Below are 112,171 nucleotides of genomic sequence, written 5' to 3' on the forward strand. Positions count from 1 at the left end.
GCGTGCGCTGGCCGGCAGGACCGGGCTGCGGGGACGACGCCGCGGCAGCTGAACGAGTCCAACGATTCGCAGCGTGGCCATTGGTATCGGGTGCTCTCGGTTGCGCAGCGTGATAGTGGTGCCCGAGTGAGTGGTCAAGCCTCGCCGGGATGCATTACCTCAGCAGGGCGTACTTCGCCACCGTCCCTGCAGATCGCGCGGATCGCCTCGCAATTTCGCTCAATGACCGGAATTCGCGATCGGGCCAGGGTTCTGCTGACGTTGGTCGCCGCGACGAGCTCGGCCATGGTCTGCTCGTACCCCTCGGCTACCCAATTGTGCAGCAGGCCCAGCGTGGCGGCCGGTCGACCGGATCTCCGTCGGCCGTCGCACTTCTCCAGTTCCGCGCCATGCTCGTCGCGGGCACCGTGCGCCCCAGCAACAACTCCTCGGCTCGGGCGTCCTTCGTCGAGCCCACGTCCGGTGGCGCGATCGACCTTGTCCATGCGCTGTGTCAGTGCACGCGCTCGAGCGCGGCGGTGAAGCTGTCGTTCCACCGGCTCAGGTGCGGCCACCTGCCTGCGACCGTGTCCGTTGCCTGCTGCGCGGTCAAGCCCTGGCTGCGTCGCAGCCACGCCCGCAGCACGAGTCCGGTCCGCGACTGGCCGGCGTGGCAGTGCACCAGCACCGGTCGGCCCTCGGCCCGCAGCGCCTCTATGTCGTCGAGGACATCGGCCAGGACGGCGTCCAGCTCGCTGTTGGCGTCGTCGTCGGTCAGGTAGGCGAACCGCTGCACCGGGTGGCCGAACGGCTCGCCGACGCGGCACAGCGAGATGACGGCGAAGTCGCGCGAGCTGTGCCGGGCGCCGTCCAGGTCGCTGGCCCACACCCCGTCGGCGACCTCCCGCGGCTCGAGCCCCGGGGTGGACGGAGGGCGGTGCCGGGCGAACCGTGACCCGGTCAGCGCCGCCGCGAGCGCGTGCAGGTCGGCCAGGTCCCAGCGCCGGTCGCCGTCCCCGGGCACGCGGCCGTGCACGACCGACGTCCACCGCATCGGGATGCCCGCGATGCCGAACACGGCGCCGGCCAGCCCGCCGGCGACGGCGGCCACCGTGTCGGTGTCCCCGCCCAGGTCGATGACCCGCCGCATGACCTCGGCGAACGAGGTCGCCCCGCGCAGCGCCCAGACCGCCTGGCCCAGCGTCGGCCACACGGCGCCGTTGGACTCGGTCGCGTCGGCCGGCGTCCATTCCGGTGCGAGCACCGTCGCCCAGCGCCCGCGGTGCTCGGTCGGGACGGCGGCGAGCGCGTCGTCGACCGCGGCGAGGGGGTCGCCGCCGTCCAGGGCGACGCGGACGAGCTCGTGGAAGACCGCGCAGCCCTCACCGGCGGACGGGTCGCCGTGGGTCAGTGCCGAGATGCGGCGCGCGGCGTCCATCGTCCCCTCCCGGCCCTGAGGGGCGAAGAAGACGGCGGCGGGTGTCGTCCGCATCAGCGAGCCGTTGCCGGCTGCGTGCCCGGAGCGGGCGAAGTGCTCGGCCGCGGCGCGGTCCCACGGCAGGCCGGAGCCGAGGACGGCGCGGGTCTGGTTGCCGATGTCCGGCGGGTTCGCGTCGGCCCAGCGGCGGAACCGGTCGAACACGTCGGCCTCGTCCAGCCCGCCGCGCTCGACGAGCGACTGTGCCAGCAGCAGCGCCATCTGGGTGTCGTCGGTGAACTCACCGGGCGCCCACCGCAGCGCGCCGCCGCCGCACATCTCGGTGGCGGCGCCGCGGGCGTCGGTCGGGAACCGGGCGCTGAACTGCCCGGCGGGGCCGAACTCGAAGGGTGCGCCGAGGGCGTCGCCGACGGCGGAGCCGATGACCGCGCCGGCGACACGGTGGGAGCGGGGCATGGTCATGACGCCTCCAGGACGGGGTGGGTGAGGTCGATGGCGGTCAGGTGGGCGGTGCGGTCGCGCCAGCGGACGTCGTCCACCCGGATGCGTCCGCCACCGCTGAGGCGTCGTCCCGCCCCGGCTGCGCGGATCGGCACCAGGTCGGTGGACTGCACGCGCTCGGCGAAGCCGCGGGCAAGTGCTGCCGAGGTGCGGATCGACGGCCGGCCCAGCGCGTCGAGGACGGCGGCCTCGAGCAGCGCCGTCCAGTGCGCCGCGAGCGCACGGCGGGAGCCGAACAGCTCGAGCGCCATCGGGCGTCCGGCGATGCCGATCAGCACGCCGCTCTGCCCGGCCAGGGGAGCGAGACCGTCGACGAGGCCGTGCCGGCGGGACCGGTCGAGCCGGTCGACCAGGGAGTCGGTGGGGGAGGGGCCGGCGACCGCTCCGTACCCGGACACCCGCCGCCACACCTCGTGCTGCGCGTCGGCCCGCTCGAGGTGCGGGCGCAGGGCGACGGGCGCGCGCCGGGCCCGCCGGCGGTGCTGCTGGTCGCCGCCCCAGCGGCCCTGCTCGACGCAGAGCACGGGCAGCACCGTGGGGACGGCGGGTTCCAGGACGGTGGTGGCGGTCAGCGTGCGGTTCTGCCAGCCGCCCTCGAGCAGTTCGCCGGCCAGCAGGAGCGCCGGACGGTCGGCCCGGTTGGTGACGACGAGCTGGTCGACGGCGGGGGACCCGGCCCGCTCGGCGACGTCGACCGCGGCCGAGGCGCCGGTGAGCAACCCGGAGAGGGTGGGGGCGTCGGTCCACACGGGGAAGACCGTGAGCGGGCCGCGGTGCGTGCCCTGCCCGACGTGGATGCGGAGACGAACCATGACGACCACCCCGTTCGGATTAGCGCACATCTGCGCTGATCAAAACATAGACGGGTTCTGCGTTAATGTCAAGGGCGTGTACCGGGACTCGTCGGGCAAGGCCCTCAGCGACTACGAGCAGCCGTCGGTCGCGGTGGACACCGCCGTCCTCACCGTCGGGCCGACGTCCGGGGCGCTCGAGGTGGTGCTGGTCCGCGGGGAGGGGGCGTGGGCGCTGCCCGGCACGTTCGTTCATGCCCGCGAGCGGTTGGCCGAGGCGGTGCAGCGCAGCCTGGTCGACAAGGTCGGGCTGCGCGGGCGGTCGCCGGCTCAGCTGCAGGTGCTCGACGCGCCGGAGCGCGACGACCGCGGGTGGGTGCTCAGCGTCGCGCACGTCGACGTCGTGCCGTGGGCCGAGCTGGCGCCGGTGCTGGAGCGCCGTCCGGACGACGTCGCGGTGCGGCCGTGCGCCGAGGCACGGGGTCTGGCGTTCGACCACGACGCGATCGTCGAGCTTGCCGCCGAGCACGTCCGGGCCGGCTACCGGGATCGGCCCGACCCGGCCGGGCTCGTGGCCGAGCCGTTCACCCTGCGCGAGCTGCGCGTGGTGCACGCGGCCGTGCTGGGCGGGTTGCCGCACTCGGCGGACACGTTCCGGCGCTCGGTGCTGCCGTTCCTGGTCGAGGTGCCCGGGGTGCGGGAAGGCACGGTCGGGAAGCCGGCCCAGCTGTACCGACGCAGCTGACCCGGGTGGTGGGCGGTGCGCTCGCCCACCACCCGGACGCGCTCAGTCGCGCTCGTCCCGGTCGCCGAGGTCGCCGCGCCGGACGCGACGGACCTTGCCGATCGTGCGCAGGTCGCGGAACGGCTCGCGACGGGCGCGGCCGAGACGACGGTCCTTCCAGGGCCGACAGACGCGGCAGCCCTTCCACTGGCGGTGCGGGGAGTGAGCCATGACAGCTCCTGTCCGTGACTACACCCGCCACGGAGGGCGGGGTAGCCGTCGCCTCTCCATCGCCGCACCGTAGCCGCCCACCAGCGTTCCGAGGATTGTCGGACCCCCGTGCGACGGTGCCCCTCCGGCCATCGCGGGGTGGCCACAGCGGGGGTGTGCGTGGACGAGGTCGGGGTGGTGCGCGGGCAGGTCTGCCCGCAGTGCGGGGTGGAGGACGCCGTCCCCGTCGTGCTGGGGATGCCGGACGCCGCCCTCGCCGCGGCCGCGGAACGCGGGCTCGTCGTGCTCGCCGGGTGCGTGGTGCTCGACGAGCGCGGCGCCTTCCACTGCCGCGGGTGTTCCCACGAGTGGGGCGCCGCCGGCGACCCCACCACCGACGAGCAGCAGCTCGCCGACCTGCTCGGGGTGCGCCACCGCGAGCTCGCCCACGCCGTCGGCACGGGCTGGCGTCGGCTCGGGTCCGACCTGGCCGACGTCGTCTGGTTCGCCAGTGGCGAGCCGCCCCAGGTGGCCGTCGGCGTCGTGCCGGGCATGCTGACGCTGGCTCCGGTCGGGGCGGTCGACGACCCCTTCGCGGCCTGGGAGACCGGGCGGTCGTTCACGCGTGACGACGTCCTCTGCTCGCCCGCTCTGCTGGCCCGGACCGCCGACGACATCGCCCGGGCGCGACGGCGGAGCTTCCGGTGGTGCGGGCGGTGTCGTCGACCGTTCGCGCCCGAGGACTTCGCCGGGTACCGCGGTACATGTGCGTCGTGCGCCGAGACCGACCGGCGCGAGTAGTGACCGCCGCCGTCGTGGTCGTGGGTGCGACTGCGATGCTGTCCGGAACAGTTCCGATGGTGGCGGGGGAGCGGGCATGACGGCGCGGATGGTCCCTGCGGACCCGGGCTTCGAGTCGAGTGCCGAGGCGCTGTTCGCCACGGCGCTGCGCGAGCAGCTGCCCGACGACGCCGTGATGATCTGCAACCAGCGGTTCACCGACCGGACCGCCGACCGGGAGGCCGACGTCATCGTGGCCTGGCCCGGGCGCGGTGTCGCCGTCCTCGAGGTCAAGGGCGGCAGCGTCTCGCTGCGCGACGGCCAGTGGTGGCAGACCGGTGGCGCCAGCAAGCCAATCCACCCGGTCGAGCAGGCGCTGAAGTGCAAGTACGCCCTGCGCGACTACCTGTACCGCGCGCCGCGCTGGTCGCGGGGCAACCCGCGGCTGGTGCACATGGTGGCGCTGCCGACCACCACGCTGCCCAGCGACTTCACCGCCCCGGACGCACCGCGGTGGGCGGTGATCGACAAGACCGAGATCCCGGAGGCCGCCGCCCGCATCGCGTCGGCGCTGCGGCAGGCCGAGCGCCAACCGGAGGCACCCACCGCCGACGAGGTCGAGCTGCTGGTCGACTGCCTGGTGGGCACGCTCATCCCGCAGGCCGACCTCGTCGCGCAGCTGGGCGAGCGGGAGGCCGCCGTCGAGCTGCTCACCCGCGAGCAAGCTCGGCTGCTGGACTTCCTCGAGTCCCACGACCGGGTCGAGATCCGCGGGGGTGCCGGGTCCGGCAAGACCTGGCTCGCCGTCGAGAAGGCTCGTCGACTGACCGCGGCCGGCTACCGGGTCGCCCTGCTCTGCTACTCGCGCGGGCTCGCCGAGTTCCTCCGCCGGCGCGTCGCGTCGCTGAAGGACCGCCACCGCCCCGCGTACGTGGGGGAGTTCCACGAGCTCGGCATCGCCTGGGGCGTCGAACGCGGGGCGGACGACGACAGCTCGTACTGGGAACGCGAGCTCCCCCAGCAGATGGTCGCCCGCGCCTCGCAGCTCCCGCCCGCCGAGCTGTTCGACGCCGTGGTCATCGACGAGGCGCAGGACTTCGACCAGTCGTGGTGGCCGGCCGTGCTCGCCGCGCTGCGCGACCCGGAGAAGGGCTGCCTCTACGTCTTCTCCGACGAGGGGCAACGGGTGTTCACGCGCCAGGGGCGGTCGCCCGTGCCGTTGGAGAGCTACGACCTGAAGCAGAACCTGCGCAACACCAAGCAGATCGGCGGCACGTTCTCCAGCCTGACCACCGCGCAGATGCAGCTCCTCGGTGGCGAGGGCGTGCCCGTGCGGTTCGTGCCCTGCGCGACGGACGACGCGCTCGACGCCGCGGATGACGTCGCCGACGGTCTGCTCGACGCCGGCTGGCCCACCCAGTCGGTCGCGCTGCTCACCACCTACCGCAGACACCCGGTGCAGATCGAGCGGCAGGCCGAGGGGCAGGACGCCTACTGGTCCTCCTACTGGGACGACGAGGACCTCTTCTACGGGCACGTCCTCGGGTTCAAGGGCCTGGAGCGGCCGGCCGTGGTTCTCGCGATCAACGGGTTCCGCGACGAAGCGCGAGCGCGGGAGATGCTCTACGTCGGGCTGTCCCGGGCGCGGGACCTACTGGTCGTCTGCGGCGACCTCGACCTCATCCAGCGGGTCGGTGGCGATGCCGTTGCCTGTCGCCTGCAACGAGGGTGACCGGACCAACCCGTCTGCTGACCTGCCGCCAACTCGCCAGGCAATGATGTCGATTAGGCGCACTCGACTAATCGGTCCTTCCTCGCCGACTGCCAGCTCCAGACGGTCCCATGCACTGCTCTGGTCGCGCAGGTCTCGGGCTACGGCCGACGACAGCTCGATCATGTAGTCCGCCGAAGATCGGCCCTTGGTCGGAATGTGGAGCATCCCGCGGTAGCAGTTCTGCACCTGCTTGTCGTGCAGTACGAGGAAGTGCGGCCGTTTTCGGTGAAGCACCTTCGACAGCGTCGTTTCCCGCACGCCCCAGGGACGGTCACGCGGAGAGTCCAGCAGTACGTACAGCGGGCCGACGAGCTCGCGAATGGTGTCGGGGCCAGCATTCTGCAGGCATAGGTCGACAGGGATGGCCCGGAGGTGTTCCTCGAGTTGGTCAGTTATGTTCTGAAGGCCGTAGAAGGAGCGGATCGACAGACCGACGTTCAGCAGCGCCGGTGCGAGTAGATCTGCATCCACGAGATGGTCGGGGTCGGCATCGGCCATGTACTTGTCGTAAGCCGGGAATGCGTACGCCGCTTTGGCCCGACGGTTGGCCTCAGCGTCTGTGTACTTGCTGACCCAAACCTCGGCCTTCGCGAGATCAACAGTCTTGTCGCCGACCCGCAATTCAGTCGCTGTCCGGGCTGTCATGGCCGGACCCTACTGTCGACCGGTCTCCGTGGGCCGCCGGTCGGACATGCGCCGGACCAGCTTGGTCAGACCAATGGCCCTCACGGATGGCATCGGCCCACCGGCGGGTAACCACCAACCACGTGAGCATGTCGTGCAGCCGTAGGCGCGTCATCGACTGGCCGGTCGCCGCAACGGCAGCGGTTTCCAGCAGTTCGAATGCGGTCGCATTACGCGCGAGGTCCTCGTGGATCAACGCCCAGACCGTCGCTTCATGAGCGGACGCCAGCGTGCCGATGAGGCGTGCGGTGGTCCTAGAAAGCAACGGGAACAATCTCGGACGGCGGTGGTGCAGGACAGCACTGCCGTGATCCGGTTGCGACAGCGCGCGGGCCGCCTCGAGCGCCGCCACCACGGACCCTTCGGTCGCACGGCGGGGCGGCAGCTCCCAGAACGGGCGACCAGCGGCATCCGTCTCGGCACGCGCAATCAGCGGTCTCAGGTTGTCGGCCTCCCTGAAGAACCCAAACCGCACATCGGGGTCCCGGGCAACTCCGTGCAGCCCCTCGGCGGCGCCGACGCTCAGCGCCAACGACTCATCGTCGTCGTCAGCCGGTTGGGCATCGAACACTCTGAATCGGTAGGCCGGTACCCGCACCCAGTGGCCCGCTGGGCGGCTCGGCGTCCGCGCGAAAAGCCAACGCTGGGCCACGGCATATCCCCGCACGGCAGCGACGGCATCGGCGAACGGAACCGGGTCGGGGCCGCACGTCGCGAGCAGTAGGTCGTCCACGAGCCCTGTCATACCGGGCCCCTCCGACAGTGCATTCGCTCGACGGCATCGGCGATCGCGGCAACGACGGCGTTCGGATCCTCGTGCTCCCAGAAGCGGAGCACGGTCCAGCCCAGGCCCTTCAGCTGCGCGGTCACCGACAGGTCGCGCAGTTGGTTGGTCTCCAGCTTCGTCACCCACCACGCCGCGTTGGCCCGCGGGAAGTGGAGGTGCTCGGGACAGGCGTGCCAGAAGCAGCCATCGATGAACACCGCCAGCCGCACCCGGGTGAAGGCAATGTCGATCGACCGCCGCCGCTGCCCCGGCACCCGATAGGCCACCCGGTAGCGCAGCCCCTCCGCGTGCAACCGCTGGCGCACCGCCATCTCCGGCCCGTTGTCCCGCTTGCGGGTCCGCTGCATCCGGGCTGACACGACGGCCGACGACGACCCGGGGTGCGGTGGCGGCGTCGGCATGGGCGCACCGTGGCAGCCATCTGTGACAGTCCTGACCGCACGTGTGGACAACCCGCAGAACGGTCACAGCGCTGGAGGATCCGCAGACCAGAGGAGAAGACAGTGGCAGTGCAGTCGGTGGCGGTGCTCGGGCTCGGCACGATGGGTGCCGCGATGGCCCAGCGGTTGGTGGACGCCGGGCTCGACGTCCGGGTGTGGAACCGCAGCCCCGAGAAGGCGGAGAAGTTCGGGGACCGGGCAGCAGGCAGCGCGGCCGAGGCGGTCGAGGGCGCGGACGCCGTCCTCACCATGCTCTTCGACGCCGACTCGGTGCGGGCCGTGGCCGACGACGTCCTGCCGGCCATGCGTCCCGGCGCGATCTGGCTGCAGAGCTCCACCACCGGACCGGGTGCCGCCGAGGAGTTCGCCGCCCGGGCCCGAGAGGCCGGCGTCCGGTTCCTCGACGCCCCCGTGCTCGGCACCAAGGCCCCCGCCGAGCAGGGCAAGCTCACCGCGCTGCTCGCCGGTGACGACGCCGACGTCGACGAGGTGCAGCCCATCCTGGACGCGATCAGCGTCAAGCAGGTCCGGGTCGGTGCACCCCCGCAGGCCTCCGCGCTGAAGATCGCCGCCAACGCGTGGATCGCCACCGTCACCGCCGGCATCGGGCAGTCGCTGACCATCGCCGAACGGCTCGGTGTCGACCCCGCGCAGCTGCTCACCGCGATCGAGGGCAGCGCGGTCGACACGCCCTACCTCCAGATGAAGGGCAAGGCCGTGCTCGCCCGCGACTTCACGCCGTCCTTCGAGGTCACCGGCCTGCTGAAGGACGTCCGGCTCGCCGCGCAGACCCCCGGCGTCGACACCGCCCTGCTCGATGCCCTGGCCGGGCTCTACGCCGCCGCGGCCGACGGTGGCCACGGCGACGAGGACGTCGCCGCTGTCTGGCACGCCTTCCAGCGCTGAGCGCGTCGTCCCCGGCGGGGGCCGCGGGCAACACCCCGTGACGGAACCGGACGCAGATCACCCACCCGCACGGCACGGTTCACGTAGCGGAACGGCAGTTGCCACTAATACTGGACGAGTGGACAGACGACGAGCCCCCGAGGTGGCGACCCCGCGCGCCGTCGCGGCGACGATGTCGACGTCCTACCTCGTCGGTGGGCTGGCCGGCCTCTGCGTCGTCGCCGGCAGCAGGCTGGAGAACCCCCGCACGCAGGCGCTGCTCGTCCTGTCGCTCACCGCGCTGGTCGGCGCGGGCATCATCCGCCGGTGGGGCAACCACTGGCGCCGCGAGGCGGTCCACGCACCCCTGATCGCCGCGACCTGCCTGATCAGCTGCGCCGTGCTGATCGCCCCCGACCCGGTGAGCGCCATGGTCGCCGCCTCGCTGATGTCCTTCCTCGTCCTGGACGCCTTCCTCTTCGTCGACCGGCTGCAGGCCACCGGGCACGCCCTGCTCGCCCTGTCCGGGATCACCGCCGTCCTGGTCGCCCGGGACGGCGTCCCGCTGGCCACCGTGCTCGGGCTCGACGCCATCCTCATCGCCCTCGGCGTGGTCACCAGCACGCTCGTCGCCCGGGCCTCGGCCGCCGAGCGCGACCCCCTCACCGACCTGCTCAACCGGCGCGGGTTCGACCGCGTCCTGCACGAGGAGGTCGCCTGCCTGCCCGCTACGGGCGGACGGCTCTCGGTGGCCCTGCTCGACCTCGACCACTTCGACCAGCTGAACGAGACGCTGGGCGCCGAGGCAGGTGACCGGGTGCTGCGCCAGGTCGCCGACACCTGGCGGCGCGGCCTGCCGCCGCGCGCGGTGCTCGCCCGGTACGGCGGGGACGAGTTCGCCGTCCTGCTGCCCGGGGCCACCGGCCAGCAGGCGTGGGCGCTGGTCGAGTCCGTGCGCACCGGCCGCGCCGGGCCACCGCTGTCCGGCGGCGTGGCCGAGTACGTCCTCGGCGACAGCGTCGCGCAGGTGGTCCGGCGGGCCGAGCAGGCCCTGTTCGCCGCGAAGAGCGCCGGCCGCGACCGCTGCACCCTGGACGGCGACGAGACCCCCGACCTGGTGCGCGACCTGGCCGCCGCCCTGGACGCCGGCGACCTGCGCACCCACTTCCAGCCCATCCTGCAGCTCTCCGACGACGGCGACACCGTGGTCGGCGCCGAGGTGCTCGTGCGCTGGGACCGCCCCGGCCACGGTCCGGTGCCCGCCCAGGACCTCGTCGCCGTCGCCGAGGAGCACGGGCTGGTCGGCCGGCTGGGGGAGACGGTGCTCCGGTCGGCCTGCAGCCAGCTCGCCGAGCTGCACGCCACGACCGGACGGCGACTGCGCCTGGGCATCAACGTCTCCGGCCTCGAGCTCGCCGACCCCGGCTACCCCGAGCGGGTCTGCGCGGTGCTCACCGAGACCGGGTGGCCGGCCTCCGAGACCGTCATCGAGGTCACCGAGACGGTGCTGGACGCCGACTCGTTCACCTCCGTCGCGTCGCTGCACGCCCTCCGCGCGATGGGCGTGCTGGTCTCCATCGACGACTTCGGCACCGGCTACTCGTCGCTGGCACGGCTGGACACCCTGCCCGCCGACATCCTCAAGGTCGACGCCGCGTTCACCGCCAGCATCACCACCTCACCGCGCCGGGCGCAGATGCTGCGCAGCGTCGCGGGCCTGGCCGCGGCCCTCGGGCTGGACGTCGTCGCCGAGGGCGTGGAGACCGAGGAGCAGCTCGAGCTGGTGCGCCGGGTCGGGTGCACCTACGCCCAGGGCTGGCTGCCCGGGCGCCCCTCGACCCTGCCCGACCTCGTCGCCGCCCTCGACCGCCCCGGCGTCGCCCGGCCCATCTGACCCGACCGGCTCACGGGTGGGCCGGCCACGACGACCTCGGCAGCAGCGGGACGGCGGTGCGCCCGTCGCCCACGTGCAGGCTGCAGTCGACCCGCTCGCGCACGCGCAGCACGGCACCGGCCGCCGCGGCCCAGGCGTGGTCCTCCGGCAGCGGGCCCGCGGCTCCCGGCCGCTGCAGGTAGAGCGCGAGGTGCAGGTCGGTGCGGGGCACGTGCTCCTCGTCGGCCACGGTGGCGTGCAGGTCGACCAGGTGCCCCAGCAGTGCCCGGTCGGGCTCCGACGGCACGCCGTCGACCGGCACGAGCACCGGCGCCGAGCTGCCGTCGGGGCGCAGCCACCGCACGACCAGGCTGCGCTGCGCGGGAGGGGCCTCGTCGGCGAGCAGTCCGACCCACTGCTCGGCGAGTGCGGCGTCGTCGGCGACGGGGACGGTGGGGTGCGGGATCGCGGTCATGGCGGGCAGGGTGCCGCAGATCCGCTGACCGCGATGATCTTGTCCACAGGCTCTGCGGATGTCGTACCCCGCGGGTTGACTGGCCCGCATGCAGACCTTCACCGCCCACGGCGGGCTCACCCTGCCCGCGCTCGGCTTCGGCACCTACCGGCTCAACGGCAACCCCGGGGTCGAGGCGATCCGCACGGCCATCGACGGCGGCTGGACCCTGCTGGACTCCGCGTTCAACTACGAGAACGAGGGCGCGGTGGGCAAGGCCGTGCGCGACTCGGGCCGCCGCGACGAGCTGATCATCACCTCGAAGCTGCCCGGCCGGCACCACGCCCACGACGAGGCGATCGCCACGATCGAGGAGAGCCTGCTGCGCACCGGCCTCGACGTCCTCGACCTGTACCTCATCCACTGGCCCAACCCCGGCGTCGACAAGTACGTCGAGGCGTGGGGCGCGCTCATCGAGGCCCGCGACCGCGGCCTGGTCAAGGCCATCGGCGTCTGCAACTTCGAGCCCGAGCACCTCGACCGGTTGAGGGCCGAGACCGGCGAGCTGCCGCAGGTCAACCAGATCGAGCTGCACCCCTACTTCCCGCAGGCCGAGTTGCTGGCCTACGGCGCCGAGCACGGCATCATCACCGAGGCCTGGACGCCGCTGGGCCGGGGCAACGACCTGCTCGAGCACCCCGTGCTCACCGAGGTCGCGGCCGCCCACGACGCCACCACCGCGCAGGTGGTACTGGCCTGGTCGATCGCCCTCGGCGCACTGCCGCTGCCCAAGGCGGCGTCCCCGCAGCGCCAGGCCGAGAACCTCGCCGCGGCCGAGCTGGTGCTCACCGACGACGAGGTCGCCCGCATCACCGCGCTGGGCCGCCCCGACGGCCGCACCTACGACCAGGACCCCACCCGCTACGAGGAGTTCTGACCCAGGTCCTCGACGACCCGGTCGAGCTGGCGCACGACCGGGGCGCCCGGCATGCGGGCGGCGATCGCGTCGCGGCAGGCTGCGTAGTACCAGCGCAGCCCGTCGCGGCCCCCGGCGAACCGGGTGAAGAACTCGGGCCCGTAGGTCGCCGCGTCGGCGGCGATGCGCGAGCCGTTGTGCACCTTGTCGCAGGCGGTGACCAGCAGGGCGTCCTCGCGCTTGGTGGCCAGCGTCGCGACGTAGGCCTCCTTGCGCTGCCGCCACGGCAGCTCCCCGGAACCGTCGTTCGGGTTGTCGCTGCACGCGGCGACCATCGCGACCACCGCCGGCCCGAACTGCGCCTCGATGTCGGCCAGGACGGCGGGGCCCCGCCCCTCGGGGGCGTCCTCGACGGCGTCGTGCAGCAGGCCGGCGATCGCCTGGTCCTCGCTGCCGCCCTGCTCGAGCACCAGCGCGCTGACCGACAGCAGGTGCGACAGGTAGGGCACCCGCGAGCCCTTGCGCAGCTGGGCGCGGTGGTGCTCGGCGGCCATCGCCAGAGCGCGGTCGTAGCGGGGGCCCAGCGGCCCGGAGCCCAGGCGCTGCCAGTCGTCGAGGGTGCTCACCGCCCCGACGCTAGTGGGGCTCCCCCCATCGAGGGGGAGCTGCTCAACCGCAGGTGACGCCACCCCGATGCCGTGGGGACCCGCCCGCCTCACCTGGAGCACCCCGTGGACCGAACCGCCGCCCCCGTCTCGACGCGCACCCTGCTGTGGGGCGTCGTGGCACCCCTGCTGGTCGGCTCGTTCGTGCCCGCGCTGTCCGGGCCGGCGCTGGTCTGGCTGCTGGCCGGCCTGGCCACCCTGTTTGTGCAGGCCGCGTCCGGCGCCGTCCGGCGCGCCGACCCCGGTGAGGACGACGGCGAGGACGACGCCTGGGATGCGTGGGAGGCCCGCGAGGCCGCCGCCCAGGACGACCCCGACGGCGACCGCGCCGCCCCGGTGCGCGTCCCCGCCGTCCCGGGCCGGTGGTGGAACCGCCCGCTCGAGAACCCGAACACCGCAGCGGCCCGCGCCGGCAGCTGGGGCTGACCCGCTAGCCTCGCTGGACGGCGCGGGGGCGCAGGTCGGCGAGGGAGGTCCGGTGCGGCAGCACGGCCTGGCGCGCTGGGTGCTCGCCTTGACCGTCGTCCTCGTCGGTCTCGCGGTGGCCGCCGGGGCCGCCCTGTGGTCCACCGAGACCCAGGTGCAGCGCACCCAGCAGCACCGCGACGACCTCGCCCAGGTCGCCCGCATCGAGGCGCAGCTGCTCACCGGCTACGTCGACGAGGAGACCGGCCTGCGCGGCTACCTGCTCACCGCCGACCCCGACTTCCTCGCCCCCTACGAGCGCGCCGCCGAGATCACGCCGCTGCTCACCACCGACCTCCGTTCGGCGTGGGAGCAGGCCGGGGGGCCGGTCGACCTGGTCGAGGAGCTGGAGGCCGCGCACGACACCTGGGTCGACCACGCCCGGGCCCAGATCGCCCTGGTCGGGCAGGCCGGCACCGAGGCGGCCAGCACGGTCGAGCAGACCCAGCAGGGCAAGGTCTACTTCGACGCGATCCGCGATGCCGAACGCACCGCCGCCGACTGGGTCACCGCCGCCGGGGACCGCGCCGCCGACCGATTGGCCACGCTCCAGGGGCGCATGACGTGGCTGCTGGGCGGCACCCTCTCCACGCTGCTCGTCGTCCTCGTCGCCGGGTCGCTCGTGCTGTGGCGGGCCGTCGTCCGGCCGCTGGGTCGGCTGGCCGCCGCCACCCGCGCCGTCGCCGCGGGGGACCTGGCTGCCGTCCTGCCGGTCACCGGTGCCCCCGAGATGCGCAGCCTGGCCGGCGACGTCACCGCCATGCGCGACCGGCTGGCCGCCGACCTGCACGGCACCCAGCGGGCCCTGGACGCCCTCGCCCAGACCGGGCCCGCCGTCTCCGCCCTGCGCGCAGCCCTCGAACCCGTGGGCGGTCAGGTCGTGGGGACGACGGTGGCCGGGCGGTTGGACCCGGCCGAGGGCGTGCTGGCCGGGGACTGGTTCGACACCGTCGCGCTCACGCCGAACCGGCTGGGCGTCGTCGTCGGCGACGTCGCGGGCCACGGTCCGGCCAGCGCGGTGTTCGCCCTGCGCCTCAAGCACAGCCTGCTCACCGCGCTGCGCGCCGGCCTGGACCCGGGGGAGGCGTTGGGCGCGGTGTGCAGCGACCTCGCCGACGCCCCCGCCGGGCAGTTCGCCACCGCGTTCGTGGCCGTCCTCGACGTCGCCGACGGCGTCGTGCGCCACGCCAACGCCGGGCACCCGGCGGGTCAGCTCGTGGACGCCGGTGGCGGGTGGACCGAGCTGGCGCCCACCGGCCCGCTGCTGTCCTCGGTGTTCACCGGACGGCGTTGGCGCACCACGACCACCGGCCTCGACGCCGGCGACGTCCTGCTCGTGCACACCGACGGCGTCACCGAGGCGCGGGACCCCGCCGGTGTCGAGTTCGGCACCGAGGGCATCCGCCGGGCGGTGCAGGAGATCGGTACGGACGACCCGCAGCGGGTGGTCGACGCCGTGGCCGCCACCAGCATGCGGTTCGGCGGCAACCGCTCGCGCCGCGACGACCACACCGTGGTGTGCGTGCTGCGGTCGGGCGTCGTCCCCGAGGCGCGGGCGGCCGTCGAGGACCTGCCCGGCAGCCTGGCCCGCTAGTCGAGCCAGTGCTCGATCTCGTCCAGGTGCTCGTGGGTGAGACCCGTGGCCAGGTCGGGGGCCACGGGCAGCACGTGCGGGTGCGCGGCCAGCCACTCCTGGACGTCGTCGGCGCGCAGGGCGAGGTCGTCGTCGATCCAGACGGTGCGGCGGCCCGGGTCCTCGTCGACGACCGCGCGGGCGGCGTCGAGCTTCCACCAGCGGCTGGCCCCGGCCAGCGAGCCGGTGAACCCCGAGGGTCCGGTGCCGTCGGAGCGCTCGTGCACCCGCAGCCCGCGGGGGAGACCCATCGGTTCGGCGAGCAGTGCGTCGGCGTTGCCGGCCCACGTGGTCAGCCACTGCACCTCGACACGGCCCTGCTCGTGCCACCCGGCCAGCCGGCGCGTGACCGTGGGGTCCCAGGACAGGGTGTACCCGGCGAAGACGGCGGTCTCGCGGTCGGTGGCGGTGCTGCCGACGGCGTTGAGCACGCCGTCGACGTCCAGGAGCAGCAGCGGGGTGCGCACGGTCAGTCCAGCGGGAGGCCCTGGGCGGCCCGGATGCGGGCGCGGGCGCGCAGCAGGTACTCGGCCTCCCAGTTGTCGAGCTCGTCGTCGACGGTGAGCTCGAGGCGGGTGAGGCCGATCGCCGTCCAGCGGGCGGCCTGGTCGAGGTCGCCGGCGGTCTCGAAGACCTCGGCCATCGCCGCGCACTCCGCCGGGGCCGGCCGGGAGCGGCGGAACTTCTCGGCCACGGCCCGGGCCTCCTCGGTGCGGCCGGAGGCCAGCAGCACGGCGGCCATCGAGCAGCGGACGTCGGGCTCGACGGTGCCCCGGGCGCCCTGCGAGCGGCGGAAGACGTCGAGCGCGCCGTCGGTGTCCCCGGCGAGGTCGAGCTGCCAGCCGGCCTGGGCCAGCAGCGCGGCGGTCGAGACCTCGTCGTCGGGGTGCACCTCCTCGGCCCAGCCCAGCAGCGTCTGCGCCAGCTCGCGGTGGGCCGCGGGTGTGCGGTGGCCCTCGGTGGCGTCGAGGTCGTCCTCGGTCAGGGGCGGGCGCACACCGACGACCCTAGCCGCGCTCTGGCGCACCCGGCTCGCGCCCGCCAAGGTGTGCGGCATGGGCAAGCTCATCGCAGTCGCCGTCGTCGTGGTGGTGCTGGTGGTCGTGGTCCGGGCGTACCAGCGCAGCCGGTCCGCACCCGGGGTGCGAGGCCCCGCCGGTCGGCGGTCGTCCTCCGACGGCGGGACCTACGTCGCCGGCGACGCCGGCTGGTCCGGGGGCGGCGGCCACCGCGGTCACCACGACCACGGCAGTTCGGACGGCGGGCACTCCCACGGCGGGCACGCGCACGACGGGGGCGCCTCCGACAGCGGGTCCTCGGGCGGTTCGGACGGCGGCGGAGGCGGGGGAGACGGCGGCGGTGGTGGTGGTGGCGGGGGCGACTGACCCCGGCTGGGCCCGCCAGGGCCGGTCGTCGGCCCGGGTGCCCTGGGTCAGGTCCGCGCCACCCGCATGCCGAACCAGCCGATGCCCACGATGACCGCCAGGTCCAGCACGTAGCCGACGGCCACGAGGCCGACCTGGGGCAACAGCTGCGCCACCACGACCCCGGCCAGCGCGGCCGGGGCGAACCAGCGCGGCGCGGTGCGGGCGAGCGCGGTCGCCACCAGGCCGAGCACGGCGCCGAGGGCGATGACCGCCGACGACCCGAGGATCGTGGGCAGCAGCAGATCGAGTCGGTCGTCGAGCGCCGCGACGAGCTCGGCGCCGTCGGCGGCCGGCAGCACGGCGGGGTCGACCGCGTAAACGAACGGCAGCACCTCGGCGTTGATGACCAGGCCGAAGACGATGCCGCCCAGGCCGACCAGCGCCCCGGCGACGACGGAGAGCACCGACGCCCGGCCGAGGACGACGAGGAACACGGCCACCGCCACGAACGACACGATGTAGCTCGGGGCGCCGAGGTAGAGGTTCATCGGCCACAGCCCGGGGCGTGCGGCGTCGGCGACGCTGATCGACCCGTCGAACGGGCCTTCCCAGATCGTGAACGCCAGGCGCCCGAGGCAGGCGAGGACGAGCAGGGCGAACAGGACGACGGGGCCGCGTCCGGTGGTGGGACGGACGGCGGGCTCGGACAGCAGCACGGTGACCTCCAGGTCGGTGGGAGGAGGTCACCGTGGCGCGCAGAGTCCCCTCGGCGCATCGGCCTCACCACCTAATTGCTGGTCAGGGGCTGTGCTGCAACCAGATGCGGGCCGCCTGCACCCGGCGGTTCGTGCCGCCGTCGGCCCGCAGGTCGAGCTTGGTGAACACCGACCGCAGGTGGGCATCGACGGTCCGTTCGGAGATCACGAGCCGGGCCGCGATCCCCGCGTTGCTCGCCCCGGTGGCGAGCAGACCGAGCACCTCGTTCTCCCGCGGCGTCAGCCCGGGCACCCGGCCGGTCGGCTCCGGTGGCGTCGCCGGTGCGAGGGCATCGGCCAGCCGGCTCCCGCCCACCCAGGCGGCGCCGAGACCGGCCACCGCGAGCCCGGCGACCACCAGGACCGTCGACACCGGTCCGAGCCGCGCCGCCAGGACGGTGCCGACGCCGAGGACGACGAGGACGGCGGCCGTGGTCGTGGTGGCCCGGACGACGCCTGCCAGCGACCCGCCCGGGTCACGCGTCGCGAGCGCTGCGCAGCCCGCCGCGCACGCCGAGCCGCCGGCCAGTGCGACGAGGAAGGCCACGGACCCGAGCTCGGGCGCCACCGCGCCCGGATCGCGGGCGACGGCGAGCAGCAGGCAGAACACGACCACCAGCGGTGCGGTGAGGGTGCCGGCTGCGGCGACCGCGAGCCCGGCGCGCGCCGGCCCCTCGGAGGTGAGCGCCGCCCGGGTCAGGCGCACGGGGAGCAGCAGGAGGGCAGCGGCGGCGGCGAGCGTCAGCACCGCGCCGACCGGGGCCAGCGCGGTGCGCCAGGCCTCGGGGGCGATGGTCGGCACGCCGGCGAAGGGGTCGGTGGCGGTGGTCAGCACCAGGCTGCCGACGGTGGCAGCGGTGAGGACGGCGGCGACGAGCCGGGCATCCCATGCACGGGACCCGGTGTGCCGGACGGCGGCCGCTGCGGTGAGCTGGGCCAGCGCCAGCGGTGGGATCCACGCCGAGTTCCAGACCGCCACGGCGACGGGGTCCCCGGTGCTCACCGCCCAGGCCGCGGCGAGGAGGTAGGCCAGCAACGAGGCGGCCAGCCAGCGGGCGGTGGCGCGGGCACGCGGTTCGAGACGGGTGGCTGCGAAGGCGGTGGCCAGTGCCCCGGCGGTCAGCGCGAGAGCCCCGACGGGGTCGGTGGCGAAGCTCCGGTCGCCGGTTCCGCGGAGCACCAGGAGGGCGAGCGCCGGGACGACGCCGGCGGCCAGCAGCGCGGGACGCACCATGCCGGACCGGACCTCGGACACGTGAGCAGCCTGCTCCGACGGGTGTTGCGCTGTCCACACCCGAGTTCCGGACCTGGCCTGACCTGCATAGACTCCCGCGAACCGGTCGGTTGATCACGGGAGTGTGCGGTGCGTCGGAGCGGGTGGGTGGCGGTCGTCGCGGCTGTCGGGCTGGGGCTGACCGGCTGCTCGGACCCCGGGACGCCGAGCGACACGCTGCCTACCGCGGCCAGCACCTCCGCCGAGCCGACCCTGGAGCCGCTGGGCCCGGCTGACTTCCCGGTCCCCGCCGAGGCCCGCGAACAGACCGAAGCCGGCGCCGTGGCCATGGCCTCGTACTACATGAATCTCACCGCGTGGGCATTCGACACACTCGATACGACCTGGCTGAGGGCCCTCAGCGTCGAGTGCCAGCAGTGCACCTCGACAGCCGAGGGGATCGACATCAATCGCGAGGCCGGCAACAGGTACAGCGGTGGTGAAGTCGCCGTCACCACCCTGCCGCCCGAGCTGGATTCGCTGGGTCGAACCGGTGTCGGCCTGCTACTCGAGCAGAAGGCCTTGACCCTGACTGGAGCTGACGGGCAGGTGATCGCCGACCGCAGCACGCTCGATCGACGTTTGTCCGGCGGCGCCGTGCTGAGTTGGGATCGTGACCGGTCCGTGTGGGTGATGAACCAGCTCGATCTGGACGCGGCGTGAGAGTCCGCACTGTGCCCCTTGTCGTATTGGTGGCAATAGCTGTTTGCTTCCTCATGCCGTTCGGCGCTGCCAGTGCCTGCGGAGGCCTGGACGCAGAATGCCCCTCGGAGCCCGGTGTTGCTGCAGGGTCGGGCACATTCGATGTGGCTTCTGTAATCGATGGGCCCGGTGGTGTCGCGGTCGCCTCTCGTATTGCAATCGATCCGTACCCGTCGTACCGATACAGGCTGCTCCCGCCCTGCGTGGTCGCAGATGAAACCATCGGTGGATGCGAGCAAGGCCTGTTCTGTGCGCCGGTAGAGGGTCGCGTCGTCCAGTACTACGTGATGCAGCGCCAGGCCCTCGTCGTTCCGCCAGAACTGGCACCGGGTGACCCCGCCAACGACGCAAGCCTGGCTGCCGGCTTCGCCGTAGGGGCCGCCCGCGGGGGCTACCTGACCTACCGACAGGGTTGTGTCGACGTCACTGAACTGAATCCGGCACCGTCGCCGGCGGAGGTGTTCGCGTACTTCCAGGCGTTGCCGTTGCCGCAGTTGGCGACGTCGGTGCAGCCGCCGGGCGGAACCGTGCTGGTGGGCCTGCCCACGATCTTCTTCACCGACGCCCCGACCGAGCAGGTGTTCACCGTGGACATCCGTGGGTTCGCGGTGGTGATCACCGCCGAGGCGCGGGAGTTCACCTGGCACACCGGTGACGGGGGAGCGGTGGTGACGTCCGACGGCCCCGGTGCGCCGTACCCGAACCAGACGGTCACCTACGACTACACCTCGGGCAGCTACACGACCTTCGTGACGGTGACCTGGGGTGGGACCTTCACGGTCAACGGCAGCGCTGCGGTGGAGGTCGCCGGCACCACGACCACCGACGGCCCCGCGGTGCAGCTGACCGCGGTGGAGGCCCGCGCCGTCCTGACGAACCCGTACGACTGAGCCCGGGGCGAGGGGCGGCGCGGAGGTCCCTCAGCTGCGGAGCTTCTCCCAGCGGGCGGCCAGGGCGTCGCGGCGGTCGGCGTTGCCGTGCAGGTCGACGTAGCGGCGGCCGAAGCCGGCCAGCAGGGCGTCGTCCAGGCGGCGCACCGCACCGGGCGGGTAGCGGTAGCCCATGCGCTCGGCGATCGCGGCGTCGTCGGCCGAGCGCAGCACCTCGCCCAGCTCCACCAGCGACGTCACGCCCAGCTCGAGCAGCAGCCCGGAGATCCAGTCGTAGTGGTCCGGGCGCGACCAGCCGGCGTCGGCGTACTGCCCGGCCAGGAACGCGGCCAGCTCGCGGGGGGCGATGCGCGGGTCGTCGGGGTCCTCGTCCGCCGAGTCGGCCGGCTCGGGTGAGCGCAGCCGTTCGCGGATCGCGGTGAACTCCTGGTCGGCCAGCTCCAGCAGCCCGGCGGCGAGGGTGAAGCGGCGGTCGAACTCCGAGGCGTGCTCGGCGGGCACCGTGCCCTTGTAGCGGATGTCGTGCTCGAACTCGGCCCACGCGTGCTGCAGCACGGTGCGCACCTGCACCTGCACCCGCCGGTCGACCAGCGCCGGCCACTCGCCCGCGCGGGCGGCGTCCAGCCCGATCTGCAGGTGCCGGCTGGAGTAGCCGAAGCGCCCCTCGCGGGCGGTCTGCGAGCCCAGGTCACGGTCGTCGTGCACGACCACCTGGTCGCCCAGCAGCTCGGCGACGGCCACGACGTCGCTCTGCACGTAGAGGATCACCCGCACGCCCACGGTGTCGCCGATGTCGCGCGCCGGGTCGGCGTACAGCCGCACGCCGTCGACCTCGCGCATCGCCTTCTCGGCGTAGGAGGCCACCGTCTTGGCCCGCCCGGCGATCGACAGGTAGTTGATGCCGGCCTCGTCGAGCAGGCCGGTGACCAGCGCCAGTGCCTGCTCGGCCGCCTCCGCGGTCGCGGCGAACCCGTCGGCGTACTCCTGGATCGCCCGCAGGGCCGGGTCGACGGCGACCGGCGCCGGCCCGGGCACGAGGTCCGGCGGCAGCGTCGGCGTCACGATCGCGCCCTCGGTCGCCGAGCCGTAGGTGGTCACGTCGTCGGGACGCCGGACGGCGACCCACCCCACGTAGGCGCACACCACCGCGTCGACCTGGTCCTCGACCACGCGCAGCGCGCTCTTGCGCCGGGCGGTCTCCACCGCCGTGCGCAGCACCACCCACTCGGCGCCCAGGTGCAGCTCGGGCACGGCCTCGAGGTGGCCCATCAGCACCAGCAGCTCGGCGCGCAGGCCGTCGACGGTGCGCCCGGGCTTGTTCTTGTACTTCAGCGTCCGGCCCAGCCGGAACAGCGCGACGGTCGCCGCGTGCGGGTACACCTCGATTGCCCGGCGCGCGCGGCCCGACCGCGGATCGGGGTCCAGACCCAGCCGGCGCACCAGCCGCCCGCCGCGGGTGTCGCCGTCGCTGAACTCGGGCTTGCCCTGGTTCGTGGGGTGCGCTCCGGCCTGGAACTTCGCGAAGTCGGCGTTCAGCTCGCGCTCGGCCCGCCGGTTGCCGGTCTCGTTGGTCACCAGCAGCGGGGCGTCGATCGCCACGATGCACGGCCCCGACGTCCACGGCTCGAGCGCTGCCGCGATCTCGTCGTCCGTGCGCACCGCGCTGACGTGCACCAGCCGGCCGCCGTCGTCGAGCACCGCGAGCCCCGTCGGGTTCTTGAGTCCCCAGGCCAGGTCGATCCCGATGTGGTGCACGCGCCCACCCTGCCGCATGACCCACCCGAGGGGATGACCCGCCGGTCAAGGCGTCGGCCCTCCGTGTCGATGGGCCCGCGTGAGGACGGCGACGGCGCGGCGCAGCTCGGCGGTCATGGCGGAGACCATGGCCGTGCTCTGCGCTGCCGTGACGCTCGCCGGTGGCCTCGTCGCGCTGGGCCAGGACCTGTACGGGCCGCGGGCGGTCGCCGTCGTCGTCCTGCTGGTCGTCGCCGGGGCCAGCGCGGTGCTGCTCGTCGTCCGCGGGGCCTCGTTGCCGCGCCGCGTGCTCGGCGGGCTCGTGCACACCGGCGGGGTCGGCATCGGGCTGGCCCAGCTCGTGCCGCAGGAACCGCAGGCGGCGCTGGCCATCACGGCGCTGCTCAGCCTGGTCGTCGTCGAGGTCAGCTACTTCTTCCCCGCGGCCTGGGTGCGCCGGCACATGCCCGCGCTCGTGCTGCTGTCCAACGGCACCCTGCTGCTGCGCGGCGACGTCCACGTCGGCTACGTGCTGGCGATCGACGCCGTCCTGCTGGCGCTGGGGCTGGTGACCTCGCAGCTGGCCGAGCGCGCCCTCGGCGCGCACCGCGACCCGCTCACCGGGTTGCCCAACCGGCGCAGCTCCGACGACCGCTTGCAGGCGCTGGTCGCCGCCGGCGGCACGTTCTCGGTCGCGCTGCTGGACCTGGACCACTTCAAGGAGGTCAACGACACCGCCGGCCACGAGGCCGGTGACCGGGTGCTGCTGCGGGTCGCCCGGCTGCCTGCCCGCGTGCTGCCACCGGGAGCCGTGCTGGCCCGGCAGGGCGGCGACGAGTTCGTGCTCCTGCTGCCCGGACGCGACGGCGACCAGGCCGTCGTCGACGTCTGGCGGGTCTGCGACGCCCTGGCCGGCATCGGCCTCTCGTGCGGCGTGGCCCAGCACCAGCCCGGCGACACCGTCGCCCAGCTCATGCGCCGGGCCGACGGCGCGCTGTACGCCGCCAAGTCCGCCGGCCGCGGCCGGGTCGAGCTGGCCGCGGCCACCGGGACCCCCGCGTGAGGCGCCGCGCCCCGGAGGTCGCCACCCCGGAGGTGATGGCCCGCACTCTCGGCGTCTTCTACACGCTGGGCGGCACCTGCGGGCTCGTCGCGCTCCTGGGCAGCGCCCCGGACTGGCCCCGTCGCTGGGCCGTGGTGGCCGTGGGCGTGACCGCGATCGTCTGCGGGCTGGGCCTCGCCCGGTGGGGCGCCCGGTGCCCGCGCCGGTTCTTCCACGCCCCGGTCGCCGCCGCCACCGGGTGCATCGCGCTGGCCGCCGCCCTGGCGCCCGACGACGTCACCGCCGTCGTCATCGGCGCCCTGGTGACGTTCGTCGGCGTCGACGCGTTCTTCTTCTTCGCCTGGCCGCCGGCCGTGCTGCACCTGGTGACCGCCGAGGTGCTCGTGCTGGCGGCGCTGCTGGCCCGCGGCGACGTCCAGCTCACCACCGCCCTGGCGCTGCTGGTGGCCGTCACCGCCATCGCGCTCGTCACGCGCCGGCTGGTGCACGAGGCCTCCCGCGCCAGCCTCGACCCGCTCACCGGGCTGGCCAACCGCCGGGGCTTCGACGACGCCCTGCGCGAGCTCGTGCGCCCGGGCACGGTGCTGTCGGCCGCGCTGCTCGACCTCGACGACTTCAAGCAGGTCAACGACACCGGCGGGCACGCCGCCGGCGACGCCGTCCTGCGCCGCGTGGCGACGCTGTGGGGGCGGGCGCTCCCGGCCGGCGCGGTGCTGGCCCGGCACGGCGGCGACGAGTTCGCGCTGCTGCTCCCCGGGTTCGACGGCGCGCGGGCGCTGGCGCTGGTCGACCGGCTGCGCGTCGGGCACCCCGACATCGGCATGTCGTGCGGGGTCGCCGAGCGCGGGCCGCGCGAGACCGGCGCCCAGCTCATGCGCCGGGCCGACCGGGCGCTGTACGCGGCCAAGGAGGCCGGCCGGGACCGAGCCGAGCTCGCCGTCCCGCTGGTCCACCGGGACGGCGGGGGTGCACGGGTCGCCTGAGGCCCAGCTCACCCGGTCGTCATGACGTCCGGTGGCGTCGGTGGGCCTCCGGGTGGCTCGGGCATGGCACCGTGTCCCGGTGCCTCCCAGCCGCCCACGTGTCCCCAGCGTCAAGGACATCCCCGTCGCCCCGCCGCCCGGGCCCCAGGACGCCGTCGACCCGCGCAGCGCCGAGCACGCCCGGCTGGCCGAGTCCGGCGACCAGAACTCGCCCTGGCGCATGTGGGGGCCCTACCTCGCCGGCCGGCAGTGGGGCACCGTCCGCGAGGACTACTCCGCCGACGGCGACGCCTGGGCCGGGTTCCCGTTCGACCACGCGGTGGCCCGCGCCTACCGGTGGGGCGAGGACGGCCTCGGCGGGTTCTGCGACCGCTACGGCTTCCTCAACTTCTCGGTGGCGCTCTGGAACGGCAAGGACCCGATCCTCAAGGAGCGGCTGTTCGGCCTGACCAACGACGAGGGCAACCACGGCGAGGACGCCAAGGAGCACTGGTGGGCCGTCGACGGCACGCCCACCCACTCGTGGGTGCAATGGCTCTACCGCTACCCGCAGGCCGAGTACCCCTACGCCAAGCTGCGCGAGGAGAACAAGAAGCGCTCGCGCATGGAGCGCGAGTACGAGCTCGCCGACACCGGCGTGCTCGACGAGGACCGCTTCTTCGACGTCCAGGTGACCTACGCCAAGGCCGACCACGACGACATCTGCATCACCGTCACCGCCACCAACCACGGGCCCGACCCGGCACCGCTGCACCTGCTGCCGCAGGTCTGGTTCCGCAACACGTGGTCGTGGGGCGGGGACAAGCGCCAGGGCCACCTCACCCAGCTGCTGGCGCCCACGCTGACGGCGTCGGGCCTGGAGGCCGTCGAGGCCGACCACGGCTTCCTCGGCCGGTACGTGCTGGCCGCCGAGGGCGCGCCCAAGGTGCTGTGCTGCGACAACGAGACCGACAAGGTCACCCTCTTCGGCGCCTCGCGCAACGACACCAAGTACCCCAAGGACGGCGTCAACCGCCGGGTCGTGCACGGGGACAAGAGCCGGCTCAACCCCAGCCACACCGGCACGAAGGCCGCGTTCTGGTACCAGTGGGAGTCCGTCGCGCCGGGCGAGACCGTGTCGGTCAAGCTGCGGCTGACCACCGACGAGCCGGTCGACGGCATGTTCGGCGAGTCCTTCGACGCAGTCCTCGCCGCCCGCCGCGAGGAGGCCGACGCCTTCTACTCCACCGTCATCCACCCCGGGCTGTCCGACGACGACCGGCACGTGGCCCGCCGCGCCTACGCCGGCCTGCTGTGGACCAAGCAGCTGTACCGCTTCGACGTCGCGCAGTGGCTCGACGGCGACCCTGACGTCCCCGCGCCCGCCGACCGCGCGAAGAAGGGACGGCGCAACACAACCTGGCGGCACGTCGCGCTGGCCGACGTCATCTCGATGCCCGACGAGTGGGAGTACCCCTGGTTCGCCGCCTGGGACACCGCCTTCCACACCATCCCCCTGGCGCACGTCGACCCCGACTTCGCCAAGGAGCAGCTCGTGCTCATGTGCCGCGAGTGGGCGATGCACCCCAACGGCCAGCTGCCCGCCTACGAGTGGGCCTTCGGCGACGTCAACCCGCCGGTGCACGCCTGGGCCGCCTGGCACGTCTACCGCATCGACGGCTACCGCGACCGCGAGTTCCTCGTGCGGGTGTTCACCAAGCTGCTGCTGAACTTCTCGTGGTGGGTCAACCGCAAGGACGCCGACGGCTCCAACGTCTTCGAGGGCGGCTTCCTCGGGATGGACAACATCGCGCTGTTCGACCGCTCGGCGCCGCTGCCCCCGGGCTTCCGGCTGGAGCAGAGCGACGCGACCAGCTGGATGGCGTTCTACTGCCAGCAGATGTTCAAGATCGCCCTGGAGCTCTCGCGCTACGACAAGGCGTGGGACGGCACCGCCACCAAGTTCCTCGAGCACTTCCTGTCGATCGCCGAGGCGATGAACGCCTTCGGCTCGAACGAGGTGTCGCTGTGGGACGAGGAGGACGGCTTCTTCTACGACGTCCTGGTCGCCCCCGACGGCGAGGGCCAGCCGCTGCGCGTGCGCTCGATGGTGGGCCTGCTGCCGATCCTGGGCGTCACCGAGGTGCCGCACTGGATCACCCAGGAGGTCCCCGACGTCACCGAGCGGCTGCGCTGGCTGCAGCGGCGGCGTCCCGAGCTGGTCGCGCCGCTGCGCAGCCGCTCGGCGCCCGAGGGCCGCAAGATGCTGCTGTCGCTGGTGGACAAGGACCGGCTGCGCCGCATCCTCACCCGCATGTTCGACACCGAGGAGTTCCTCTCCCCGTTCGGCATCCGGTCGCTGTCGAAGTCCACCGGTGAGGTCATCGCCAAGGTCGGCGGCCGCGACGCCCGCATCGAGTACGAGCCGGGGGAGTCGCGCACCGCGCTGTTCGGCGGCAACTCCAACTGGCGCGGGCCCGTCTGGTTCCCGGTCAACGTGCTGCTGGCCGACAAGCTGCGCACCCTGGGCCGGTTCTACGGCGACTCGTTCACCATCGAGCTGCCCACCGGGTCGGGCAACCACTGCACCCTCGTCGACGCCGCCGACCTCATCGACAACGGGCTGACCGCGTTGTTCCGGCCGGTCGAGGGCAAGCGGCCGGCCGACGGCGAGCGCATCGAGTCCAGCGACTCCCCGCTGTGGCGCGAGCACCCGACGTTCAGCGAGTTCTTCGACGGCGACACCGGCGAGGGGCTGGGCGCCACCCACCAGACCGGCTGGACGGCGTTGGTCGCCCACCTGCTCAACCCTCGGCTGCCCCCCGACCCCCGCTGGAGCTGATGCCCGCCGGCGTCTCCGCCGAGGCGAGGGAGCCCCTCCACCACGGATGACACCCATGCGTGGTGGAGGGGCTCCCTTGCCCGGGCCCCGGGACGGGAGGACGCGCCCCGGGGCCCGGGTGGGTCAGCGGTGCGGGTCGGTGATGCCGTTCGTGCAGGCGAGCCCGGCGACGTCCCAGCCGGCCCGGGTCGCGCCGGCGGTGTAGGCCGCCTCGAAGAACTCGAGCACCGCGGCGCGCGGGTCGGCCGCGGCCCGGGCCACGTCGTAGGGCAGCACGGCCAGGTGGCTGCCGCCGCGCGCCAGCCACGAGGCGCCCTCGGGCAGCGGCTCGGTCTCCAGGCCCGCGGGCTCGGGCGCGGTGTAGGAGTAGAACGCCGGGTCGGGGTAGGTCGGGTCGCCGAACCAGAACCCGGAGCTGACCACCTCCCGCGAGTAGGCCTCCCGGGTGACCGGGTCGGCGCCGGCGGGCTGGTCGACCACCCGGTCGGAGAACCGGGTGACTGCGATGTCGAAGGTGTGCCAGAAGTGGTGCACCGGGCTGGTCTTGCCGGAGAACCCGCCGGCGAACTCCTCCAGCACCAGGTTGACCTGGCTGAGCACCTGCCAGTAGCGGGTCACCGCGGCGGCGTCCCAGCTGGCGTGCTCGGTGTCGGCGGCGAAGGGCCGGTCGGCGTCGGGCAGGTCGAAGGGCTTCGCCCCGGTGATGTCGACGTCGATGCCCAGGTGGGTCAGGCCGGCGACGACATCGGCGTGCACCTGGGCCACCGAGCGGCCCAGCAGCCCGGTCGACACCCGGCGTCCCTCGACCGTGGTGATGTCCAGGCGGTGGTCGAGCAGGTCGAGGTCGACGGTGAACGTCGGGTCCAACCCCATCGGCCGGGTCGTGATGCCGCGGCCGGTCAGGTGGAAGGGGACGTTCCACCAGTGGTTGCGCCGCGGGCTGGCCAACAGGCGCACCCGGCCGACCACCTGGGCGACGCGGTGCACGGTGGCCAGGGTGTCGGACCAGCCGGCGTAGGGGATCGGGGGGAACAGCTCCACGGGTACCTCCGTCGTGTCGGGACCGCGAGCCTGCCACGGGCCGGGACCGGGCTCACCGCGCGGATGACGGCTCAACGCTCGAAGTACCGCCGCGGGTTGTCCACCAGCATCTGGTCCAGCTGCGCCTCGGTCACGCCGGCCTCCAGCAGCATCGGCAGCACGTCCTGGCTGATGTGCCGGTAGTGCCAGTTCGGCGCGATCTGCGCGACGGCGGCCTGGGCGGCGCCGGGGAAGTAGTCGATGTAGCAGCTCGCGTCGTGCGCCAGCACCATGCGGTCGGCGTAGCCGCGCTCGGCGAGGGCCGCGATGGTCGCCACCCGGGCGGCCGTCGGGTTGTAGATGTCCAGCCCGAAGCGGTCCATGCCCAGGGGGCAGCCGGCGTCGGCCAGCCCGCCGAGGTAGTCCAGGTCGTTGGAGTCCCCGGCGTGCCCGACCACCACCTTGGTCAGGTCGACCCCCTCCTCGGTGAACACCTGCACCATGAGGTTCCCGGCCCGGGTGGCCGACTAGGTGTGCACGGTGATCGGCGCCCCGGTGTCCCGGTGGGTGGCGGCGACGGCGCGCAGCACGCGCTCGACGCCGGGGGTCAGGCCCTTGGCCTCGACCACGCACTTGAGGAACGCCGCCTTCACCCCGGTGCCGGCGATGCCGTCGCGCAGGTCGGCGGAGAAGTCGTCGACCATCGGGTCGCGCGGGGTGTCCAGCAGCAGACCCGGGCCGCGGTGCTCGTACTGGTGCGGGACCTCGTCGTAGGTGTAGAGCCCGGTCGCCACCACGATGTTGACGTCGACCTGCTCGGCGACCCGCTGCACGCGCGGGATGTAGCGGCCCAGCCCCCACACCGTCGGGTCGACGATCGTGTCGATGCCCAGGCCCTTGAGCTCGGTGAGCTTGGCGACCGCGTCGGCCACCCGCTCGTCCTCGTCCCACCAGTCGGCGCCGTAGTTCTGCACGTGCTCGGTGGAGAGCACGAACACGTGCTCGTGCATGAGCGTGCGGCCCAGCTCGGCGGTGTCGACGGGGCCGCGGACGGTCTCGACGGTGGGCATCAGCGCGCCTCCTGCATCTCGGTCCACGGGGTCTGCTCCCGCAGCGTCGGCTTGAGCACCTTGCCGCCGGGGTTGCGCGGCAGCGGGTCGTCGCGCACGGCGACGAACTGGGGCACCTTGAAGTCCGCCAGCAGGGTGGCTGCGAACGCGCGGAGCTCGGCGGGCACGACCGTGGTGCCGGGCCGGGGGACGACGACGGCGCCCACCTTCTCGCCCATCACCGGGTCGGGGACGCCGAGCACCGCGACCTCGCCCACGGCCGGGTGCGCGGCCAGCGCGTTCTCGACCTCCACGCAGTACACGTTCTCGCCGCCGCGGTTGATCATGTCCTTCTTGCGGTCGACGACGTACACGCGGCCCTCGTCGTCGATCCGGGCCAGGTCGCCGCTGTGCAGCCAGCCGCCGGCGAAGGCCTCGGCGGTCTGCTCCGGCTTGCCCCAGTACCCGGCCACCACGTGCGGGCCCCGGATCAGCAGCTCACCGACACCGCTGGTCGGGTCGACGTCGTCCAGCCGGACGTCGACCACGGGTGCTGGGTAGCCGACCGAGTCGGCGTGCTCGGCGGCGTCCTCGTGCGGCAGGTACGTCGACACCGACGACGTCTCGCTCAGCCCGAACCCGTTGCCCACCCGCGCCGTCGGGAACGCCCGCTGGATCCGGTGCACCAGGTCCGGGGCGATCGGTGCGCCCCCGTAGGACAGCGAGCGCACCGAGGAGGTGTCGGTGCAGGCGAAGGCCGGGCTCTGCAGGGCCAGCCAGTAGATGGTCGGCACGGTGGTGAGCACCGAGATGCGTTCGGTCTCGACGGCGGTGAGGAACGCCCCGACCTCGAAGACCGGCATGACCACCGATGTGCCGGCGATCGCGGTGAGCACCAGCAGCTGGGAGTTGCAGCCGGTGACGTGGAACAGCGGCACCGAGATCAGCGTCGACAGGTGCTCGTCGCGGTCCAGCGACAGGCAGCGCAGGCAGGTCTCCACGTTGGACAGGAAGTTCTCGTGGGTGGTCATCGCACCCTTCGGGAACCCCGTCGTCCCGGACGTGTAGAAGATGCCGGCGACGTCGGTGTGCGCCTGGTCGATGACCGTCAGGGGCTCCCCGTCGGGCAGCGCGGCGTCGGGCTCGACGACGTACCGGGCGCCGGAGTCCCCGACCACGTAGTCGACCTCGGGCTGGGCGAACCGGGTGTTGACCGGCACGACGACGCCGCCGGCCAGCAGCGTGCCCCAGAAGGCGAGCACCCAGTCGAGGCCGTTGCCCTTGCGGATCGCCACCCGGTCACCGGGCTGGACCCCGGCCGCGCGCAGCCCACCGGCCACCCGGGCGGAGCGGTCCCACAGGTCGCGGTAGGACACCCGCTCGCCGCCCAGCTCGACGACCGCGGTGCGCTCGGGGTGCGCCTCGACCGCCTGCCGCAGCATGTGCAGCAGGTTCTGCGGCAGCCCGGTGTAGCGACGGATCCCGTCGGCGCCGACCTCGGTGCCGCTGGTGTCGAACGGGTTGCCCATGCGCGTGTCTCCCGACGACGACGGTGTCCCGGAGGTGCTCGGCCGGAGTCTGTCGGCTGCGCGGGGGGCTGTCCAGGGTCAGGCCGGGCACCCGCGCCCCCGACCGGGAAGGCACGGGGCGACCGCCGGGTTGTGCGGCTCGTGCCCACCGCTGACCAGCCCCTGCAGAAGCTCGGCTTCCTCACCATCGGCGTCTTCGACGGCGCCGACCCGCGCCCGGGGATGGAGGCGCTGCTGACCCAGATCCAGCTGGGGGAGGAGCTGGGCTTCGACTCCGCGTGGCTGCGGCACCGGCACCTGCAGTTCGGCGTCTCCTCACCCGTCGCCGTCATGGCCGCGGCGTCCCAGCGCACGAGCCGCATCGAGCTGGGGACGGCGGTGACCCCGCTCGGCTGGGAGAACCCGCTGCGGCTGGCCGAGGACCTCGCCACGGTCGACCTGCTCAGCGGCGGGCGGATCAACCCGGGCATCAGCGTCGGTCCACCCATGCGGTGGGACGACGTGAAGGGCGTGCTCTACCCCGACACCGCCGACGTCGAGGACTTCGGCTACGAGCGGGTCACCCGCTTCCTGCGCATGGTGGGCGGCGAGGCGGTGGCCACCGCGGGCACGCAGGGCATCGAGGTGTTCTCCGACCGCGTCCAGCCGCACAGCCCGGGGCTGCGCTCGCGGGTCTGGTACGGCGCGGGCAGCCTGCGCTCGGCCACCTGGGCCGCCGAGCAGGGCCTGAACCTGCTCACCTCCAGCGTCGTCACCGGCGCCGCGGGCACCGACTTCGCCGCCGTCCAGGGCGAGCAGATCACCGCCTACCTCGACCGCAACCCCGGCGGCCGGGTGTCCCAGGGCCTCGTCGTCGTCCCGACCGACAGCGCGACGCCCGCGCAGCGGGAGAAGTACGAGGCCTACGCCGCCGCCCGGCTGCCGCGCACCCGCGAGCCGCAGGGCCCGGGCAAGCTGCTCTTCGCCCCCGACCTCGTCGGCACGTCGGATCAGATCGCCGAGCAGCTGCACGCCCACGCCGGCTTCCGGCAGGTCACCGAGGTGGCGTTCGCGCTGCCGTTCAGCTTCGAGCACGAGGACTACGTGCAGATCCTCACCGACATGGCCACCCGGTTGGGCCCGGCGCTGGGCTGGACCCCGGGCGCAGGCACAGCGACGCCTTAACCTGGCCTTGAGCCCGGCGACCGGAGAGTGACCCGCATGCGAACCACACCTCTCCTCGCCACCGCCTGGGCCGGCGCCGCCACCGTCGCGGTCGGTCTCGGCTTCTTCGCCGTCGGGCTGCTCGACGCCGACCCGGTGCCGGCCTCGGCCGCCACCTCCGTCAGCCCGGCGGCGGTCACCCCGTCGTCGTCGCCGCCGGCATCGCCGGCCCCCGGCTCCACCGCCCCCGAGGTGTCGCCGGCGGCCCCGCTCACCGGGCAGCAGGTCACCGCTGGCGGCACCGTCTACGGCTCGTGCGTCGACGGCGTCCTCCAGCTCGGCAGCGCCCCGGCCGCGGGGTGGGAGGTCGACGACTCGTCCGGCGCGACCGCCGTCGAGCTGAAGGCCGGTGACCGGCGCATCCACGTCACCGCCACCTGCGGCCCGACCGGCCCCGTCTTCACCGTCGCCGAGGGCGGCGATGACTCCGGCGGCGGCGGCGACGACCGCCCGGCCGTCACCCCGGCCCCGTCCGCGCCGGCCGCCTCGCCGTCGCCGTCCGCCTCGCCGTCCCCGACCGCCGACGACCACGGCGGTTCCGGGGGGCACGGGTCCGACGACGACGGCGGCGACGACTCGGGCGGCCATGGCTCCGATGGCCACGGCTCCGACGACTGAGCGCCTGAGCACCCGGTGGCCTCCCTGCTCCTCGTCGAGGACGACGAACGCATCCGCGGCGCGGTGATCCGTGCCCTGCGCGACCGCGGGCACGTCGTGGAGTCCACCGGCACCGCGCTGGCCGGCCTGCAGCAGGTGCTCGACCGGCGACCGGACCTGGTGCTGCTCGACCTCGGCCTGCCCGACCTCGACGGGGTCGAGCTGCTGCGCATGCTGCGGGCGGTGTCGGCCGTGCCGGTCATCGTCACGACCGCCCGCGACGACGACGGCAGCATCGTGCGGGCCCTGGACGCCGGCGCCGACGACTACGTGGTCAAGCCCTTCCAGGCCGGTCAGCTCGACGCCCGCATCCGCGCCGTGCTGCGCCGGGCCGGCGGCCCCGACGGCGACGTCGCACCGATCGTCGTCGGCGACCTGGTGGTCGACGTCCGCACGCACCGGGTGACCCTGGCCGGGGCCGAGGTGCCGCTGAGCCCGAAGGAGTTCGAGCTGCTGGCCCACCTCGCCGCCCGGGCCGGCACGGTGGTGAGCAAGCGCGAGCTGCTCGCCGAGGTCTGGCAGCTGCCCTACGGCGGGTCGGACAAGACCGTCGACGTCCACCTCTCGTGGCTGCGCCGCAAGCTCGGCGAGAGCGCGGGGGAGCCGCGGCTGCTGCACACGGTGCGCGGGGTCGGCGTCCGGCTGGCCGGGCCGGCGTGAGGCGGCGGATCACCCTGCTGGTCGCGGCCACCACCTCGGTCGTGCTGCTGGCCTTCCTGCTCCCGGCCGCCGCCCTGGTGTCGCGGGTGGCCGAGGCCCGGGCCCTGGACGCCGCCCGCCAGCAGGTGCAGACCCTGCTGCCCGTCGTGGCGCTCGCCCCGGGGGCCGACGGCGTCCGCACGGCGGTCGACGCCGGGCTGGCCGCCGGCCGGCAGGTCGCCGTCGTCTGGCCCGACGGCACGGTCGTCGGCGACCCGGGCGCGGTGCTGCCGAGCGCCGTCCCGACCACCGCCACGACCGTCGACGTCGCCGGGGGCACCGTCGTGGCCCAACCGGTGGCCCGCGACGGCGGGACCGCGGTGGTCACGGTGCGGGTGCCCGACGAGGTCGCGCGGTCGGGGGTGCTGCGCACGTGGCTGGTGCTCGGCGGGCTGGGCCTCGTGCTGTTCACCCTCGCGCTGCTGGTCGCCGACCGGCTGGCCCGCACCCTCACCCGGCCGGTCTCCGAGCTGGCCGCCACCGCCGACCGGCTCGGGCACGGCGAGCTCACCGCCCGGGTCGAGCCCGCCGGGCCCGCCGACATCCGGGCGGTGGGGACGGCGGTGAACCGGCTGGCCGGGCGGATCGGCGAGCTGCTGGCCGCCGAGCGCGAGAACGCCGCCGACCTCGCCCACCGGCTCCGCACCCCGCTGACCGCGCTGCGCTTGGACGTCGACGCGCTGCCCACCGGGTCGGCCCGGGACCGGCTGGTCGACGACGTCGACGAGCTGTCCCGCACCGTCGACGCCGTCATCGCCGACGCCCGCCGCCCGGTGCGCGAGGGCCTGCAGGCCGAGAGCGACGCCGCCGCGGTGGTGGCCGACCGGGTGGGGTTCTGGGCCGTGCTGGCCGAGGACGAGGGCCGCGCCCTGGACGTCGACCTCGTGCCGGGACCCCTGCCGGTGCGGGTGCCCGCGGCCGACCTGGGTGCGGTGGTCGATGCGCTGCTGGGCAACGTCTTCGCGCACACCCCGGCCGGCACGCCGTTCGCCGTCGCCGTGCGCTCCCGGCCGGGCGGGGGCGCGGTGGTCACCGTGGCCGACCGGGGCCCCGGGACGGCGGCCACCGCCGCGGTACGGCGCGGGGTGTCGGGGCGGGGGTCCACCGGGCTCGGGCTGGACATCGCCCGCCGGGCCGCCGAGGCATCCGGCGGGTCGGCCACCGTGCACGGCGACGACGGGACGACGGTCGTGCTCGAGCTGGGTCCGCCGACCTGACCGGCGCGGTCCAGGATGGGGCCGTGCCACGCCTCAGCTCCGGGATCCTGCTGTACCGCCGCGACCCCGAGCTGCAGGTGCTGCTGGGCCACATGGGCGGGCCGTTCTGGGCGCGCAAGGACGAGCACGCCTGGTCGATCCCCAAGGGCGAGCACGACCAGGACGAGGACGCCGAGGCCGCCGCGCGCCGGGAGTTCGCCGAGGAGACCGGTCACCCCGCCCCCGCCGACCTGCTCCCGCTGGGCGTGGTGCGGGGGTCGAAGGTGCTCACGGTGTGGGCCGCGGAGGGCGACCTCGACCCGGACGCCGTCGTCAGCAACACCTTCGAGCTCGAGTGGCCGCCGCGCTCGGGGCGCGTGCAGGAGTTCCCCGAGATCGACCGCGCCGCCTGGCTCGACCTCGACACCGCCCGCACCAAGCTGGTGAAGGGTCAGCTGCCCTTCCTGGACCGGCTGGTCACGGCGCTGGCGTGACCCGGGGCGCGGCCGCTCGTTGATGTGAGCGACAGTCACAGTCACGACACCGGAGTCGCCTGATGCCCCGTCGCCTCGCCGTCGGCCTGCTCGCCGCCGGATCCCTCCTCCTGGGCGCCGCCCCGGCGTCGGCCGCCCCCGCGACGTCCGCCCCGACCGTGCCGGACCTGACACCGGCCACCGTCGTCCCGGCCCCCGCCACGGCCACCGACCCGTTCTACGACGCCCCGCCGGCCACCGGCGCGCCCGGCACCGTGCTGCGCACCCGGCCGGCCGCCGTCCCGCTCGCCGGGGTGCTGCCGTTCACCGCGCAGACGGTGCTCTACACCTCGACCTCGGCCACCGGTGCGCCGCAGGTCGTCTCCGGCACGGTGTTCACCCCGACGCTGTCCTCGCGGGCGGGCACGGTGCTCACGATCGCGCCGGGCACGCAGGGCCTCGGGCCGCAGTGCGCACCCAGCAAGCAGTTCGTGGCCGGCACCGAGTACGAGCTCGGCGCGGTCGCCGCCGGCCTGGCCCAGGGCTGGACGGTCGCGGTCACCGACTACGACGGCTACCTGAACGGCGGATCGCCGACCTACACCACCGGGCCGTCGATGGCGCACGCCGTCCTCGACCTCGCCCGGGCCGCGTCGGCGGTGCCCGGCGCGCGCAGCACCGACGCGTCCCCGGTCCTGCTGCAGGGCTACTCGCAGGGCGGGGGCGGCGCGGCCTGGGCCGCGTCGCTGGCGCCGTCCTACGCACCGGACGTGCGCGTCACCGGTGCGGCCGTCGGCGGTGTGCCCGCCGACCTGGGCGCGCTGGCGCAGACCCTCGACGGCGGCCCGGCCGCCTACTTCGGCCTGCTCGGCGTCATCGGCCTCGACGCCGCCTACCCCGACGCCGTCCGGCTCGAGGACCGGTTGAACGAGCGCGGCCGCGCGGTCGTCGCGCAGCTGCGCAGCGAGTGCGTCGGCGGACCGGGCACGCTGGCCGCGGCGTTCACCTCGGTCGCGGACTACACGGCCGACGGCAGCACGCTCGACGAACTGCTCGCCGAGCCCGCGATCGCCGCGGTCGTCGCCGAGAACGACCTCGCCGCGCGGCCGGTGCCCACGGTGCCGATCTACCAGTCGCACGCGGTCGCCGACGAGATCGTGGCCCTGGGCCAGGCGCAGGACCTGCACGCCGTCTGGTGCTCGGCCGGGGCGACGACGCGCCTGGACCTGCTGCCCGCCGAGCACGTCACCGGTCTGCCGCAGAGCCTGCCGCTCTTCGCCGCCTGGCTGGGAGCGGTCTCCCGCGGCCTGCCGGTGATCCCCGCCTGCTGAACCCGACCCCGTGTCGACATGACGACACAGCGTCATGTCGACACGGGGCGATCCACCCCGGTGGGTGGATCCGGTCCGGCCAGGGGTGGTCGAACCGGTGAACCGGACCCCTCCGTCACAGCTCGTCCCCAACCATCGCCGAATCCGTTCCGGAATTGATCCGGACGGTTCGAACCGGGGGCAGCGGGCTCCCGGACGGGGTCGAAGGGGTTCACCGTGCATCGTCGTTCCTGGTCACGCGCCGGCGTGGCCGCACTGGTCGGGGGAGTGGCCCTCCTCGGCCTCGCCCCACCCGCGTTCGCCGCCCCCGGCGACGCCGCCGCCACCGCGCTCAGCATCGACCTGGGCGTGGGGGCCGGCACCATCCCGGGCCTGGCCCTGAGCGCCGACGTCGACCTGGGCTTCGTCGACGCCCCACCGAGCGACTCGGCCACCGGCCTCGGCGTCGCAGCCGCCCTCGGCGGTGCCACCGGGGTCGGCGCGTCCAGCGGCACGGCCTCGACGACGGCGACCTCCAACGCCGTGGGCAGCGCGGCGACCTCGACCGTGCAGGGCCTCGACCTGAGCGTCCTCGGGGCGCGGATCTCGGCCACCACCCTGTCGGGCACCACCAGCTGCCCGGTGGGCAGCGCCCCCGTCGCCGACACCGAGGTGGTCGGCCTGCAGGTGTTCGGCCAGGGCGTCGGCGCCGCCGGCACCGCGACCGTCAGCACCGGCGTCCAGATCACGCCGCTGCTGTCGGGCACGCTGACCGCCTCCGTGGTCACCGGCGCCGAGGGCGTCGTCGGGAGCACCGCCACCGCGACGGCGCTCCGCATCCAGCTGTCGCTGACGGCCACCGTCGCCGCGATCCCCGTGACGATCCAGCTCGGCGACGTCGTCGCCGGCCAGGCCACCTGCACCACCCCGACCGCCGTCGCCCCGACCGCCACCGGGCTCACCCCCGGCTCGGGCCCGGCCGCCGGCGGCACCCAGGTCACCGTCACCGGATCCGGATTCGTCGCCGGGGCCACCACGGTGACCATCGGCGGGACGGTCGTCCCGGCCGCCGCCGTCACGGTGAACTCCCCGACCTCGCTGACGTTCACCACCCCGGCGGGCGCGGTGGGCGCCACCACCGTCACCGTCGGCACCGCGGCCGGTACGTCGGGTCCGCTGCCCTTCCAGTACCTGGCCGCGCCGACCGCCACGGGCCTCAGCCCCACCTCCGGTCCGGTCGCTGGCGGCACCGCGGTCACCGTCCTCGGCACCGGCTTCGTGGCCGGGTCCACCTCGGTGACCATCGGGGGGGTGGTCGTCCCGGCCACCGCCGTCACGGTCAACTCCCCGACGTCGCTGACCTTCAGCACCCCGGCCAACCCCGCGGGCCCGGCCAGCGTCACCGTGACCGCCCCCGGCGGCACCTCGGCGCCGCTCACCTTCCAGTACATCCCGCCCGTGCCCACCGCCACCGGCCTGACCCCCACGGCCGGTCCGACCGCCGGCGGCACGACGGTGACCCTCACCGGTTCCGGCTTCGTCGCCGGTGCCACGTCGGTGACCATCGGTGCGGTCGTCGTCCCGGCGGCGGGGGTCACGGTGACCTCGCCGACGACGCTGACCTTCGCCACTCCGCCGGCCGCGGCCGGCACCGTCGACGTCACGGCCACCACGGCCGGGGGGACGACGGCCCCGCAGCAGTTCACCTACGTTCCGGCCCCGGTCTCGGCCTCCCTCACCCCGACCTCCGGTCCGACCGGCGGCGGCACGACGGTGACGCTGACCGGGTCCGGCTTCGTCGCCGGTGCCACGTCGGTGACCATCGGTGCGGTCGTCGTCCCGGCGGCGGGGGTCACGGTGACCTCGCCGACGACGCTGACCTTCGCCACCCCGCCGGCCGCGGCCGGGACCGTCGACGTCACGGCCGCCACGGCGGGGGGGACGACGGCGCCGCTGCAGTACACCTACGTGCCCGCCCCGGTCGCGACGTCGTTGGACCCCACCGCCGGTCCGACCGCCGGCGGGACGCCGGTGACGGTGACCGGTGACGGGTTCGTCCCCGGCACCACGGTGACCGTGGACGGCACCGCCGTCCCGGCAGCCGACGTCGTGGTCGTCTCGGCGACGGAGCTGACCTTCGTGACCCCGCCGGGTGCGGCCGGTGTCGCGGACGTCGTCGTGTCCACCCCCGGTGGCGTCACCCCGGCGCTGCCGTTCGAGTACGTGGCCGCCCCGGCTGCCACCTCGCTGACCCCGACCGACGGCCCCACCGCGGGCGGGACGACGGTGACGGTGACCGGTACCGGCTTCGTCGCCGGCGTCACGACCGTGACCGTCGACGGGGCTCCGGCCACCGCGGTGACGGTGACGTCCCCGACCTCGCTGACGTTCGCGACGCCTCCGGGCGTCGCGGGTCCGGCCGACGTCGTGGTGACCACGGCGGGTGGGGCGACCGCCCCGCTGGTGTTCACCTACGTAGCGGCTCCGGTCGCTGCGTTGCTGACCCCGTCGTCGGGTCCCACGGCTGGTGGGACGTCGGTGTCGGTGACCGGTGACGCGTTCGTCGACGGCGGCACCGCGGTGACCGTCGGCGGCGTGCCCGCGACCGGGGTGTCGGTGACCTCGCCGACCACGCTGACCTTCGTGACGCCCCCGGGTGCCGCTGGTCCGGTGGACGTCGTGGTGACCACGGCCGGCGGCGCCACCGCTCCGCTGCCGTACACCTACGTGGCGGCTCCGGTGGCGACGTCGCTGACGCCGACCGAGGGCCCGACCGCCGGTGGGACGTCGGTGACGGTGACCGGTGACGGGTTCGTCGACGGGGCCACCGCGGTGACCGTCGGCGGTGTCCTGGTGCCGGTCGCCGACGTGACCGTGGTGTCCCCGACCGAGCTGGTCATCGTGACGCCTCCGGGTGTCGCGGGTGCGGCCGATGTCGTGGTGACGACGGCGGGTGGGTCGACCGCTCCGTTGGTGTTCACCTACGTGGCGGCTCCGGTGACGACGTCGCTGACGCCCACCGAGGGGCCGACCGCCGGTGGGACGACAGTGGCGGTGGTCGGTGACGGGTTCGTCGACGGCGGCACCTCGGTGACCGTCGACGGTGTGCCGGCGACCACGGTGACGGTGGTCTCCCCGACGGAGCTGACGTTCGTGACGCCTCCGGGTGTCGCGGGTCCGGCCGATGTCGTGGTGACCACGGCCGGTGGGGCCTCCGCTCCGCTGGTGTTCACCTACGTCGCTGCGCCGGCTGCCGCGTCGTCGACGCCGACCGAGGGGCCCGCCGCGGGTGGGACGACCGTGACGGTGGTCGGTGACGGCTTCGTCGACGGTGCCACCGCGGTGACCGTCGACGGGGTGCCGGCGACGGCGGTCACGGTGACGTCCCCGACGGAGCTCACGTTCGTGACGCCTCCCGGGGTTGCGGGTCCCGCGGACGTCGTGGTGACCACGGCCGGCGGGGCCACGGCTCCGCTGCCCTTCACCTACGTGGCCGCCCCGGTGGTCTCGTCGCTGACCCCCAGCGCGGGGCCGACGGCGGGCGGGACGGTGGTCACGGTGACCGGTGACGGCTTCGTCCCCGGTGCCACCACGGTGACCGTCGACGGGGTCCCGGCGACCGCCGTCACGGTGACCTCGCCGACGTCGCTGACGTTCACCACGCCTCCGGGCGCGGCGGGCGCCGCGGACGTCGTGGTGGGCACGGTCGGCGGGACCTCGTCCCCGCTGCCGTTCGAGTACGTCGCCGCGCCGGTCGCCGCGTCGCTGACCCCCACCTCGGGGCCGACGACCGGTGGCACGACGGTGACGGTGACGGGCACGGGCTTCGTGCCCGGCGCCACGACGGTGACCGTCGACGGGACGCCCGTCCCGGCCGCGGACACCGCCGTGGTGTCGCCGACGACGTTGACCATCACCACGCCCCCGGGCGCGGCGGGGGTCGTGGACGTCGTCGTCACCACCCCGGGCGGCAGCACGGCGCCGCTGGCGTACGAGTACACGCCGGTGGTGCCCACCGCGGCCGGCCTGAGCCCCGCGTCGGGCCCGACCACGGGTGGCACGACGGTCACCCTGACCGGCTCGGGTTTCCTGCCCGGGGCGACGACGGTGGCCATCGGCGGTGCGACCGTGCCGGCCACGGTCACCTCGCCGACGACCCTGACGTTCACCACCCCGCCGCAGGCCGCGGGCACCGTCGACGTCACCGCCTCCACGGCGGCCGGGACGACGGCGCCGCTGTCCTACACCTACCTGGCGGCCCCGGTCGCCGGGTCGTTGTCCCCGGCGGCGGGCCCGAGCACGGGTGGCACCACGGTGACCGTGACCGGTACCGGGTTCGTGCCCGGCGCCACCACGGTGACCATCGGTGGGGTCCTCGTCCCGGCCGGCCAGGTGACCGTCACCGGACCGACCACGCTGACGTTCACGACCCCGCCGCACGTCGCGGGCGTCGTCGACGTCGTCGTGGCCACCCCGGGCGGCGCCAGCACCGCGCTGCCGTTCCTGTACGAGGCGGTGGCGCCGGTCGTGACCGGTATCAGCCCGGCCACCGGGCCCGCCGGCGGCGGCACCACGGTGACCGTCGTCGGCACCGGGTTCGTGCCGGGCGGCACCACGGTGACCATCGGGGGGGTCGTGCTCCCCGCCGACCAGGTCACGGTCACCAGCCCGACCACGCTGACCTTCGTGACCCCGCCCGGGGCCGCGGGCGCGGTCGGCGTCTCGGTCACCACGCTGGGCGGTCGCAGCACCGAGTTGCCCTTCCGGTACGCCGACGGACCGGCGTCCGGCGGGGTCGGCGGGTCCAGCGGCCCGGGCTCCGGGTCCACCGGCTCCGCGACCTCCGGCACCGGGTACGCCGGCACCGGGTCGTACGGCACCGGGGCCTCCGGCACCTGGCGCTCCGGCTCGTACGGGCCGTCGGGTCTGGCCTACACGGGGGCCGACCTGGCGCTCCCGGTGCTGGGTGGCGGGCTCGCCCTGCTGGTCGGGACGGCCCTGCTGCTGGGTGGACGGCGCCGTTCGGACGGGTGACCCCGACCTGACCGACCGGTGACGGCCTCGGCCCCCACGTGCATGCGCGTGGGGGCCGTGGCCGTGCCCGGGCACCGATGAGTCGGGAGCGCCGTGGTGGTCTGCACGGCATGGACCCCGCTCCCGTCCTCGACCTGGTCGACCGGCACGTCGCCGAGGGCCGGTACCCCGGCGCCGTCGTCGCCCTCCGGCACGCCGGGACGACGACCGTGCACCCCACCGGCACCCTCGCAGTCGACGGCACCGCACCGGTCACCGCCGACACCCCCTTCCGGATCGCGTCGCTGAGCAAACCCTTCGGCGGCGTGCTGGCGCTGTCGCTGGTCGCCGACGGCCAGCTCGACCTCGACGCCGACGTCGCCCGCTGGCTGCCCGAGCTCGCCCACCCGCAGGTGCTGCGCCACCCGGACGCCGCGCTGGACGACACCGTCCCCGCGCCGCGACCGGTCACCGTGCGGGACCTGCTGCACATGACCGCCGGCACGGGCCTGCGGATGGACGACTCACCCCTGGCGCACGCGATGTGGCAGCGGGGCGTGAGCCCCGGCCCGTTCCCGCCCGTGCTCGACCCGGACACCTGGACGGCGGGGCTCGCCGTCCTACCGCTCGCGGACCAGCCCGGGGCCGGCTGGCGCTACCACACGGGCAGCGACCTGCTGGGCGTCCTGCTGACCCGGGTGACCGACCGCGCCCTGCCCGAGCTGCTCGCCGAGCGGGTCACCGGTCCGCTCGGGCTGACCGGTACCGGCTTCTGGACGGACCAGCCGCTCCCGGTGCTGTACGCCCCGGGGGACGACGGCCTCGAGGTGCTCGACCCGGCCGACGGCGTGTGGTCCCGCCCACCGGTGTTCCCCTCGCTCGGCGGCGGGCTGGTCGCCACGGCAGCCGACGTCTGCGCGTTCCTGGGCGCGGTCGCCGACGACGCCCTCCCCGGCGGGGTGCGCCGTGCCGACGTGCTGCGCGACGGTCTCACCGACGGCCAGCGCCGCGCCGCGCAGGCCTTCCTCGGCCCGGGTCGCACCTGGGCCGCGGGCAACCTGGAGCTGACGCTGGAGGTCACCGACCCCTGGACGACGCCGGGCCGCTTCGGCTGGACCGGCGGCACGGGCACGACCGCCTACGCGGACCCGGCCCTGGACCTGGTGGCCGTCCTGCTCACCCAGCGGCTGATGACCGGGCCGCACGACGGCCCCGAGGACTTCTGGCAGGCCGCACACGACGCCGTCGCCTAGCCCGGCCGCCGAGTCCGCACGAGCGAGCGGCCGCGACGCGGGCCGCGGCCGTCGGCCACGGGACGGGTGGACGGGTCAGGGCCGGCCGGCGTGCGGAACGGTCACCTCGGTGGTCAGCAGCACGGCCTCGCGGACCGGACGGCGGTTGTGCTCCAGGAAGTCCGGGGCGCAGCACAGCAGCAGGGTGCGGCCGTCGTCCCCGCCCAGCGCACAGGCGTAGACCCCGAGCCCGTCGGGGGCGCGCACCTCCTCGACCACCGCGCCGCCCGGGGCCACCCGCACGGCCCGCCCGCCCACGGCGTCGGCCACCCACACGTGGCCCTCGGCGTCACCGGTGCAGCCGTCGGGGGCGACCACCAGCTGGCCGAGCAGCTCGTCGAGGGTGCCGCCGGTGGGCACCGGCCCGAACTCGGCCCACACCCGCCGGTTCGACAATGACCCGTCAACGGCGAGGCCGAAGGCGGTGTACCGGTTGCCGAAGGTCTCACCGACCAGCAGCGTGCTGCCGTCGTCGGTGATGACCATGCCGTTGGGGAACAGCAGGTCCTCGGCGACCACGGTGATCGAGCCGTCGGGGTCGACCCGCTTGAGCGACGCCGGACCGGGCGTGCCGCCGCCCATGAGGTCGAAGCCGAAGTCGCCGACGAACACGTGCCCGGCTGCGTCCACGACGAGGTCGTTGAGCAGCCCGCCGCAGTACGGGGCGAGGGCGGCGTAGGTGGCCAGCTCGCTGCCGTCCCAGCGCAGCAGCCGCTGGTCGGTCATCGACACCACGACCAGCGACCCGTCGGGCAGCCGGCCCGACCCCGACGGCTGGGTGGGCACCTCGAGCACGACGGTCTCCTCGCCGGACGTGCTCACCTGGCTGACCGTGCCGCGGTAGAAGTCCGACACCCACCAGTGGCCCTGGTGCCAGCGCGGCCCCTCGAAGAACGAACCACCGGTCAGCAGCGTCGCGAGCGTCATGCCCGGACCCTAGGTGTGACCCACGACATCCCGCGGTGGCAGGGTGCGGGGCATGCGAGCGAGCGAGACCTGGGACGACGACCTGGCGGCGGCGATGGGCGCGAGCGCCTTCACCGCCCGCGGCGCGGTCGACATGACCGACCCCGCCTTCATCGCCGCCGCACGGGCGCGCGGCCCCGTGCCGGAGTCGGTCGAGGGCGTGGAGATCAGCGAGACCACGGTGCCGGCGTCCGACGGGCACGGGGTGACCGTGCGGGTCTACCGACCGACGTCGCCGGCCCCGCAGCGCCCGGCCTACGTGCTGTTCCACGGCGGGGGATGGTCGTTCGGGTCGCTGGAGACCGAGCACCCGCGCTGCCTGGAGCTCACCCGGCGGTGCGGTGCCGTGGGGGTCAGCGTCGACTTCCGCATGGCGCCCGACGTCCCGGCCGAGACGATCCTCGACGACTGCTGGTCGGCGTTGCGCTGGACCGCCGCCCGCGAGGACGTCGACCCCGCTCGCGTGGTGGTCACCGGCAGCAGTGCCGGGGGAGCGCTGGCGCTGTCGATGGCGCAGCTGGGCCGCGACCGGGGCGACGTCGTCCCGGCGCTGGCCCTGGCGCTCTACCCGAACACCGACGACCGCGAGCACCCCTCGCGGGTCGCGCCGGCGTTCCCGGTGATCACCGGCGAGCAGGTGGCCCAGGTGGTGCGCAACGTGCGCCAGGGGCGCGCCGACGTCCCGGCCCACGTCTTCCCCAACCGGACGGCGGACCTCACCGGCCTCTGCCCGACGTTCCTGGTGGTCGCCGGCAACGACCCGCTGCGCGACGAGGCCCTGGAGCACGCCCGTCGGCTGGTCGACGCCGACGTCCCGGTCGAGCTGCACCTGCTGCCCGGCGTCCCGCACGCCTTCGACGGCATCGCGCCGCAGGCGCAGGTCACCCGCACCGCCTACGACCTGATGTGCGCCGCGTTCGACCGGGCGGTCCGCTGAAGAGGTTGCCGTGTGCACCTGGCCCGCACGGGGCATCCCGTGCGTCCATCACCGTCACGACCTCAGGAGGCACCCCGTGGGGATGCTCAGTGGACTGCTCAAGGGGGCCGCGGCGCAGAAGCTCATCGCCGCGGCCCGCAAGCCGGAGAACCAGGCGAAGGTCAAGCGGATGATCGCCGACGCCCGCGCGAAGCGGGGCCGCAAGCACTGATCCGCTCGTCGCCGACGGCCGCCGCTCCCCCTGGGGACGGCGGCCGTCGTCGTGCGGGGGCCGGTCAGCTGAAGCGTTCGCGCAGCCGCCGCAGGGTGGCGTCGATGCCCTGCTGGGCCTTGGCCGGGAAGCCCAGCGCCCGCACCGGCAGGAAGGTGATCGTGTTGTAGCGGCTGGCGTCCCACGTCTCGGTGACCCGGGTGCCGCCCTCGACCGGTTCGAGCTCGTAGCGCCAGCGGTGCGGTGCGAAGTGCTTCCAGGCGATGCGCCGGTCGGGCTCGAACTCCACCACCGTGTTGGCGGTGCGGTAAGCAGCGCCCATCTTCATGCCCATCGAGAACCGCGACCCCAGCTCGAGCCGGTCGGGGGCCTCGACCACCTGCTGCACGGTGCCCGAGCCGTCGATCTCGGCGTGCCGCCGGGGGTCGACGAGCAGGGCGAACACCTCGGACGGGGGCGCGGGGACGACGACGGAACCGGAGGCGGTGCGGGCGACCATGCGCACCACGCTAGGGGTGGGGGACGATGTCGGCATGACCATCACGCCCCGCGAGCTCGAGGACGAGGTCACCCTGCAGGTGGCCGCCAACCGCATCGACTTCCTCTCCCGGCGCGACGCCGGCGTGGTCGAGGCGACCGCCCCGGCCGACGCCGACGACTTCCTGGCCGACCTGCGCAACACCGGCACGCGGCTCGACCGGCACGAGGCGCTGGAGCTGTTGGCCCTGGGCGAGGTGGTCTACCGCAAGGCCCACGACAGCCGGCACCTGGGCATGCACGCCGCGCTGCGCGAGGGCGCCAGCTGGTCCGACATCGCCACCGCCCTGGACGGCGACGCCGGGCTGGCCTGGGACGCCCACCACCAGTGGATCGAGGACCAGTCCCGGCTGCACCGCACCGACCCCGCCCAGGGTCTGGACGCCGGGGCCGCCGCCACCGCCCGCGACCTGTCGGGTCCGCGCCCGTAGGGAATGCGCGGCGGGGGTGGTGCGCTGGCCTCCATGAAGCACCCCACTGGAGAGGCCGTACCCATGTCGTTCCCGCTCGCCGTCCTGGACCTCGCCCCCGTCTCCCCCGGGGAGTCGGTCGGCCAGTCGATCGCGCACAGCGTCGCCCTGGCGCAGGCCGCTGAGCAGCACGGCTACACCCGGGTCTGGTACGCCGAGCACCACAACATGGCCTCGATCGCGTCGTCGGCCACCAGCGTGCTGATCAGCCACGTCGGGGCGCACACCTCGACCATCCGGCTGGGCTCGGGCGGGGTCATGCTGCCCAACCACTCGCCGCTGGTCATCGCCGAGCAGTTCGGCACCCTCGACGCGATGTACCCCGGCCGCATCGACCTGGGCCTGGGCCGGGCGCCGGGCTCGGACCAGAACACGATGTACGCGATGCGCACCGACCCGCGCTCCAGCGACCGGTTCCCGCAGGACGTGCTGGAACTGCAGGCCTACCTGGCCGGTGAGACCCGGGTGCCCGGCGTCGACGCGATCCCGGGCAAGGGCTCGAACGTGCCGCTCTACATCCTGGGTTCCTCGACCTTCGGCGCCCAGCTCGCGGCGGCGCTCGGGCTGCCCTACGGGCATGCCTCGCACTTCGCCCCGCAGGCGCTGCAGGCCGCCGTCGAGCTGTACCGCCGCGACTTCCAGCCCTCGGCGCAGCTGGCCGCACCGCACGTCATCGCCGGGGTCAACGTCCTGGCCGCCGACACCGAGGACGACGCCCGGGCCCAGTTCGAGGCCATGCGGCGCGACCGCGCGACCCGGCTCTTCGGGCGGGGCAAGGACTTCAGCGAGGAGGAGACCGACCTGCTCATGGAGTCCGGCGCCGGGCGCCAGATCGACTCGATGCTCACGCACTCGGCCGTCGGCACCCCCGCGCAGGTGCGCGAGCAGCTGGTCGACTTCCGCCGCTTCGCCGACGCCGACGAGCTGATCGTCGGTCACGCCTCGCCGACGGTCGAGCAGCGGCTGCGCTCGGTGCAGCTGCTGGCCGAGGCGATGGAGACCGTCAGCGCCTGAGGGTCACCAGTGCGCCAGCTCGGCGCAGGTGGGGCACAGGGCGCCCACGGCGCCGGGCTCGGGCGGCCACGGCAGCTCGTCGTCGTGGGTGACCCAGGCGCCGCACAGCGAGTTGCGGCGGCCACCGGCCGCGCTGCCGATGGTGGCGTGCGCGGGCCCGATGAGGGTCGGCCGGGCGCCGGCGCCGACCAGCGACCCGACCATCACCTCGGCCCGCGCGGTGCGGTAGACGAACCCCATGCGCCCCAGCGTGCCGCCGGGCAGCGGACGGGCGGGGGAGGCGCTGCGTGTCCGGGACCCCGGCCCACCCCCGGCGCCCCATCGGTCCCACCCGTCACACCAACGGGTGATGCAGAACACCGCTAGCTCCATGCTTGCTCTGGCTAGCAGTGGGCATGCATCGGTGGACCGCGAATCGAGAGAAGCCAAGGAGTCGTCATGGCCGACACCGCCACGCTCACCGCCCAGCTGCGCGCCCTGCTCCTGCTCACGCAGACCGAGGAGCAGATCGCCCGCACCCGCACCACCCAGGCCCGCACCGAGGCCGTGCGCCGCGAGCTGCAGCAGAACGCCGACAACGCCGCCGACCGGGCCGCCGCGATCACCCGCACCCTGCGCGACCTGGGCGGCGTCCCCGACGTCGTGACCCCGGCGCTGGGCCGGCTCGGCGCCGTGCTGAAGGCCACCGTCGAGCAGGCCGGCCCGCTGGACGAGGCACTGCTGGGCGACCTGTCGCTCGAGCACCAGCTGCTCGACCGCGCCACCTACCTCAAGGTGCTGGCCCAGACCGCGAAGCAGCCCCGGGTGGTCGCCCTGGCCGAGCGGCTCGTCACCGCGCACACCGCCACCGTCGAGTGGCTCACCGTCGTCCTGGCCGAGACCGCGCTCGGTGGCCCCGCCGCCCTGCGGCCCACCCCCGTGCAGCGCGTCACCGGCGGCGCCGCCCGCCTGGCCTCGCTGCCGGCCCGCTCCGTCGCCGACGCGGTGAACAAGGTCGTCGACACCACCAACCAGGTGTCCGAGGCCGCCGCCGCGAAGCTCACCGCCGCCACCGCCCGGGCCACCGTGTTCGCCGGCGCCGTGCGCGAGTCGCTGGCCGACGGCCGCAACGCATCCCTGGAGGAGGGTGAGCGACAGGCCCGCAGGGCCAGCGAGCGCGAGGTCGCGGAGGTCATCCACGACACCCGCACCGAGCTGGGTGCCCTGCGCGCCGACGAGCTGCCCATCACCGGCTACGGCGAGCTGACCGGCCCCGACGCCGTCAAGGCCGTCAAGGAGCTCCGCAGCGCCGCCGACATCGAGGCCGTCATCCGCTTCGAGGAGGAGAACAAGAACCGCTCCTCCGTCGTGGGCGCCGCCCAGACCCAGCTGGCAGCCCTGGCCAAGGAGGCCGTCGGCGTCAGCTGACCCCGTCCACCGAGGCCCGCACCCCCCCCGCGGTGCGGGCCTCAGTGCTGCCGGGGCTCCGGCTCGTGCGGCGCGACCGCGTCGGCCTCGTGCACCGAGGACACCCACACCGGTTCCGGGTGGGTCTCGGCGCCGGCCGCGAGGTCCTCGGCGGTGCGCAGCTTGGCGACCTTGAACACCAGCACGCCGAACCCGACCTTGGCGACGACGTCGGCCGCGGAGTAGGCCACCTGCATGCCGACGAACCACGACGGCGTGACGTCGACGAACACCGGCACCGCGTAGACCAGCGGGTACACCCCGAACGTGGACAACAGCACGACCGCGGCGTTGCGCAGGCTGGCGAACGACTCCGCGGACATCGAGCCGCGCGACCCGCGGACGGCACCGACCAGGGCGACGTACAGGTAGCCGAAGAACGCCGTGGAGACCAGCCCCCACCCGACGAGCGCGCCGGTGGACCGGCCCTCGGCCACGACCTGCGACCCCACGAAGCCGGTGACGACCATGAGGAAGGCGGCCGCCATCGTGCTCGCGCGGACCCGGCGCGCGCGGGCCCCGGCCAGGGCGCACACGGCCAGCAACTCGACGGTCAGCAACGGCACGGTCACCGACCAGTCGACGTACCGGGTGAACAGCGACGAGCGGGCCGGCTCCCCGGGTTCGTACACCCCGTCGACCAGGGTGAACCCCGTGTCGACGGCGTGGTGGACCAGCGCGTAGGACACCGTCGCGACGGCACCGATGCACAGGGCGGCGACCACCGCCGGCCGGTACCGGACACCGACCTCCGACGCCGACCGCCACGAGTGCAGCGTGTGGGCGAGCAGTGCGAACGCGGCAGCCAGCACCGCGAAGACGACGACGTCGTGCTGGCCGGGCGTCAGCGTCTGCAGCTCAGGGGTCGGGGTGTCGTACAGCACGGGGCCTCCCGGGTCGGGAACGGGCGCCCGGTCTCGACGCCCGGACCCGCTACCCGCACACGTCGCGGGTCGAACCGGGCCCGCACCCTGCACGGGTGCGGGCCCGGGTCCTCAGTTGCCCTTGACGTTCACGACCTGGCGCAGCACGTGCCGCACCTCGACGAGGTCGGCCGCGTCGGCCATCACCTGGTCGATCGGCTTGTAGGCGTCGGGGTGCTCGTCGAGGAACGCGTCGGACTCGCCCCACGCCACGCCGGCCATCCGTGCGTCGAGGTCGGCCCGGTCGAACAGCTTGCGCGCCGCCGTCCGGCTGTGGCTGCGCCCGGCCCCGTGCGGGGCCGAGTGCAACGACCGGACGTCGCCCTTGCCCACCACGACGTAGGACGCCGCACCCATCGAGCCCGGGATCAGCCCGGGCTCGCCGGCCCGTGCCGAGATCGCGCCCTTGCGGGACAGCCACACCTCGCGCCCGAAGTGCCGCTCGCGCGCGGTGTAGTTGTGGTGGCACCGGATGGCCTCCTGCGCCTGCACCTCGACCCCGAGGAACCGGCCGAGCTGGTCGAGCACCCGGTCCATCATCTCCTCGCGGTTGAGGAAGGCGAACCGCTGCGCCCACAGCAGCGCCTCGAGGTAGGCGTCGAACTCGGGCTCGCCCTCCACGAGGTAGGCGAGGTCCCGGTCGGGCAGCTCGACGAACCGCCGGCGGCACTGCTCGCGGGCCACCGCGATGTGCTTCTGGGCGAGCTTGTTGCCCACGCCGCGCGAGCCCGAGTGCAGGAACGCCCACACCCGGTCGGACTCGTCGAGGCTCACCTCGATGAAGTGGTTGCCCGAGCCGAGGGTGCCCAGCTGCTGCGGCCAGTGCTTCGCGACCGCGTCGGCCTGGTCGATGCCCGGCATCGTGCGCAGCTCTGCGATGCGCGGCTCGGCGGAGGCACGGATCTTCTGGTTCCGGCCACCGGCCGACAGCGGGACCGAGCGGCTGATCTGCGCGTGCAGCGGTGACAGGTCGCGGCCGTCGAGGTCCGCGGCCGTGAACTGCGTGCGGACGGCGGCCATGCCGCAGCCGATGTCGACCCCGACCGCGGCCGGGATGATCGCGCCGTCGGTCGGGATCACCGAGCCGACCGTCGCGCCGAGGCCGAGGTGGGCGTCGGGCATGAGGGCCACGTGCGGGAAGACGAACGGCATGGTGGCCGTGCGCTGTGCCTGCTCGCGGGTGGAGTCCTCGAGGAGGGACGCCCAGCTGAGCAGGCGTCCGTCGATGGTGTGCATGGTCCTTCCCTGGTCGATGGGGTGGAGTGGTCGGCGCCGACCGGGGGTGGAGTCAACCCGCTGCTCACGCTGCGCGCCTCCGGTTTTCCCTCCGTCACCCGCGTGGCTGGACTCCGTCACCCGAGGGGGTCGGTTCGGCTTCAGGAACCGGCGTGTCGGCCGACAACGCAGAGGTGAGCTGGGGAACACGACGCGCGCCGACACGGCTGGTGTCCGCGCTGGCCGAGGGCGAGTCCGTGGTGGCGGTGACCGAGTGCGTCCCGCTGACGGACTCCCTCGACGTGCCGGTCGGTGACGACGCGCGCACCGCGGTGCTCACCGACCGGGCGCTCTACTGCTGCACGGTCGGCGGTGACGTCGTCCCCCTGCCGTTCTCGCGCATGCGGGAGCTGAACCGGCGCGGGTTCGCGCTGCTGTTCTTCCGCTTCGACGATGCGCACGCCACGTGGGAGCTGCGCGACCAGCGGTTCGCCGCGAAGGCCGAGCGGCGCTTCGCCCAGCACGGTCTGGCCGCGCACAAGGCGTGGGTGGGCACCGGGCGCGAGCCGGGTCGTGAGCCCGCCGGCTTCCGGCACCAGGCCCACCTCGACCTGCTCAACCGGCTCGCCGGCGGGGCGGAGTTCGCCGACGCGGTGGCCGACCAGCGCGTCCTGGTCGACCAGCTGGTGTGGACCGAGACCGGCGACCGCGCCTCCTGCCGTGCCGCGCTGCGGCGCCTGGGCACGGTGCACCGACAGCTGCACGCCGACCTGACGGTCATCGCCGAGGCCGCCCCGAGCCTGGCCATGGCCCAGCACGCCCTCGTGCTCGTCGACCAGCCCTCGCCCTGGCAGGGCGAGGTGGCCGAGCCGGTCGACGACGGCCCGACCGCCGCCGAGCTCGCCGGCCTGACGCCGGACGCCCCGCCCGTGTGGGTGGACGCCCGGCGCGAGAAGGTCAGCTGACCTCGCTCAGCTGACCTCGACGCCCTTCCAGAAGGCGACCCGGTCGGTGATCTCCTTCGCGGCCTCCTTGGGCTCGCGGTAGGTCCACGCGGCGTCGGTGTTGGTCTGCCCGCCGGCCTCGATCGAGAAGTAGCTGGCGTCGCCCTTCCACGGGCAGTGGCTGGTGGTCTCGGTGGGGGACAGGACGCCCTCGCGCACCGAGCTGAGCGGGAAGTAGGCGTTGCCCTCGACGGTGACGATGTCGTCGGACTCGGCGATGACGGTGCCGTTCCAGGTAGCGGTGGTCATGCCCACGATTCTCCGCGCCTCCGGCCGCTCCCGCAGCCGGCTCAGCGGGCGACGGCCTGGCCGGCGCCGAACCACGAGTGCGGCGCCCGGGTCTCGACCACCCGCTTGCCCAGCGGGAACAGGCCGACGAGCGCGAGCTTGAACGAGGCGACGCCGAACGGGATGCCGATGATCGTCAGGCAGAAGGCGATGCCCGAGACGATGTGCAGCAGCGCCAGCCACCAGCCGGCGACGACGAACCACACCAGGTTGCCCAGCGCCGAGGCGAGGCCGGCGTGCGGGTCGGCCACCGTCGTGCGCCCGAACGGCAGGACGACGAAGAACGCCAACCGGAACGCCGCGATCCCGAACGGGATGCCGACGATCGTCACGCAGGCGATCAGCCCGGCGATGAGGTAGGCCAGTGCCAGGACCCAGCCCTGGAACACGAGCCAGACGAGGTTGAGCAGCAGTCGCAGTCCGTCCACGTGCAGATCACGAGCCGCACCGCGGGACCGTTCCCGCCGACGAGTGAGACTGTGCGTACCCGGTGTGCGGACCAGGCGGTCCGACCGGCATGATCGTCGCTGCCCGTCGAACCCCCTGGAGGACCTTCGTGACCACGCCCGGCTCAGGCGACCAGCCGCACAACCCCGGCCCGAACTCCGGTCAGGGCTGGGGGCAGCAGCCGCCGTCCGGCTCCGACCAGCCCGGCCAGACCCCGTCGGGGCAGCAGTGGAGCGCCCCCCAGGGCCAGCCGCAGCAGCCCGGTCAGCCCCAGCAGTTCGGCCAGCCGGGTCAGCCCGGTCAGCCCCAGCAGTTCGGCCAGCCCGGTCAGCCCGGCCAGCAGCCGTGGGGCGCGCCCGGTGCGCAGCCGCAGCAGCCGCAGAAGAAGAGCGGCCTGGCCCGCATCCTCCCGGTCATCGCCGGCGTCGTCGCGGTCATCGTGGTCGGCTTCCTGGTGCGCGGCTTCCTCGGTGGCGGCGCCCCCGAGGTCGGCGACTGCGTGAAGTCCGACGGCGCGTCCTACGACGTGGTCGACTGCGACTCCGACGACGCCGAGTACCGCATCTTCGGCACCGACGACGACATGACCGAGTCCGAGTTCCGGGCCGACGTCGACACCTGCCAGGCCGCCGCGACGCAGAACAACATCACCGACGGTGTGTCGCTCTGGTACGGCAACACCGGCGACAAGGGCGAGGTCTTCTGCGCCGAGACGCTCTGACCCCAGCACCTCGCACGACCGCCCCGCAGCCGCTCGGCTGCGGGGCGGTCGTGCGTCAGGGGGAGTGCTCCTCCAGCGTGATGGCCGCGTTGACCAGGGCGAGGTGGGAGAGCGCCTGCGGCAGGTTGCCCAGGAACGAGCCGTCGGCGGGGTCCAGCATCTCGGCCAGCATGCCCACGTCGTTCGCCGTCCCCTCCTCGAGCTCGGCCATCAGGGCCCGGGCCTCCGCGCCGCGCCCGCACAGCTGCAGGGCCGACACCATCCAGTACGAGCAGGCCAGGAACACGCCCTCCTCGGCGTCCATGCCGGTGTACCGGTAGAGGTGCGGGCCGGCGCCGAGCTCCCGGCGCAGCGCGTCGAGGGTCGAGCTCATGCGCTCGCCGCGGTCGAACCCGCTGATCGCGTGCAGCAGGATCGAGCAGTCCAGACCGTCGCTGCCGGGGTACCAGAGGTAGGCGCCGCGGTCGTCGTCCCAGGCGTTCTCCTCCACCCACCGCCGGATCCGGCCGGCCTCCGAACGCCAGCGGGACGGGTCGCCGGGGATCTGCCCGGCCTCGCACAGCTCGACCGCCTTGGTCAGCGCCTGCCAGCACCCGAGCTTGGACGTCGTGTAGTGCTGCGGGTCGTGCAGCTCCCACATGCCGGCGTCCTTCTGCTGCCAGCGGTCGCAGGCGGTGTCGGCGACCGAGGCGAGCATGCGGCCGGTGTCGGCGTCGAGCACGTTGCCCTGCTCGACGTACAGCGCCACGATCGAGAACAGGTCGCCGTAGACGCCCAGCTGCAGCTGGTCGGCGGCGCCGTTGCCCACCTGCACCGGCCCGACGCCGCGCCACCCGGGCACGTCGGGCTCGTGCACGCCGTCGGTCAGCCCGCCCTCGAGGGTGTAGCAGACCCGCGGCTCCGGGCCGTGCCGGCGGATGGTGCCCAGCAGCCAGCTCATGGCGCCGTGCGTCTCCTCGCGCAGCCCGAACCGGAACAGCGCGGTGAGCGCGTAGGCCGAGTCGCGCACCCAGGCGTACCGGTAGTCCCAGTTCTTGCCGCCGGCCCGGGTCTCGGGCAGCGAGGTGGTGCCGGCGGCGACCATCGAGCCGCTGGGGGAGTGGATGAGCAGCTTGAGCGCCAGCGCGCTGCGGCGCACCGACTCGTCGAACTCGCCCTCCCAGCTGAACTCCTCGCCCCACGCCTGCCAGTTGGCGACCGTGCGGTCGATGCCGGCGTCGAGCTGGTCGGGGCCGGCCAGGAAGAGCGGCTCCCGCTCGGTGGCGACCAGCCCGAGCAGCGCGCGGGAGCCCGGAGTGGTGGTGTAGGTGACCTCGACCTGCTGCTCGCCGGTGTGCACGCGGTCCTCGCCCGACGTGCGCACCGCCATCGTCACGCCGTCGACCCGCAGCACGGCGCCCTGCACGGTGTCCTGCACCCACGGCGACGCGGTGCCGAAGCACGTGCCGGGACGGACGGCGGCGCGCATCGCCACGGTGCCCGAGAGCCCCTCGATGCGCCGGGCCAGCTCCGACCACGGCAGCCGGCCGGCCACACCGGTGTTCAACGCGTCGGTGACCCGCACGCTGCCCGAGGCGGTGGAGAACGTCGTCGTCAGCACGTTGGTGTGGTCCACGTACTCGCGCACGACGGTGAATGGCTCGACCGGGCACAGCTCGATGCACCCGCCGTGCTCGGCGTCCAGCAGCGCGGCGAACACCGGTGGGGCGTCCATCGCCGGCAGCGGCAGCCAGTCGATGCGTCCGTCGCGGGCGACCAGCGCGATCGTGCGGCCGTCCCCGATCGCTGCGTAGCTGCGCAGGTCGGCGTAGCCGTCGGCGTCGCGCTCGGTGACCGGGGCAGCCCCGGTGGGCCCCCAGCGCAGGGCGTCGGGGGCGGGGCGGGCGCCTCGTCGCTGGACGCCCGCCGACTCGTGGTGCGTGCTCACGGGGTGGGCATGCCCCCGTTCACGTTGAGGGTCTCGCCGACGGTGTAGCCCGACTCCGCCGACGCCAGGTAGACGTAGGCGCCGGCCAGCTCGGCGGGCTGCCCGGCGCGGCCCAGCGGGGTCTCCTTGCCGAACTCGGGCAGGTTCTCCGGCGGCTGACCGCCGGAGGCCTGCAGCGGGGTCCAGAACGGGCCCGGAGCCACGACGTTGACCCGGATGCCCTTGGGCGCGAGCTGCTGGGCCAGCGCCTTGCTGATCGTGTTGATCGCGGCCTTGGTGGTGGCGTAGTCGACCAGGCCGGGGGCGGGGGAGTACGCCTGGATCGAGCTCGTGGTGACGATCGTCGAGCCGGCGGGCAGGTGCGGCACGGCCTCCTGCACGACCCAGAAGACCGAGTACACGTTGGTCTTGAACGTGGCGTCGAACTGCTCGCTGGTCAGGTCGGCGAGGTCGTCGACCCACACCTGCTTGCCGGCCACCAGCACGATCGCGTCGAGCCCGCCGAGCTCCTCGACCGCGGTGCGCACCAGCTGCCGGGCCTCGCTCTCCACAGACAGGTCGGCCGGGGCCAGCACGGCCTTGCGGCCGGCGTCGCGCACGAGCTGGGCCACGGCCTCGGCGTCGGACTGCTCCTCGGGCAGGTAGTTGAGGACGACGTCGGCGCCCTCGCGGGCGTAGGCGATGGCGGCGGCGCGGCCGATGCCGGAGTCGGCGCCGGTGACCAGCGCCTTGCGGCCCTCGAGGCGACCGGTGCCGCGGTAGGTGTCCTCGCCGTGGTCGGCGCGCACCTCGAGCTCGGACTCCAGGCCCGGCTCGGCGATGCCCTGCTCGGGGTACCCGTCGGTGCGGTACTGGTCGACGGGGTTGGTGAACGTGTACTGGTCGGGCACGGTGGACGGGCCTCCGGTGAAGTGGCGTTGGCGCTGGTCACCGCTGGTGGCTCAACGGCTCGGGGTGCCATGCCCGGCGGCGGTGCCGCTCAACCGGGCGCGGTGCGGTGGGCCCGGCCACGTCCGCGTCGAGCGCCTACCGTCGGGGTCCGTCGTCCGAGCAGCGGGAGGTCCCGTGGGTGCCCCTGTGCCGCCGGCCCGGCCGAGCCGGGCCCTGGTGCCGGCCGCCGTCGCGGTCGTCGTCCTGTCGGTCCTCGGTCTGGTGCTGCTGGTCCGGGGACCCGGCGTCGACGTCGGCGACTGCGTGACCGCCGGCGACCGCGAGGTCGTGGTGGTGGGGTGCGACGACCCCGCCGCGACCTTCCAGGTCGTCGGCGTGCTCGACGACGTCCCGGCGGTGGACTCGCAGCCGGCCTGCCTGGCCGTGTTCCCGCGCACGACGGCGAGCTACTCCGACGGCGGCCTGTCCCGCGAGCCGTCGCGGGTGCTCTGCCTGGTCGCGGCCTGAGCTGGCGCGCCACCCCGTGCCGGCGGGGCGGTCGAGCCGCGCAGCACGAGGGCGGGGGCGACCCGCTCGGCGACCGGTGCGGGCGCCACGGTGCCCGCGAGCTGGGCGAGCAGGAGGTCGGCGGCCCGCTCGGCCAGCACGGCGGCCCGGTTGTCGACGACGGTCACCGGCGGGGACCACCACTCCCAGAACGGTTCGTCCTCGGTGCACACCAGCGACAGCTCGCGCGGGACGTCGACCGCGCGGCCGCTGAGCACGGCGAGCACCCCGAAGGAGGCCTCGTGGTTGCTCACCAGCAGGGCGGTCGGCGGGTCGGGCAGGTCGAGCAGCTCGGCGGCGGCCTCGTTGCCGAACCGGGCGCGGAAGGGGCCGCGCCGCACGAGCGAGCCGGCCACCGGTACGCCCGCCGCGGCCATCGCGGCGGTGAACCCCTCGTGGTGCAGCCGCCCCGAGGTGACCTCGGGCGGGGCGCCCACCACGCCGATGCGGGTGTGCCCGAGGTCGAGCAGGTGCTCGGTGGCCAGCCGGGCCGCGGTCACGTAGTCGCTCATCACCGAGGGCGCCCGGGCGCCGGCCACCTCGCGGTTCATGAGGACGACGGCCCGGCCCTCGGCCACCAGCGCGTTGACCAGCCGGCCGTTGGCCCCCGAGCCCGCGACCACCACGCCGTCGAGCCCGTGCGCCCGCACGGTGTCCAGGAACGCGGCCTCGCGCGCCGGGTCGCCGCCGGTCGTGCAGACGAGCACCTGCTGGCCGTGCTCGGCCGCCCGGGCCTGCAGGGTCTCGGCGATGGCGTGGAAGGTCGCCGTGCGCAGGTTGGTCACCACCAGGCCGATCAGCCCCGAGCGCCGGGTGCGCAGGGCGGTGGCCATGCGGTTGGGGTGGTAGTCCAACGCCGCGGCCGCGGCCTCGACGCGCTGCCGGGTGGTGGGGTCGACCGCGGGGTGGCCGGTCAGCGCCCGGCTGGCGGTGCTGGTGCTCACCCCGGCGCGGCGGGCCACGGTCGTGAGGGTGGTGGGCATCGGTCCCCGTTCTACCGGCCGGTGGTGCGGGAGGCCACGGGACCGGACCGTCCGCAACCCCGTCCTGTCGGTGGGCCGCCCTACCGTGACCCCCGTCCCCGGTGGTCGGGGCGGGCCAGGAGGTGGCGGGTGTACGCGTCCGACGACGGGCTGGTGGTCAGCGCCGGCGACCTCACCGGTTTCCTGTCCTGCGAGCACCTGACCCGGCTCTCGCTCGAGGTCACCCGGGGCGAGCGCGCCAAGCCGGCCTCGACCGACCCGATGACCGCGCTGCTGGCCGACCACGGCATCGCGCACGAGGCCCGGCACGTGCAGCGGCTGCGCGACCGCGGGCTCACCGTCTTCGAGGTCGCCCAACCGGGTCCGGGCCGCGACGCGGCGGCCCTGCACCGGGCCCAGGCCGAGACCGTGGCGGCCATGCGGGCCGGGGCCGACGTCGTCTACCAGGCCACCTTCTACGGCACCCGGGCCGCGGGCGTCGTCTGGCGCGGGCACGCCGACTTCCTGCTCAAGCGCACCGACCGGTCCAGCGACCTCGGCCCGTGGGCCTACGACGTCGCCGACACCAAGCTCGCCCGCCGCATCAAGGTGCCGGCCATCCTGCAGATGGCCCTCTACGGGCGGCTGCTCACCGACCTGCAGGGCGCCCCGCCCGAGCTGCTCACCGTGGTGACCGGTGACCAGCAGGAGCTGGTGTTCCGGTACTCCGACGCCGAGGCCTACGCCCGCACCGCCGAGCAGCGCTTCCTGGCCCGGCTCGCCGACGGGCAGCTGGCAGCGCCCTACCCCAATGCGCACTGCGGCGTCTGCCCGTGGCGCGAGACGTGCGCGGCCCGCTGGAAGGCCGAGGACCACCTGTCGCAGGTGGCCTTCCTGCGCCGCGACCACGCGGTCGCGCTCACCGCGGCCGGGGTCGGCACCCTCACCGAGCTGGCCGGGCGCACCACCGACGAGCTGCCGGACACGATCGGGCGCACCTCGCGCGAGCGCATCACCCGCCAGGCGGCGCTGCAGCGGTCCGAGCAGCTCACCGGCCGGCCCTCCTACGCCTTCCTGCCCCGGGTGCCCGGGCGCGGCTTCGAGCTGCTGCCGCCGCCCAGCCGCGGCGACGTCTTCTTCGACATCGAGGGCGACCCGTTCACCGGTGACCACGGGCTGGAGTACCTGTGGGGTGTGCTCGACCGGGCGGGGGAGTACCGGTCGTTCTGGGGCCTGGACGTCGATGACGAGCGGCAGGGGTTCGAGCAGCTGGTCGACCACCTGGTCGCGGTGCTGGCCGCCGACCCCGACGCGCACGTCTACCACTACGCGCCCTACGAGCCGGCCCGGTTGAAGGCGCTGTCGGCCCGGTACGGCACGCGGCAGGCCGAGGTCGACCGGCTGCTGCGCGGTGACGCCCTGGTCGACCTCTACGCCGTGGTGCGGCAGGGCCTGCAGATCAGCAAGGCCTCCTACTCGATCAAGAAGCTCGAGGACTTCTACCGCGGGCACACCCGGCCCGCAGGCGAGGCCGTGTCCGACGCCGGGGCCAGCATCATCGCCTTCGAGCAGTGGCAGCAGACCGGTGAGCAGCGGCTCCTCGACGAGATCGAGGCCTACAACCGCGACGACTGCGTCTCCACCCTCCAGCTGCTCGACTGGCTCGAGCAGCGGCGCACCGAGCTGGTGGCCTCGGGGGTGCCGCTGGGGCGCCCGGACGACGCCGACCCCGACCCCAGCCCGCGCGCGGTGGCCGCCGAGACCGCCCGGGCCGACCTCGAGCGGCGGCTGCTGGCCGGGGTCCCCGAGCGCGCCGCCGGGCGGTCCCCGGACCAGCAGGCCGTGTGGTTGCTCGCCCAGCAGCTGGGCTGGCACGCCCGCGAGGCGCGCTCCGAGTGGTGGGAGTTCTTCCGGGTGCGGGCGCTGACCCCGCCCGAGCTCGAGCGCGAGACGTCGGCGCTGGGGCCGCTCGAGGAGCCGGTGGTGCTCGGTGTCTCCGACGGCCGGGTGCACGTGGCGCACCGGTTCCCGCCCCAGGAGACCAAGCTGGCCCCCGGCGCCCGGGTCGAGCAGGTGCCACCGGGTGCCGACGGGCGCACCGTCACCGCCGAGGTGGTCGCCGTCGACGGCGCCACCGGCGAGCTGGTCCTCTCCCGTCCCGCCGGCCGGGTCGCCGACCACGCCCAGGGCCTGGTGCCCCCCGGTCCGCTGGAGGCCCGCAACCAGCAGGCAGCGCTGCTGCAGCTGGGCGCGGCGGTCGCCGACGGCGGCCTCGACGGCCCCGACGTGCGCACCGCGGCCGTCGACCTGCTCGCCCGGCGCGCGCCGCGGGTGCGCCCGGGCACCCCGCTGGTCGTGCCGGGTGAGGACGCGTCGGCGCGCACCCGGCGGCTGGTCGCCGCCCTCGACGGCGGGGTGCTGGCGGTGCAGGGGCCACCCGGGGCCGGCAAGACCCACGCGGGTGCCCGGGCCGTGCTCGACCTGGTGCGCGCCGGGCGCACCGTGGCCATCACCGCCACCAGCCACAAGGTCGTCGGCAACCTGCTCGACGCCGTGCTGCGGGCCGCCCGCGAGGCCGGGGTGCCGGTGCGGGCCCTGCAGAAGGCGTCGACCGCCCAGCGCTGCAGCTCGCCCGAGGTCGAGTGCACCGACGACAACGGCACCGTCGTCGACCGGCTCGACGCCGGGGACGTCGACGTCGTCGCCGGCACGCCCTGGCTGTTCACCCGCCCCGAGCTGGCCGGTCGGCTGGGCGTGCTGGTGGTCGACGAGGCCGGCCAGCTGTCCCTCGCCGACACGCTCGCGGTCTCGCGCTGCGCCACCGACCTCGTGCTGCTCGGGGACCCGCAGCAGCTGCGCCAGCCCGGGCGCGGCATCCACCCCGAGGGCGCCGACGTCTCGGCGCTGCAGCACGTGCTGGGCGGCGACGACGTCCTGCCCGCCGAGCGCGGCGTCTTCCTCGACCGGTCCTGGCGCATGGCGCCGGCCCTGTGCCACGTCGTGTCGGAGCTGTCCTACGAGGGCCAGCTGCAGTCGGCGCCGGCCACGGCGGGCAACGCCCTCGACGTGCCGGACCGGTGGGCCGCCCCGGCCGGCGTGGGGTGGGTTCCCGTCGTGCACGAGGGCAACGGCTCGGCGTCGGGGGAGGAAGCCGCCGTGGTGGTCGAGCTCGTCGGTGACCTGCTCGGGAGGCTCTGGCGCGACCCGTCCGGCGAGCGGGTCGTCACCGAGGCCGACGTCCTGGTGGTCACGCCGTACAACGCGCAGGTCAACCGCATCCGCTCGGCGCTGGCCGCGGCCGGGCACGCCGGTGTCGAGGTGGGCACGGTCGACAAGTTCCAGGGCCGGGAGGCAGCCGTGTCGGTCTTCAGCCTGGCCGCCTCCAGCGGTGCGCACGTGCCGCGCAGGCTCGACTTCCTGCTCGACCGGCACCGGCTCAACGTGGCGCTGTCCCGGGCGAAGACGGTGGCCTACCTGGTCGGCAGCCCGGCGCTGCTCACCTCGCCGGTGCACACCCCGGAACAGCTGCGTCTGGTCAACGGCCTCTGTCGGCTCGTCGAGCACGCCACCCTCCGCGACGCTGCGCACATCAGCGGGTCTCCTGGGGCGCATGTGACCACGCAGGGTCACGAATTGGACACGGGCATGGTGCATCGACCAGGTGCTCCGATACGGTCTCGTCACGGTTCCCCGATCCACGGTGAGCCGCAGCAGGAGGTGGGCCCGCGATGACGACCCCGTTCGAGCCGGCATCCGTGGTCGCCGCCCGGCAGCTCGCGACCGAGGCCCACGAAGCCCACCGCAGCCCGACGCTGCTGCGCACCCGCGCCGGCGCCCGACGGGTCGCCGTCGCCCGCGCCCGCCGCGACGCCGCCGCGGGGTGGACCGAGGTCCCCGTCGCCGGCTGACGCGCTCGGCGCCCACCTCGTCGTGGGGCGAGCGGGCCCGTGGCCGACCCGGGGGCACGGGGTCGACCACGGGGTGGTGGTCGGCGACCGGGGAGAGACCTCCGGCCACCGACCACGAGCCCCCCACAGAGGCCCGGCCACCGGCCCCGTGGCCCGGTGGCTTCCCGGGGTTCGGCGCGGTCGCCGCGGTCGGTTCACACCTGTGGCGCAGCCCACCCGCCAGGACCGGTCGGTTCCGTAGGACCCGTTAGGTTAGGGTGGCCTCACTTCGTCACCACGACCCGGGAGCGCGCATGAGCACGGCCACCGACACGCTGCAGCCGGTCTACCGGTTCTTCCGGGCCACCCTGGTGCGCAGCGAACGCCTCTCGCCCAGCTTCCTGCGGCTCACCTTCACCGGCCCCGACCTCGACACCTTCGGGTACGGCGGTGCCGACCAGCGGTTCAAGCTGCTCATCGCCCAGGACGGCTGCCCCGTCGAGGACCTGCTCGCCATCAGCGGACCCGATTGGTACGCGGAGTGGTGCGCCCTGCCGGCCGAGACGCGTCCGGACATGCGCACCTACACCGTGCGCGCCTTCCGGCCCGAGGTCGCCGAGCTCGACGTCGACGTGGTGCTGCACGGCATCGGCCCCGACGGCACCGTGGGCACCGACGCCGGCCCCGCCGCCGCCTGGGCCGCCCGGGCGGTGCCCGGGGACGAGCTCGTGCTGCTGGGCCCCGACCGGCCCGGCAGCGGGCGCATGTGGGGCGTCGAGTGGGCCCCACCCGCCGAGGCCGACACCCTGTTCCTGGCCGGTGACGAGACCGCTGTCCCGGCGATCGCGGCGATCGTCGAGGCCCTGCCCGACGACCGGCGCGTGGTCGCCGTCCTCGAGGTGCCCGAGGCCGCGGACTTCCTGTCGCTGCGGCTGCCGGCCGGGGCCGACGTGCGGTGGCTGGCCCGCGGCGCCCACCCGCGCGGAGAGCTGATGGAGGCGGCCGTGCACGCGGCGCTGCGCGAGCTGGGCATCGCCCGCGACGTCCCCGGCGTCGACCCCGAAGCCACCGACCCCACCAACGACGGCGACGAGATCCTCTGGGAGGTGCCCGAGGCCGGGGCGCACACGAGCTGCTACGCCTGGCTGGCCGGGGAGGCCGCGGTCGTGAAGGGGCTGCGCCGGCGTCTGGTGCGCGACCTGGGCGTCGACCGCGGTGCGGTGGCGTTCATGGGCTACTGGCGCACCGGGGCCCGGGCCCTGGGGTGACGCTGCTGGTCGACGTCGCCAACGTGGTGGGCTCGCGCCCCGACGGGTGGTGGCGCGACCGCGCCGGGGCGACGTCCCGGTTGCTGGTGCGGTTGGCGACCCTGGACGACGACGTCGTGGCGGTGGTCGAGGGCCGGGCGCGCGACGTGCCCGAGGTGCCCGGTGTCCGGCTGGTGCGGGCGACCGGCAGCGGGGACGACGCGCTGGTCGCCGTCCTGCCGTCGCTGGGGGAGCCGGTCGTGGTGGTGACCGCCGACCGCGGGCTGCGCGAGCGGCTGCCGGCCGGGACCGCCGTGCACGGCCCCGGCTGGCTGCTCGACCGGCTCTGACCCGCCTCAGACGGGGGTCAGCACCGGGCGGGGGCGCTTGCGGCCGGGCAGCGTCGCGGCGAGGGCCAGGGCGACGGCGACGCCGTCCTCGATGAGGGCGGCCTGCCAGTCCGGCACCCGCTTCGCCGCCCAGCGGCGCCAGCCGATCCCGCCCCACGAGCCGGCGCCGGCGCCCAGCAGCCCGGCGAGGACCGGGACCACCGCGTTGGCGTTCTCGCGGGTGGACAGCGCGGCCGCGCCGCCCGCGGCCGAGGCGAATCGCAGCGGCAGACCGGGGGTGTCGGTGCGGGCGGGGGTATTCTCCAGCTTGTCGCCGTAGAGCTCGGCGCCGACCGCGCCCAGTGCGCCGAGCTTGCTGACCGCGCCGCGGTCGGGGCTGGTGAGCGTCGGTGCGGCCAGGCCCAGCGAGCTGCGGGCGCCGGTCGCGGCCCCGAGCAGCAGGGACCGGACGGTGAGCCCGCCGGAGGCCTTGCGGCGGGGCTTCTCGGCCGGGGTGGGGATGGCCTCGATGACCGCCTGCACGGCGGCGCCGTAGGCCAGGTGCGGGACGGCGTCGGAGATCCAGTCCTTGCTCGACCAGTCGCGGGGGTCGCTGACGCCGAGCGCGGTCGTCGTCCCGTCGGTCAGCGCCATCGCGGCGGCACCGGTCGCGAGCGCGCCGACCGACGTGGGCAGCCGGACGCCGGCCGTGCGCACCACGCTGGCCAGCACGCCGACGGCGACGCCGTTCGCGATGCCCGACAGCGCGCCCAGGGCGGTGCGGCGGTTGTCGCGCTCGCCCTTCTTCCCCGGGACCTTCTGACCGGCGACGTCGGCGAGGGCGTCGATGGTCTGCTCGGGGGTGCTGCTGGCGTCGCGGCCGCGCACCGCCATGTCGAGGTAGGTGACGGCGTTGAGGACGGTGGTGCCGGCCGCGCCCGCGGCCAGCCCCCGTGTGAAGGACCCGGTCATGGGCCGACCCTGCGGCCTGGATCCGTCGTCGGCAATTCGGTGTGGTGGCTCACGTGCGGACCATCACGGCCCCGACCTGCGCGTTTCGCAGGACACGGCCAGGTTCGGCTGGCACCGTGGAGACCTGCGCCCGAGGTCGTGTGCCCATCCCCGCCACCCGCGCCCCACTCTTCTCTGCGAGGTCCTGCCGTGTCCGCACCCTTCTTCCTGCGTGCCCGCGAACCCGTCGGCCGGCTCGTCCGGCGTGCCCCCGAGCCGTCGCTGGGCCGGCTGCGCGCCGCCGTCGCGGCGCTGTTCGCCCTCGACGGCTTCGTGTTCGGCACCTGGGCCGCCCGCGTGCCCGACGTCAGCGCCCAGGTCGGCGCCGGCCACACCGCCCTCGGCGCCGCGCTGCTCTGCCTCTCGCTGGGCGCGCTGGCCTGCATGCAGCTCACCGGTGCGCTCGCGGCCCGGCTGGGGCCCGGCCTGGTCGCGTCGGTGGCCGCCGTCGGCGTCTGCGCGACGGCGGTGCTGCCCGGGCTCGCGACGTCGGTGCCGGCCCTGTGCGCGGCGCTGCTCGCCTTCGGGGCGGCCACGGGCATGGTGAACGTGGCAGCCAACAGCGTCGGGGTGCAGGTGGAGGCGCGCGCCGGACGGCCCATCCTGTCCGGCCTGCACGCCGCGTTCAGCTTCGGCGGCCTGGGTGGTGCGCTGCTCGGCGGTCTCGTGGCGGGGTCGCTCGACGTCCCGACGCACCTGGTGGTGGTCGCCGGCGCCGGGCTGCTGCTCACCGCTGCGCTCGTGCCGGTGCTGGTCGGGGCCGACGCGTCGACCCGTGCGGTGCTGGCGCCCACCCTGCGGGTCGAGCCGCGCCGCCGTCCGACCGCGGTGCTCGTGGTGCTCGGCTGCATCGCCGGCGCCACGGCCTACGGCGAGGGCGCGCTCACCGACTGGGGCGCACTGCACCTGCGCGAGGACCTCGGCGCCGCCTCCGGGCTGGCGGCGGCCGGGTACGCCGGGTTCGCGCTGACGATGGCGTGCGGGCGGCTGGCCGGGGGGTACCTGGTGGCCCGGCTGGGGGAGCGGCGACTGCTCATCGGCGGCACCGCACTCGCCGCGCTCGGTGCGCTGCTCGCGGTGACGACGACCTCGGTGCCGGTGGCGCTGCTCGGCTTCGGCGTCGTGGGGCTGGGACTGGCCAACGTGTTCCCGCTGGCCATCGCCCGGGCCGGCGCGCTGGGCGGCTCGACGGGCATCGCGCTGTCGACGACGGTGGGGTACACCGGCCTGCTGGGCGGTCCGCCGGCGATCGGGTTCCTGGCCTCGCACGCCGGGCTGCCGGTCGCGCTGGGCACGGTGGCGCTGCTCGCCGTCGTGGCCGCGGTGCTCGTCGCCCTGGTGGACGGCGACCGGGTGCGGCTGCCCGCCGTCCCGGCGCTGGACCTGGCGCCCGTGCACCGCGCCGCCGGCGACCTCCGCATCCTTGCCGTCGCCTGAGGCCCGCCGCTGCGGGGTCGGCCTCGGGTCGTGGTCGAGACCGGGGACGTGACGGGCGCAGCTCAGCGGGCCAGGATGCGGGGGTGGAACGCGTGCTGGGCATCGGCGGGTACTTCGTGCGGTCGGCGGACCCGGGGGCGCTGAACGCCTGGTACCGCGACCACCTGGGCATCGGCGTCGACCCCGACCAGCCGTGGCAGCAGGAGTCCGGGCCCACCGTGTTCTCCGGGTTCGACGCCGACACCGACTACTTCGGCTCGGCCCGGCAGCAGGTGATGCTCAACTTCCGGGTGCGCGACCTCGACGCCATGCTCGCCCAGCTGCGCGCCGCCGGTGCCGATGTCTCGGACGAGGTGCAGGACATGGACGGCGTCGGCCGCTTCGGCTGGGTCATCGACCCCGAGGGCAACCGCGTCGAGCTCTGGCAACCGTCGTGATCGCGGACCGGGGGTTCTGGACGCCGGTCGTCGAGCGGGTGCTCCGGGACGACGCGGCCACGCCCGACCTGGACACGACGGGGACGGTCGGCGACGTCGAGGTGGGGGCGCTCCCTGCCCTGACCTGAGCGGCGCCCGGCCCTGTGGGTCAGGCTGGCCGGATGAGCGACGAGGGCATGGTCCGGGTCCGCGGCGCGCGGGAGCACAACCTGCAGGACGTGGACGTCGACGTCCCGCGCGATGCCCTGGTGGTGTTCACCGGTGTCTCGGGGTCGGGGAAGTCGTCGTTGGCGTTCGGCACGATCTACGCCGAGGCGCAGCGCCGGTACTTCGAGTCGGTGGCGCCCTACGCCCGGCGGCTCATCCAGCAGGTCGGCGCCCCGGCGGTCCGCGAGATCACCGGGCTGCCGCCGGCCGTGGCGCTGCAGCAGAGCCGGGGCACGCCGAGCAGCCGGTCGACCGTCGGCACGGTCACGACGCTGTCGAACTCGCTGCGCATGCTGTTCTCCCGCGCCGGGCGCTACCCCGAGGGCGCCGAGCGCCTGGACTCCGACGCGTTCAGCCCGAACACCGCGGCCGGCGCGTGCCCGGAGTGCTCGGGCCTGGGCATCGTGCACACGGTCACCGAGCAGAGCCTCGTGCCGGATCCGTCGCTGAGCATCCGGGACGGCGCCGTCGCCGCGTGGCCCGGCGCGTGGCACGGCAAGAACCTGCGCGACATCCTCACCGAGCTCGGGCACGACATCGACCGGCCCTGGCGCGAGCTGCCGCAGGCCGAGCGCGACTGGATCCTGTTCACCGACGAGACCCCCGAGGTCACCGTGCACCCGGTGCGCGGGCCGGGGCAGATCCAGCGCGACTACGTCGGCCGCTACCAGGGCGCCCGGGCCTACGTCATGCACACGCTGGCGAACACCAGCAGCCCCACGCTGCGCCGCAGGGTGCTGCAGTACGTGCTCACCAGCGCCTGCCCGGTCTGCGGCGGCACCCGACTGCGCCCGGAGTCCCTCGCCGTCACCATCGGCGGCCGCAGCATCGCCGAGCTCACCGCGCTGCCCATGACCGAGCTGGCCCCGGTGCTGCGCGGCGCCGACCTGCCCCCGTTCGGCCGGGGGATCGTCGACGACCTGCTCGCCCGCATCGACCTGCTCGCCGACCTCGGCCTGGGCTACCTGGGCCTCGCCCGCACCACGCCCACGCTGTCGCCGGGGGAACTGCAGCGGCTGCGGATCGCCACCCAGCTGCGCTCGGGCCTGTTCGGCGTCGTCTACGTGCTCGACGAGCCCTCGGCCGGCCTGCACCCCGCGGACACCGAGCAGCTGCTGGGCGTGCTCGACCAGCTGATCGCCGCGGGCAACTCACTGTTCGTCATCGAGCACGACATGGCGGTGGCCCGGCGGGCCGACTGGGTGGTCGACGTCGGTCCGCGGGCCGGGGTGCACGGCGGGCGGGTGCTGCACAGCGGCCCGGTGGCGGGGCTGGCCGACGTCGAGGAGTCGGTGACCCGGCGCTTCCTGGCCGACCGGGAGCCCGCCGTCCGCACCCGGCGGGAGCCGTCGTCCGTGCTGACCCTCTCCGGGGTCAGTCGGCACAACCTGCGGGACGTCGAGGTGCAGGTGCCGCTCGGCGTGCTGACGGCGGTCACCGGGGTGAGCGGCTCGGGCAAGTCGACGCTGGTGAGCCAGGTGCTGGCCGGCGTCGTCGCCCGGCACCTCGGGACCGAGGACGAGGACGACGTCGACCCCGTGCAGGCGCAGGGCCTCGACGCCGTCGACCGGCTCGTGCGCGTGGACCAGAAGCCGATCGGTCGCACGCCGCGGTCGAACCTGGCGACCTACACGGGGCTGTTCGACGTCGTCCGCAAGCTGTTCGCCGGCACCGCCGAGGCGAAGGCCCGGGGCTGGTCGGCGGGGCGGTTCTCGTTCAACGTCGCCGAGGGGCGCTGCCCGACGTGCCAGGGCGAGGGCGCGGTGACCGTCGAGCTGCTGTTCCTGCCCGGCAGCTGGGCGCCCTGCCCGACCTGCCACGGCGCCCGGTACAACGCCGAGACCCTCGAGGTGACCGTCGGCGGCAAGACCGTCGCCGAGGTGCTCGACCTGACCGTGGAGGCGGCGCAGGGGTTCCTCGCCGACGTGCCCGCGGCCGCGCGCAGCCTGCGGGCGCTGCACGAGGTGGGCCTGGGCTACCTGCGCCTGGGCCAGCCGGCGACCGAGCTGTCGGGCGGGGAGGCGCAGCGGGTGAAGCTGGCCAGCGAGCTGCAGCGCGCCCGGCGCGGGCACACGCTCTACCTGCTCGACGAGCCGACCACCGGCCTGCACCCCGCCGACGTCGAGGTGCTGATGCGCCAGCTGCAGCAGCTGGTGGACGCCGGCAACACCGTCGTCCTGGTGGAGCACGACGTGGACGTCGTCGCCGAGGCCGACTGGGTGCTCGACCTCGGCCCGGGTGGGGGCGACGCCGGCGGACAGGTGGTGGCGGCCGGGACGCCGGAGCAGGTGGCGGCGGCGGACACGCCCACGGCCCGGTTCCTGACGGGGCGGTTGACACCCGTTGGCTAATGCCCTTAGCGTTGGGACTAACGCCCTTAGCCAAGGAGAACGACATGACCGAGTTCCTCACCCTCGACGACGGCACGCTGGCCTACGAGGTGACCGGCACCGGCCCGCTCGTCGTCCTGGCGCACGGCATGGGTGCCGACCGCACCGCCTACCGGCACCTGGCCCCGCAGCTGGTCGCTGCCGGGTACCGGGTCGCCAGCGTCGACCTGCGCGGGTGCGGCGAATCCTCGGCGGAGTGGCCCACCTACAGCCGGACGGCGATCGCCGGCGACCTGCTCGCCCTGGTGCGCCACCTCGGCGGCCCGGCCGTGCTGGTCGGCCACTCGATCTCCGGCGGCGCGGTCACGATCGCCGCGGCCCAGGCGCCCGAGCTGGTCACCGCGCTGGTCGAGCTGACCCCGTTCACCCGCAAGCAGGCCATCTCGCTGCGGGACCTGCGCTCGGCCCGCTTCCGTCGCGGCATGCGCCACCTGCTCGGCGCGGGCGTGCTCGGCAGCGTGGCTTCGTGGCGGAAGTACCTGGACGTCGCCTACCCCGGCGCCAAGCCGGCCGACTGGACCGAGCGGCTCGACCACCTCGAGGCCAAGCTGCGCGAGCCCGGCCGGATGAAGGCGCTGAAGGGGATGGGCACCACCCCGGCCACCGACGCCGGTGCGCTGCTCGGTGGGGTGCGGTGCCCCGTGCTCGTCGTGCAGGGCGGCCTCGACCCCGACTGGGCCTCGCCGCGGGCCGAGGGCGAGGCGATCGTGGCGGAGCTGCCCGCGGGCCGGGGCCGGCTGGCGGTCATCGAGGGCACCGGCCACTACCCGCACCACCAGGTTCCCGACGAGGTCGCCGCCGTCGTCCTCCCGTTCCTGGCCGGCGTCGATGCCTAGGGCGGGGCTCGACCCCGACGCCGTCGTCGCGGCCGGGGCGCAGCTCGCCGACGAGGTGGGCTTCGCCGGGCTGACCATGGGCGGGCTGGCCGAGCGGGTGGGGGTGCGCACCCCGTCGCTGTACAAGCACGTGGGCGGGCAGGACGACCTGGTGCGACGCATCGCCGTCCTGGCGCTGGACCAGGCGTCCGAGGCCATCGGCGGCGCGATCCAGGGGTTGTCCGGGCGCGACGCGCTCGCCGCGGCGGCGAGGGCGTTCCGCGACTTCGTCCTGGCCCACCCCGGCCGGTACGCCGCGACCATCGGGGTGGAGCCGACCGGCCCCGACGACCCCCTGGCTGTCGCCGGCTCGCGGGCGCTCGACGCCTTCCGGGCGGTGCTGCGGGGCTACGAGCTGCCTGCCGCCCAGGAGGACCACGCGCTGCGCACGCTGCGCAGCGCGCTGCACGGCTACGCGACGCTGCAGTCGGCGCACGGGTTCCAGTGGTCGGCCGACGTCGACGAGAGCTTCGCGTGGCTGGTCGACCTGCTCGACCGGGGCCTGCGCAGCGCGGCGAGAACGGGGTTCGAGGGGTGTGCGGCCGAGCCATGACCCCGCGAACCCCGATTTCGGTGGGCGGGCACGGGCGGTGGCGCGCCTACATTCGGGTGATGTCGTCGTACCGCAGGCCGTTGGACGAGCTGCGGGAGACCGTGGGCCGGTTGGGCGAGCAGCTGCCCCGGCCCGGTGGACGCGGGGTCGACGAGCTGGTCGGCGACCTGTTCGGCGGACGCACCGCCCCCGGCCGACCGCTGCTAGCGATCCAGGCCGACCTCGACGGGCTCATCGGGCTGGAGGCGGTCAAGGAGCAGGTGCAGGCGTTGGTGGCGTTCCTGCAGGTGCAGGCCCGCCGCAAGGAGCACGGGCTGCCGGAGGCGGCGACGTCCCAGCACCTGGTGTTCCTGGGCAACCCGGGCACCGGCAAGACCACCGTGGCGCGGTTGCTGGCCGAGATGTACCGGGCGGTCGGGCTGCTGGCCAAGGGGCACCTGGTGGAGGTCGACCGGGCCGCGCTGGTGGGGCAGCACGTCGGGGCGACGGCGATCAAGACCGACCGGGTGGTGCGCAGCGCGCTGGACGGCGTGCTGTTCATCGACGAGGCGTACTCGCTGGCCCCCGAGGGTGACGGTCGGCAGGACTTCGGCCCGGAAGCCATCGAGGTGCTGCTCAAGCGCATGGAGGACCACCGCCACCGCATGGTGGTGATCGTCGCCGGCTACCCGCGGCTGATGGAGGCGTTCCTGTCGTCCAACCCGGGCCTGCGGTCGCGGTTCGGCCGGGAGATCCGGTTCCCCGACTACTCGACGGCCGAGCTCGAGGCCATCTTCGTGAGCATCGTGGCGCAGCACGAGTACGAGCTCGAGCCGGGCGCGGTCGAGACCCTGCGCGGCACCCTCTCGGGCATCCGCGCCGGGGAGGAGACCGGCAACGCCCGCTTCGCCCGCACCCTGTTCGAGCAGGCGCTCAACCGGCAGGCACTGCGGCTCACCCGCGACGGCAGCGTGGCCTCGCTGGGCCGCACCGAGGTGAGCACGCTGACCGCGGACGACGTCGCCGAGGCCGCCGCGTCGTTGCTCGGCGAGCCGGCGCCCAAGCTCCCCACCGGGCCGCGCTGGATGGGGTAGCTCTCGCCTCGAGTTCGGGGTTCGAGGGGCCTCAGCGGGGCCGGTGAGCCCCCGAACCCCGAACTCGGCGAGCGGTCAGTCCTCGAGCAGCCAGACGGCGGTGTCGGCGGGCAGCGCAACGGTGCCGTGCGCGCCGCGCACGTGGGTGTTCGACGCCAGCATGACCGAGCCGGCGTGCGGCACGAGGGCGGTATCGGTGCCCATGTTGAGCACGCAGGTGACGGTCTCGTCGTCCCCGACGCAGCGCACGGTGAGGACGTCGCCGCTCGTGCTCACCGTCGCCCAGCCCGAGCCCAGCGCCGGGTGGGCGGCGCGCAGGGCGAGTGCCCGGCGGTAGAGGGTGAGCGTGGAGCCGCCGTCGCGGGTCTGCCGGGAGACGGCGTGCTGCGACCAGCCGTCCGGGATCGGCAGCCACGGCTCGGCTGCGCCGTCGGGGGAGAAGCCGACGCCGTCGGCCTCGTTCCACGGCATGGGCACGCGGCAGCCGTCACGGCCGGCCCGGGCGCCGCCGCTGCGGTGGAAGATCGGGTCGAGCTTGGCCGCATCGGGGACGACGGCCTGCGGCAGACCGAGCTCGTCGCCGGCGTAGAGGTAGGGCGAGCCGGGCAGCGACAGCATGAGCAGGGCGGCGGCCCGGGCGCGGGCGGTGCCGAGCGCGCCGCCGCCGAAGCGGGTGACCTGGCGGTCCTTGTCGTGGTTGCCGAGCACCCAGGAGACCGGGGCGCCGACGGTGGCGAAGGCGTCGAGGGCGGTCTGCACGCCGTCGGCGAAGGCGGCGGCGTCCCAGCCGGACTTGATGAGCCGGAAGCTGAACGACTGGTGCATCTCGTCGGGGCGGGAGTAGAGGGCGACCTGGTCGAGGTCGGCCAGGCAGACCTCGCCGACGAGCATGGTGTCGGGGTACTCGTCGCAGATGGCGCGCCAGCGGCGCCAGACGTCGTGGACCTCGGGCTGGTTCCAGGTCATGGCCTGCTCGGGGCCGTGGCCGAAGAGGGTGGGGGAGTAGGCGCCGGGGTTGTCGCGGAGCTGCTCGTCCTTGATCAGGCCGTAGGCGACGTCGACCCGGAAGCCGGAGACGCCGCGGTCGAGCCAGAAGCGGAGCGTCGCGTCGAAGTCGTCGGCGACGGCGGGGTCGCGCCAGTTCAGGTCTGGCTGCTGGGGGGCGAACAGGTGCAGGTACCACCGGCCGTCGGGGGTGCGCGACCAGGCGGGGCCGCCGAAGAGCGACTGCCAGTTGTTCGGGGGCTCTGTGCTGGCTGGTGCGAAGTGGTACCGGCTGGCCTCGGGGCCGTCGGGGTTCTGGAGTGCTGCCTGGAACCAGGGGTGCTGGTCGGAGGTGTGGTTGGGGACGACGTCGAGAATGACCTTCAGGCCGAGCTGGTTCGCGTCGGCGATGAGGTCTTCGAGGTCATCGAGGTCGCCGTAGTCGGGGTCGACGGCGCGGTAATCGACGATGTCGTAGCCGCCGTCGGCGCCGCCGGAGGGGTAGTGCGGGTTGATCCACAGCGCGTCGACGCCGAGCCAGATCAGGTAGGGCAGCCGCGACCGCAGGCCGGCGATGTCGCCGATGCCGTCACCGTTCGAGTCGGCGAACGACCGCAGGTAGACCTGGTAGACGACCGCGTCGCGCCACCAGTCCTGGGACGGCGCGGGCGCGGCGGGGTTCGGCAGCGCTGCCAGCCGGGATGCCATGCGTCCACCATCGGCGGCCCGGGAGCCATGCCGTGTGAAGCAGGTCACCAGTGTTCCGCGGGCGTTGTGGCGCATCTCCACAACGCCCGAGCACGATCAGTCGGGGGGCAGAGGTCCGCGGTCGACGGGTGGCGGCAGGGCCCGCAGCGCGGTCCGGGCGATCGCCAGCACGTCCTCGGCGGAGCCGCCGTCCCGTGCGCAACCGGACATGCCCCGCATGACCGCCAGCAGGAAACCGGCCAGCTCGTCGGTCGGGGTGGCCGCCGGCAGGTCGCCGTCGCGCACGCCGCGGTCGAGCCGGCTCCGCAGGCGCTCGCGCACGGCGGCGCGTTGGCTGCCCAGCCGGGGTTCGGTGAGCACCAGGCAGCCGGGCGGGGTCGCTGCGTCGGTGTGCGCCCGCGCCGTGCCGTCGAGCATCTCGGCGATGGCCTCGTGCGCGGTGGGGCGGGTGGCGGCCTCGTCCATGCCCTCGCAGGTGCGCGCGAAGTACGTGCGCGACGCCTCCTGGAACAGGCGTTCCTTGTCGCCGAAGGCGGCGTAGAGGCTCGGGGGCGTCACGCCCATCGCACTCGTCAGGGTGGCGATGGTGGTCTCGTCGTAGCCCACCCGCCAGAACTGCTCCACAGCTGCCGCCAGCGCGGCGTCGCGGTCGAAGCTGCGGGGTCGCCCGGTCACGCCACCACCTTACCTAGTGGTCGCTACAGAAGCTGCTAAGGTCGACGTCATTCCATAGCGATCACTACACAAGGAGGACGTCGTGCAGATCCACGACGCAGTCGTGCTCGTCACCGGAGCCAACCGGGGCATCGGCGCCCGGTTCGTCGAGCAGCTGAAGGCGCGCGGGGCGGGCAAGGTCTACGCCGCCGCGCGGGACGTGCGCACCATCGAGGCGGACGGCGTGCACCCGGTCGAGCTCGACGTGACCGACCCCGAGCAGATCGCTGCCGCCGCCCGGGCCGCCGGCGACGTGCAGATCCTGGTCAACAACGCCGGGATCTCCACCGGCACCGGGCTGGTCATCGGCGACGAGCAGGCCATCCGGCGCGAGATGGACACCAACTTCTACGGGCCGCTGCTCATGACGCGCGCCTTCGCCCCGGTGCTGGCCGCCAACGGGGGCGGCGCGGTCGTCAACGTGGTCTCGGCGCTCTCGTGGTTCGCCACCCCGGGGTCCGGGGCCTACGCCGCGTCCAAGGCCGCGGCGTGGATGCTGACCGACAGCACCCGGCTGGAGCTCGCTGGCCAGGGCACCCACGTCGTCGGCGTCCACATGGGTCTCGTCGACACCGACATGGCAGCGGAGATCCAGGCACCCAAGATCGCGCCGGCGGAGCTGGCGGACGCGGCGCTGGACGCGGTCGAGTCCGGCGCGCAGGAGGTGCTGGCCGACGATTGGGCGCGGCTGGTCAAGCGCGGCCTGCACCTGGACCCCGCGCAGCGGTACGAGCAGCTGTTCGCCGCCCTCGGGCAGGGATGACGACGCCGGGGGCGCGACCGGCAGGTCGCGCCCCCGGTCGCGCTCGACGCGCTGTGGTGAGCAGTGTCCGCGGGTGGGCTAGACCGCCAGGCACCCTCGGAACGCGTCGACCATCAGCGGTACGTCCACCGCGGAGGCGAGCTCGCGCGCCGCGTGCATGGCCAGCTGCGGTGCACCGACATCGACCGTCGACAGACCAAGGCGGGTAGCGGTGAGCGGGCCGATGGTGGAGCCGCAGGGGAGGTCGGCGCGGGAGACGAAGTGCTGCACCGGCACCCCGGCCTCCTGGCAGCGCTCGGTGAACCAGCCACCCGACACCGCATCGGTGGCGTAGGCCTGGTTGGCGTTCAGCTTCAGCACCGGCCCGCCGCCCAGGACCGGCTGGTGCGAGGGCTCGTGCCGCTCCGACCGGGTCGGGTGCACCGCGTGCGCCATGTCCGCGCTCACCAGCTTGGACGCCGCAATGGTCCGGGCGAACGCCTGCGGCTCGGAGCCGGCCAGCCGGGAGATGACGTCCTCGAGGAACGACCCCCGCGCCCCCGACGCAGAGCCCGAACCGACCTCCTCGTGGTCGTTGCAGACCAGCACCTGCGTGTGCCGCGTTTCCGCGGAAACACCAGCGAGCGTTTCCGCGGAAACGCGCAGTAGTGCCAGCAGGCCCGAGTGGCAGCAGGCCAGGTCGTCCAGCCGCGGCGCCGCGATCCACGTGCCGTCGACACCCGCCCGCGCGGCCGGCTGGGTGTCGGCCAGCACCAGGTCGTGGCCCACGACGTCCGCCGCCGAGACCCCGGCCTCGGCCGCCAGCGCCTCCAAGAGCCCCGGCTCGGTCGACAGCTCCGACCCCCACACCGGCTGCAGGTGCCGCTGCGGGTCCAGCGTCAGACCCTCGCGCACCGACCGGTCGAGGTGGATCGCCAGCGACGGCAGCCGAAGCGGCGCCCCGGGCAGCTTCACCAGCGTCGTCGTCCCACCGCGCAGCGCCAGGCGCCCCGCGACCGTCAGCTCGCGGTCGAGCCAGGTGTGCCAGAGCCCGCCGCCGTAGGGTTCGACGCCGACCAGCCGGTAGCCGGCCTGCCGCACGTCGTGCCGCGGGCGCACCCGGAACGTGGGGGAGTCGGTGTGCGCGCCGATGATGCGCAGCCCGGCCTCGGCCACCGGGTCCGAGCCGACCCGGACGGCCACCACGCTCGCCCCGCGCACCGTGAACACCTGGTCGCCGGGGGACAGGTCCCACACCGCCGTCTCGGACAGCTCGCGGAAGCCCCCCTCGCGCAGCCGGCGGGTGATCTCCGCCGCCGCGTGCGAGGGGGAGGGCGAGGCGTCCACGAACGCGCGGAGGTCGTCGCCGAGGGAGAGATCGGGAGCTGCCACGTCGTCGTGTCTACCCGACCCCATCGTGATCGGCCTGACCCCCGTACCGTTCGCGGGCCATCCCTCGCGCGCCAGGAGCACACCGCATGACCGCACAGACCCTCGGCGTCGAGGAGGAGTTCCACCTCGTCGACCCCGCCACCGGGGCACTCGCGGCCAGCTCGACCGTCGCCGACGCCGCCGTCCTCGGGCAGGCCGGGCCGCACGTGCAGCCCGAGATCTCCACGACCCAGCTCGAGACCGCCACCGGCGTGTGCACCACCCTCGCCGAGGTCCGCGCCGCCCTGCAGGAGACCCGCGGGGAAGCGGTGAAGGCGGCCCAGAGCGACGGGCTGACCGTGCTCGCCGCCTCCACGCACCCGTCGTCCGCGGTCGGCGACCTCGTGCTCACCGACGCCCCGCGCTACCGCGTCATGGTGGAGCGCTGGGCCGGCCTGGCCACCGGTCAGGACATCTGCGGCACCCACGTGCACGTCGGCGTCGACGACCTCGACACCGCCGTCCACGTCATGGACCGCGCCCGCCCCTGGCTTCCGTTGCTGCTGGCCATGACCGGCAGCTCTCCGTTCCACCAAGCCGCCGACACGGGCTACGAGTCGTGGCGCACCGTCTGGTGGTCGCGCTGGCCGGTCTCCGGCCCACCCGACCAGCTCGGCGACGCAGCGGGGTACCGGGACGTCGTCCGGCAGCTCGTCGCCAGCGGCATGGTGCCCGACGGCTCGCAGCTCTACTGGGACCTGCGGCCCTCCACCCACGTGCCCACCGTCGAGTTCCGCGGTGCCGATGTCTGCACGGACCTGGACGACGTCGTCCTGCACGCCGCGCTGTGCCGCTCGCTGGTCGCCGTCCTCGCCCGCGACACCGCCCCGGCACCGCAGATCCGGCCCGAGGTGCTGCGCGCCGCCCGCTGGAAGGCCGCCCGCGCCGGGCTCACCGGTGAGCTGTTCGACCCGGCCACCACCGAGCTCGTGCCTGCCGGGACCGCGGTCCGGTCGCTGCTGACCGTCGTCCGCGACGACCTCGACGAGCGCGGCGACCTCGACGAGGTCACCGCGCTCACCGAGCAGCTCCTGGCCCGCGGGACGTCGGCCGCCCGGCAGCGCCGCACCATGCACCGCACCGGCGACGCGGGCGCCGTCGTCCGCGACCTGCTCGAGGTCGGCGGCACCGCCGTCTGACCACCGCTCAGGGCGCGGGCTGCCACCGGAAGCGGTCGACGAACCCGGCCAGGCCCGGCAGGCGGGACGCGAGCTGGAGCAGACCGAGACCCAGCGCACCACCCGCGACGTTGAACAGCAGGTCGTGCACGTCGGCGATGTGGCCCCCGCCCAGCAGGTGGGCGGTGAGGTACTGCGTCACCTCGATGGCCAGGCTCGCCGCCGTCACGACGGCCACCACCCGCAGCCACGACGGCCGCGCCAGCACGAGCGCCACCAGTACGCCCAGCGGCACGAACACCAGCACGTTCATGACGGCGTCGGACACCTCGTACTCCGTGGTCGGGTCCAGCACGAGGTACTCCGTCCAGGGCACGTCGGCTCCCGGCTTGTCCAGGAACACCGGGAACACGGTGTTCGCGACGATGCCGGCGGCGTACACGCTCAGCGCGACGGCCACGGCGGCACGCGGGACGCTCCACCGGCCGCTGCGGTGCAGCGACCACAGCAGCAGAGCGAGGACGACCGCGCCCAGCGGGACGACGACCGGCAGCACCGGGACCTGGCGGAACACGTCGGGGGTCTCCTCGCTCGGGTCATCGGTGCCGGCCCATGATCCCCGACCACGGCCCGGCGGCACCGATGAGTTCCACCCGCGCGCGCCGTCCCCACCCCGAACCCACGACGAGGAGCAACGCATGCGCAGGGTGGTCGCGTACGAACTCGTGTCCCTGGACGGCGTCGCCGAGGCCCCGGACACCTTCATCACCACCTGGGACGACGTCCTCGACGCCAACCTGGCCGACGTCATCGCCACCCAGGACGCCGTGGTGCTCGGCCGGCGCAGCTACGACGAGTGGGCCGGCTACTGGCCGACCAGCGACGTCGAGCCGTTCGCCACCTTCATCAACGGGGTGGCCAAGCACGTCGCCACCTCCACCCCGCTGACGACCCCGTGGGCGAACAGCACGGTGGTCGACGGCGACCTCGGGGCCCACGTCCGCGACCTGAAGGCCCAGCCCGGCGGCGACATCGGCGTGCACGCCAGCATCTCGGTGGTGCAGGCGCTGCTGGCGGCCGGCGTGGTCGACGAGCTGCGGCTCGTGGTGGCCCCGCACGTCGCCGGTACGGGTCGGCGGCTGCTCGACGAGGTGCCCGCCACCGCGCTGCGGCTGACCAGCAGCACCACGTCCCCGACCGGCCACCTGGTGCTCACCTACCGCCCCGGGGCCGCCGTCGAGTGAGCAGCCTTCGTCGTCGGCGGGGCCCGGGAACAGCAGTCGGCGCACGGTGGACGCGCGCGCCGCACGCGCGCAACGCGCGGGCATTGTCAGCGCAACACAGCAGGGCCACAGTGAGCGCCACCCGACCCCGCCGGAGGCAGCTCGTGACCGCTGAACCGACCACCACGACCGGCACCAGCGAGTACCTCGCCAAGCGCCAACTGCGCACCGGCACCGCGGGCTGGCCACTGCTGGCCGGGCTCGGCGTCGCCGCGGTCATCTCCGGCGACTACGCCGGCTGGAACTTCGGCCTGGCCGAGGGCGGGTTCGGCGGGCTGCTCATCGCCACCGTGCTCATGGGGATCATGTACATGGCCATGGTGTTCGGCCTCGCCGAGCTGGGCGCCGCGCTGCCGACCGCCGGCGGTGGCTACACCTTCGCCCGCCGCGCCCTGGGCCCCTGGGGCGGCTACGCCACCGGCGTCGCCGTCCTGCTCGAGTACGCCATCGCCCCGGCCGCCATCGCCACGTTCATCGGCGGCTACGTCGAGTCGCTGGGCCTGTTCGGCATCACCGACGGCTGGTGGGTCTACCTCGCCGTCTACGCCCTCTTCATCGGCGTGCACCTCATGGGCGTCGGCGAGGCGCTCAAGGTCATGATGGCCATCGCGGCGGTCGCCGTCCTCGGGCTCGTGCTGTTCCTGCTCGGCGCGATCCCGGCCTTCGACGCCGCCAACCTCACCGACATCGCGCCCACCGACGCCGCCGGCGCCTCGGACTGGTTGCCGTTCGGCCTGCTCGGCGTGTGGGCGGCGTTCCCGTTCGCGATCTGGTTCTTCCTCGCCGTCGAGTGCGTGCCGCTGGCCGCCGAGGAGGCCAAGGACCCCGCGCGCTCCATGCCCAAGGGCATCGTCGCCGCGATGGCGGTGCTGGCCACCCTCGCCGTCCTCATGCTGCTCTTCACCACGGGCGCGGGCGGCGCGCAGCTCATCTCCGAGTCGGCCAACCCGCCCGTCGACGGGCTCCAGCCGGGCACCCTGCAGACGGTCGTCAACTACATGGGCCTGGTCGGGCTCGTGGCCAGCTTCTTCTCCATCGTCTACGCCTACAGCCGGCAGACCTTCGCCCTCTCCCGCGCCGGTTACCTGCCGCGCTCGCTGTCGGTCACCAACAGCCGCAAGGCCCCGGTGCTCGCGCTGGTCGTGCCCGGCGTCGTCGGCTTCCTGCTCACCCTCACCGGCCAGGGCGCGACCCTGCTCAACATGGCGGTGTTCGGCGCGGCCCTGTCGTACGTGCTGATGATGACCAGCCACATCGTGCTGCGCCGCCGCGAACCCGACCTGGAACGGCCGTACCGCACCCCGGGCGGGATGACGACCACCGGGATCGCCCTCGTGCTCGCCGTCCTCGCGGTGCTGGCCACCTTCCTGGTCGACCCGCTCGCCGCCGGGCTGACGCTGGTCGCGTTCGGCGTCTTCATGGCGTACTTCGCGCTGTACAGCCGGCACCACCTCGTGGCCGCCGCCCCGGAGGAGGAGTTCGCCGCCCTGGCAGCGGCCGAGGACGACGTCCGATGACCGCGCGCCGGGCAACGGTGGCCGGCCACACCTACGAGTTCCCCACGCTGGTCGAGGTGATGGCGAAGGCCACGCCCGCCCGCTCGGGCGACGTGCTCGCCAGCTGCGCCGCGACGTCGGAGGCCGAGCGGGTCGCGGCCCAGACCGTGCTCGCCGACCTGCCGCTCACCACGTTCCTCGACGAGCAGGTCGTCGGCTACGACGAGGACGACGTCACGCGGCTCGTCCTCGACACCCTGGACGCCGACGCCCTGGCTCCGGTGCGGGCGCTGACCGTCGGCGGGTTCCGCGAGTGGCTGCTCGCCCGCGCCGCGCTGGGCGACGAACCGGCCATCTCGGGGCTGGCGAAGGGCCTCACGCCGGAGATGGTCGCCGCAGTCTCCAAGCTCATGCGCAACGCCGACCTGGTCGCCGTCGGCCGGCGCACCCGGGTGATCACCGGCCTGCGCTCCACCATCGGGCTCCCCGGCCGGCTGGCGTCGCGGTTGCAGCCCAACCACCCCACCGACGACCCGGTCGGCGTCACCGCCTCGCTGCTCGACGGCCTGCTGCACGGCTCGGGCGACGCCGTCATCGGCATCAACCCGGCCACGGACTCCCCGGCGCAGACCATCGCGCTGCTGGAGCTCATCGACGCGGTGATCAGCCGGTACGAGATCCCCACCCAGTCGTGCGTGCTGGCCCACGTCACCACCACCTTGCGGGCGCTGGAGAAGGGCGCCCCGGTCGACCTGGTGTTCCAGTCGGTCGCCGGCACGCAGGGCGGCAACGAGGGCTTCGGGGTGACCCTCGACCTGCTCACCGAGGCCCGCGACGCGGCCCTGGCGTTGAACCGGGGCACCGTCGGGCGCAACGTCACCTACTTCGAGACCGGGCAGGGGTCGGCGCTCTCGGCCGGCGCGCACCTGGGCGTCGGCGGCCGCCCGGTCGACCAGCAGACACTGGAGTGCCGCGCCTACGGCGTCGCCCGGCACTACGACCCGCTGCTGGTCAACACCGTCGTCGGGTTCATCGGCCCCGAGTACCTCTACGACGCCAAGCAGGTCATCCGCGCCGGCCTGGAGGACCACTTCTGCGGCAAGCTGCTCGGCCTGCCCATGGGCGTCGACGTCTGCTACACCAACCACACCGACGTCGACCCCGACGACACCGACACCCTCACCCTGCTGCTCGGCGCGGCCGGGTGCTCGTTCGTCATCGCCGTCCCGGGCTCGGACGACGTGATGCTGCACTACCAGTCGTTGTCGTTCCAGGACGTGCTCACCACCCGCCAGGTGCTGGGCCTGCGCCCGGCGCCGGAGTTCGAGGCCTGGTTGCAGCGCATGGACCTGGTCGACCACACCGGCCGGGTGCGCGAGCTGACCGCCGACGCCCCGCAGGCCCGAGCACTGCTGGCTGCAGCCCGATGAGCGACGCCTTCGAGGTGCTGCGGGCGGCCACCCGGGCGCGGGTGGCGCTGGGCCGGGCCGGCGACGGGCTGCCCACCGACCGGCTGCTGGAGTTCCGCGCCGCGCACGCCGCCGCGCGCGACGCCGTCCACACGCCCCTGGACGTCGACGCGGTCGTGGCCGAGCTCGGGGAGACCGGCCTCGACGTGCTGACGGTGACCTCCGCGGCGCCGGACCGGGCCACCTACCTGCAGCGTCCCGACCTCGGCCGCCAGCTCGCCCCCGGCACCTCCCTGCCGGCAGGTGAGCACGACCTCGCGCTGGTGGTGGCCGACGGGCTCTCACCGCTCGCCGTCGCCGAGCACGCCGCGGGCACCGTGGCCGCGGTGCTCGAGCGGCTGGCCGGGTGGTCGGTGGCCCCGCTGGTGGTGGCCACCCAGGCGCGGGTGGCCATCGGCGACCAGATCGGCGAGGCACTGGGCGCCCGCATCGTGGTGGTGCTCATCGGCGAGCGGCCGGGGCTGTCGTCGGCGGACTCCCTGGGGCTCTACCTCACCTGGGGCCCGCGCACCGGCCGGGCCGACAGCGAGCGCAACTGCATCTCCAACGTCCGCCCGCCGCACGGCCTCGGCTACGCCCAGGCCGCCGAGACGCTCGCCGGTCTGCTGCTGGCCTCGCGCGAGCTGGGCGCGTCGGGCGTGGTGCTCAAGGACGAGGGGACGGCGCTGCCCCCGGGCGCCGGCTGACAGGATCGGGGGCGTGTCCACCAACGCGACCACCACGCTGACGGTCTGGTCGGCCGACCGCGGCGCGCTGGCGGCCTACCGCGCCCGGGTCGCCGGCCCGGAGGCGGTCTTCTCGCTGGAAGCGGCCGTGCCCACCGGCCTGGCCCTGGACGCCTGGGACTGGGAGCGGGCCACCGCGCTGTGGGGGTGCGGGCGCCCCGAGCTCCCCGGGGGAGCGCTCACCGACCTCGGCGACCGGCTGGTCTACCAGGTCGACACGCCCTGGGCCCCGCCGCACACGGCCTTCGCCACGCTCAGCGCGGCGTTCCCGGGCACGGTGGCGCACGCGCTCACCACCTGCGAGACCGAGTACGCCAGCACCGCCTGGTTCGCGGGCGGGCGCACCGTCGACATGCGCGAGACCGAGCTCGACCTGCCCGAGGAGGAGCTCGACGACTGGGACGGCGAGTGGCATCTGCCCGCCGACTGGTCCTTCGACGTCGCCCGGGCCCGCGCGCTCCTCGGCTGATGGCCTGTCGGGCGCCCGGTCCGCCGTCGTCGGTCAACCGGGTGGGGCGAACCAGGGTTCGGTGACGACGACGTCGAACCGGCCGGCCAGCGCGGCCCGGACGTCGTGCAGCAGCCGGGCGCCGAGGGCCAGGTAGGCCGGGTCGCCGGGACCCACGACCGGCAGCCGGTCCTCCGCGTAGGCGGCGGTGAAGGCGTGGAGCTGCTCGACGAGCCCGGTCGGCAGACCGAGCGCGGCGGGGTCGACCGCCCGGCCGCGGGCGTCCCACAGCGGCCCGGCGCTGCGCTCGGGCCAGAACTCCAGCCGCGGTGTCATCCGCCGCCGCGGCGGGCACCTGCGCCGTCGGGGCCCGGCAGCGGGTCGCTGCGCTGCAGCCAGTGGGGGAGGTGACGCAGCTGCCCGCGGGCGCGCTGGGCGAGCCGACCGCGCCGGGTGGTCGGCGCGGGGACGACCTCGAGGGACGCCTCGGTCTCCGCGGGGGCGGCCTCCGCGGCCTCGGCTCGGGCGTGCAACCGCGCCCGGACGTCGTCCGGCGTGTACGCGCGGCGCTGCCGCTCGTCGCGGGCCAGCACCACCCCGGTCGCGGCCACCCCGGCCAGGCCCGCCAGCCCGATCAGCCGGCCGACCGTCGATCGGCTCACCCGGGCCATCGTCAGCGGCCCGACGGCAGGGTCATGACCTCGACGCCGTCCTCGGTGATGGCCACCGTGTGCTCGCTGTGCGCGGTGCGGCAGCCGGTGGCGCTGCGCAGCGTCCAGCCGTCGTCGTCGGTGACCAGCTCGTCGGTGTCGGTCATGACCCAGGGCTCCAGTGCCAGCAGCTGACCGGGGCGCAGCTTCATGCCCCGCCCCGCGCGGCCGTCGTTGGGCACGTGCGGGTCCTGGTGCATGGTCGTGCCGATGCCGTGCCCGCCGAAGTCGGTGTTCACCGAGTAGCCGGCCCCGCGCAGCACCTCGCCGACCGCCGCGGAGATGTCGCCCAGCTTGACCCCGGGACCGGCGGTGGCGATGGCCGTGGCCAGGGCCTTCTCCGTGGTCTGGATCAGCCGCACGCTCTCGGCCGGGCGGGCATCGCCCACCACGAAGCTGATGGCCGAGTCCGCGGCGACCCCGCCCAGCACCACGGCCAGGTCGAGGCTCAGCAGGTCGCCGTCGCGCAGTGCGTAGTCGTGGGGGAGGCCGTGCAGCACGCCGTCGTTGACCGAGGTGCAGATGTAGTGGCCGAACGGGCCGCGGCCGAACGAGGGCGCGTAGTCGACGTAGCAGGAGGTGGCGCCCGCGCCGAGGATGATCTCCTTGGCCCACTGGTCGATCTCGAGCAGGTTGGTGCCCACCGTCGCGCGGCTCTTCAGCGACTGCAGGATGTCGGCCACCAGGGCGCCGGTCTCGCGGGCGCGGGCGACCTGGGACGGGGAGAGGATCTCGATCACGCCGGTCATGTTATCCCGGTACTAGTATCCCGGTCATGGTCCGGTTGCCCCTCACCCCCGACGACGTCGAGCGCGGCCGCCGGCTGGGCGCGCTGCTGCGCCGGGCCCGCGGCGGGCGGTCGATGCTCGACACCGCCCTGGCCGCCGGCATCTCGCCCGAGACGCTGCGCAAGATCGAGTCCGGCCGGGTGGCCACCCCGGCGTTCACCACGGTGGCCGCGGTGGCCGAGGTGCTCGGGGTGTCGCTGGACACCGTGTGGGCCGAGGTCGCCCGCCCGGCCGACGCCTCGCTGACCGCCTGACCGCCTGGCCGCCTGACCGCCGTCGGCGCGCACCGGGCCGGCGCTAGGTTGACCCGGTGCTCAGCCTGGACGCCGCCGTCGACCTCACCCGCACCGGCGACGTGTGGCTGTTCCGGGGCGCCTCGGTCGCCGACCGGGCCATCCAGACGCTGACGAACTCGCCGGTCAACCACGTCGGCATGGCCGTCGTGCTCGAGGACCTCCCGCCGCTGCTGTGGCACGCCGAGCTGGGCAAGTCGCTGCCCGACGCCTGGACCGGGGAGCACCAGCGCGGCGTGCAGCTGCACGACCTGCGCGACGCGGTCTGCGTGTGGCGGCAGAAGTACGGCCAGCGGGCCTGGCTGCGCCAGCTGGTCGGCCCGGCCGACGACGGCGGCGTCACCCCCGCGATGGAGGACGCCGTGCTGCGGGCGATCGCCCGCAACGACGGCCGGCCCTTCCCGACCACCGCCCGACTGGCCCGCGGCTGGGCGAAGGGGCTGGTCAACCGCAGCACCGACGCCGAGACGGTCTTCTGCGCCGAGCTGGTGGCCGCGACCTACACCGCGATGGGCCTGCTGCCGGCCGGGCGACCGCTGAACTCCTACGACCCGGGCAGCTTCTGGTCCGGCGACCGGCTCGAGCTGGTGGACGCCCGGTTGGGGCCCGAGGTGGCCGTCGACGTGCCGGCCGCCGGGCCCTGGACCCGGTAGGTCGTCTGCACCATGCCGCCGCCGAGCACCTCGGTGGAGGTGTGCTCGAGGTGCACGTCGCCCGGCAGCGGGCCGAACAGGCTGAAGCCCTCGCCCACCAGCACGGGCACCCGCGACAGGGTGAGCGTCTGCACCCGGCCGCAGGCCAGCATCGTGCGCACCGTCTGGCCGCCGTCGACGTAGACCCGCCCGTACCCGGCCGCCTCGAGCGCGGCCACCGCCTCGTCGAGGTCGCGGTGCACCACGACCCGGGGATCGGCCGCCGGGTCGAGGGTGGAGCTGACGACGTGCACGGGCTTGCCCTGGTAGGGCCACTCGCCGTGCGGCTCGATCACCCGGTACGTGCCGCGACCCATGAGGAGCGCGTCGACGGACTCCACGAACGCGGTGAAGCCGGCGTCGCCGGGGGAGCCCGACCCGTCGGTGGTCTCGAGGAAGTCGAGGCCGTCGTCGTGGCGGGCGATGAAGCCGTCGACGCTGAGACCCAGGAACACGTGACCGGTGAACGTCATGGCGGCACCCTCGCACGGGCCTCCGACATTTCCCGCCCGGCCGGCGGTCCAACCGTGGCCCCACCCGATGGGGGGACGCGGAGAAGGTTGGGCGCAACCTTCCCCGCGTCGCGGCCGACATCGCGGGCATGACCACCACCCTCACCGTCGCGGCCCCGGCCGTCGACCTCGACGCCGCGCTGCTGCCTGGCCCGACCGCGCTCCACCACCGCCTGCAGGAGCGCCTGGCCGCGGCCGCCGCGCAGCCGGGCTGCCTGGTGGTCGTCGGTCTGCTCCGCAAGGACACCGGGTGGCCACTGGCCGCCGGTGCCCTGACCACAGTCACCGCCCTGCTCGCCGGCGCCCTGCGCGGTGAGGACTGGCTGGCCCGGGAGGACCACACCGAGTTCGGCGTGCTGGTGACCGGCAGCCCCGCGGACGCCGACACCGTCGCCGAGCGGCTCACCGGCGTCGTCACCGGTGCCGTCACCGGCCTGCACGCCTGCGCCGGGGTGGCCACCCTCGAGGACGGGCTGACCGCCCACGAGGTGACCCGCCGTGCCCTGCTGTGCCTGGACGCCGCCCGGCACCGCGGTCCCAACGCCGTCGTGCACTACTCCGGCACGCGCTGACCCGCTGAGTCGCACCGACGTCGCCGGCCCACCGACTCCGCCGGCACCGGGGTGTTCCCCCACCCCCGGTGCCGGCGGGCATCACCCCGTCAGACCCCGACCCTCACCCTCGCATCGAGGGTGAGGGTCGTGTCGTCGGGGCCGGCGACGGCGTCGTCGTGGGTCACGCAGACCACCACGCGCCCGGCCAGGGCCCGGCGCAGGTCGGCGACCAGCGCGGCGGCCGTCGGGCCGTCCAGGTGGGCGGTGGGCTCGTCGAGCAGCACCACGTCGCGGTCGGCCAACAGGGCCCGGGCCGCGGCCAGCCGACGCCGCTCGCCACCGGACAGCGCGGCCCCGCCGGACCCGACTGCGGTGTCCAGCCCGTCGGGCAGCCCGGCGACCAGCGGACCCAGCCCGCACACGGTCAGCGCCCCGATCATCGCGACCTCGTCGACCGAGCCCCGTGGCCCGGCCAGCGCCAGGTTGGCCCGGATCGAGGACGCGAAGACGTGCGCCTCCTGCGGCACCCACGCGATCGCCGTCCGCAGGTCGTCGCCGACGAGGTCGGTGGCCGGCGTCCCGGCGACGTCGTAGCGGCCCGCCCGCGGCCGCAGCGCGGCCAGCAGCACCGCGAGCAACGTCGACTTGCCCGCCCCCGACGGGCCACGCACCACCAGCCACCCGTCGCGGTCGGCGGTCGACGACACCTCGCGCAGCACGTCCGGTCCACCGGGCCAGCCGGCGACGAGCGCCTCGGTGGTCAGCCGGTCCACGGGCACCGGGACGGCGGACGGGGTGGCCGGGTCCGGTGCCACCGGTGCGGTGCGGACGGCGTCCACCCGCGCCCGGACGTCGTCCCAGGCGCCGCGTCGTTGCAGTGACCCGACCCAGCCGGTGAGCGGCTCGGCGAGGGCCAGCGGCGCGAGGGCGACCACGGCCAGCACGGGTCCGGTGAGCCCGGTGGCCCAGCCGAGGCCGGCGGCCACGACGGCGGCCAGCCCCGTGCCCGCCGACACCACGCCGTCGGCCAGCGCGCCGGTGCGGGCGGCGCCGAGCGCGGCGGCTCGCTGGGCGGCGGCGATCCCGCGCACCCGGTCGCCGGCGCCCACGGCCAGCCCGTGCGCCCGCAGGTCGGCGGCGCCCTCGAGCACGGTGCTGGCGCCCTCCAGCGCGGTCACCCGCAGGGTGGCCTCGGCGCGGGCGGCGTCGGCGTCCACCCGTCGGTGCAGCAGCACGACCGAGCCGGCCACCACGAGCAGCACGGCGAGCACGCCGGCCGCGGCGGCCGGGGACAGGAGCGCGAGCACCCCGCAACCGATCAGCGCGGTGGCCGCGGCCACGGCCGGCGGGGTCAGCACGCGCACGGAGAGGTCCTGCAGCAGCGCGACGTCGCCGACCACGCGGCCCAGTGCCGTGCCGGGGGTGCGCTCGGCGGCGATGCCCTGCCGGGCCAGCGCCCGCCACACCGACACCCGGGTGCTCGACGCCAGCCGCAGCGCCGCGTCGTGGGCGGCCAACCGCTCGGCCCACCGGGCGACCGCCCGCAGCAGCCCGAAGCCGCGGACGCCGACGATGGCCACCAGCAGCGTCAGCACCGGCGGCATCTCGGCGGCCCGCACCACCAGCCAGCCCGACAACCCGGTGAGCGCCACGCCGGCCAGCGCGGTGACCGTGCCGGTGCCCACCGCCCGGGCGAGCGCCGCCCGCGGCCACCCGGCAGCGTCGGTGCCGCCCGACCCGTCCGGAACGCCGGAGGCGTCGGCGGCGGCCGAGTGTGCAGTTGCGGTCGCCGGCGTCGGCGCGGCGGTGCGGGTCGCCGACCGCAACTGCACAGTCGCAGGCACGGTCGAAGGCCCGGGCACGGGCGATGCGGGGGCGGGCGGTGCGGCGAGGGCGGGGAGGACCACCTCGCGGTCGGCCAGGGCGGCCAGCTCCGGGTCGTGGGTGACCAGCACGGTGGTCACCGTGCCGCGCAGGGCCGTGAGGACGGCGGTGACCCGGGCCGTGGCGGCGTCGTCCAGGTGGGCAGTGGGCTCGTCGAGCAGCAGCAGGCCCGCCCCGCGCCGCACCCGCACCAGCGCGCGGGCCAGGGCGACCCGCTGGAGCTCGCCGGGGGAGAGGGTGGTGCAGCGACGCCCCGCCAGCGATCCGGCGCCCACCCGGGCGAGGGCGTCGACCACGAGCCCCTCGGCGACGACCGCGTCGAGCGGGTCGGCGACGTCGATCCCGGCGTGCAGGCGCAGCTCGTCGGCCACGGTGTCGCCGACGGTGCGCGGGTGCTGCGGGACGACGGCGACGCGCGCGGGCACCCCGGCCACGGCACCGGTGACCTCCGCCGAACTGGGCAGCGTGCCGGCCAGCGCGGCCAGCAGCGTCGACTTGCCCGATCCCGAGGCGCCGGTGAGCGCCACCAGCTGGCCAGGGTGCACCCGCAGCGACGTGGGCGGGAGGGCGGAGGCGGTGCGGCCGGGATGGCTCACGGCGAGGTCCTCGACCACGAGGTCGGCCCCGCGGGGGTCCTCGTCGTGGGACCCGGCGACGGGGGCCGAGGTCGCGGGGGTGCCGACGGGGGCTCCGGAGGTCGCGGTGGCGGCGACGGGAGCTGCGGAGGTCGTGGTGGCGGCGACCGCTCCGGCGGTCGAGGCGGCAGCGGGGGCGGCGAGCACGGCGCGGGCGTCGGCCGCGGCCTGCCCGGCGTCGGCGTTCGCGTGGTAGGCCGCGCCCAGCGCGCGGAGGGGGGCGAACGCCTCGGGGGCCAGCAGCAGCGCGGTCAGGCCGATGCCCAGCCCGAGGTGGCCGTGCACCAGGCGCAGGCCCACGGTCACCGCGACCAGGGCCACCGAGAGGGTGGCGATCAGCTCGAGCACCAGGGAGGAGAGGAAGGCCAACCGCAGCGTGGCCGTCGTCGTCCGGCGGTGGTCCTCGCCCAGGCGGGCCAGGGCGGCGGTCTGCTCGGCGGCCCGGCCCAGGCCGGTGAGCACCGGCAGGCCGCGGACCAGCTCGGCCACGTGCCCGGCGATGCGGTCCAGCGCCCGGGCCGAGTCGGCGGTGCGGTCGGCGGTGTACTTGCCGACCAGCACCATGAACACCGGCACCAGCGGCAGCGTGAGCGCGATGAGCACCGCCGAGAGCCAATCGGTGCCCAGCAGCACGAGCAGCAGCACCGGCGGCACGACCAGGGTCTGCGCGAACGCGGGCAGGTAGGTGGCCAGCGCCGGCGCCAGGTCGTGCAGGCGGGTGGTCACCAGCACGGCGGCCGGCCCGGGTCCGCCGGCGGCCTCGACCGCGGCGGGGGAGGCGGTGAGCCGGTCGAGCAGCCGGCCGCGCAGCTGGTCCTCGCTGCGCCGGGCGTCGCGGGCGGCGAGCACCGCGCCCACCGACCCGGCCGCGGCGCGCACCAGGGCACCCGCGGCGGCCAGGGCGAGCGCGGCCAGCGGCGACCGGCCGTCGACCACCGCGGCGACGCCCTGCGCCAGCCCGGCGGCCAGCGCCACCATCCCGACGGTCTGCACCAGGGCGACCACCCCGGCCCGGACGACGGCCCCGGTCACCCCGGGGACGCCGTCCAGCGGGGCGAGCGGACCGCGGGCGGTCGTGCCGCCGCTCGTGCCGGAGCTCATGCCGCGGCGTGGTCGAGCTCGGGCTCGGCGGTGAGCCGCTTGCGGAACACCCAGTAGGTCCACGACTGGTAGCCCAGCACCACCGGCAGGCCGAACGCGGCGACCCAGGTCATGACGGTGAGGGTGTAGTCGCTGACCGACGCGGTGCTCACCAGGACGTCGAACGCGGGGTCGACCGTCGAGGCCAGCACCGTGGGGTACCCGGCGCCGAAGATGGCCCCCGTCGAGGCCAGCAGCACCAGCGCCCAGCCGAGGAAGGCCTGGCCCTCGCGGTCGACCTTGAGCCGGGTCCAGGTGACCACCACGGCCAGCGCGGCCAGCAGCCACAGCACGGTCGAGACCAGCCCGCCCGAGCGCAGCACGACCAGCCCGGCCCAGGCCAGCAGCGGCAGCGCGGCCAGCGGCGACCAGCGCAGCGCGAACGTCCGGGCCCGCAGCCGCAGCGGGCCCTCGGTCTTCAGCGCCAGGAACACCGCGCCGTGCACCATCGAGTACGCGAGCACGGCGACGCCGCCGAGCAGGACCGGCCAGCCGAACCACGAGAACGCACCGCCGACGCGGTACCCGTCCGCGCCGATCGGCAGGCCGAGGGTGGTGGCCCCCAGCGCCCCGCCGATGCCGACCGCGGCGATGAGCGAGCCGGTGGTGATGACCCGGGTCCAGGCGGCGTCCCACCGCTCGTCGTGCTCCTGGTGCCGCCACTCGAAGGCGACGGCCCGGATGATCAGGCCCAGCAGCACCAGCACGAAGGCCAGGTACATCGAGGGCAGCCAGCTGGCGTACCAGCCGGGGAAGGCGGCGAACACCGCGCCGACGGCGGTGATCAGCCAGACCTCGTTGCCGTCCCAGACCGGGCCGATGGTGCGCAGCATCAGGTTCTTGTCGGCACGCTTCTCGTCGGCGTCGCCGCGGGCGAGCACGGGCAGCAGCGCGGCGACGCCGAAGTCGAAGCCCTCGAGCAGCAGGAAGCCGGTCCAGAGCACCGCGACGGCGATGAACCACAGGGTGGGGAGGTCCACGTCTCGCTCCTCAGTACGCGAACTGGAGGACGTCGTCGCTGGCGTCGTCGTCCGGTCGGGTGGGGGGTGGGGTGTCGTCGTCGTCGTTGCTCTTCCCGCCGCCGATGCCCGGGGCGGCGGTGGTGTCGCCCTCGGTCACGCCCTTGCGCACGAAGCGCACGATGAGCCCGACCTCGATGACAGCCAGCACGCCGTAGAGCACGGCGAGGCTGATGAGCGAGGTCCACACCTCGGCGGCGGTGATGCCCGGTGATACGGCCTGGGCGGTGAAGAAGTACACCTGCTCGGCCCGTGGCACGTCGGGGTTGGGGTAGACGACGAAGGGCTGGCGGCCCATCTCGGTGAAGATCCACCCGGCCGCGTTGCCGACGAACGGGGCACCGACGGCCAGCAGCGAGCCGTACACCCCGATGCGCGAGGTGGGCACCCGGCCCTTCCGGGTCGACCAGAGGGCGTAGGCGGCGACCGCGGCGGCCACCATGCCCATGCCGATCATCAGCCGGAAGCCCCAGTAGGTCACCGCGAGCACCGGCGTGTAGTCGATGGGCTCGCCGGCCTTGTCGCCGAAGCTCGGGTCGTCGGGGTAGGTGGCGCCGTACTCGGCGGCGTACTGCTCCTGCAGCTGGTTGACCCCGGGCACCGGGCTCTCGAAGTCGCTGTGGGCCAGGAAGCTGAGGATGTAGGGGATGGTGAACGAGTGCACGTCGTCGCACTCGTTCGAGCCCAGCTTGTTGAACGCGAAGATCGAGAAGGACGCCGGGGCCTCGGTCTCGCACAGCGCCTCGGCCGAGCTCATCTTGAGCGGCTGCTGCTGGTACATGAGCTTGCCCTGCCAGTCGCCAGTGAGGGCGGTGAGCGCGAAGGCGGCGAGGGCCACCCAGCCGCCCAGGCGCACCGACCGGCGCCAGACGGCGTGGTCGACGTCCTCGGTGCTCTTCTCGGCGAGCTTGCGCTTGCGCAGGTGCCACAGGCCGATGCCGACCAGCAGGGTGCCGGCGACCAGCAGTGCGGCGACCATCGCGTGGGTGAAGGCGGCCAGGGCGGTGTTGTTGGTCAGCACCGCCCAGAAGTCGACCTGGCGGGGGCGGCCGGTCTCCTGGTCGACGACGACGCCGACCGGGTGCTGCATCCACGAGTTCGCCGCGATGATGAAGTAGGCGCTGATCGCCGAGCCCACGGCCGCAGCCCAGATGGTGGCCAGGTGCAGCTTCTTGGGGATGCGGCCCCAGCCGAAGATCCACAGGCCCAGGAAGGTCGACTCGAGGAAGAACGCGAGCAGGGCCTCCAGCGCCAGCAGCGAGCCGAAGACGTCGCCGACGAAGCGCGAGTACTCGCTCCAGGCCAGCCCGAACTGGAACTCCTGCACCAGGCCGGTGGCCACGCCGAGCACGAAGTTGATCAGGAAGATGCGGCCCCAGAACCGGGTCATGCGCAGCCACTCGGCGCGGCCGGTGCGCACCCACATCGTGTGCATGACGGCGACCAGCAGCCCCAGTCCGATGGTCAGCGGGACCATCAGGAAGTGGTAGACGGTCGTGATGCCGAACTGCCAGCGAGCGATCTCGAGCACGTCCACCGCGGCGGCCTCTCTGCCTGTCGTACGATCGGTCGACTTCTTTCTACGCCATGTAGAACCAGAATTTCTACTGTGCGTAGAAGACGCGCCGGTGATGTACGAGACAGGGGGGCGGACGTGGAGTCGCTGGGGGAGCTCGAACGGGCGGTCATGGACCGGCTCTGGGCGCAGGGGGCCGCGCTGTCGGCGGCCGAGCTGCGCGACGCGCTGGCCGACCGGGGGCTGGCGCTGACCACGGTGCACACCGTGCTCAGCCGCCTCGAGGGCAAGGGTTTCGTGCAGCACGACGACGCCCGGCCGCGCCGGTTCGCCGCCGTCGCCAGCCGCGAGGAGCACGCCGCCGGCCTCATGCACGAGGTGCTCGGCCAGGCCGCCGACCGGCAGGCGGTGCTCGCCCGGTTCATCGGCTCGGCCACCCCGGGCGAGACCGAGATGCTGCGCGCCCTGCTCGCCGACACCCCCTGACGCCGGCTGCCGTGCTGACCCCTTCGATCTCGTCCGCCTTGGCCGCCTCCACCGTCCGGCGCTGACCCCGTGCTGCCGTTGACCGCCGTCCTGCTCGGCCTGCTGGCGTTCGCGCTCGCCTGGCCGGTGCCGGCGGTCCTCGCCCGGGCGCGCTGGCCGCGCCGGGACCCGGTGTCCGCGCTGGTGCTCTGGCAGGCGATCGGCCTGGCCGGGGGCCTCTCGATGATCGGCGCCCTGCTCGTGCACGGTCTCTCGCCGTGGGGCGGTTCGCTGCCCGCGGCGTGGTGGGCGTGGGCGCAGCACTGGTTCACCGGCGAGCTGCCCCAGCAGCCCGTGCGCGGGGACCACTGGGTGGCCCAGACGCTGGCCGCCGTCCTGGCGCTCGAGCTGCTCGGGGTGCTGGTGCTCTCGCTGGTGCGCACCGCCCGCACCCGGGCCCGGCACCGGGCGCTGCTGGAGCTGATCGTCGACCCGGTGCCCGGCGTCGACGCACGCGTGCTCGAGTCGCCGGTGCCCGCCGCCTTCTGCATCCCCGGGGCGCGGCCCCTGCTGGTGCTCTCGTCGGGCATGGTGGCCGAGCTGGCCCCCGCGGAGCTGGCGGCGGTGGTCGCGCACGAGCGGGCGCACCTGGGCGAGCGCCACCACTTGCTGCTGCTGCCCTTCGTGGCCTGGCGCGAGGCGCTGCCCGTGCTGCCGGCCGCCGACCGCACGCACGACGCCGTCCGCGACCTGGTCGAGATGCGCGCCGACGACGTAGCCCTCCGGGCGCTGGCCGACCCCGCCCCGCGGCGCACCCTGGCGAGGGCGATCGTCGCCGCCGCCGAGGGTGGTGCCCCACGGGGTGCGCTGGCGGTGAACGGCGGGGTGCTGACGACCCGGGTCACCCGCCTGCTGGACCCACCCGAGCCCCTGCCGCGCTGGGCGAGGCCGTTGGCGGTGGGTGCGGCGGCTGCCCTGCTCCTGCTCCCGACCGCCCTGCTCCTGCTCCCCGCCCTGGTCTGACGCGCGCCGCGTCGAGCTCCCGCGTCGGGCTCCCGCGCCCCGGCCCGATCCGCCCCCCGTTGACCTTGCAGTTCGGCAACGCCGCCACGCCGACGGACGGCGTGCCGCCGTTGCCGAACTGCAAGATCACGGAGCGTCGGGGGTCCACCCGCGGGACAGCAGGGCCCGGCGGCAGCGGTCGACGACGTCCGTGCGCCGGTGCAGGTGCTGCTTGGCGAACCGCAGGACCAGTTCGCCGTCGGCCGCCATGTTCGTGTACCGGTCGACGTCCCGGCCGAACTGCTCGGGCGAGCGGTGGCCGTCGCCCTCGTACTCCACGCGCACCCGGTAGCGCCGCCACCCGAGGTCGTTGTGCGCGACCTCGTCGCCGTTGCGGTCGAGGACCGCAGGTTGGATCTCCGGGTCGGGCAGGTCGCTGTCGAGCAACCACACCCGGATCAGGCTCTCGGGGCGGGACATGGCGCGCCCGTCGAGCTGCGGTGCCCGGTGGCGGGCCCGGCGCACCCCGCGCACGCGGTCGGAGCGGGCCAGCAGGTCGGTGAGCTGCTCGGCCGTCATGCGGCCGCTGCGCAGCAGGGCGTCACCGATGGCGACCAGCTCGTCGTCCGGTGTCGTCGCTGCCAGGTCGAGCCAGGTGCGGGCGCCGGACGTCACCCGCAGCAGGGGAGCTCGGGTCACCCGGTCGACCAGCACCACGACGTCGCTCGGGGTGAGGTCACGGCTGACCGCGACGAGTCCGCGGTGGCGGGGCGGCGCGGTGCCCGGCAGCACGACGACCTGGGGTCGGGTGGGTGTGCGGACCACCGGCGCCCCGTGCAGGGCCGCCGCGGTCTGCAGACCGAACGTCGCGGTCGCGGGGAGCACGGTGGCCCAGGCGCGGCAGGCGTTGAGCAGGGTGGGGTCCACCGATCGCGAGAGCCAAGCACCGCGCCCGACGCGGACGCCGTCGGCCTGGACGGTCCGCCAGGTCCAGCCGGCGGCGAGGGCCGATCGACGGCTGTAGGCGGTGGGGTGCTCGACCATGCCGCGACCCTGGGGCCACCTTCGCCCGCGACGGGCGCCCAGGCGACATCTGTGGACAGCACCCGGCGATGTGGACGCCGACCAGCGCCCCCGAGCCGAACCTGCTACGCCGTCCGGGGCCAGACCGACTCGTCGACCTTGCAGAACCGCAACGGTGGCTCGCCGGCGGCAGGCGTGTCGGCGTTGCGCTTCTGCAAGATCGACGACACCGAGCGGGCGGATGCGTGCGGGCGGGCAGGAGCGCGGGGTGGGCGGACGGCGGGGTCAGGTCTGGGTGTCGAGACGAGCTTGCAGGGTGGCGACGTCGTCCTGGAGGGCCACGATGACCTCGGCGGAGACCAGGCTGTGGCCGTCGTCCAGGAGCAGGCGGATGCGAGACGCCGTCACCAGCTGGGCGCGCGACCAGCGGCGGTGCCCACCGGCCGAGCGGGCCGGCTCGACGACGCCGGCGGTGTCGAGACTGCGCAGGAACGCGACCTGGACGCCGAGCAGCTCGGCGGCCTGGCCGATCGTGAACGTGGCCCGGTCGGGGTCGTCCAACCGGGCCAGGGGATCAGGTGCCGGAGGGGCGGGGTGGGCCCGCCCCTCCGACGAGTCGGCGGTCAGCTCTCCACGGCCTGGGGTGCGGCGCCCTCGATCGTGGCGGGCGTGTCGGACCGGCTCACGGTGATCTTGCGGGCCTTGGCCTTCTCGGCCACCGGGATGCTGACGGTCAGCACGCCGTCGTGGTAGCTGGCCTCGAGGCGCTCGGTGTCCAGGCTGCGGCCGAGCACCAGCTGGCGGGTGTAGCTGCCGAAGGGCCGCTCGGCCACCGACCACTCGGCGCCCTCGAGCTGCGGCACCGAGCGCTCGGCCGAGATGGTGAGCGTGGTGCCCTCGATCGACAGGTCGATCGAGCCCGGGTCGACGCCGGGCAGGTCGAAGTGGGCGACGAACTGGTCGCCGACGCGGTAGGCGTCCATCGGCATGCCGGCCAGAGCGCGGGCGGTGGTGGTGCCGGCGCGCGAGGTGAGCTGGTCGAGGGCACGGAAGGCCGAGGAGAGCGGGCTGGCGGAGCCGAACGGGTCGTACGCGGTGAGCATCAGGAAGACACCTCCGGAAGAGCTGTGCTGTTGTCCAGTCGCTGAACCTCCAGCGACGACTACAGAATACCTACACCGCGCCGCATGGCAAACACGGAAAATTCGTCGATCTTGCAGAACCGCAACGCCGCAACGCCGCACCCCGGCGCGCCACCGTTGCGCTTCTGCAAGATCAACGGCGGGCAGGCGCGTGAGGGGCGGGGCAGGGCGGAAGGGGGAGGGGTGCGGGCGCGGTGCGGGGTCAGTGCTTCCAGCGCACCGCGCGGCAGACGGCCTCCGGGGAGGCGCCGTCGAACAGGGCGATCTCGCCCCGCCGGACGTCGGCCACCGTCGCCGACAGCTCCTCGCCGAAGGCCCCGGTGAGCACCTCGTCGGACTCGAAGGCCTGCACCGCCTCCGCCAGGGACGCGGGCAGCGGGCGGATGCCGGCCTCGCGGCGGCCCTCGTCGGTCAGCGAGGCGGGGTCGACGCCCACCGGGTCGGGCAGCCGCGCCCCCGCCCGCACCCCGGCCAGCCCCGCGGCCAGGCACCCGGCCATGAGCAGGTAGGGGTTGGCGGCCAGGTCGAGGCTCTTGACCTCGACGTTGGCCGAGGCCTGCCGGTTGCCGTCGGGGCCGGTGACGAACCGCAGCGCGGCCTCGCGGTTCTCCAGGCCCCACGCGGCGTAGGCGCCGGCCCAGTGCGAGGGCACCAGCCGCAGGTAGGAGGCGACCGAGGGCGCGCCGACGGCCAGCAGCCCGGGCAGGTGGGCCAGCAGCCCGGCGGTGAAGCCCTCGCCCTCCGGCGTCAGCCCGAAGGTGCCCTCGCCCCCGCTCATGAGGTTCTCCTCGCCCCGGTTCAGCGACAGGTGGAGGTGCCCGCCGTTGCCCACGCCGTCCGCGGTGACCTTGGGCGAGAACGACACCCGCAGCCCGTGCTGGGCCGACACCGCGGTGATGGTGGCACGCACCAGGAGGGCGGTGTCGGCCGCGGCCACCGGGTCCTGGGCGGCTACCGAGACCTCGAGCTGGCCGGCGGCGTACTCGGGGTGGAACTGGTCGACCGCGACACCCTGCTCGGTGAGGGCGTCGAGCAGGTCGCGCCCGTAGTCGCTGACCTCGGCCAGCCGGGTCATGCCGTACGCCGGGCCGGACAGCGCGGGCACGAAGGCGTCGGCGTCCTCCGGCGTGCCGTCGGGGCGGGACACGACCCACTCGACCTCGAACGCGGCCCGCACGTGCAGGTCGCCCAGGTCCGACACCATCCGGCGCAGCAGCGAGCGGGAGCACTGCACGTGCGGCACCCCCGCCTGGGTGTACCGGTCCACCGGCGCCCACGCCCAGCCGGGCTGACCGGCCAGCACGGTGAGCCGGGCGAGGTCCGGGTGCAGTCGCAGGTCGCCGATCGCCGAGCCGGCGAACCGGCCGGCGACGATCGAGTCGTCGAGCAGGAAGCCGTCGAACACCGGGCTCATGCCCACGCCCCACTGCGCCGCCGAGGGCAGCTTGGCCAGCGGCACCGTCTTCACCCGGGTGATGCCCGAGGTGTCGACCCAGGGCAGGGCGACGGCGGTGACCCCGGCGTCCTCGAGCTCGGGCAGCAGGGCCTCGGCGGCCGAGCGGCGGGCGTCCCGGGTGGCGGTGTCGAGCTGGTCCATGCCGGGAGTCTCACACCTGGGCGCCCGGGGCGTCAGAGATCGGCGGCGATCGCCCGGGCGACGGCCACCACGGCGGCGCCCAGCTCGGCCTCGTCGTCCCGATGCCCGGTCCAGACCACCGCGGCGGCCGCGGCGGCCCCGCGCACCGGCGCCGACAGCGAGCGGACCCCGGGGATGACCTCGCCCTCGCTGACCGCCCACCCCGTGGCCCGGGCGGTGCGCAGTTCGGGGCGGTCGTGCTCGGCGTCGGGGTCGGGCATGAGCAGCGCGAGCCCGGGGGCACCGCGGCCGATCGGGTGCCGGGTGCCCGGACGCCGGGTGACGTGGCTGGGCACGTCGCGGGGCTCGACGCTGGTGAGGGTGACGGCGTCGTCCCCGGCCCGGACGACGAGGAACCCGGTGCACCCGAACCGCTCGACCAGCGGGGCGAGCCGGGCGTTGGCCGCGGCCTGCAGGCTGGTGCGCACGCCGCGGGCCAGCACCGAGACGGTGAGCCCCAGTCCGAACCGGCCGGCGTCGTCGCGCTCGACGAAGCCGCGGTCCTCCAGCGTGCGCAGCAGCCGGTAGGTGATCGAGCGGTGCAGGTCCACCGCGGTGGCGATCTCCATGACCGGCCGGGGCGACCCGGTGGCCGCCAGGTGCTCCAGGATGCGCAGACCCCGGTCGAGGGTCTGGGACTGCGGCGCGGTCACCGGGTCAGCATGTCAGTGGCCGTCCACACCCAGGTCGGCGCCGCGGGTCTCGCGGATCGCCGTGACCGCGGCGAAGGAGATCGCGGCCAGCACCATCATGTAGACGCCCACCGAGATGCCGGTCCCGGTCCGCTGCACGAGCAGCTCGCTGATCGCCGGTGTGAACGCCCCGCCGAGGATCGCGCCGAGGGCGTAGCCGATGGAGACCCCCGAGTACCGGACGGCGACCGGGAACAGCTCGGCGTACATGGCCGACATCGGCCCGTAGGACAGCCCCAGCCCGATCGTGAGGACGACGACGCCCAGCCCGAAGGCCCAGATGTTCGCCGAGTCGACGAGCAGGAACATCGGGATCATCCAGACGAACACGAGCGCGTAGCCGATCTGGAAGGTGCGCACCCGGCCGATGCGGTCGCTGAGCGCGCCGCCGTACAGGGTGAACACCAGCCAGGACGCCGAGGCCACCACGATCGCGGTGAGCACCGGGCCGCGGGCCAGGCCCAGGGTCTGGGTGCCGTAGCCGATGAAGTAGGCGATGACGAGGTAGCCGGCGGCGTTGTTGGCCACGAACACCAGCGCGGTCAGCACGACCTGCTTGGTGTTCGTGGCGAACAGGTCGCGCAGCGGGGCCGAGGACTCGCGCTTGCGCTCCTGCAGCTCGCGGAAGACCGGGCTCTCCTCGACGGAGCGGCGGATCAGGTACCCGATGCCGATGAGCGCGATCGAGAGCAGGAACGGCACCCGCCAGCCCCACTCGAGGAACTGGTCGGGCGTGGTCACCGACGTCATGAGCAGCAGCACGCCGGTGGCCAGGATCAGCCCGAGCGGCACCCCGACGCCGGGGTAGGCGCCGAACAGCCCGCGCTTGGACAACGGCGCGTGCTCGACGGCCATCAGCGCGGCGCCACCCCACTCGCCACCGGCGGAGAAGCCCTGCAGCACCCGCAGCACGACCAGGATCACCGGCGCGGCGACGCCGATCGAGGCGTAGGTGGGCAGCAGCCCGATGAGCGCGGTCGAGCCGCCCATGAGCAGCAGGGTGAACACCAGCATCTTCTTGCGGCCCAGCCGGTCGCCGTAGCGGCCGGCGACGATCGCGCCCAGCGGTCGGAACAGGAAGCTGATGCCGATGGTGGCCAGCGACAGCACGGTGGCCAGCGCCTCGTTGCCCTCGCTCACCGGGGCCAGGAACAGCGGCGCGAGCACGAGGGTCGCCGCCTGGGCGTAGATGAAGAAGTCGTACCACTCGATGGTGGTGCCGGCGAGGGTGCCGGCCAGGACCTTGCGTTCCTCGCGGGTGGTCGGGCGGGGGTCGGACGTCGTCGTCACGGTGCGCTCCTCGGCGGTGGTTCGGCGGTGCTTCGGCGGGGCTCGTCAGGGGCTCGGAGGGGGGATCAGCGGGCGGGCAGGACGGTGCCGGTCACCTCGCCGAGGCCGATGCGGCCGCCGCCGGTGCCGGGGGCCGTGGCGGTGAGGGTCACCGTGTCGCCGTCCTCGAGGAACGAGCGGGTGGAGCCGTCGGCGAGCGTCAGCGGCTCGGCCCCGCCCCAGGACAGCTCGATGAACGAGCCCCGCTGGTCGCGACCTGGGCCCGACACGGTGCCGGAGGCGAAGAGGTCGCCGGTGCGCAGGGTGGCCCCGTTGACCGTCATGTGCGCCAGCTGCTGGGCCGGCGTCCAGTACATCTGCGCGAACGGCGGGCTGCTGACGTGCTCGCCGTTGAGGTGCACCTCGAGGGCGAGGTCCAGGCCCCAGCGCAGGCCGGCGTCGTCGAGGTAGGGCAGGACGGCGGGCTCCCGCGCCGGTGGGTCGACCCGGGCGGCCTCCAGCGCGGCCAGCGGCACCACCCACGGCGACACCGAGGTCAGGAACGACTTGCCCAGGAACGGGCCCAGCGGCACGTACTCCCAGGCCTGCAGGTCGCGGGAGGACCAGTCGTTGACCAGGCAGACCCCGAACACGTGCTCGGCGAACGCGTCGACGGTGACCGGGCCGTCGGAGGGCACGCCGACGACGAACCCGACCTCGGCCTCGATGTCCAGCCGCCGGCTGGGCCCGAAGGTGGGCAGGTCGTCCGCCGGCGCCTTCCGCTGCCCGCTCGGCCGGACGACGTCGGTGCCCGAGACGGCCACGGTGCCGGCGCGGCCGTGGTACCCGATCGGCAGGTGCTTCCAGTTCGGGGTCAGCGGCGGGGAGTCGGGCCGGAACATGCACCCGATGTTCTCCGCGTGGTGCTGGGAGCTGTAGAAGTCGACGTAGTCGGCCACGGTGAACGGCAGGTGCATCGTGACGGCGTCCCGGGGGAGCAGGTGCGGCTCGACCGCCGCGGCGTCCTCGGTCACCCACCGCACGAGCTGCGCCCGGACGGCGGCCCACGCCTGCGGCCCCCGGGCGAGGAAGGCGTCGAGGCTGCCCGTGGCGTGCACGCCGTCGCCGGTGGCCGCGGCCAGGTCGAGCACGTGGTCGCCGATCGCCACCCCCGTGCGCGGTGTGCTGCCCGGGGTGGAGAACACCCCGTACGGCAGGTTGTCGGCGCCGAAGAGCGTGCCCTCGGGCAGGTCGAGCGGGTTCATGCGGGGATCCGATCGGGTGCGGGGAGGAGGCCGAGGGCGCGCAGGTCGCCGGCGGGCTCGGTGACGCTGCAGGTGCCGAAGGAGGTGAAGGCGGCGCGGGCGCGGGGGAGGTCGGCGGCACGCAGCCCCGCGACCACCCGCTCGGCGTCGTGCTCGCGCAGCCACGCCTCGGGGTCGCCGCCGGTGGCCGCGGCGTGCGCGGCCAGCAGCACGGTGAGGAACCCGTGGTGGGCGAAGCCGGTGGCCGGGTCGGTGTGCGGCAGGGCGGCGTGCAGGCCGGCGGTGCACTTGAACGGCACGCCGCGCTGCGCGCAGGCGGTGATGGTGCCGGCCAGCTCCGCCGCCGACGGGAAGAGGTCGGCGCGCAGGCCGCCGGTGCGCAGCTTGGCCCGCGTGCCCGTCGCGGCGAGGGCGTCCAGGAGGTCGTCGCGCGCCGCCGTCCGGGGCAGCTCGACGAACACGGGGACGTCGGCCGGCACCCCGTCGAGGGCTCGCTCGGGGTCCGGGTGTCGGGCGCCCCGGGCCGTACGGCCCCACTGGGCGGCCTCGGTCACCCCGGGCACCTCGACGGCGGCCAGGCGCAGGCCGGCGACGGCGGCGACGCGGGAGACCGCGGCCGGCACGTCGGGCTGCGCGGCGATCACCGAGACGGCGAGCCTGCCGCCCCCGAGCCTGCCGCCCCCGAGCCCGCCGTCCCCGAGCCCGTCGTCCCCGAGCCCGTCGTCCTGCAGGACGTGGGCCAGCTCGTCGAGGCGGGCGGTGGGCACCACGAACGGCCCGACCAGGTCCCCGAGCTCGGCGACCAGCCGGGCGTGCGCCGGCACCGCCACCGCCATCGGGGCGTCGCCGGGCGGGAACACCGCCGCGTCGTCGAGGAACCCCGCGAACGTCACGACGCGGGCCCGCGGCCCGACCAGGTCCAGGCGTAGTGCCCGTCGTCGGAGGCGGTGCCGGCCTCGCCGAGCGACAACGGCCGGAAGGTGTCGACCATGACCGCGAGCTCGTCGAAGAACTCGGCACCCAGCGAGCCCTCGATGGCCGAGGGCTGCGGGCCGTGGCTGTGCCCGCCGGGGTGCAACGAGATCGAGCCCTTGCCGATGCCCGAGCCCTTGCGCGCCTCGTAGTCGCCGTCGACGTAGAACATGACCTCGTCGCTGTCGACGTTCGAGTGGTAGTAGGGCACCGGGATCGCCAGCGGGTGGTAGTCGACCTTGCGCGGCACGAAGTTGCAGATCACGAAGCCCCCGCCCTCGAACACCTGGTGCACCGGCGGTGGCTGGTGCACCCGCCCGGTGATCGGTTCGAAGTCGCTGATGTTGAACGCGTAGGGGTAGAGGCAGCCGTCCCAGCCGACCACGTCGAACGGGTGCTCGGGCACCACGTGCACCGTGCCGGCCAGCCCGCCGGGCCCGTCGCCGCGGTGCTTGACGTACACCTCGACGTCGGTGCCCTCGACGACCAGCGGCTCGGTGGGTCCGCGCAGGTCGCGCTCGCAGTAGGGCGCGTGCTCGAGCAGCTGCCCGTACTTCGACAGGTACCGCTTCGGCGGGGCGATGTGGCTGTTCGCCTCGACCGCGTAGGTGCGCAGTTCGCCGTCGGGCACCCAGCGGTGCGTGGTCGCCCGGGGGATCACGACGTAGTCGCCGGTGCCGACGGTCAGCGCGCCGAACACGGTCTCGACCACGGCCGAGCCCCGCTCGACGTAGACGCACTCGTCGCCGGTGGCGTTGCGGTAGTACGGGCTCGGCGACGAGGCGACCGAGTAGTGGATGCGGACGTCGGCGTTGCCGAGCACCAGCCGCCGGCCGAGCACCGGGTCGGCGTCGGTGGCGAAGGCGAGGTCGTGCAGCTTCAGGTGCCGGGGGAGCAGCGGGGCGTTCGGGGTGAGCGCCTGATCGGGCAGCTCCCAGGTGCGGGCGTCGACGAGCGAGCTGGGGACGCCGGAGTGGTACAGCAGCGAGGAGTCGGACGAGAAGCCCTCCTCGCCCATCAGCTCCTCGCGGTACAGCGCGCCCTCGGGGGTGCGGTGCTGCGTGTGCCGCTTGGGCGGGACGCTGCCCACCTGCCGGTAGAACGCCATCTAGGAGAACTCCAATCGGGTGGTGGCCGACCTCGCTGCAGGGGCCCGGCCCGAGCCTGCGAGGGCGGGGGTGCAGTGGGGTCCTTCTGCCACGGCGGGGGTCACGATGCGGGCGAGGGCGGCCGGCAGGTCGGCCGGGTCGGTGAGGACGGCGGCGACGTGGGCGTCCGGGCGCAGCAGCCACAGCTCGTCGGGGCGTGCCCCCAGCGCCGTGGCCAGCAGACCGCCGGCGTCCAGGTCGTCGATGCGGTGCAGCGCGACGCCGTCGGTCCGGGGCAGGTCGACGTCCCGACCCACCAGCACCGTCAGGCCCTCCCGGGCCAGCTGGCGCAGCCGGGTCAGCTCGGGCCGACCGGCGACCACCACCGGGACGTCGGGGGCCAGCACACCGGGCGCGGGCTCGGGGACGTCGCCGCGCGCGGGCCGGCCGGCGAACGGTCGCCGCGGGTCGGGGGTGGTGAGCGGGGAGTCGACGTACCAGAACGGCTCGGCCAGCCGGCCGCTGTCGACCTGGGCGCGGGCCGCCGGGTCGGTGCCGGCGCGCTCGAGGACCTCGAGCCGGTGCGCGGCCTCCTCGGGGCTGCCGGGCACCAGGAACCGCATCGTGGCGCCGGTGACGTCGAGGTTCTCCACCGCTGCGGCGTGCCGCTCGGCCGAGTAGCTCTCCAGCAGTTCGTCGCCGGCCAGCCCGCGCCGCACGAAGGCGATCTTCCAGGCGGCGTTCTCGGCGTCCAGCACCCCGGAGTTCAGCCCGCGGGCGCCGAACGGCGAGACCAGGTGCGCGGCATCGCCGGCGACCAGCACCCGGCCCACGCGCATGCGGTCCACTACCCGGGAGTGGAACCGGTAGACCGACTTCCAGACCACTTCGTAGGGCCGGTCGCCGACGACCATCCGGATGCGGGCGTCCAGACCGCCGGAGGCCTCCTCGGCGTCGAGGTCGAAACTGGGCGGCACCTGCCAGTCGATGCGGAAGGTGGAGTCGGGGCAGGGGTGGATGAGCACCTGCCGGCCGGGGTTCCACTGCGGGTCGAAGTAGAACCTGCGCTCGGTCTCCCACCCGGGGAGCTCGGTGCGGATGTCGCAGATGAGGAACTGGTCGCCGAAGGTGCGTCCCTCGAACGTCAGGCCCAGCTCCCGGCGCAGCAGCTCGGCCCGGGCGCCCCCGCACACGACGGCGTGGCTGCCGCGGTGCGTGCTGCCGTCGGTGCAGCGCAGGGTGACGCCGTCCTCGTCCTGGTCGATGCCGGTGACCTGCGAGCCCCAGCGCACCTCGACCAGCGGCTGCGCGGCGATCGCGTCGTCCAGCAGCTCCTCGGTGCGGCACTGGCTGACGTTGACGAACGGCGGGAACGGCGAGGCGCCGCGGTCGACGAAGTCGAAGGAGAACAGCTCGTGGTCGCGGTGGAAGGTGCGCGCCGTCGTCCAGGTGACCCCGTGCGGGGCCACCTGCACCCCGACGGAGTCCCACACGTCGAGCACGTCGCGCTGCTGGCAGATCGCCTTGGACCCGACCAGGTCGCGCTCGGACCGGGCGTCGAGGACGACGACCGGCAACCCCCACCGGGCCAGCAGCAGGGCGGTGGTCTGCCCCACCGGCCCCGCGCCGACGACGAGAACCGGTGCGGTCATGACTGCAGCTGGTCCCACACCTGGCGGTCGCGCTCGGCGGTCCAGATGACCGGGCGCTCGACGCCCTCGAACTCGTCCCACAGCCGCGAGACGTCGAAGGGCAGGCAGTGCTCGAAGATCGGCCAGTGCCCGAACTTCGGGGCCAGCGCGGCGTGGGTGGCGTCGAAGGCGTCCTTGAGGGTGCCGCCCGAGCGGTGCGCGGTGCCGACGGTGTCGTGCATCGTGGTGAGGAAGGCGCGGGTCTGCTCGACCGCGGCGTCGACCTCGTCGCGGCCACGGGCGATCGCGCCGCGGCCGCCGATGAGCTGCTGGGCGCCGAAGGCCTTGACCCGGTCGAGCGTGCCGGCCGCCCAGTCGAAGTGGAACGCGTCGCCGGTGTAGAGCGCGGCCTGGCTCTCGACCAGGTCGCCGGCGAAGAGGATCTCGTGCTTCGGGAGCCAGGCCACGATGTCGCCCTCGGTGTGGCCGCGGCCGACGTGCTCGAGCACCAGCTCGCCGCGGTCGCCGCCCAGCTCGATGGTCAACCTGTCGCGGAAGGTCATCGTGGGCCAGGTCAGGCCGGGGATCGACTCGGGCTCCTCGAACAGCCGCGGCATGCGGCCGTACTCGCTCTCCCAGTCCTGCTGGCCGCGCTCGGCGATGAGCCCCTTCGTCTGCTCGCTGCTCACGATGATCTCCGCGTCGAACGCGGAGGCCCCGAGCACCCGGACGGCGTGGTAGTGGCTGAGCACCAGGTAGCGCACCGGCTTGTCGGTGTGCTCGCGGAGCTTGGCCAGCCAGCGGCGGGCGGCGACCGGGGTGGCCAGCGCCTCGAAGCAGACCAGGAAGTCCTCGCCCTCGACCGCGCCGAGGTTGGGGTCGCCCTCGGCGGTCAGCGCGTAGACGCCGTCGGCGAGGACCTCGAGGGTCTGCTCCTTCGCGCCGAGGTCGGCCGACGATGCGAACGGCTTGGCCACAGTGCCTCCATGCTCGTAATGCGAGCAACGCGCTCGCCTGTCGAGCACGACCGTAGCTGGTGGGTGAGCCGGGCCACAACCCTCAGTCGGCGCGCTCGTGCAGCAGCGGGGCGATGCGCAGCGGCACCACCTCGACGAGCGCGATCGAGGTGCTGGCCCGCTCGACGCCCGGGGCGGCGAGCACCAGCTCGGTGATCCGGTAGAGGTCGGCGGTGTCGACGGCGACCACCCGGGCCAGCAGGTCGGCGTCACCGGTGGTGGCCAGCACCTCGACCACCTCGGGGATCGCGGCCAGGGCTGCCGCGGTCCCGGCCTGGGCGTCGCGCTGGGTCACCGACAGCGTCATGAACGCCAGCAGGGGGCGGCCGAGCGCGCCTGCGTCGACCCGGCGACTGTGCGCCTGCAGGGTGCCGTCGTCCTCCAGGCGGCGCAGCCGGGCGTGCACGGTGTTGCGGGCCAGGCCCAGCCGGGTGGCCAGCGCCATGGTCGAGGCCTGGGGGTCGTCGTCGAGGGCCAGCAGGATGCGGGCGTCGGTGGCGTCGAGGGTGTGCACGGTGCGCAGCTCGCTCCCTGGTCGGCGGGTCCACGGTGGGCAGATCGCTCATCGTGTCGCACGATGGTTGCGCAGATGGTCGGCGGCGTCGACCGTTCTCCTCATGACTGCCCTGGACGAGCGACCCGCTGCCGGTTCCACGCCGACCACCACGGTCTCCGTGGCCGGCTACCTCGCGACCCGGCTGCGGCAGCTGGGCGTGGACCACCTGTTCGGCGTCCCGGGCGACTTCAACCTCGACCTGCTCGACGGGCTCGCCGACGGTGGCCCCGCCTGGGTGGGCTCGCCCAACGAGCTCGGCGCCGGGTACGCCGCCGACGCCTACGCCCGGGTGCGTGGCCTGGGCGTCGTCGTCACCACCTACGGCGTCGGTGAGCTGTCGGTCATCAACGCCCTCGCCGGCGCCTACGCCGAGGACGTGCCGCTCGTCCAGGTCGTCGGCGCCCCGCGCCGGGCGGCCGTGCAGGCCGGTGCCCTGGTGCACCACACGCTGGCCGACGGCGAGTTCGAGCACTTCTCCCGCGCCGCCGCCGAGGTCACCATGGCCGCCGAGACCCTCACCGCCGACCGCGCCGCCGAGCAGATCGACGCCGTGCTGCTGGCCGCCGTCACGCACCGGAAGCCGGGCTACCTCGCCGTCCCGCAGGACCTCGCGCTCGCCGAGATCGACGCCGCACCGCTGGCCCAGCGGCTGGTGCCGGTCTCCGACCCGGCCGCGCTGGCCGTCTTCGAGGAGCAGCTGACCGCGACGCTGGCCCAGGCGCAGCGTCCGGTGCTGCTGGTCGGCCAGCTGGTGCCGCGCTTCGGCCTGGCCGCCGAGCTGGCCGACCTCGCCGCGCGGCACGGCGTCGCCGTGGTCACCCAGGTGTCGGCCCGCGGCGTGCTCGACGCCGACCACCCCTGCTCCGCCGGGGACTACGCCGGCACGATGCTCGGCGGCCCGGCGATCGACGTGGTGGCCGGCGCCGACGTCGTGGTCCACGTGGGCACCGTGCTCACCGCCGAGCTGACCGGCTTCGGCTCGCACCGCCGCCCCGACGCCGGCACCCCGTTCCTGGCCGCGGCCACCGCCGGGTTCGGCGACGAGCCCGGCGGTCGGGTGCTGCTCCCCGACGCGCTCGCGGCGCTGGACCGCGCGCTCGCCGGCCGGGTGGGCCCGCGGTTCGTCCGCCCCGCCGCGTCCACCCCCGCCCCTGTGCCGACGACGGACGGCGAGCTCACCCAGGCGCAGCTGTGGCACGCCCTCGCCGAGCAGCTGCCCGCCGGCACGGCGCTGCTGGCCGACACCGGCACCGCCTGGTTCGGCGCGCTCGACCTGCCCCTGCCCGCCGGCACCACCCTGTCGGGCCAGCCGATCTGGAGCTCGATCGGCTACGCGCTGCCCGCGGTGCTCGGGCAGGGGATGGCCGACGCCCACCGCCGTCCGGTGCTGGTGATCGGCGACGGCGCGGCGCAGATGACCGTGCAGGAGCTCTCCACCATCGCCGCCCGCGGGCTGACCCCGGTCGTGCTGCTCATCGACAACGCCGGCTACACGATCGAGCGGGCGCTGCAGTCACCGCGTGCGGCCTACAACGACGTGGCCGCCTGGGACTGGGGGATGCTCCTCGCCGGCTTCACCGGGGGCCGGGCCGCCTACGCCGAGGCGACCACCGGTGCCGAGCTGACCGCCGCCCTGGAGGCCGCGTTCGCCGACACCGGGCGGATGCACGTCGTGCGGGCGGTGCTCGACGCCGACGACACCCCGCCGATGATCGACGCCCTCGCCCGCCTGGCCACGGCCGCGAAGGGCTGAGCGTCACGGCTGTGTGACGGCTGCGCGGCGGACCCGCGCACCTCTTCCGCCCGGGGCCGACGACCCGCACACTCCCGTTGCCTGGTGCAACGTCGTGCGAGGAGTGCAGCGAATGGCCGTTCCGGTGGAGTCGACGGGCGGCCTGCGCCGCTCGCTGTCGGTGTGGCAGGCCATCGGCCTGTCCGTGGCGCTCATGGCGCCGTCGATGGCGGCCAACATCAACCCCCAGGCCACGGCCGGCACGGTCGGCCGGGCGGTGCCGCTGGCCTTCCTGCTCGCCGCGGTCGGTGTGCTGCTGGTGGCCTACGGGTTCGTGCGGCTGTGCCAGCACTTCCAGCACGCCGGCTCGGTGTACGCCTTCGTCGGCGCCACCCTCGGCCCGCGCGCCGGGCTGTTCTCCGGCTTCGGGTTGCTGGGCACCTACTGCTTCTACGGCGTGGTCACCGCCTCGGCCACCGGCATCTTCGGGACGGCGTTCCTGCAGGAGGTCGGCATCTGGCCGAACCCGCCGGCGTGGGGACCCTTCGTGCTGGTCGCCCTGGCGCTGGTGTGCGCCTTCCTGCTCACCGTCGTCCCGGCCAAGCGCGGCACCAGCGTGCTGCTCACGGTCGAGGGCGTCACCGTGGCACTGATCCTGGTGATCGTGGCCGTCGTGCTGGTCCGGCTGCTCGGCGGCTCCACGCCGGACGAGGGGACCTTCGGCGGCGGGTCGTTCACCTTCGACGTCTTCACCGTCGCGCCGGGCACCGACCTCTCGGCGGTGTTCCTGGGCGTGGTGTTCGGGTTCCTGTCCTTCGCCGGGTTCGAGGCCGCGGCGACACTGGGGGAGGAGGCCCGCAACCCGCGCCGGGACATCCCCCGCGCCATCCTCGGGACGGCGCTGTTCGGCGGCGTGTACTTCGTGGTGGTCACCGCGGTCGAGATGATGGCCTTCGGCACCGACGACGCCGGGGTGGCCGCGTTCGCCGCCTCGCCGTCGCTGCTGGGCGACATCGGCACCGCCTACATCGGCTCCTGGATCGGCGACGTCATCACCCTGGGTGCGGCGATCAGCGCCTTCGGCTGCTGCCTGGCCTGCGTGGTCGGCGCCTCGCGGCTGGTCTTCGCCTTCGCCCGCGACACCGCTCCGGCCGGCCGTTCGGCATCGGGCCTGGCCGCGGTCAACGGGGAGGGCGTGCCGGCCCGGGCCGCCCTCGCCTCGGTCGTCGTGATGGGGCTGATCGTGCTGGTGAGCGCGCTGGTGTTCGGCGCCGAGGCCGGCGACACGTTCTTCTGGTCGGGCACGATCGGCACGCTGATCCTGCTCGTGGCCTACGTGCTCACCACGGTCGGGGCGATCCGCCTGGTGTTCGTGCAGCGCCGGATGCCGCACGTGCCGATGTGGCAGGTGGTCGTCCCGGTCGCGGCGCTGGTGGTGCTCGGCTACACGATCGTGCGCAACGTCGTCCCGTACCCGGCCTACGCCGACGGGGCGCCGTTCTGGTTCCCGGTGGTGGCCGGGGTGTGGCTGCTGGCCGGTCTGGTCGTCGTCCTGGCGGTGCCGGCGGTCGCGCGACGGGCCGGCCAGGCGCTGATGGCCGCCGAGCTGGGCGACCGGCAGCCGGTTCGGTAGTCCTCGGGGCACCGGTCGTGCTCTGCGTCGCCTGGGTGCGCAGAGCACGAGCTGCGCCCCGAGGACCTCCGGCGGGCGGGGCGGCAGGGCAGCGGGCAGGGTCGTGCCATGACCGACAGCGACGTCGTCCCGTTCCGCGTCGAGGTGCCGCAGGCGGAGGTCGACGACCTCCGCCTGCGGCTGGCCCGCACCCGCTGGGCCCCCGCCCAGGACCTCGACGGCGAGCGCGGCATCACCCAGGACGAGGTGCGCCGGCTCGTCGAGCACTGGTCCGGCGCGTGGGACTGGCGCGAGCACGAGGCCGCGCTCAACGCCTTCCCCCAGGTCGCGACCACGATCGACGGCACCCGCATCCACGCCGTCCACGTGCGGGCTGCACGTGAGGACGCGCCCGTGGTGGTGCTGCTGCACGGGTGGCCGGGGTCGGTGGTGGAGTTCCTGCGGGTCATCGGTCCGCTGTCGGGGACCGCGCACGTCGTCGTCCCGTCGCTGCCCGGGTACGGGTTCTCCGGGCCGACCCCGACCGGCGGCTGGACGTCGCAGCGCATGGCCGCCGCCGTCGCCGAGCTCATGGCCCGGTTGGGGTACACCCGCTACGTGGCCCACGGCGGGGACTGGGGTTCGCGGGTGGCGCGCGACCTCGCCGTCGTGGACCCCGACCACGTGGCCGGGATCCACGTGACGATGACGAACGGTCTCGAGCCGGCGGACGGCGGTGACGAGCGGGCGGCCGAGCGGGCGCGCCGGTACGCCGAGGAGCTCTCGGGGTACTTCAAGACGCAGGCCACCAAGCCGCTGTCGCTTGCCTACGGGCTCACCGACTCCCCGGTCGGGCAGCTGGCCTGGATCGCCGAGCGGTTCCGCGACTGGACCGACCCGGCGTCCGACGTGCTCGGGCCGCAGCTGCTGGACCTGGTGCTGGCGAACGTGGCGGTCTACTGGTTCACCGGCACGGCGGGGTCGTCGTCCCAGCTGTACTGGGAGCGCCGGGCGCACCCGGGCGACGAGTGGTCGACCACCGTGCCGACGGGGGTGTGCGTGCTGCCGCACGACCTGCGCCTGCCGGTGCGCGCGGCGGTGGAGCCTGCGGTCAACCTGGTGTCGTGGACCGAGCTGCCCCGCGGCGGCCACTTCCCCGGCATCGAGGTCCCCGACCTCCTGGTGGACGAGCTCCGGAGGTTCCTGGCCCAGGTCTGGCCCGGCGCACCGACTGACGGCTGATCGCGCTCGAGGGGACCCGGGGACGACGCAGACGCGCCGCTCTTCGGTCGAGACCCCCGACTGCACGGTTGCGGTGGTCTCCCGGCCACCGGGACCACCGCAGTCGCGCGCTCGGTGCTCAGTCCAGCAGGTAGTGACGCAACGTCGGGCCGAGCCAGGCCTCGGCCCGGTCGCGGGTCATGTCCACCAGGGGTGGCAAGCGCAGCACGTAGCGAGCCATCGCGAAGCCGAGCACGGTGGCGGCGACCAGGGCGGCGCGCTCGGGGGCGCGGTCGTCGGTGACCGCGGCCAGCGCTGGACCCACCTGCCGGGCGAACACCCCCCGCATCGCCTCGGCCGCCACGTCGCTGGTGGCGGCCGCCCGCAGCAGCGCCAGGAACGTGGGGTCGTCCTCCCACACCGCGAAGAAGCGGCCCACCAGGACCTTCGAGAGGTCGCCGGCCCGCACGCCGGTCAGGTCGGGCAGCCCCAGGTCGAGGTCGGCGGCCCGGGTGAACAAGCCCTCCTTGCTGCCGAAGTACCGGATGACCAGCGCGGCGTCGACGCCGACGTCGCCGGCCACCGCGCGGATCGTCGTCCGGTCGTAGCCGTCGGCGGCGAACCGGCGCCGCGCGGCGGCCAGCAGGTGCTGCTGGGTCGCGGCGCCGTCGCGGGGCCGAGCAGGCATGTCATCGCTCGTGGACACGGAGGTGAGGCTAGGTCATCGATCGTTGACACGGAAGCTAGCCTCGGAGTCATCGAGCGATGACACGGAGGCGGGCCATGGACTACGTCGTGGTGGTGGGGGCCGGGCCTACCGGCTGCGCGGTGGCCGCCGAGGTCGCCCGCACGGGCGCGCGGGTGACCCTGCTCGACCGGCACGAGGCACCGAGCCCGCTGTCGCGGGCCTTCGGCGTGCACGCCCGCACCCTCGAGCAGCTCGACAGCCGCGGTCTCGCCGACGAGCTGGTCGCCACCGGCACCCCGGTCGACCGGCTGCAGCTCGTCGGCCGCGCCGGCATCGACCTGTCGCACCTGCCGACCCGCTTCCCCTTCGTGCTCATGACCCCGCAGGTGCACGTCGACCGGCTGCTCGAGCGGTGGGCCCGCGACAGCGGTGTCCAGGTCGAGCGCGGCGTGCGCGTGACCGGCCTCGAGCAGGACGACGACGGCGTCACCGTCACCGCCGGTGACCGCACCTGGCGCGCCCGGTACGCGGTGGGCGCCGACGGCGTGCACAGCACGGTGCGGCAGCTGACCGGGATCGGCTTCCCGGGCCGGTCGGTGCTGCGCTCGGTGGTGCTGGCCGACGTCCGGCTCGACCTGCCGCCCGGTGACCTGCGGGTGGACGTCGACGAGCACGGCTTCGGCTTCCTCGCCCCGTTCGGCGACGGCTGGTTCCGGCTCATCGGCTGGGACCGTCGGCGCCAGCCGGCCACCGACGCTCCGGTGGACGCAGCCGAGGTGGCCGGGCTGCTCGACCGGGTGTTCGGACTGCCGCTGGGCGAGGTCCGGTGGAGCTCGCGGTTCGCCAGCGACGAGCGGCAGGCGCCCACCTACCGCGCCGGGCGGGTGTTCCTGGCCGGCGACGCCGCGCACGTGCACTCACCCGCAGGGGGACAGGGCATGAACACCGGCATCCAGGACGCCTTCGACCTCGGCTGGCGGCTGGCCACCGACGACCTCGACGGCTACGAGCGCGAACGCCACCCGGTCGGTCGCACGGTGCTGCGGTCGAGCGGGCCGACCATCCGGCTGATGACGCTGGGCGGCGTGCGCGGCCGGGTCGCTCGGGCGGTCGCGCTGCGCGGGGTGCTGAGGCTGCCGCCGGTCGCCCGTCGCGGCGCCGGGATCTTCTCCGGCATCGCGATCCGCTACCCGGGACCCGGTCCGGTCGGCACCCGTGCGGCCGGTGTCCCGCTCCGGGGTCCCCGCCTCGCCGAGCGTCAGCGGTCAGCCGGGTTCGTGACCGTCCCCGCCGCCGACCGGACGGACGGCGGCCCGAGCCTCGTCGTCCGCCCCGACGGCTACGTCGCCGCGGTCAGCCGGTGATGCCGGTGAGGCGTTCGGACGCCGTCCACAGGTCCTTCGCGAGCTGGACGTCGGAGGCCGCGCGCGAGCGGCCGACCAGCGTCGGGGCCCCGCGCATCTCCTGGAACCCCGACGGGCCGGCGTAGCTGCCGCCGGGCAGGTCGGCGGTGGCCGCGAAGAGGGTGGGCAGCGCGCCGTCGGCGTCGGACTGGGCGACGAACCGGTTGCTCACCTTCATGACGGCGTCCTTGAGCCGGTTCCCGGTGTGCGACTGCAGGTTGGTGGCGGCGTACCCGGGGTGTGCGGCCATCGAGCGCACGGTCGAGCCGGCGGCGGTGAGCCGGCGCTGCAGTTCCAGGGCGAACAGCAGGTTGGCCAGCTTCGACGCCCCGTAGGCGCCGGTGTCCGAGTAGGGGCGCCGCTCCCAGTTGAGGTCGTCGAGCACGATCGTGCCGCTGCGGTGCAGGCCCGAGGAGACGGTGACGACCCGGTCGGTGACGTGCGGCAGCAGCAGGTTGGTCAGCGCGAAGTGGCCCAGGTGGTTGGTGCCGAACTGCAGCTCGAAGCCGTCGGCGGTGCGCCCGGCCGGCACCATCATGATCCCGGCGTTGTTGACCAGCAGGTCCAGGTCGCCGGTCCACGCGTCGGCGAACTCCCGCACCGAGGAGAGGTCGGCCAGGTCGAGCCGGCGCACCTCGACGTCCCCGCTGATCGAGCTCGCCGCGGCCGAACCGCGGCCCACGTCCCGGACGGCGAGCACGACGTGCGCCCCGGCGGAGGCCAGCGCGCGGGCGGTGGCCAGGCCCAGGCCCGAGTTGGCCCCCGTGACGACGGCCGTGCGGCCGGCCTGGGAAGGGATGTCGGCGGTGCTCCACGGGGTGCTCATGCCACCACGGTAGGAGGATGCGCCCGTGGACCTCTCCGAGCTCGACCTCGTCGACCACCACTGCCACGGCCTGGTCACCCGGGACCTCGACC

General features: G+C 74.6%; 110 protein-coding genes and 1 pseudogene (1 of these 111 cut by a window edge). 58 read left to right on the top strand and 53 right to left on the bottom strand.

Translation table 11 applies throughout. From position 1 onward, the window contains the following. Window positions 1-134: 134 nt before the first annotated feature. From BLP29_RS20730 to BLP29_RS16620, 3 genes are read right to left on the bottom strand one after another with little or no spacing between them, the layout of a single operon-like run. Window positions 135-485 carry a hypothetical protein gene (locus BLP29_RS20730; protein ID WP_133379222.1) on the bottom strand — a complete coding sequence of 117 codons (351 nt, stop codon included), beginning with the start codon at window positions 483-485 and terminating at the stop codon, window positions 135-137. Window positions 486-493: 8 nt separating this feature from the next. After that, on the bottom strand, window positions 494-1,879 hold the full coding sequence (locus BLP29_RS16615) for an ADP-ribosylglycohydrolase family protein (protein WP_092806600.1): 1,386 nt from the start codon (window positions 1,877-1,879) through the stop codon (window positions 494-496). After that, window positions 1,876-2,730 carry an ARPP-1 family domain-containing protein gene (locus BLP29_RS16620; RefSeq protein ID WP_092806602.1) on the bottom strand — a complete coding sequence of 285 codons (855 nt, stop codon included), beginning with the start codon at window positions 2,728-2,730 and terminating at the stop codon, window positions 1,876-1,878. The genes BLP29_RS16615 and BLP29_RS16620 overlap by 4 nt, the downstream gene beginning before the upstream one ends. Here BLP29_RS16620 and BLP29_RS16625 point away from each other — a divergent pair. Next, window positions 2,729-3,454 (top strand): NUDIX hydrolase, encoded by a 726-nt coding sequence (locus BLP29_RS16625; protein WP_243470041.1) that lies wholly within the window; start codon window positions 2,729-2,731, stop codon window positions 3,452-3,454. The two genes, BLP29_RS16620 and BLP29_RS16625, sit on opposite strands and share 2 nt — an antisense overlap. Window positions 3,455-3,496: 42 nt before the next feature. On the opposite strand, the gene BLP29_RS21080 is transcribed toward BLP29_RS16625, so the two are convergent. Then, a complete protein-coding gene (locus tag BLP29_RS21080; protein ID WP_165839419.1) occupies window positions 3,497-3,664 on the bottom strand; it encodes a hypothetical protein in 168 nt (55 codons plus the stop codon). A gap of 159 nt (window positions 3,665-3,823) precedes the next feature. Here BLP29_RS21080 and BLP29_RS16630 point away from each other — a divergent pair, with 159 nt between their 5' ends. After that, window positions 3,824-4,444 carry a hypothetical protein gene (locus tag BLP29_RS16630; protein WP_165839420.1) on the top strand — a complete coding sequence of 207 codons (621 nt, stop codon included), beginning with the start codon at window positions 3,824-3,826 and terminating at the stop codon, window positions 4,442-4,444. Window positions 4,445-4,520: 76 nt separating this feature from the next. Continuing rightward, window positions 4,521-6,155 (top strand): nuclease-related domain-containing DEAD/DEAH box helicase, encoded by a 1,635-nt coding sequence (locus BLP29_RS16635; protein WP_092806604.1) that lies wholly within the window; start codon window positions 4,521-4,523, stop codon window positions 6,153-6,155. Here the strand turns inward: BLP29_RS16635 and BLP29_RS20735 are convergent. Genes BLP29_RS20735 through BLP29_RS16645 form a run of 3 tightly spaced genes read right to left on the bottom strand, consistent with a single transcriptional unit; the run spans window position 6,075 to window position 8,069 of the window. Further along, complete coding sequence (locus BLP29_RS20735; RefSeq protein WP_133379224.1) at window positions 6,075-6,842, bottom strand: DUF6308 family protein; 768 nt, start codon at window positions 6,840-6,842, stop codon at window positions 6,075-6,077. The genes BLP29_RS16635 and BLP29_RS20735 overlap by 81 nt on opposite strands. Next, window positions 6,820-7,614 (bottom strand): DUF6308 family protein, encoded by a 795-nt coding sequence (locus BLP29_RS16640; RefSeq protein WP_133379226.1) that lies wholly within the window; start codon window positions 7,612-7,614, stop codon window positions 6,820-6,822. Before BLP29_RS16640 ends, BLP29_RS20735 begins: the two co-directional genes overlap by 23 nt. A gap of 8 nt (window positions 7,615-7,622) precedes the next feature. Further along, window positions 7,623-8,069: a very short patch repair endonuclease gene (locus BLP29_RS16645; RefSeq protein ID WP_092806608.1), complete on the bottom strand. Its 447-nt coding sequence runs from the start codon at window positions 8,067-8,069 to the stop codon at window positions 7,623-7,625. A 9-nt stretch (window positions 8,070-8,078) separates the two neighbouring features. Between BLP29_RS16645 and BLP29_RS16650 the strand changes: the two genes are divergently transcribed. Both BLP29_RS16650 and BLP29_RS16655 read left to right on the top strand, forming a co-directional pair. Beyond that, window positions 8,079-9,014 carry an NAD(P)-dependent oxidoreductase gene (locus BLP29_RS16650; protein ID WP_279385459.1) on the top strand — a complete coding sequence of 312 codons (936 nt, stop codon included), beginning with the start codon at window positions 8,079-8,081 and terminating at the stop codon, window positions 9,012-9,014. Window positions 9,015-9,156: 142 nt separating this feature from the next. Next, window positions 9,157-10,887: a putative bifunctional diguanylate cyclase/phosphodiesterase gene (locus BLP29_RS16655; protein WP_133379228.1), complete on the top strand. Its 1,731-nt coding sequence runs from the start codon at window positions 9,157-9,159 to the stop codon at window positions 10,885-10,887. Between the two features lie 10 nt (window positions 10,888-10,897). On the opposite strand, the gene BLP29_RS16660 is transcribed toward BLP29_RS16655, so the two are convergent. Beyond that, on the bottom strand, window positions 10,898-11,341 hold the full coding sequence (locus tag BLP29_RS16660; protein WP_092806612.1) for a hypothetical protein: 444 nt from the start codon (window positions 11,339-11,341) through the stop codon (window positions 10,898-10,900). An 88-nt stretch (window positions 11,342-11,429) separates the two neighbouring features. Between BLP29_RS16660 and BLP29_RS16665 the strand changes: the two genes are divergently transcribed. Then, window positions 11,430-12,257, top strand: coding sequence for an aldo/keto reductase (locus BLP29_RS16665; RefSeq protein ID WP_207798559.1), 828 nt, complete (start codon window positions 11,430-11,432; stop codon window positions 12,255-12,257). Here the strand turns inward: BLP29_RS16665 and BLP29_RS16670 are convergent. Then, window positions 12,242-12,862 (bottom strand): HD domain-containing protein, encoded by a 621-nt coding sequence (locus tag BLP29_RS16670; protein WP_207798560.1) that lies wholly within the window; start codon window positions 12,860-12,862, stop codon window positions 12,242-12,244. The two genes, BLP29_RS16665 and BLP29_RS16670, sit on opposite strands and share 16 nt — an antisense overlap. Window positions 12,863-12,967: 105 nt before the next feature. Here BLP29_RS16670 and BLP29_RS21085 point away from each other — a divergent pair, with 105 nt between their 5' ends. Next, entirely contained in the window at window positions 12,968-13,327 is a 360-nt protein-coding gene (locus BLP29_RS21085) for a hypothetical protein (protein ID WP_092806616.1), read from the top strand. 52 nt (window positions 13,328-13,379) lie between these two features. Next, window positions 13,380-14,960, top strand: a complete 1,581-nt coding sequence (locus tag BLP29_RS16680) for a PP2C family protein-serine/threonine phosphatase (RefSeq protein ID WP_092806618.1) — start codon at window positions 13,380-13,382, stop codon at window positions 14,958-14,960. Here BLP29_RS16680 and BLP29_RS16685 read toward each other — a convergent pair. Together BLP29_RS16685 and BLP29_RS16690 are read right to left on the bottom strand one after the other, a co-directional pair. Continuing rightward, window positions 14,957-15,466: an HAD domain-containing protein gene (locus BLP29_RS16685; RefSeq protein WP_243470042.1), complete on the bottom strand. Its 510-nt coding sequence runs from the start codon at window positions 15,464-15,466 to the stop codon at window positions 14,957-14,959. The genes BLP29_RS16680 and BLP29_RS16685 overlap by 4 nt on opposite strands. 2 nt (window positions 15,467-15,468) lie before the next feature. Next, entirely contained in the window at window positions 15,469-15,996 is a 528-nt protein-coding gene (locus BLP29_RS16690) for a hypothetical protein (protein ID WP_092806620.1), read from the bottom strand. Between the two features lie 58 nt (window positions 15,997-16,054). On the opposite strand from BLP29_RS16690, the gene BLP29_RS21090 reads away from it, so the two are divergent. Beyond that, on the top strand, window positions 16,055-16,384 hold the full coding sequence (locus BLP29_RS21090; RefSeq protein WP_092806622.1) for a hypothetical protein: 330 nt from the start codon (window positions 16,055-16,057) through the stop codon (window positions 16,382-16,384). Between the two features lie 47 nt (window positions 16,385-16,431). Here BLP29_RS21090 and BLP29_RS16700 read toward each other — a convergent pair whose 3' ends face one another. Together BLP29_RS16700 and BLP29_RS21840 are read right to left on the bottom strand one after the other, a co-directional pair. Next, a complete protein-coding gene (locus BLP29_RS16700) occupies window positions 16,432-17,082 on the bottom strand; it encodes a hypothetical protein (RefSeq protein WP_092806624.1) in 651 nt (216 codons plus the stop codon). Window positions 17,083-17,164: 82 nt separating this feature from the next. Next, window positions 17,165-18,376, bottom strand: coding sequence for a helix-turn-helix transcriptional regulator (locus tag BLP29_RS21840; RefSeq protein ID WP_279385460.1), 1,212 nt, complete (start codon window positions 18,374-18,376; stop codon window positions 17,165-17,167). 126 nt (window positions 18,377-18,502) lie between these two features. Here BLP29_RS21840 and BLP29_RS16710 point away from each other — a divergent pair, with 126 nt between their 5' ends. Both BLP29_RS16710 and BLP29_RS20745 read left to right on the top strand, forming a co-directional pair. Continuing rightward, window positions 18,503-19,057: a DUF6318 family protein gene (locus BLP29_RS16710; RefSeq protein ID WP_133379232.1), complete on the top strand. Its 555-nt coding sequence runs from the start codon at window positions 18,503-18,505 to the stop codon at window positions 19,055-19,057. A gap of 53 nt (window positions 19,058-19,110) precedes the next feature. After that, window positions 19,111-19,986, top strand: coding sequence for a hypothetical protein (locus BLP29_RS20745; protein WP_133379234.1), 876 nt, complete (start codon window positions 19,111-19,113; stop codon window positions 19,984-19,986). Between the two features lie 30 nt (window positions 19,987-20,016). Here BLP29_RS20745 and BLP29_RS16720 read toward each other — a convergent pair whose 3' ends face one another. Further along, on the bottom strand, window positions 20,017-21,741 hold the full coding sequence (locus tag BLP29_RS16720) for a DUF429 domain-containing protein (protein WP_092806978.1): 1,725 nt from the start codon (window positions 21,739-21,741) through the stop codon (window positions 20,017-20,019). Window positions 21,742-21,820: 79 nt separating this feature from the next. Between BLP29_RS16720 and BLP29_RS21325 the strand changes: the two genes are divergently transcribed. The 3 genes from BLP29_RS21325 (at window position 21,821) to BLP29_RS16735 (ending at window position 26,587) form a co-directional block, all read left to right on the top strand. Continuing rightward, complete coding sequence (locus tag BLP29_RS21325; RefSeq protein WP_133379236.1) at window positions 21,821-22,783, top strand: GGDEF domain-containing protein; 963 nt, start codon at window positions 21,821-21,823, stop codon at window positions 22,781-22,783. Beyond that, window positions 22,780-23,766 carry a GGDEF domain-containing protein gene (locus BLP29_RS16730; RefSeq protein ID WP_092806632.1) on the top strand — a complete coding sequence of 329 codons (987 nt, stop codon included), beginning with the start codon at window positions 22,780-22,782 and terminating at the stop codon, window positions 23,764-23,766. Before BLP29_RS21325 ends, BLP29_RS16730 begins: the two co-directional genes overlap by 4 nt. Before the next feature lie 79 nt (window positions 23,767-23,845). Continuing rightward, the gene (locus BLP29_RS16735) at window positions 23,846-26,587 is read left to right on the top strand and encodes an MGH1-like glycoside hydrolase domain-containing protein (protein ID WP_243470044.1); all 2,742 of its coding nucleotides are present in this window, start codon (window positions 23,846-23,848) and stop codon (window positions 26,585-26,587) included. Window positions 26,588-26,710: 123 nt separating this feature from the next. On the opposite strand, the gene BLP29_RS16740 is transcribed toward BLP29_RS16735, so the two are convergent. From BLP29_RS16740 to BLP29_RS16750, 3 genes and pseudogenes are all read right to left on the bottom strand, one after another. Beyond that, a complete protein-coding gene (locus BLP29_RS16740; protein ID WP_092806634.1) occupies window positions 26,711-27,628 on the bottom strand; it encodes a DUF5996 family protein in 918 nt (305 codons plus the stop codon). A 71-nt stretch (window positions 27,629-27,699) separates the two neighbouring features. Beyond that, a pseudogene (locus tag BLP29_RS16745) lies at window positions 27,700-28,677 on the bottom strand (phosphotriesterase family protein). Continuing rightward, entirely contained in the window at window positions 28,677-30,185 is a 1,509-nt protein-coding gene (locus BLP29_RS16750) for a class I adenylate-forming enzyme family protein (protein WP_092806636.1), read from the bottom strand. Before BLP29_RS16750 ends, BLP29_RS16745 begins: the two are co-directional and overlap by 1 nt. Window positions 30,186-30,326: 141 nt before the next feature. On the opposite strand from BLP29_RS16750, the gene BLP29_RS16755 reads away from it, so the two are divergent. The 8 genes from BLP29_RS16755 to BLP29_RS16790 all read left to right on the top strand — a co-directional run bounded on the left by BLP29_RS16755 (window position 30,327) and on the right by BLP29_RS16790 (window position 41,989). After that, complete coding sequence (locus tag BLP29_RS16755; protein WP_092806982.1) at window positions 30,327-31,349, top strand: LLM class flavin-dependent oxidoreductase; 1,023 nt, start codon at window positions 30,327-30,329, stop codon at window positions 31,347-31,349. A 36-nt stretch (window positions 31,350-31,385) separates the two neighbouring features. Next, window positions 31,386-32,006: a hypothetical protein gene (locus BLP29_RS16760; protein WP_133379238.1), complete on the top strand. Its 621-nt coding sequence runs from the start codon at window positions 31,386-31,388 to the stop codon at window positions 32,004-32,006. A gap of 15 nt (window positions 32,007-32,021) precedes the next feature. Next, window positions 32,022-32,705, top strand: a complete 684-nt coding sequence (locus BLP29_RS16765; protein ID WP_092806640.1) for a response regulator transcription factor — start codon at window positions 32,022-32,024, stop codon at window positions 32,703-32,705. After that, entirely contained in the window at window positions 32,702-33,961 is a 1,260-nt protein-coding gene (locus tag BLP29_RS16770) for a sensor histidine kinase (protein WP_092806642.1), read from the top strand. The genes BLP29_RS16765 and BLP29_RS16770 overlap by 4 nt, the downstream gene beginning before the upstream one ends. Window positions 33,962-33,984: 23 nt before the next feature. Next, entirely contained in the window at window positions 33,985-34,434 is a 450-nt protein-coding gene (locus BLP29_RS16775; RefSeq protein WP_092806644.1) for an NUDIX hydrolase, read from the top strand. A gap of 62 nt (window positions 34,435-34,496) precedes the next feature. Continuing rightward, on the top strand, window positions 34,497-35,744 hold the full coding sequence (locus tag BLP29_RS16780; RefSeq protein WP_092806646.1) for a lipase family protein: 1,248 nt from the start codon (window positions 34,497-34,499) through the stop codon (window positions 35,742-35,744). Window positions 35,745-35,990: 246 nt separating this feature from the next. Next, a complete protein-coding gene (locus BLP29_RS16785) occupies window positions 35,991-40,757 on the top strand; it encodes a beta strand repeat-containing protein (protein WP_133379240.1) in 4,767 nt (1,588 codons plus the stop codon). Between the two features lie 110 nt (window positions 40,758-40,867). Further along, window positions 40,868-41,989 (top strand): serine hydrolase domain-containing protein, encoded by a 1,122-nt coding sequence (locus BLP29_RS16790; RefSeq protein WP_092806650.1) that lies wholly within the window; start codon window positions 40,868-40,870, stop codon window positions 41,987-41,989. A 75-nt stretch (window positions 41,990-42,064) separates the two neighbouring features. Here the strand turns inward: BLP29_RS16790 and BLP29_RS16795 are convergent, their stop codons facing one another. Beyond that, window positions 42,065-42,955: an SMP-30/gluconolactonase/LRE family protein gene (locus tag BLP29_RS16795; protein ID WP_092806652.1), complete on the bottom strand. Its 891-nt coding sequence runs from the start codon at window positions 42,953-42,955 to the stop codon at window positions 42,065-42,067. 52 nt (window positions 42,956-43,007) lie between these two features. Here BLP29_RS16795 and BLP29_RS16800 point away from each other — a divergent pair, with 52 nt between their 5' ends. Both BLP29_RS16800 and BLP29_RS21845 read left to right on the top strand, forming a co-directional pair. Further along, entirely contained in the window at window positions 43,008-43,931 is a 924-nt protein-coding gene (locus tag BLP29_RS16800) for an alpha/beta hydrolase (RefSeq protein ID WP_092806654.1), read from the top strand. An 82-nt stretch (window positions 43,932-44,013) separates the two neighbouring features. Continuing rightward, window positions 44,014-44,142: a hypothetical protein gene (locus BLP29_RS21845; RefSeq protein WP_279385461.1), complete on the top strand. Its 129-nt coding sequence runs from the start codon at window positions 44,014-44,016 to the stop codon at window positions 44,140-44,142. A gap of 64 nt (window positions 44,143-44,206) precedes the next feature. Here the strand turns inward: BLP29_RS21845 and BLP29_RS16805 are convergent, their stop codons facing one another. Then, entirely contained in the window at window positions 44,207-44,641 is a 435-nt protein-coding gene (locus tag BLP29_RS16805) for an SRPBCC family protein (protein ID WP_092806984.1), read from the bottom strand. 34 nt (window positions 44,642-44,675) lie between these two features. Here BLP29_RS16805 and BLP29_RS16810 point away from each other — a divergent pair, with 34 nt between their 5' ends. Both BLP29_RS16810 and BLP29_RS16815 read left to right on the top strand, forming a co-directional pair. Continuing rightward, window positions 44,676-45,110, top strand: a complete 435-nt coding sequence (locus BLP29_RS16810) for a hypothetical protein (protein ID WP_092806656.1) — start codon at window positions 44,676-44,678, stop codon at window positions 45,108-45,110. A gap of 63 nt (window positions 45,111-45,173) precedes the next feature. Continuing rightward, window positions 45,174-46,163, top strand: a complete 990-nt coding sequence (locus tag BLP29_RS16815; RefSeq protein WP_092806658.1) for an LLM class flavin-dependent oxidoreductase — start codon at window positions 45,174-45,176, stop codon at window positions 46,161-46,163. Between the two features lie 3 nt (window positions 46,164-46,166). On the opposite strand, the gene BLP29_RS16820 is transcribed toward BLP29_RS16815, so the two are convergent. Further along, window positions 46,167-46,403, bottom strand: coding sequence for a hypothetical protein (locus BLP29_RS16820; RefSeq protein WP_092806660.1), 237 nt, complete (start codon window positions 46,401-46,403; stop codon window positions 46,167-46,169). Window positions 46,404-46,601: 198 nt separating this feature from the next. Here BLP29_RS16820 and BLP29_RS16825 point away from each other — a divergent pair, with 198 nt between their 5' ends. Beyond that, a complete protein-coding gene (locus tag BLP29_RS16825) occupies window positions 46,602-47,570 on the top strand; it encodes a hypothetical protein (RefSeq protein WP_092806662.1) in 969 nt (322 codons plus the stop codon). Window positions 47,571-47,611: 41 nt separating this feature from the next. On the opposite strand, the gene BLP29_RS16830 is transcribed toward BLP29_RS16825, so the two are convergent. Together BLP29_RS16830 and BLP29_RS16835 are read right to left on the bottom strand one after the other, a co-directional pair. Next, entirely contained in the window at window positions 47,612-48,493 is an 882-nt protein-coding gene (locus BLP29_RS16830) for a bacteriorhodopsin (RefSeq protein WP_243470045.1), read from the bottom strand. 111 nt (window positions 48,494-48,604) lie between these two features. After that, entirely contained in the window at window positions 48,605-49,768 is a 1,164-nt protein-coding gene (locus tag BLP29_RS16835) for an RtcB family protein (protein WP_092806666.1), read from the bottom strand. 209 nt (window positions 49,769-49,977) lie between these two features. Between BLP29_RS16835 and BLP29_RS16840 the strand changes: the two genes are divergently transcribed. Further along, window positions 49,978-50,712: a hypothetical protein gene (locus tag BLP29_RS16840; protein WP_092806668.1), complete on the top strand. Its 735-nt coding sequence runs from the start codon at window positions 49,978-49,980 to the stop codon at window positions 50,710-50,712. A gap of 6 nt (window positions 50,713-50,718) precedes the next feature. Here BLP29_RS16840 and BLP29_RS16845 read toward each other — a convergent pair whose 3' ends face one another. Continuing rightward, the gene (locus BLP29_RS16845; protein ID WP_092806986.1) at window positions 50,719-51,000 is read right to left on the bottom strand and encodes a DUF427 domain-containing protein; all 282 of its coding nucleotides are present in this window, start codon (window positions 50,998-51,000) and stop codon (window positions 50,719-50,721) included. A gap of 41 nt (window positions 51,001-51,041) precedes the next feature. Next, a complete protein-coding gene (locus BLP29_RS16850; RefSeq protein WP_243470046.1) occupies window positions 51,042-51,467 on the bottom strand; it encodes a YccF domain-containing protein in 426 nt (141 codons plus the stop codon). A 128-nt stretch (window positions 51,468-51,595) separates the two neighbouring features. On the opposite strand from BLP29_RS16850, the gene BLP29_RS21330 reads away from it, so the two are divergent. Next, window positions 51,596-52,207 (top strand): LppU/SCO3897 family protein, encoded by a 612-nt coding sequence (locus BLP29_RS21330; protein WP_092806670.1) that lies wholly within the window; start codon window positions 51,596-51,598, stop codon window positions 52,205-52,207. 55 nt (window positions 52,208-52,262) lie between these two features. Here BLP29_RS21330 and BLP29_RS16860 read toward each other — a convergent pair whose 3' ends face one another. Then, the gene (locus tag BLP29_RS16860; protein WP_243470047.1) at window positions 52,263-54,134 is read right to left on the bottom strand and encodes a glycoside hydrolase family 15 protein; all 1,872 of its coding nucleotides are present in this window, start codon (window positions 54,132-54,134) and stop codon (window positions 52,263-52,265) included. After that, window positions 54,131-55,024, bottom strand: coding sequence for an SDR family oxidoreductase (locus tag BLP29_RS16865; protein WP_092806672.1), 894 nt, complete (start codon window positions 55,022-55,024; stop codon window positions 54,131-54,133). The genes BLP29_RS16860 and BLP29_RS16865 overlap by 4 nt, the downstream gene beginning before the upstream one ends. A gap of 175 nt (window positions 55,025-55,199) precedes the next feature. On the opposite strand from BLP29_RS16865, the gene BLP29_RS16870 reads away from it, so the two are divergent. After that, window positions 55,200-55,532 (top strand): LppU/SCO3897 family protein, encoded by a 333-nt coding sequence (locus tag BLP29_RS16870; protein ID WP_133379242.1) that lies wholly within the window; start codon window positions 55,200-55,202, stop codon window positions 55,530-55,532. On the opposite strand, the gene BLP29_RS16875 is transcribed toward BLP29_RS16870, so the two are convergent. Continuing rightward, on the bottom strand, window positions 55,472-56,554 hold the full coding sequence (locus BLP29_RS16875) for a LacI family DNA-binding transcriptional regulator (protein ID WP_133379244.1): 1,083 nt from the start codon (window positions 56,552-56,554) through the stop codon (window positions 55,472-55,474). The two genes, BLP29_RS16870 and BLP29_RS16875, sit on opposite strands and share 61 nt — an antisense overlap. Window positions 56,555-56,683: 129 nt before the next feature. Here BLP29_RS16875 and BLP29_RS16880 point away from each other — a divergent pair, with 129 nt between their 5' ends. From BLP29_RS16880 to BLP29_RS16895, 4 genes are all read left to right on the top strand, one after another. After that, entirely contained in the window at window positions 56,684-60,265 is a 3,582-nt protein-coding gene (locus tag BLP29_RS16880; protein ID WP_165839422.1) for a TM0106 family RecB-like putative nuclease, read from the top strand. Further along, window positions 60,262-60,441 carry a hypothetical protein gene (locus BLP29_RS16885; RefSeq protein WP_092806678.1) on the top strand — a complete coding sequence of 60 codons (180 nt, stop codon included), beginning with the start codon at window positions 60,262-60,264 and terminating at the stop codon, window positions 60,439-60,441. The genes BLP29_RS16880 and BLP29_RS16885 overlap by 4 nt, the downstream gene beginning before the upstream one ends. Window positions 60,442-60,734: 293 nt before the next feature. Beyond that, window positions 60,735-61,688 carry a siderophore-interacting protein gene (locus tag BLP29_RS16890; RefSeq protein WP_092806680.1) on the top strand — a complete coding sequence of 318 codons (954 nt, stop codon included), beginning with the start codon at window positions 60,735-60,737 and terminating at the stop codon, window positions 61,686-61,688. Then, window positions 61,685-62,017: a hypothetical protein gene (locus BLP29_RS16895; RefSeq protein WP_092806682.1), complete on the top strand. Its 333-nt coding sequence runs from the start codon at window positions 61,685-61,687 to the stop codon at window positions 62,015-62,017. Before BLP29_RS16890 ends, BLP29_RS16895 begins: the two co-directional genes overlap by 4 nt. A gap of 6 nt (window positions 62,018-62,023) precedes the next feature. Here BLP29_RS16895 and BLP29_RS16900 read toward each other — a convergent pair whose 3' ends face one another. Further along, window positions 62,024-62,968 carry a hypothetical protein gene (locus BLP29_RS16900; RefSeq protein ID WP_092806684.1) on the bottom strand — a complete coding sequence of 315 codons (945 nt, stop codon included), beginning with the start codon at window positions 62,966-62,968 and terminating at the stop codon, window positions 62,024-62,026. A gap of 189 nt (window positions 62,969-63,157) precedes the next feature. Here BLP29_RS16900 and BLP29_RS16905 point away from each other — a divergent pair, with 189 nt between their 5' ends. From BLP29_RS16905 to BLP29_RS16930, 7 genes are all read left to right on the top strand, one after another. Further along, window positions 63,158-64,444 (top strand): MFS transporter, encoded by a 1,287-nt coding sequence (locus BLP29_RS16905; protein WP_243470048.1) that lies wholly within the window; start codon window positions 63,158-63,160, stop codon window positions 64,442-64,444. 83 nt (window positions 64,445-64,527) lie between these two features. Next, on the top strand, window positions 64,528-64,881 hold the full coding sequence (locus BLP29_RS16910) for a VOC family protein (protein WP_092806686.1): 354 nt from the start codon (window positions 64,528-64,530) through the stop codon (window positions 64,879-64,881). Beyond that, window positions 64,878-65,009: a hypothetical protein gene (locus BLP29_RS21850; protein WP_279385462.1), complete on the top strand. Its 132-nt coding sequence runs from the start codon at window positions 64,878-64,880 to the stop codon at window positions 65,007-65,009. Before BLP29_RS16910 ends, BLP29_RS21850 begins: the two co-directional genes overlap by 4 nt. 33 nt (window positions 65,010-65,042) lie before the next feature. Continuing rightward, window positions 65,043-67,439 carry an excinuclease ABC subunit UvrA gene (gene uvrA, locus BLP29_RS16915; protein WP_092806688.1) on the top strand — a complete coding sequence of 799 codons (2,397 nt, stop codon included), beginning with the start codon at window positions 65,043-65,045 and terminating at the stop codon, window positions 67,437-67,439. Between the two features lie 44 nt (window positions 67,440-67,483). Further along, window positions 67,484-68,314: an alpha/beta fold hydrolase gene (locus BLP29_RS16920; RefSeq protein ID WP_092806690.1), complete on the top strand. Its 831-nt coding sequence runs from the start codon at window positions 67,484-67,486 to the stop codon at window positions 68,312-68,314. Then, window positions 68,307-68,906 (top strand): TetR/AcrR family transcriptional regulator, encoded by a 600-nt coding sequence (locus tag BLP29_RS16925; RefSeq protein WP_092806692.1) that lies wholly within the window; start codon window positions 68,307-68,309, stop codon window positions 68,904-68,906. Before BLP29_RS16920 ends, BLP29_RS16925 begins: the two co-directional genes overlap by 8 nt. A gap of 59 nt (window positions 68,907-68,965) precedes the next feature. Next, on the top strand, window positions 68,966-69,979 hold the full coding sequence (locus BLP29_RS16930; RefSeq protein WP_092806995.1) for an AAA family ATPase: 1,014 nt from the start codon (window positions 68,966-68,968) through the stop codon (window positions 69,977-69,979). Between the two features lie 75 nt (window positions 69,980-70,054). Here BLP29_RS16930 and BLP29_RS16935 read toward each other — a convergent pair whose 3' ends face one another. Beyond that, window positions 70,055-71,671, bottom strand: a complete 1,617-nt coding sequence (locus tag BLP29_RS16935) for a glycoside hydrolase family 13 protein (RefSeq protein WP_092806694.1) — start codon at window positions 71,669-71,671, stop codon at window positions 70,055-70,057. 96 nt (window positions 71,672-71,767) lie between these two features. Beyond that, complete coding sequence (locus BLP29_RS16940) at window positions 71,768-72,346, bottom strand: TetR/AcrR family transcriptional regulator (protein ID WP_092806696.1); 579 nt, start codon at window positions 72,344-72,346, stop codon at window positions 71,768-71,770. Window positions 72,347-72,428: 82 nt separating this feature from the next. On the opposite strand from BLP29_RS16940, the gene BLP29_RS16945 reads away from it, so the two are divergent. Further along, complete coding sequence (locus tag BLP29_RS16945; RefSeq protein WP_092806698.1) at window positions 72,429-73,148, top strand: SDR family oxidoreductase; 720 nt, start codon at window positions 72,429-72,431, stop codon at window positions 73,146-73,148. A gap of 78 nt (window positions 73,149-73,226) precedes the next feature. Here the strand turns inward: BLP29_RS16945 and BLP29_RS16950 are convergent, their stop codons facing one another. Next, window positions 73,227-74,519 (bottom strand): M18 family aminopeptidase, encoded by a 1,293-nt coding sequence (locus BLP29_RS16950; RefSeq protein WP_243470049.1) that lies wholly within the window; start codon window positions 74,517-74,519, stop codon window positions 73,227-73,229. Window positions 74,520-74,605: 86 nt separating this feature from the next. On the opposite strand from BLP29_RS16950, the gene BLP29_RS16955 reads away from it, so the two are divergent. Continuing rightward, on the top strand, window positions 74,606-75,697 hold the full coding sequence (locus BLP29_RS16955) for a carboxylate-amine ligase (RefSeq protein WP_092806702.1): 1,092 nt from the start codon (window positions 74,606-74,608) through the stop codon (window positions 75,695-75,697). A gap of 7 nt (window positions 75,698-75,704) precedes the next feature. Here the strand turns inward: BLP29_RS16955 and BLP29_RS16960 are convergent, their stop codons facing one another. Beyond that, window positions 75,705-76,250, bottom strand: coding sequence for a VanZ family protein (locus BLP29_RS16960; RefSeq protein WP_092806703.1), 546 nt, complete (start codon window positions 76,248-76,250; stop codon window positions 75,705-75,707). A 124-nt stretch (window positions 76,251-76,374) separates the two neighbouring features. On the opposite strand from BLP29_RS16960, the gene BLP29_RS16965 reads away from it, so the two are divergent. The 5 genes from BLP29_RS16965 to BLP29_RS16985 all read left to right on the top strand — a co-directional run bounded on the left by BLP29_RS16965 (window position 76,375) and on the right by BLP29_RS16985 (window position 81,118). Continuing rightward, window positions 76,375-76,920 carry a dihydrofolate reductase family protein gene (locus tag BLP29_RS16965; RefSeq protein ID WP_092806705.1) on the top strand — a complete coding sequence of 182 codons (546 nt, stop codon included), beginning with the start codon at window positions 76,375-76,377 and terminating at the stop codon, window positions 76,918-76,920. Between the two features lie 143 nt (window positions 76,921-77,063). After that, window positions 77,064-78,476: an ethanolamine permease gene (gene eat / locus BLP29_RS16970; RefSeq protein ID WP_092806707.1), complete on the top strand. Its 1,413-nt coding sequence runs from the start codon at window positions 77,064-77,066 to the stop codon at window positions 78,474-78,476. Next, window positions 78,473-79,885, top strand: coding sequence for an ethanolamine ammonia-lyase subunit EutB (locus BLP29_RS16975; RefSeq protein ID WP_092806709.1), 1,413 nt, complete (start codon window positions 78,473-78,475; stop codon window positions 79,883-79,885). The genes eat and BLP29_RS16975 overlap by 4 nt, the downstream gene beginning before the upstream one ends. Next, complete coding sequence (gene eutC / locus BLP29_RS16980) at window positions 79,882-80,610, top strand: ethanolamine ammonia-lyase subunit EutC (protein WP_092806711.1); 729 nt, start codon at window positions 79,882-79,884, stop codon at window positions 80,608-80,610. The genes BLP29_RS16975 and eutC overlap by 4 nt, the downstream gene beginning before the upstream one ends. A 13-nt stretch (window positions 80,611-80,623) precedes the next feature. Further along, window positions 80,624-81,118, top strand: a complete 495-nt coding sequence (locus tag BLP29_RS16985) for a hypothetical protein (protein WP_092806713.1) — start codon at window positions 80,624-80,626, stop codon at window positions 81,116-81,118. A gap of 33 nt (window positions 81,119-81,151) precedes the next feature. Here the strand turns inward: BLP29_RS16985 and BLP29_RS16990 are convergent, their stop codons facing one another. The 3 genes from BLP29_RS16990 to map are packed head-to-tail and all read right to left on the bottom strand — an operon-like array spanning window position 81,152 to window position 82,547. Next, window positions 81,152-81,433, bottom strand: coding sequence for a hypothetical protein (locus BLP29_RS16990; protein WP_092806715.1), 282 nt, complete (start codon window positions 81,431-81,433; stop codon window positions 81,152-81,154). Continuing rightward, window positions 81,430-81,759 carry a hypothetical protein gene (locus BLP29_RS21335; RefSeq protein ID WP_207798561.1) on the bottom strand — a complete coding sequence of 110 codons (330 nt, stop codon included), beginning with the start codon at window positions 81,757-81,759 and terminating at the stop codon, window positions 81,430-81,432. The genes BLP29_RS16990 and BLP29_RS21335 overlap by 4 nt, the downstream gene beginning before the upstream one ends. Before the next feature lie 11 nt (window positions 81,760-81,770). Continuing rightward, window positions 81,771-82,547 carry a type I methionyl aminopeptidase gene (gene map, locus BLP29_RS17000; RefSeq protein ID WP_092806997.1) on the bottom strand — a complete coding sequence of 259 codons (777 nt, stop codon included), beginning with the start codon at window positions 82,545-82,547 and terminating at the stop codon, window positions 81,771-81,773. A gap of 35 nt (window positions 82,548-82,582) precedes the next feature. On the opposite strand from map, the gene BLP29_RS17005 reads away from it, so the two are divergent. Together BLP29_RS17005 and BLP29_RS17010 are read left to right on the top strand one after the other, a co-directional pair. Continuing rightward, window positions 82,583-82,849, top strand: coding sequence for a helix-turn-helix domain-containing protein (locus tag BLP29_RS17005; RefSeq protein ID WP_092806717.1), 267 nt, complete (start codon window positions 82,583-82,585; stop codon window positions 82,847-82,849). A gap of 56 nt (window positions 82,850-82,905) precedes the next feature. Continuing rightward, window positions 82,906-83,541: a hypothetical protein gene (locus tag BLP29_RS17010; RefSeq protein WP_092806719.1), complete on the top strand. Its 636-nt coding sequence runs from the start codon at window positions 82,906-82,908 to the stop codon at window positions 83,539-83,541. Here the strand turns inward: BLP29_RS17010 and BLP29_RS17015 are convergent. Beyond that, window positions 83,433-84,053, bottom strand: coding sequence for a dihydrofolate reductase family protein (locus tag BLP29_RS17015; RefSeq protein ID WP_092806721.1), 621 nt, complete (start codon window positions 84,051-84,053; stop codon window positions 83,433-83,435). The genes BLP29_RS17010 and BLP29_RS17015 overlap by 109 nt on opposite strands. Window positions 84,054-84,181: 128 nt before the next feature. Between BLP29_RS17015 and BLP29_RS17020 the strand changes: the two genes are divergently transcribed. Continuing rightward, the gene (locus BLP29_RS17020; protein ID WP_092806723.1) at window positions 84,182-84,664 is read left to right on the top strand and encodes a nucleotidyl cyclase domain-containing protein; all 483 of its coding nucleotides are present in this window, start codon (window positions 84,182-84,184) and stop codon (window positions 84,662-84,664) included. Between the two features lie 89 nt (window positions 84,665-84,753). Here BLP29_RS17020 and cydC read toward each other — a convergent pair whose 3' ends face one another. The 3 genes from cydC to BLP29_RS17035 are packed head-to-tail and all read right to left on the bottom strand — an operon-like array spanning window position 84,754 to window position 90,861. Beyond that, the gene (gene cydC, locus BLP29_RS17025) at window positions 84,754-88,266 is read right to left on the bottom strand and encodes a thiol reductant ABC exporter subunit CydC (protein WP_092806725.1); all 3,513 of its coding nucleotides are present in this window, start codon (window positions 88,264-88,266) and stop codon (window positions 84,754-84,756) included. Continuing rightward, window positions 88,263-89,285: a cytochrome d ubiquinol oxidase subunit II gene (gene cydB / locus BLP29_RS17030; protein ID WP_092806727.1), complete on the bottom strand. Its 1,023-nt coding sequence runs from the start codon at window positions 89,283-89,285 to the stop codon at window positions 88,263-88,265. The genes cydC and cydB overlap by 4 nt, the downstream gene beginning before the upstream one ends. Before the next feature lie 10 nt (window positions 89,286-89,295). After that, window positions 89,296-90,861 (bottom strand): cytochrome ubiquinol oxidase subunit I, encoded by a 1,566-nt coding sequence (locus BLP29_RS17035; protein ID WP_092806729.1) that lies wholly within the window; start codon window positions 90,859-90,861, stop codon window positions 89,296-89,298. A gap of 117 nt (window positions 90,862-90,978) precedes the next feature. On the opposite strand from BLP29_RS17035, the gene BLP29_RS17040 reads away from it, so the two are divergent. After that, window positions 90,979-91,326, top strand: a complete 348-nt coding sequence (locus BLP29_RS17040; RefSeq protein ID WP_092806731.1) for a BlaI/MecI/CopY family transcriptional regulator — start codon at window positions 90,979-90,981, stop codon at window positions 91,324-91,326. 69 nt (window positions 91,327-91,395) lie between these two features. Further along, entirely contained in the window at window positions 91,396-92,328 is a 933-nt protein-coding gene (locus tag BLP29_RS17045) for a M56 family metallopeptidase (RefSeq protein WP_092806733.1), read from the top strand. A 126-nt stretch (window positions 92,329-92,454) separates the two neighbouring features. On the opposite strand, the gene BLP29_RS17050 is transcribed toward BLP29_RS17045, so the two are convergent. The 12 genes from BLP29_RS17050 to BLP29_RS17105 form a co-directional block, all read right to left on the bottom strand. After that, window positions 92,455-93,351, bottom strand: coding sequence for a hypothetical protein (locus BLP29_RS17050; RefSeq protein WP_092806735.1), 897 nt, complete (start codon window positions 93,349-93,351; stop codon window positions 92,455-92,457). 264 nt (window positions 93,352-93,615) lie between these two features. Further along, entirely contained in the window at window positions 93,616-93,891 is a 276-nt protein-coding gene (locus BLP29_RS17055) for a helix-turn-helix domain-containing protein (protein WP_243470050.1), read from the bottom strand. A 62-nt stretch (window positions 93,892-93,953) separates the two neighbouring features. After that, on the bottom strand, window positions 93,954-94,433 hold the full coding sequence (locus tag BLP29_RS17060; protein ID WP_092806737.1) for an Hsp20/alpha crystallin family protein: 480 nt from the start codon (window positions 94,431-94,433) through the stop codon (window positions 93,954-93,956). 241 nt (window positions 94,434-94,674) lie between these two features. After that, window positions 94,675-96,069: a glutamine synthetase family protein gene (locus BLP29_RS17065; RefSeq protein ID WP_092806739.1), complete on the bottom strand. Its 1,395-nt coding sequence runs from the start codon at window positions 96,067-96,069 to the stop codon at window positions 94,675-94,677. A gap of 32 nt (window positions 96,070-96,101) precedes the next feature. Beyond that, window positions 96,102-96,761, bottom strand: coding sequence for an IclR family transcriptional regulator (locus BLP29_RS17070; RefSeq protein ID WP_243470051.1), 660 nt, complete (start codon window positions 96,759-96,761; stop codon window positions 96,102-96,104). 12 nt (window positions 96,762-96,773) lie between these two features. Next, complete coding sequence (locus tag BLP29_RS17075; RefSeq protein ID WP_092806741.1) at window positions 96,774-98,090, bottom strand: MFS transporter; 1,317 nt, start codon at window positions 98,088-98,090, stop codon at window positions 96,774-96,776. Between the two features lie 65 nt (window positions 98,091-98,155). Beyond that, window positions 98,156-99,334 carry a fumarylacetoacetase gene (fahA, locus tag BLP29_RS17080; RefSeq protein WP_092806743.1) on the bottom strand — a complete coding sequence of 393 codons (1,179 nt, stop codon included), beginning with the start codon at window positions 99,332-99,334 and terminating at the stop codon, window positions 98,156-98,158. Beyond that, window positions 99,331-100,227, bottom strand: coding sequence for a hypothetical protein (locus tag BLP29_RS17085; RefSeq protein WP_207798562.1), 897 nt, complete (start codon window positions 100,225-100,227; stop codon window positions 99,331-99,333). The genes fahA and BLP29_RS17085 overlap by 4 nt, the downstream gene beginning before the upstream one ends. Further along, a complete protein-coding gene (locus BLP29_RS17090; protein WP_092806745.1) occupies window positions 100,224-101,414 on the bottom strand; it encodes a homogentisate 1,2-dioxygenase in 1,191 nt (396 codons plus the stop codon). The genes BLP29_RS17085 and BLP29_RS17090 overlap by 4 nt, the downstream gene beginning before the upstream one ends. Beyond that, window positions 101,415-103,046 (bottom strand): FAD-dependent monooxygenase, encoded by a 1,632-nt coding sequence (locus BLP29_RS17095; RefSeq protein ID WP_092806747.1) that lies wholly within the window; start codon window positions 103,044-103,046, stop codon window positions 101,415-101,417. Then, window positions 103,043-104,002 carry an MBL fold metallo-hydrolase gene (locus BLP29_RS17100; RefSeq protein WP_092806749.1) on the bottom strand — a complete coding sequence of 320 codons (960 nt, stop codon included), beginning with the start codon at window positions 104,000-104,002 and terminating at the stop codon, window positions 103,043-103,045. Before BLP29_RS17100 ends, BLP29_RS17095 begins: the two co-directional genes overlap by 4 nt. Window positions 104,003-104,084: 82 nt before the next feature. After that, a complete protein-coding gene (locus tag BLP29_RS17105) occupies window positions 104,085-104,555 on the bottom strand; it encodes an Lrp/AsnC family transcriptional regulator (RefSeq protein ID WP_207798563.1) in 471 nt (156 codons plus the stop codon). 103 nt (window positions 104,556-104,658) lie between these two features. On the opposite strand from BLP29_RS17105, the gene BLP29_RS17110 reads away from it, so the two are divergent. The 3 genes from BLP29_RS17110 to BLP29_RS17120 all read left to right on the top strand — a co-directional run bounded on the left by BLP29_RS17110 (window position 104,659) and on the right by BLP29_RS17120 (window position 109,183). Further along, window positions 104,659-106,350, top strand: a complete 1,692-nt coding sequence (locus BLP29_RS17110) for a thiamine pyrophosphate-binding protein (RefSeq protein WP_165839423.1) — start codon at window positions 104,659-104,661, stop codon at window positions 106,348-106,350. Window positions 106,351-106,462: 112 nt separating this feature from the next. Next, complete coding sequence (locus BLP29_RS17115) at window positions 106,463-107,962, top strand: APC family permease (protein ID WP_207798564.1); 1,500 nt, start codon at window positions 106,463-106,465, stop codon at window positions 107,960-107,962. Between the two features lie 108 nt (window positions 107,963-108,070). Beyond that, the gene (locus BLP29_RS17120; protein WP_092806757.1) at window positions 108,071-109,183 is read left to right on the top strand and encodes an epoxide hydrolase family protein; all 1,113 of its coding nucleotides are present in this window, start codon (window positions 108,071-108,073) and stop codon (window positions 109,181-109,183) included. Window positions 109,184-109,301: 118 nt separating this feature from the next. Here BLP29_RS17120 and BLP29_RS17125 read toward each other — a convergent pair whose 3' ends face one another. Further along, complete coding sequence (locus BLP29_RS17125) at window positions 109,302-109,868, bottom strand: TetR/AcrR family transcriptional regulator (protein WP_243470052.1); 567 nt, start codon at window positions 109,866-109,868, stop codon at window positions 109,302-109,304. Between the two features lie 77 nt (window positions 109,869-109,945). Between BLP29_RS17125 and BLP29_RS17130 the strand changes: the two genes are divergently transcribed. Continuing rightward, the gene (locus tag BLP29_RS17130) at window positions 109,946-111,214 is read left to right on the top strand and encodes an FAD-dependent oxidoreductase (protein WP_165839424.1); all 1,269 of its coding nucleotides are present in this window, start codon (window positions 109,946-109,948) and stop codon (window positions 111,212-111,214) included. On the opposite strand, the gene BLP29_RS17135 is transcribed toward BLP29_RS17130, so the two are convergent. Then, on the bottom strand, window positions 111,204-112,079 hold the full coding sequence (locus tag BLP29_RS17135) for an oxidoreductase (RefSeq protein WP_092806763.1): 876 nt from the start codon (window positions 112,077-112,079) through the stop codon (window positions 111,204-111,206). The genes BLP29_RS17130 and BLP29_RS17135 overlap by 11 nt on opposite strands. 25 nt (window positions 112,080-112,104) lie before the next feature. On the opposite strand from BLP29_RS17135, the gene BLP29_RS17140 reads away from it, so the two are divergent. Then, window positions 112,105-112,171 carry the beginning of an amidohydrolase family protein gene (locus tag BLP29_RS17140; protein WP_092806765.1) on the top strand. 1,031 nt of this gene lie beyond the right edge of the window, so the window shows 67 of its 1,098 coding nt (coding positions 1-67); it begins with the start codon at window positions 112,105-112,107; its stop codon lies beyond the right edge, outside the window.

Source organism: Klenkia marina, assembly GCF_900101025.1.
GTDB classification, from domain to species: Bacteria; Actinomycetota; Actinomycetes; order Mycobacteriales; family Geodermatophilaceae; genus Klenkia; species Klenkia marina.

What these genes read in the sequence shown, in the direction of transcription:
- BLP29_RS20730 (WP_133379222.1), bottom strand. Translation starts at nt 485, where the DNA reads ATGGACAAGGTCGATCGCGCCACCGGACGTGGGCTCGACGAAGGACGC.
- BLP29_RS16615 (WP_092806600.1), bottom strand. Translation starts at nt 1,879, where the DNA reads ATGACCATGCCCCGCTCCCACCGTGTCGCCGGCGCGGTCATCGGCTCC.
- BLP29_RS16625 (WP_243470041.1), top strand. Translation starts at nt 2,729, where the DNA reads ATGACGACCACCCCGTTCGGATTAGCGCACATCTGCGCTGATCAAAAC.
- BLP29_RS16620 (WP_092806602.1), bottom strand. Translation starts at nt 2,730, where the DNA reads ATGGTTCGTCTCCGCATCCACGTCGGGCAGGGCACGCACCGCGGCCCG.
- BLP29_RS21080 (WP_165839419.1), bottom strand. Translation starts at nt 3,664, where the DNA reads ATGGCTCACTCCCCGCACCGCCAGTGGAAGGGCTGCCGCGTCTGTCGG.
- BLP29_RS16635 (WP_092806604.1), top strand. Translation starts at nt 4,521, where the DNA reads ATGACGGCGCGGATGGTCCCTGCGGACCCGGGCTTCGAGTCGAGTGCC.
- BLP29_RS20735 (WP_133379224.1), bottom strand. Translation starts at nt 6,842, where the DNA reads ATGACAGCCCGGACAGCGACTGAATTGCGGGTCGGCGACAAGACTGTT.
- BLP29_RS16645 (WP_092806608.1), bottom strand. Translation starts at nt 8,069, where the DNA reads ATGCCGACGCCGCCACCGCACCCCGGGTCGTCGTCGGCCGTCGTGTCA.
- BLP29_RS16660 (WP_092806612.1), bottom strand. Translation starts at nt 11,341, where the DNA reads ATGACCGCGATCCCGCACCCCACCGTCCCCGTCGCCGACGACGCCGCA.
- BLP29_RS16665 (WP_207798559.1), top strand. Translation starts at nt 11,430, where the DNA reads ATGCAGACCTTCACCGCCCACGGCGGGCTCACCCTGCCCGCGCTCGGC.
- BLP29_RS21090 (WP_092806622.1), top strand. Translation starts at nt 16,055, where the DNA reads ATGGGCAAGCTCATCGCAGTCGCCGTCGTCGTGGTGGTGCTGGTGGTC.
- BLP29_RS20745 (WP_133379234.1), top strand. Translation starts at nt 19,111, where the DNA reads ATGCCGTTCGGCGCTGCCAGTGCCTGCGGAGGCCTGGACGCAGAATGC.
- BLP29_RS16750 (WP_092806636.1), bottom strand. Translation starts at nt 30,185, where the DNA reads ATGGGCAACCCGTTCGACACCAGCGGCACCGAGGTCGGCGCCGACGGG.
- BLP29_RS16760 (WP_133379238.1), top strand. Translation starts at nt 31,386, where the DNA reads ATGCGAACCACACCTCTCCTCGCCACCGCCTGGGCCGGCGCCGCCACC.
- BLP29_RS16780 (WP_092806646.1), top strand. Translation starts at nt 34,497, where the DNA reads ATGCCCCGTCGCCTCGCCGTCGGCCTGCTCGCCGCCGGATCCCTCCTC.
- BLP29_RS16790 (WP_092806650.1), top strand. Translation starts at nt 40,868, where the DNA reads ATGGACCCCGCTCCCGTCCTCGACCTGGTCGACCGGCACGTCGCCGAG.
- BLP29_RS16795 (WP_092806652.1), bottom strand. Translation starts at nt 42,955, where the DNA reads ATGACGCTCGCGACGCTGCTGACCGGTGGTTCGTTCTTCGAGGGGCCG.
- BLP29_RS16800 (WP_092806654.1), top strand. Translation starts at nt 43,008, where the DNA reads ATGCGAGCGAGCGAGACCTGGGACGACGACCTGGCGGCGGCGATGGGC.
- BLP29_RS21845 (WP_279385461.1), top strand. Translation starts at nt 44,014, where the DNA reads ATGCTCAGTGGACTGCTCAAGGGGGCCGCGGCGCAGAAGCTCATCGCC.
- BLP29_RS16805 (WP_092806984.1), bottom strand. Translation starts at nt 44,641, where the DNA reads ATGGTCGCCCGCACCGCCTCCGGTTCCGTCGTCGTCCCCGCGCCCCCG.
- BLP29_RS16810 (WP_092806656.1), top strand. Translation starts at nt 44,676, where the DNA reads ATGACCATCACGCCCCGCGAGCTCGAGGACGAGGTCACCCTGCAGGTG.
- BLP29_RS16815 (WP_092806658.1), top strand. Translation starts at nt 45,174, where the DNA reads ATGTCGTTCCCGCTCGCCGTCCTGGACCTCGCCCCCGTCTCCCCCGGG.
- BLP29_RS16820 (WP_092806660.1), bottom strand. Translation starts at nt 46,403, where the DNA reads ATGGGGTTCGTCTACCGCACCGCGCGGGCCGAGGTGATGGTCGGGTCG.
- BLP29_RS16825 (WP_092806662.1), top strand. Translation starts at nt 46,602, where the DNA reads ATGGCCGACACCGCCACGCTCACCGCCCAGCTGCGCGCCCTGCTCCTG.
- BLP29_RS16835 (WP_092806666.1), bottom strand. Translation starts at nt 49,768, where the DNA reads ATGCACACCATCGACGGACGCCTGCTCAGCTGGGCGTCCCTCCTCGAG.
- BLP29_RS16845 (WP_092806986.1), bottom strand. Translation starts at nt 51,000, where the DNA reads ATGACCACCGCTACCTGGAACGGCACCGTCATCGCCGAGTCCGACGAC.
- BLP29_RS16875 (WP_133379244.1), bottom strand. Translation starts at nt 56,554, where the DNA reads ATGCCCACCACCCTCACGACCGTGGCCCGCCGCGCCGGGGTGAGCACC.
- BLP29_RS16885 (WP_092806678.1), top strand. Translation starts at nt 60,262, where the DNA reads ATGACGACCCCGTTCGAGCCGGCATCCGTGGTCGCCGCCCGGCAGCTC.
- BLP29_RS16890 (WP_092806680.1), top strand. Translation starts at nt 60,735, where the DNA reads ATGAGCACGGCCACCGACACGCTGCAGCCGGTCTACCGGTTCTTCCGG.
- BLP29_RS16900 (WP_092806684.1), bottom strand. Translation starts at nt 62,968, where the DNA reads ATGACCGGGTCCTTCACACGGGGGCTGGCCGCGGGCGCGGCCGGCACC.
- uvrA (WP_092806688.1), top strand. Translation starts at nt 65,043, where the DNA reads ATGAGCGACGAGGGCATGGTCCGGGTCCGCGGCGCGCGGGAGCACAAC.
- BLP29_RS16920 (WP_092806690.1), top strand. Translation starts at nt 67,484, where the DNA reads ATGACCGAGTTCCTCACCCTCGACGACGGCACGCTGGCCTACGAGGTG.
- BLP29_RS16925 (WP_092806692.1), top strand. Translation starts at nt 68,307, where the DNA reads ATGCCTAGGGCGGGGCTCGACCCCGACGCCGTCGTCGCGGCCGGGGCG.
- BLP29_RS16930 (WP_092806995.1), top strand. Translation starts at nt 68,966, where the DNA reads ATGTCGTCGTACCGCAGGCCGTTGGACGAGCTGCGGGAGACCGTGGGC.
- BLP29_RS16935 (WP_092806694.1), bottom strand. Translation starts at nt 71,671, where the DNA reads ATGGCATCCCGGCTGGCAGCGCTGCCGAACCCCGCCGCGCCCGCGCCG.
- BLP29_RS16955 (WP_092806702.1), top strand. Translation starts at nt 74,606, where the DNA reads ATGACCGCACAGACCCTCGGCGTCGAGGAGGAGTTCCACCTCGTCGAC.
- BLP29_RS16965 (WP_092806705.1), top strand. Translation starts at nt 76,375, where the DNA reads ATGCGCAGGGTGGTCGCGTACGAACTCGTGTCCCTGGACGGCGTCGCC.
- BLP29_RS16975 (WP_092806709.1), top strand. Translation starts at nt 78,473, where the DNA reads ATGACCGCGCGCCGGGCAACGGTGGCCGGCCACACCTACGAGTTCCCC.
- eutC (WP_092806711.1), top strand. Translation starts at nt 79,882, where the DNA reads ATGAGCGACGCCTTCGAGGTGCTGCGGGCGGCCACCCGGGCGCGGGTG.
- BLP29_RS16990 (WP_092806715.1), bottom strand. Translation starts at nt 81,433, where the DNA reads ATGACACCGCGGCTGGAGTTCTGGCCCGAGCGCAGCGCCGGGCCGCTG.
- BLP29_RS17005 (WP_092806717.1), top strand. Translation starts at nt 82,583, where the DNA reads ATGGTCCGGTTGCCCCTCACCCCCGACGACGTCGAGCGCGGCCGCCGG.
- BLP29_RS17015 (WP_092806721.1), bottom strand. Translation starts at nt 84,053, where the DNA reads ATGACGTTCACCGGTCACGTGTTCCTGGGTCTCAGCGTCGACGGCTTC.
- BLP29_RS17020 (WP_092806723.1), top strand. Translation starts at nt 84,182, where the DNA reads ATGACCACCACCCTCACCGTCGCGGCCCCGGCCGTCGACCTCGACGCC.
- cydC (WP_092806725.1), bottom strand. Translation starts at nt 88,266, where the DNA reads ATGAGCTCCGGCACGAGCGGCGGCACGACCGCCCGCGGTCCGCTCGCC.
- BLP29_RS17050 (WP_092806735.1), bottom strand. Translation starts at nt 93,351, where the DNA reads ATGGTCGAGCACCCCACCGCCTACAGCCGTCGATCGGCCCTCGCCGCC.
- BLP29_RS17060 (WP_092806737.1), bottom strand. Translation starts at nt 94,433, where the DNA reads ATGCTCACCGCGTACGACCCGTTCGGCTCCGCCAGCCCGCTCTCCTCG.
- BLP29_RS17065 (WP_092806739.1), bottom strand. Translation starts at nt 96,069, where the DNA reads ATGGACCAGCTCGACACCGCCACCCGGGACGCCCGCCGCTCGGCCGCC.
- fahA (WP_092806743.1), bottom strand. Translation starts at nt 99,334, where the DNA reads ATGAACCCGCTCGACCTGCCCGAGGGCACGCTCTTCGGCGCCGACAAC.
- BLP29_RS17090 (WP_092806745.1), bottom strand. Translation starts at nt 101,414, where the DNA reads ATGGCGTTCTACCGGCAGGTGGGCAGCGTCCCGCCCAAGCGGCACACG.
- BLP29_RS17095 (WP_092806747.1), bottom strand. Translation starts at nt 103,046, where the DNA reads ATGACCGCACCGGTTCTCGTCGTCGGCGCGGGGCCGGTGGGGCAGACC.
- BLP29_RS17110 (WP_165839423.1), top strand. Translation starts at nt 104,659, where the DNA reads ATGACTGCCCTGGACGAGCGACCCGCTGCCGGTTCCACGCCGACCACC.
- BLP29_RS17115 (WP_207798564.1), top strand. Translation starts at nt 106,463, where the DNA reads ATGGCCGTTCCGGTGGAGTCGACGGGCGGCCTGCGCCGCTCGCTGTCG.
- BLP29_RS17120 (WP_092806757.1), top strand. Translation starts at nt 108,071, where the DNA reads ATGACCGACAGCGACGTCGTCCCGTTCCGCGTCGAGGTGCCGCAGGCG.
- BLP29_RS17130 (WP_165839424.1), top strand. Translation starts at nt 109,946, where the DNA reads ATGGACTACGTCGTGGTGGTGGGGGCCGGGCCTACCGGCTGCGCGGTG.
- BLP29_RS17135 (WP_092806763.1), bottom strand. Translation starts at nt 112,079, where the DNA reads ATGAGCACCCCGTGGAGCACCGCCGACATCCCTTCCCAGGCCGGCCGC.